The sequence below is a fragment of the Burkholderia sp. Bp8992 genome (assembly GCF_003853705.1).
In the GTDB taxonomy this organism is placed as follows: Bacteria; Pseudomonadota; Gammaproteobacteria; order Burkholderiales; family Burkholderiaceae; genus Burkholderia.
On the sequence record NZ_QTQI01000017.1, the window covers coordinates 1 to 113818 of the forward strand.

General features: G+C 66.5%; 104 protein-coding genes and 1 tRNA gene. 54 read left to right on the forward strand and 51 right to left on the reverse strand.

What is annotated here, in order from left to right; all coding sequences use genetic code 11:
- Positions 1 to 445: 445 nt before the first annotated feature.
- Positions 446 to 979, reverse strand: coding sequence for a cytochrome b (locus tag DIE03_RS23375; RefSeq protein ID WP_124454492.1), 534 nt, complete (start codon positions 977 to 979; stop codon positions 446 to 448).
- Entirely contained in the window at positions 976 to 2064 is a 1089-nt protein-coding gene (locus DIE03_RS23380; protein WP_124454494.1) for a catalase family peroxidase, read from the reverse strand. The genes DIE03_RS23375 and DIE03_RS23380 overlap by 4 nt, the downstream gene beginning before the upstream one ends.
- Positions 2065 to 2222: 158 nt before the next feature.
- Here DIE03_RS23380 and DIE03_RS23385 point away from each other — a divergent pair, with 158 nt between their 5' ends.
- Together DIE03_RS23385 and DIE03_RS23390 are read left to right on the forward strand one after the other, a co-directional pair.
- The gene (locus DIE03_RS23385) at positions 2223 to 2744 is read left to right on the forward strand and encodes a sigma-70 family RNA polymerase sigma factor (RefSeq protein ID WP_124454496.1); all 522 of its coding nucleotides are present in this window, start codon (positions 2223 to 2225) and stop codon (positions 2742 to 2744) included.
- Positions 2741 to 3499 carry an anti-sigma factor gene (locus DIE03_RS23390; protein WP_124454498.1) on the forward strand — a complete coding sequence of 253 codons (759 nt, stop codon included), beginning with the start codon at positions 2741 to 2743 and terminating at the stop codon, positions 3497 to 3499. The genes DIE03_RS23385 and DIE03_RS23390 overlap by 4 nt, the downstream gene beginning before the upstream one ends.
- Positions 3500 to 4317: 818 nt before the next feature.
- On the opposite strand, the gene DIE03_RS23395 is transcribed toward DIE03_RS23390, so the two are convergent.
- The 5 genes from DIE03_RS23395 to DIE03_RS23415 form a co-directional block, all read right to left on the reverse strand.
- Positions 4318 to 4635, reverse strand: a complete 318-nt coding sequence (locus DIE03_RS23395) for a hypothetical protein (protein ID WP_124454499.1) — start codon at positions 4633 to 4635, stop codon at positions 4318 to 4320.
- 118 nt (positions 4636 to 4753) lie between these two features.
- Positions 4754 to 5077 carry a hypothetical protein gene (locus DIE03_RS23400; protein WP_124454501.1) on the reverse strand — a complete coding sequence of 108 codons (324 nt, stop codon included), beginning with the start codon at positions 5075 to 5077 and terminating at the stop codon, positions 4754 to 4756.
- A 324-nt stretch (positions 5078 to 5401) separates the two neighbouring features.
- The gene (locus tag DIE03_RS23405; RefSeq protein ID WP_260434941.1) at positions 5402 to 5767 is read right to left on the reverse strand and encodes a hypothetical protein; all 366 of its coding nucleotides are present in this window, start codon (positions 5765 to 5767) and stop codon (positions 5402 to 5404) included.
- 75 nt (positions 5768 to 5842) lie between these two features.
- Complete coding sequence (locus DIE03_RS23410; protein WP_124454503.1) at positions 5843 to 6172, reverse strand: hypothetical protein; 330 nt, start codon at positions 6170 to 6172, stop codon at positions 5843 to 5845.
- A gap of 31 nt (positions 6173 to 6203) precedes the next feature.
- Entirely contained in the window at positions 6204 to 6464 is a 261-nt protein-coding gene (locus DIE03_RS23415; RefSeq protein ID WP_124454505.1) for a hypothetical protein, read from the reverse strand.
- 587 nt (positions 6465 to 7051) lie between these two features.
- Here DIE03_RS23415 and DIE03_RS23420 point away from each other — a divergent pair.
- Positions 7052 to 7128 (forward strand) — tRNA-Val (locus DIE03_RS23420).
- Positions 7129 to 7424: 296 nt separating this feature from the next.
- Positions 7425 to 7940, forward strand: coding sequence for a DUF2628 domain-containing protein (locus DIE03_RS23425; RefSeq protein ID WP_124454507.1), 516 nt, complete (start codon positions 7425 to 7427; stop codon positions 7938 to 7940).
- 94 nt (positions 7941 to 8034) lie between these two features.
- Here the strand turns inward: DIE03_RS23425 and DIE03_RS23430 are convergent, their stop codons facing one another.
- Together DIE03_RS23430 and DIE03_RS23435 are read right to left on the reverse strand one after the other, a co-directional pair.
- The gene (locus DIE03_RS23430) at positions 8035 to 8916 is read right to left on the reverse strand and encodes a sigma-70 family RNA polymerase sigma factor (protein WP_124454509.1); all 882 of its coding nucleotides are present in this window, start codon (positions 8914 to 8916) and stop codon (positions 8035 to 8037) included.
- Positions 8916 to 9392: a carboxymuconolactone decarboxylase family protein gene (locus DIE03_RS23435; protein ID WP_124454511.1), complete on the reverse strand. Its 477-nt coding sequence runs from the start codon at positions 9390 to 9392 to the stop codon at positions 8916 to 8918. The genes DIE03_RS23430 and DIE03_RS23435 overlap by 1 nt, the downstream gene beginning before the upstream one ends.
- Before the next feature lie 572 nt (positions 9393 to 9964).
- Between DIE03_RS23435 and egtB the strand changes: the two genes are divergently transcribed.
- The 5 genes from egtB (at position 9965) to DIE03_RS23460 (ending at position 13620) form a co-directional block, all read left to right on the forward strand.
- Positions 9965 to 11191 (forward strand): ergothioneine biosynthesis protein EgtB, encoded by a 1227-nt coding sequence (gene egtB / locus DIE03_RS23440; RefSeq protein ID WP_124454512.1) that lies wholly within the window; start codon positions 9965 to 9967, stop codon positions 11189 to 11191.
- Positions 11175 to 12188, forward strand: coding sequence for an L-histidine N(alpha)-methyltransferase (egtD, locus tag DIE03_RS23445; RefSeq protein WP_124454514.1), 1014 nt, complete (start codon positions 11175 to 11177; stop codon positions 12186 to 12188). The genes egtB and egtD overlap by 17 nt, the downstream gene beginning before the upstream one ends.
- Before the next feature lie 272 nt (positions 12189 to 12460).
- On the forward strand, positions 12461 to 12766 hold the full coding sequence (locus DIE03_RS23450; RefSeq protein ID WP_124454516.1) for a hypothetical protein: 306 nt from the start codon (positions 12461 to 12463) through the stop codon (positions 12764 to 12766).
- A gap of 37 nt (positions 12767 to 12803) precedes the next feature.
- Positions 12804 to 13058, forward strand: a complete 255-nt coding sequence (locus DIE03_RS23455; protein ID WP_124454518.1) for a hypothetical protein — start codon at positions 12804 to 12806, stop codon at positions 13056 to 13058.
- A gap of 187 nt (positions 13059 to 13245) precedes the next feature.
- On the forward strand, positions 13246 to 13620 hold the full coding sequence (locus tag DIE03_RS23460; protein WP_124454519.1) for a hypothetical protein: 375 nt from the start codon (positions 13246 to 13248) through the stop codon (positions 13618 to 13620).
- Positions 13621 to 13804: 184 nt separating this feature from the next.
- On the opposite strand, the gene DIE03_RS23465 is transcribed toward DIE03_RS23460, so the two are convergent.
- The 17 genes from DIE03_RS23465 to DIE03_RS23545 form a co-directional block, all read right to left on the reverse strand.
- Positions 13805 to 16831, reverse strand: coding sequence for a type III restriction-modification system endonuclease (locus DIE03_RS23465; protein WP_124454521.1), 3027 nt, complete (start codon positions 16829 to 16831; stop codon positions 13805 to 13807).
- Positions 16831 to 18849 (reverse strand): site-specific DNA-methyltransferase, encoded by a 2019-nt coding sequence (locus tag DIE03_RS23470; protein ID WP_124454523.1) that lies wholly within the window; start codon positions 18847 to 18849, stop codon positions 16831 to 16833. The genes DIE03_RS23465 and DIE03_RS23470 overlap by 1 nt, the downstream gene beginning before the upstream one ends.
- Before the next feature lie 301 nt (positions 18850 to 19150).
- A complete protein-coding gene (locus tag DIE03_RS23475) occupies positions 19151 to 20281 on the reverse strand; it encodes a porin (RefSeq protein WP_124454525.1) in 1131 nt (376 codons plus the stop codon).
- A gap of 281 nt (positions 20282 to 20562) precedes the next feature.
- Entirely contained in the window at positions 20563 to 21240 is a 678-nt protein-coding gene (locus tag DIE03_RS23480; protein ID WP_034188218.1) for a response regulator, read from the reverse strand.
- 13 nt (positions 21241 to 21253) lie between these two features.
- Positions 21254 to 22621 (reverse strand): sensor histidine kinase, encoded by a 1368-nt coding sequence (locus DIE03_RS23485; RefSeq protein WP_124454762.1) that lies wholly within the window; start codon positions 22619 to 22621, stop codon positions 21254 to 21256.
- 88 nt (positions 22622 to 22709) lie between these two features.
- The gene (locus DIE03_RS23490) at positions 22710 to 23567 is read right to left on the reverse strand and encodes an ABC transporter permease (protein ID WP_124454528.1); all 858 of its coding nucleotides are present in this window, start codon (positions 23565 to 23567) and stop codon (positions 22710 to 22712) included.
- 38 nt (positions 23568 to 23605) lie between these two features.
- The gene (locus DIE03_RS23495; RefSeq protein ID WP_027788757.1) at positions 23606 to 24403 is read right to left on the reverse strand and encodes an ABC transporter ATP-binding protein; all 798 of its coding nucleotides are present in this window, start codon (positions 24401 to 24403) and stop codon (positions 23606 to 23608) included.
- Between the two features lie 113 nt (positions 24404 to 24516).
- The gene (locus DIE03_RS23500) at positions 24517 to 25521 is read right to left on the reverse strand and encodes an ABC transporter substrate-binding protein (protein ID WP_124454530.1); all 1005 of its coding nucleotides are present in this window, start codon (positions 25519 to 25521) and stop codon (positions 24517 to 24519) included.
- 184 nt (positions 25522 to 25705) lie between these two features.
- Positions 25706 to 26488, reverse strand: a complete 783-nt coding sequence (gene fliR, locus DIE03_RS23505) for a flagellar biosynthetic protein FliR (protein ID WP_124454532.1) — start codon at positions 26486 to 26488, stop codon at positions 25706 to 25708.
- A 28-nt stretch (positions 26489 to 26516) separates the two neighbouring features.
- The gene (gene fliQ, locus DIE03_RS23510; RefSeq protein ID WP_124454534.1) at positions 26517 to 26789 is read right to left on the reverse strand and encodes a flagellar biosynthesis protein FliQ; all 273 of its coding nucleotides are present in this window, start codon (positions 26787 to 26789) and stop codon (positions 26517 to 26519) included.
- 19 nt (positions 26790 to 26808) lie between these two features.
- Positions 26809 to 27570, reverse strand: coding sequence for a flagellar type III secretion system pore protein FliP (fliP, locus tag DIE03_RS23515; protein ID WP_124454536.1), 762 nt, complete (start codon positions 27568 to 27570; stop codon positions 26809 to 26811).
- A 36-nt stretch (positions 27571 to 27606) separates the two neighbouring features.
- Positions 27607 to 28173, reverse strand: coding sequence for a flagellar biosynthetic protein FliO (gene fliO / locus DIE03_RS23520; RefSeq protein ID WP_124454538.1), 567 nt, complete (start codon positions 28171 to 28173; stop codon positions 27607 to 27609).
- The gene (fliN, locus tag DIE03_RS23525) at positions 28170 to 28661 is read right to left on the reverse strand and encodes a flagellar motor switch protein FliN (RefSeq protein WP_124454539.1); all 492 of its coding nucleotides are present in this window, start codon (positions 28659 to 28661) and stop codon (positions 28170 to 28172) included. Before fliN ends, fliO begins: the two co-directional genes overlap by 4 nt.
- Positions 28654 to 29652, reverse strand: a complete 999-nt coding sequence (fliM, locus tag DIE03_RS23530; RefSeq protein ID WP_124454541.1) for a flagellar motor switch protein FliM — start codon at positions 29650 to 29652, stop codon at positions 28654 to 28656. Before fliM ends, fliN begins: the two co-directional genes overlap by 8 nt.
- Before the next feature lie 22 nt (positions 29653 to 29674).
- The gene (gene fliL / locus DIE03_RS23535) at positions 29675 to 30211 is read right to left on the reverse strand and encodes a flagellar basal body-associated protein FliL (RefSeq protein ID WP_124454543.1); all 537 of its coding nucleotides are present in this window, start codon (positions 30209 to 30211) and stop codon (positions 29675 to 29677) included.
- Between the two features lie 162 nt (positions 30212 to 30373).
- On the reverse strand, positions 30374 to 31096 hold the full coding sequence (locus DIE03_RS23540; protein ID WP_124454545.1) for an LrgB family protein: 723 nt from the start codon (positions 31094 to 31096) through the stop codon (positions 30374 to 30376).
- Between the two features lie 12 nt (positions 31097 to 31108).
- Entirely contained in the window at positions 31109 to 31579 is a 471-nt protein-coding gene (locus DIE03_RS23545; RefSeq protein ID WP_124454547.1) for a CidA/LrgA family protein, read from the reverse strand.
- Between the two features lie 140 nt (positions 31580 to 31719).
- On the opposite strand from DIE03_RS23545, the gene DIE03_RS23550 reads away from it, so the two are divergent.
- The gene (locus DIE03_RS23550; protein ID WP_124454549.1) at positions 31720 to 32646 is read left to right on the forward strand and encodes a LysR family transcriptional regulator; all 927 of its coding nucleotides are present in this window, start codon (positions 31720 to 31722) and stop codon (positions 32644 to 32646) included.
- Between the two features lie 71 nt (positions 32647 to 32717).
- Here DIE03_RS23550 and DIE03_RS23555 read toward each other — a convergent pair whose 3' ends face one another.
- Positions 32718 to 34280: a DHA2 family efflux MFS transporter permease subunit gene (locus tag DIE03_RS23555; RefSeq protein WP_124454551.1), complete on the reverse strand. Its 1563-nt coding sequence runs from the start codon at positions 34278 to 34280 to the stop codon at positions 32718 to 32720.
- 177 nt (positions 34281 to 34457) lie between these two features.
- A complete protein-coding gene (locus tag DIE03_RS23560) occupies positions 34458 to 34943 on the reverse strand; it encodes a MarR family winged helix-turn-helix transcriptional regulator (protein WP_124454553.1) in 486 nt (161 codons plus the stop codon).
- A 175-nt stretch (positions 34944 to 35118) separates the two neighbouring features.
- Here DIE03_RS23560 and DIE03_RS23565 point away from each other — a divergent pair, with 175 nt between their 5' ends.
- Together DIE03_RS23565 and DIE03_RS23570 are read left to right on the forward strand one after the other, a co-directional pair.
- Complete coding sequence (locus DIE03_RS23565; RefSeq protein ID WP_124454555.1) at positions 35119 to 35403, forward strand: multidrug ABC transporter ATPase; 285 nt, start codon at positions 35119 to 35121, stop codon at positions 35401 to 35403.
- A 277-nt stretch (positions 35404 to 35680) separates the two neighbouring features.
- Entirely contained in the window at positions 35681 to 37219 is a 1539-nt protein-coding gene (locus tag DIE03_RS23570) for an efflux transporter outer membrane subunit (protein WP_124454557.1), read from the forward strand.
- A 562-nt stretch (positions 37220 to 37781) separates the two neighbouring features.
- Here DIE03_RS23570 and DIE03_RS23575 read toward each other — a convergent pair.
- The 8 genes from DIE03_RS23575 to gspG are packed head-to-tail and all read right to left on the reverse strand — an operon-like array spanning position 37782 to position 43780.
- On the reverse strand, positions 37782 to 38570 hold the full coding sequence (locus tag DIE03_RS23575) for a type II secretion system protein N (protein WP_124454764.1): 789 nt from the start codon (positions 38568 to 38570) through the stop codon (positions 37782 to 37784).
- 35 nt (positions 38571 to 38605) lie between these two features.
- On the reverse strand, positions 38606 to 39112 hold the full coding sequence (gspM, locus tag DIE03_RS23580) for a type II secretion system protein GspM (RefSeq protein WP_124454559.1): 507 nt from the start codon (positions 39110 to 39112) through the stop codon (positions 38606 to 38608).
- Positions 39109 to 40479: a type II secretion system protein GspL gene (gene gspL, locus DIE03_RS23585; RefSeq protein ID WP_124454561.1), complete on the reverse strand. Its 1371-nt coding sequence runs from the start codon at positions 40477 to 40479 to the stop codon at positions 39109 to 39111. The genes gspM and gspL overlap by 4 nt, the downstream gene beginning before the upstream one ends.
- Before the next feature lie 26 nt (positions 40480 to 40505).
- Positions 40506 to 41645 carry a type II secretion system minor pseudopilin GspK gene (gene gspK / locus DIE03_RS23590; protein ID WP_124454563.1) on the reverse strand — a complete coding sequence of 380 codons (1140 nt, stop codon included), beginning with the start codon at positions 41643 to 41645 and terminating at the stop codon, positions 40506 to 40508.
- Between the two features lie 2 nt (positions 41646 to 41647).
- Positions 41648 to 42307 carry a type II secretion system protein J gene (locus tag DIE03_RS23595; protein WP_409364432.1) on the reverse strand — a complete coding sequence of 220 codons (660 nt, stop codon included), beginning with the start codon at positions 42305 to 42307 and terminating at the stop codon, positions 41648 to 41650.
- A 7-nt stretch (positions 42308 to 42314) separates the two neighbouring features.
- Positions 42315 to 42722: a type II secretion system minor pseudopilin GspI gene (gene gspI / locus DIE03_RS23600; RefSeq protein WP_409364431.1), complete on the reverse strand. Its 408-nt coding sequence runs from the start codon at positions 42720 to 42722 to the stop codon at positions 42315 to 42317.
- Positions 42719 to 43288 (reverse strand): GspH/FimT family pseudopilin, encoded by a 570-nt coding sequence (locus DIE03_RS23605; protein ID WP_124454566.1) that lies wholly within the window; start codon positions 43286 to 43288, stop codon positions 42719 to 42721. The genes gspI and DIE03_RS23605 overlap by 4 nt, the downstream gene beginning before the upstream one ends.
- Positions 43289 to 43327: 39 nt before the next feature.
- Positions 43328 to 43780 carry a type II secretion system major pseudopilin GspG gene (gspG, locus tag DIE03_RS23610; RefSeq protein ID WP_124454568.1) on the reverse strand — a complete coding sequence of 151 codons (453 nt, stop codon included), beginning with the start codon at positions 43778 to 43780 and terminating at the stop codon, positions 43328 to 43330.
- Between the two features lie 174 nt (positions 43781 to 43954).
- Here gspG and DIE03_RS23620 point away from each other — a divergent pair, with 174 nt between their 5' ends.
- A complete protein-coding gene (locus DIE03_RS23620; RefSeq protein WP_034188199.1) occupies positions 43955 to 44365 on the forward strand; it encodes a type II secretion system protein N in 411 nt (136 codons plus the stop codon).
- Positions 44366 to 44404: 39 nt separating this feature from the next.
- On the opposite strand, the gene gspF is transcribed toward DIE03_RS23620, so the two are convergent.
- The 3 genes from gspF to gspD are packed head-to-tail and all read right to left on the reverse strand — an operon-like array spanning position 44405 to position 49468.
- Positions 44405 to 45622 carry a type II secretion system inner membrane protein GspF gene (gspF, locus tag DIE03_RS23625; protein WP_124454572.1) on the reverse strand — a complete coding sequence of 406 codons (1218 nt, stop codon included), beginning with the start codon at positions 45620 to 45622 and terminating at the stop codon, positions 44405 to 44407.
- Between the two features lie 4 nt (positions 45623 to 45626).
- Positions 45627 to 47117: a type II secretion system ATPase GspE gene (gene gspE, locus DIE03_RS23630; RefSeq protein ID WP_409364433.1), complete on the reverse strand. Its 1491-nt coding sequence runs from the start codon at positions 47115 to 47117 to the stop codon at positions 45627 to 45629.
- Between the two features lie 5 nt (positions 47118 to 47122).
- Positions 47123 to 49468, reverse strand: a complete 2346-nt coding sequence (gspD, locus tag DIE03_RS23635; RefSeq protein ID WP_124454576.1) for a type II secretion system secretin GspD — start codon at positions 49466 to 49468, stop codon at positions 47123 to 47125.
- Between the two features lie 368 nt (positions 49469 to 49836).
- Here gspD and DIE03_RS23640 point away from each other — a divergent pair, with 368 nt between their 5' ends.
- Complete coding sequence (locus DIE03_RS23640) at positions 49837 to 50289, forward strand: lytic transglycosylase domain-containing protein (RefSeq protein ID WP_124454578.1); 453 nt, start codon at positions 49837 to 49839, stop codon at positions 50287 to 50289.
- A gap of 159 nt (positions 50290 to 50448) precedes the next feature.
- Positions 50449 to 51762 carry a GTP-binding protein gene (locus tag DIE03_RS23645; protein ID WP_124454579.1) on the forward strand — a complete coding sequence of 438 codons (1314 nt, stop codon included), beginning with the start codon at positions 50449 to 50451 and terminating at the stop codon, positions 51760 to 51762.
- A gap of 129 nt (positions 51763 to 51891) precedes the next feature.
- On the opposite strand, the gene DIE03_RS23650 is transcribed toward DIE03_RS23645, so the two are convergent.
- Positions 51892 to 52170, reverse strand: coding sequence for an HU family DNA-binding protein (locus DIE03_RS23650; RefSeq protein WP_006401505.1), 279 nt, complete (start codon positions 52168 to 52170; stop codon positions 51892 to 51894).
- 388 nt (positions 52171 to 52558) lie between these two features.
- Between DIE03_RS23650 and mnmC the strand changes: the two genes are divergently transcribed.
- The 7 genes from mnmC to DIE03_RS23700 all read left to right on the forward strand — a co-directional run bounded on the left by mnmC (position 52559) and on the right by DIE03_RS23700 (position 61427).
- A complete protein-coding gene (gene mnmC / locus DIE03_RS23655) occupies positions 52559 to 54490 on the forward strand; it encodes a bifunctional tRNA (5-methylaminomethyl-2-thiouridine)(34)-methyltransferase MnmD/FAD-dependent 5-carboxymethylaminomethyl-2-thiouridine(34) oxidoreductase MnmC (RefSeq protein WP_124454582.1) in 1932 nt (643 codons plus the stop codon).
- Positions 54491 to 55162: 672 nt separating this feature from the next.
- Positions 55163 to 56377, forward strand: a complete 1215-nt coding sequence (locus DIE03_RS23670) for a cation:proton antiporter (RefSeq protein ID WP_124454584.1) — start codon at positions 55163 to 55165, stop codon at positions 56375 to 56377.
- A 14-nt stretch (positions 56378 to 56391) separates the two neighbouring features.
- On the forward strand, positions 56392 to 57507 hold the full coding sequence (locus DIE03_RS23675) for a YbdK family carboxylate-amine ligase (RefSeq protein WP_006490006.1): 1116 nt from the start codon (positions 56392 to 56394) through the stop codon (positions 57505 to 57507).
- A gap of 507 nt (positions 57508 to 58014) precedes the next feature.
- The gene (locus DIE03_RS23685) at positions 58015 to 58653 is read left to right on the forward strand and encodes a MarR family winged helix-turn-helix transcriptional regulator (RefSeq protein ID WP_124454588.1); all 639 of its coding nucleotides are present in this window, start codon (positions 58015 to 58017) and stop codon (positions 58651 to 58653) included.
- 28 nt (positions 58654 to 58681) lie between these two features.
- Entirely contained in the window at positions 58682 to 59392 is a 711-nt protein-coding gene (locus tag DIE03_RS23690; protein WP_124454589.1) for a glutamine amidotransferase, read from the forward strand.
- Between the two features lie 213 nt (positions 59393 to 59605).
- On the forward strand, positions 59606 to 60718 hold the full coding sequence (locus DIE03_RS23695; protein WP_124454591.1) for an NADH:flavin oxidoreductase/NADH oxidase: 1113 nt from the start codon (positions 59606 to 59608) through the stop codon (positions 60716 to 60718).
- Between the two features lie 178 nt (positions 60719 to 60896).
- On the forward strand, positions 60897 to 61427 hold the full coding sequence (locus DIE03_RS23700; RefSeq protein ID WP_124454593.1) for an SET domain-containing protein: 531 nt from the start codon (positions 60897 to 60899) through the stop codon (positions 61425 to 61427).
- 133 nt (positions 61428 to 61560) lie between these two features.
- On the opposite strand, the gene DIE03_RS23705 is transcribed toward DIE03_RS23700, so the two are convergent.
- Together DIE03_RS23705 and DIE03_RS23710 are read right to left on the reverse strand one after the other, a co-directional pair.
- Complete coding sequence (locus tag DIE03_RS23705) at positions 61561 to 63045, reverse strand: sensor histidine kinase (RefSeq protein WP_124454595.1); 1485 nt, start codon at positions 63043 to 63045, stop codon at positions 61561 to 61563.
- 120 nt (positions 63046 to 63165) lie between these two features.
- Complete coding sequence (locus DIE03_RS23710) at positions 63166 to 63858, reverse strand: response regulator transcription factor (protein ID WP_006401494.1); 693 nt, start codon at positions 63856 to 63858, stop codon at positions 63166 to 63168.
- Positions 63859 to 63980: 122 nt separating this feature from the next.
- Between DIE03_RS23710 and DIE03_RS23715 the strand changes: the two genes are divergently transcribed.
- A complete protein-coding gene (locus tag DIE03_RS23715; protein ID WP_006401493.1) occupies positions 63981 to 64211 on the forward strand; it encodes a DUF3717 domain-containing protein in 231 nt (76 codons plus the stop codon).
- A 92-nt stretch (positions 64212 to 64303) separates the two neighbouring features.
- Here the strand turns inward: DIE03_RS23715 and DIE03_RS23720 are convergent, their stop codons facing one another.
- Positions 64304 to 64678, reverse strand: a complete 375-nt coding sequence (locus DIE03_RS23720) for a 4a-hydroxytetrahydrobiopterin dehydratase (RefSeq protein ID WP_124454597.1) — start codon at positions 64676 to 64678, stop codon at positions 64304 to 64306.
- Between the two features lie 61 nt (positions 64679 to 64739).
- Complete coding sequence (gene phhA, locus DIE03_RS23725) at positions 64740 to 65666, reverse strand: phenylalanine 4-monooxygenase (RefSeq protein ID WP_124454599.1); 927 nt, start codon at positions 65664 to 65666, stop codon at positions 64740 to 64742.
- Positions 65667 to 65772: 106 nt separating this feature from the next.
- Here phhA and DIE03_RS23730 point away from each other — a divergent pair, with 106 nt between their 5' ends.
- Positions 65773 to 66258: an Lrp/AsnC family transcriptional regulator gene (locus tag DIE03_RS23730; RefSeq protein ID WP_006408082.1), complete on the forward strand. Its 486-nt coding sequence runs from the start codon at positions 65773 to 65775 to the stop codon at positions 66256 to 66258.
- Positions 66259 to 66312: 54 nt separating this feature from the next.
- Here the strand turns inward: DIE03_RS23730 and DIE03_RS23735 are convergent, their stop codons facing one another.
- Both DIE03_RS23735 and DIE03_RS23740 read right to left on the reverse strand, forming a co-directional pair.
- Entirely contained in the window at positions 66313 to 66846 is a 534-nt protein-coding gene (locus DIE03_RS23735) for a class IV adenylate cyclase (protein WP_124454601.1), read from the reverse strand.
- A 118-nt stretch (positions 66847 to 66964) separates the two neighbouring features.
- Positions 66965 to 67864, reverse strand: coding sequence for a LysR family transcriptional regulator (locus DIE03_RS23740; RefSeq protein ID WP_124454603.1), 900 nt, complete (start codon positions 67862 to 67864; stop codon positions 66965 to 66967).
- 187 nt (positions 67865 to 68051) lie between these two features.
- Between DIE03_RS23740 and DIE03_RS23745 the strand changes: the two genes are divergently transcribed.
- The 25 genes from DIE03_RS23745 (at position 68052) to DIE03_RS23875 (ending at position 97126) form a co-directional block, all read left to right on the forward strand.
- Positions 68052 to 69737: a GMC family oxidoreductase gene (locus DIE03_RS23745; RefSeq protein ID WP_124454605.1), complete on the forward strand. Its 1686-nt coding sequence runs from the start codon at positions 68052 to 68054 to the stop codon at positions 69735 to 69737.
- A 437-nt stretch (positions 69738 to 70174) separates the two neighbouring features.
- Complete coding sequence (locus DIE03_RS23750; protein WP_006477266.1) at positions 70175 to 70954, forward strand: ABC transporter ATP-binding protein; 780 nt, start codon at positions 70175 to 70177, stop codon at positions 70952 to 70954.
- Positions 70951 to 71706 carry an ABC transporter ATP-binding protein gene (locus DIE03_RS23755; RefSeq protein ID WP_124454606.1) on the forward strand — a complete coding sequence of 252 codons (756 nt, stop codon included), beginning with the start codon at positions 70951 to 70953 and terminating at the stop codon, positions 71704 to 71706. Before DIE03_RS23750 ends, DIE03_RS23755 begins: the two co-directional genes overlap by 4 nt.
- 77 nt (positions 71707 to 71783) lie before the next feature.
- Entirely contained in the window at positions 71784 to 72983 is a 1200-nt protein-coding gene (locus DIE03_RS23760) for an ABC transporter substrate-binding protein (RefSeq protein ID WP_124454608.1), read from the forward strand.
- Positions 72984 to 73111: 128 nt separating this feature from the next.
- Positions 73112 to 73996, forward strand: coding sequence for a branched-chain amino acid ABC transporter permease (locus DIE03_RS23765; RefSeq protein WP_027783150.1), 885 nt, complete (start codon positions 73112 to 73114; stop codon positions 73994 to 73996).
- Entirely contained in the window at positions 73996 to 74973 is a 978-nt protein-coding gene (locus DIE03_RS23770) for a branched-chain amino acid ABC transporter permease (RefSeq protein ID WP_185658209.1), read from the forward strand. Before DIE03_RS23765 ends, DIE03_RS23770 begins: the two co-directional genes overlap by 1 nt.
- Before the next feature lie 1074 nt (positions 74974 to 76047).
- On the forward strand, positions 76048 to 77205 hold the full coding sequence (locus DIE03_RS23780; protein ID WP_124454612.1) for an ABC transporter substrate-binding protein: 1158 nt from the start codon (positions 76048 to 76050) through the stop codon (positions 77203 to 77205).
- A 198-nt stretch (positions 77206 to 77403) separates the two neighbouring features.
- Complete coding sequence (locus DIE03_RS23785; protein ID WP_124454614.1) at positions 77404 to 78459, forward strand: branched-chain amino acid ABC transporter permease; 1056 nt, start codon at positions 77404 to 77406, stop codon at positions 78457 to 78459.
- Between the two features lie 4 nt (positions 78460 to 78463).
- Entirely contained in the window at positions 78464 to 80248 is a 1785-nt protein-coding gene (locus DIE03_RS23790) for an ABC transporter permease subunit (protein WP_124454616.1), read from the forward strand.
- The gene (locus DIE03_RS23795; protein WP_124454617.1) at positions 80248 to 81003 is read left to right on the forward strand and encodes an ABC transporter ATP-binding protein; all 756 of its coding nucleotides are present in this window, start codon (positions 80248 to 80250) and stop codon (positions 81001 to 81003) included. The genes DIE03_RS23790 and DIE03_RS23795 overlap by 1 nt, the downstream gene beginning before the upstream one ends.
- Before the next feature lie 514 nt (positions 81004 to 81517).
- Complete coding sequence (gene mnmG / locus DIE03_RS23800; protein WP_124454619.1) at positions 81518 to 83488, forward strand: tRNA uridine-5-carboxymethylaminomethyl(34) synthesis enzyme MnmG; 1971 nt, start codon at positions 81518 to 81520, stop codon at positions 83486 to 83488.
- Positions 83485 to 84171 carry a 16S rRNA (guanine(527)-N(7))-methyltransferase RsmG gene (gene rsmG, locus DIE03_RS23805; protein ID WP_124454621.1) on the forward strand — a complete coding sequence of 229 codons (687 nt, stop codon included), beginning with the start codon at positions 83485 to 83487 and terminating at the stop codon, positions 84169 to 84171. Before mnmG ends, rsmG begins: the two co-directional genes overlap by 4 nt.
- A 51-nt stretch (positions 84172 to 84222) precedes the next feature.
- The gene (locus tag DIE03_RS23810) at positions 84223 to 85002 is read left to right on the forward strand and encodes a ParA family protein (protein WP_124454622.1); all 780 of its coding nucleotides are present in this window, start codon (positions 84223 to 84225) and stop codon (positions 85000 to 85002) included.
- A gap of 31 nt (positions 85003 to 85033) precedes the next feature.
- Positions 85034 to 85927, forward strand: coding sequence for a ParB/RepB/Spo0J family partition protein (locus DIE03_RS23815; protein ID WP_011546803.1), 894 nt, complete (start codon positions 85034 to 85036; stop codon positions 85925 to 85927).
- 10 nt (positions 85928 to 85937) lie between these two features.
- Positions 85938 to 87068 carry an SLC13 family permease gene (locus DIE03_RS23820; RefSeq protein WP_124454624.1) on the forward strand — a complete coding sequence of 377 codons (1131 nt, stop codon included), beginning with the start codon at positions 85938 to 85940 and terminating at the stop codon, positions 87066 to 87068.
- Between the two features lie 567 nt (positions 87069 to 87635).
- Positions 87636 to 88157: an ATP synthase subunit I gene (locus tag DIE03_RS23830; RefSeq protein ID WP_124454626.1), complete on the forward strand. Its 522-nt coding sequence runs from the start codon at positions 87636 to 87638 to the stop codon at positions 88155 to 88157.
- Positions 88158 to 88266: 109 nt separating this feature from the next.
- Entirely contained in the window at positions 88267 to 89118 is an 852-nt protein-coding gene (gene atpB / locus DIE03_RS23835; protein WP_039351439.1) for a F0F1 ATP synthase subunit A, read from the forward strand.
- A gap of 75 nt (positions 89119 to 89193) precedes the next feature.
- Positions 89194 to 89466, forward strand: a complete 273-nt coding sequence (gene atpE / locus DIE03_RS23840) for a F0F1 ATP synthase subunit C (protein WP_021160442.1) — start codon at positions 89194 to 89196, stop codon at positions 89464 to 89466.
- A 129-nt stretch (positions 89467 to 89595) separates the two neighbouring features.
- On the forward strand, positions 89596 to 90066 hold the full coding sequence (locus DIE03_RS23845) for a F0F1 ATP synthase subunit B (RefSeq protein WP_006751767.1): 471 nt from the start codon (positions 89596 to 89598) through the stop codon (positions 90064 to 90066).
- A 2-nt stretch (positions 90067 to 90068) separates the two neighbouring features.
- On the forward strand, positions 90069 to 90608 hold the full coding sequence (locus DIE03_RS23850; protein ID WP_124454628.1) for a F0F1 ATP synthase subunit delta: 540 nt from the start codon (positions 90069 to 90071) through the stop codon (positions 90606 to 90608).
- Between the two features lie 44 nt (positions 90609 to 90652).
- The gene (gene atpA, locus DIE03_RS23855) at positions 90653 to 92194 is read left to right on the forward strand and encodes a F0F1 ATP synthase subunit alpha (RefSeq protein ID WP_021160444.1); all 1542 of its coding nucleotides are present in this window, start codon (positions 90653 to 90655) and stop codon (positions 92192 to 92194) included.
- 68 nt (positions 92195 to 92262) lie between these two features.
- A complete protein-coding gene (atpG, locus tag DIE03_RS23860) occupies positions 92263 to 93138 on the forward strand; it encodes a F0F1 ATP synthase subunit gamma (RefSeq protein ID WP_124454630.1) in 876 nt (291 codons plus the stop codon).
- Positions 93139 to 93204: 66 nt separating this feature from the next.
- Positions 93205 to 94599 (forward strand): F0F1 ATP synthase subunit beta, encoded by a 1395-nt coding sequence (gene atpD, locus DIE03_RS23865; protein ID WP_006477287.1) that lies wholly within the window; start codon positions 93205 to 93207, stop codon positions 94597 to 94599.
- Positions 94600 to 94717: 118 nt separating this feature from the next.
- Positions 94718 to 95143, forward strand: a complete 426-nt coding sequence (locus DIE03_RS23870; RefSeq protein ID WP_006477288.1) for a F0F1 ATP synthase subunit epsilon — start codon at positions 94718 to 94720, stop codon at positions 95141 to 95143.
- A 255-nt stretch (positions 95144 to 95398) separates the two neighbouring features.
- The gene (locus DIE03_RS23875) at positions 95399 to 97126 is read left to right on the forward strand and encodes an AMP-binding protein (protein WP_124454632.1); all 1728 of its coding nucleotides are present in this window, start codon (positions 95399 to 95401) and stop codon (positions 97124 to 97126) included.
- Between the two features lie 301 nt (positions 97127 to 97427).
- Here the strand turns inward: DIE03_RS23875 and DIE03_RS38395 are convergent, their stop codons facing one another.
- Positions 97428 to 97583 (reverse strand): hypothetical protein, encoded by a 156-nt coding sequence (locus tag DIE03_RS38395; protein ID WP_185658210.1) that lies wholly within the window; start codon positions 97581 to 97583, stop codon positions 97428 to 97430.
- A gap of 280 nt (positions 97584 to 97863) precedes the next feature.
- Positions 97864 to 98664, reverse strand: a complete 801-nt coding sequence (locus DIE03_RS23890; protein ID WP_124454636.1) for a transporter substrate-binding domain-containing protein — start codon at positions 98662 to 98664, stop codon at positions 97864 to 97866.
- A 150-nt stretch (positions 98665 to 98814) separates the two neighbouring features.
- Between DIE03_RS23890 and hemE the strand changes: the two genes are divergently transcribed.
- From hemE to DIE03_RS23910, 4 genes are all read left to right on the forward strand, one after another.
- Positions 98815 to 99909: a uroporphyrinogen decarboxylase gene (hemE, locus tag DIE03_RS23895; RefSeq protein ID WP_311767306.1), complete on the forward strand. Its 1095-nt coding sequence runs from the start codon at positions 98815 to 98817 to the stop codon at positions 99907 to 99909.
- A 451-nt stretch (positions 99910 to 100360) separates the two neighbouring features.
- The gene (locus DIE03_RS23900) at positions 100361 to 102622 is read left to right on the forward strand and encodes a primosomal protein N' (RefSeq protein WP_124454640.1); all 2262 of its coding nucleotides are present in this window, start codon (positions 100361 to 100363) and stop codon (positions 102620 to 102622) included.
- Between the two features lie 368 nt (positions 102623 to 102990).
- Complete coding sequence (gene putA, locus DIE03_RS23905; RefSeq protein ID WP_124454642.1) at positions 102991 to 106923, forward strand: trifunctional transcriptional regulator/proline dehydrogenase/L-glutamate gamma-semialdehyde dehydrogenase; 3933 nt, start codon at positions 102991 to 102993, stop codon at positions 106921 to 106923.
- Between the two features lie 84 nt (positions 106924 to 107007).
- Positions 107008 to 108147: a branched-chain amino acid ABC transporter substrate-binding protein gene (locus DIE03_RS23910; protein ID WP_124454643.1), complete on the forward strand. Its 1140-nt coding sequence runs from the start codon at positions 107008 to 107010 to the stop codon at positions 108145 to 108147.
- 115 nt (positions 108148 to 108262) lie between these two features.
- Here the strand turns inward: DIE03_RS23910 and DIE03_RS23915 are convergent, their stop codons facing one another.
- The 3 genes from DIE03_RS23915 to DIE03_RS23925 form a co-directional block, all read right to left on the reverse strand.
- On the reverse strand, positions 108263 to 109528 hold the full coding sequence (locus DIE03_RS23915) for a hypothetical protein (protein ID WP_124454645.1): 1266 nt from the start codon (positions 109526 to 109528) through the stop codon (positions 108263 to 108265).
- A 146-nt stretch (positions 109529 to 109674) separates the two neighbouring features.
- Complete coding sequence (locus DIE03_RS23920) at positions 109675 to 111183, reverse strand: class I adenylate-forming enzyme family protein (RefSeq protein ID WP_124454647.1); 1509 nt, start codon at positions 111181 to 111183, stop codon at positions 109675 to 109677.
- 33 nt (positions 111184 to 111216) lie between these two features.
- On the reverse strand, positions 111217 to 112869 hold the full coding sequence (locus DIE03_RS23925; protein ID WP_124454649.1) for an acyl-CoA dehydrogenase family protein: 1653 nt from the start codon (positions 112867 to 112869) through the stop codon (positions 111217 to 111219).
- Positions 112870 to 112989: 120 nt separating this feature from the next.
- Between DIE03_RS23925 and DIE03_RS23930 the strand changes: the two genes are divergently transcribed.
- On the forward strand, positions 112990 to 113658 hold the full coding sequence (locus DIE03_RS23930; RefSeq protein WP_124454651.1) for a TetR/AcrR family transcriptional regulator: 669 nt from the start codon (positions 112990 to 112992) through the stop codon (positions 113656 to 113658).
- The last annotated feature ends 160 nt before the right edge of the window (positions 113659 to 113818 follow it).

A 113818-nucleotide genomic window follows, 5' to 3' on the forward strand; every position in this document is an offset into this window, starting at 1 on the left:
AGCTCGCTTCCATCAAGCGCCCACACTTATCGGCTGTTAATTTTTAAAGAGCATTTCTGCGAGAAACTCCGTGTTTCCCAGCAGCGCTGCGTTTTCAGCAGCAGAGAAGCGAGATTATCAACCGTTTTTTGAAACTCGTCAACAACTTTTTTAACTACTTCGTTGCGACGACTGCGGTTTAATTTCGTGTGCACTGGAATCGATAAAACCGACTTCAACAGCACCGCTTCCCTCTTCTTCCCCCGCGCTGCGTTTCCGTTAGCGCGAAAGAGGCGTGATTCTATGCATCCGCCCCGGTCTCCGCAACCCCTTTTGTGAAATATTTTTGACATGCTATGGCGGGGGCCGCCGAGCACTTCCCAGTGCTCATATATAGGCGACACGGCAGGCGCAGCCTCGGTCGCCCGTGAACAGCCCCGCCGCATCGAACGCAACCTTCCGTCGATTACCGCCCCACCATCGCCCTCACCACGCCGTCCCGCCGAATCAGCCCGTGATACAGCGCCGCCGCAAAGTGCGCGAGGAACGTCAGGAAGAACAGATAAGCCAGCACGCGATGCGCGACCCTGAGCCAGGCGAACGTCACCGGATCAGCCGAAACGATCGCCGGCAGCTGCACGCCACCGCCCAGCGTCACCGGATACCCGCCGGCTGACAGCATCGCCCAGCCGATCAGCGGCATCGCAACCATCAGCGCGTACAGCACCAGATGCGAGCCATGCGCGGCAACCCGCTGCCACCACGGCAGATCCTCGGGCAATGCCGGCGGCTTCGACAGCACCCGCACCACGATCCGCACGCACACCAGCACCAGCACGGCCACGCCCAGCGGCTTGTGAATCGCCACCAGGATCTCGTGCCGCCCGGAAACGGACGCCACCATCCCCACCCCGATGAACAGCATCGCGAGGATCATCGCGGCCATCACCCAGTGCAGCACCCGCGCCGGCAAACTGAACGTCGTCGAAGCCTTCATCATCGTCCCTCCCCACTCACTCGCGCCACGCCGGCCACCCCGGCCTCTTCACTCGTGCGCCGCAAATACGAATCCGCATACGCGGCCGACCGCGCCGCCAGCAACGGATCGCCCGACACCTGAATCCCCTGCGGCAGCACCGTCGGGTCGTAGTTCACGTCGCGGCACGGCCCGCTGTCCTGCGCCTCCACGCGGTCGAGCACGAGCGTGCCCGCGTCGATCGTCGTCCGCTGCGCGGGCCAGACCTTCGTCGCGTCGTCCACCGGATCGCCAGGCTCCGCCAGCGTGACCAGCAGCTTCCACTTCTGCGCCCCGGCCGCGATGCGCTGCGTCACGTCCTGCTGCAGCACGTTCGGATCCCCGGCCGTCGCGACATCGCCGGCGCCGGCCGTCTGCTCCGGCACGACGCGCCACCGCACGGCCTGGCGCTTGCCGGCCTCGTCGACGAAGTAGAACGCGTTCAACCCGTAATAGCTTTCGGTGACGTAGCTCGCGCTCGGCTTCGCACCCTTCACCCATTGCAGGAACGCGCCCGCCTCAGGGTGCGCGCCAAAGAACGCCTTCACCTTCGCAGGATCGGGCTTGCCCGTCTTCGGATCGGGCCGCGTCGCCAGCGTCTGCTGGTAGAACGCCTGCGGCGTCGCCACCGGAAACACCGGCATCGCGTTCATCCCGGTTCGCCATTGCTGGCCGTCCGGCGCGGTGAGCCTCAGTGCGAGGCTGCGGATCGGCACGCTGCTGTCCGGCGCATAAGGATTCCCGCCCGGCAACGCGAAGCGCCCGACCACCGGCGTGCGTACCGCCTTGAAGAACGGCGCGACCGAATACGCGCTCGCGGCGCCGTTGCCTTCGAAGTAACCGGTCACGCACACGCCCTTCGCATGATTGCGCCGGAAGCCGGGATGGACGCCGCTGTTGGTCTGCAGCGCGTCGACGAGCCGGTGCGGGGTCAGACGTGCCGGCGCCAGCCAGCCGCCCGCATAACCAAACGCGACGGCCATGCCGGCCACCGCGCCGCCGATCACGGCCCAGCGCCACCACCCGCGCCCAGGCTCGCGCTGCGGCGAAGAAGAAGAAGGTTGCTTCATGAATGCGCTCCCGATCATCAGATCATTGTCGAACGCGCGTAGGACGCCGCCCGCGTCGCTTTATTCCACAGAAAATTTTTTCGTATGCTGGAGGGAATAATCGATGCCGTCCGGCGTCCTACGCGGCATCCACGACCCTTTCGGCAACCGGCCCGGCCATGCCCTCCACCGCCCTCGACGACGACGCATTGCGCGAACTCATCCCCAGGCTGCGACGCTTCGCGCTCTGGCTGGCGCGCGACGTCCACGCGGCCGACGATCTCGTCCAGTCGACGCTCGAGCGCGCACTGTCGCGCTGGACGAGCCGTCGCGACGACGCGTCGCTGCGCAGCTGGCTCTTCACGATCCTGTACCGGCAGTTTCTCGACGGGAAACGCAGCGCGAAGCGCTATTCGTGGCTGCTCGGCCGCATTCGTGACGACGACGAAGCGCACTGGCCGTCCGCCGAACGCGAATTCACGGCGCGCGCGACGCTCGAAGCGTTCGGCCGGCTCTCGGACGAGCAGCGCAGCCTGCTGCTGCTCGTCGCGGTCGAGGGCTTCACCTATCAGGAAGTCGCCGACCTGCTCGAAGTGCCGATCGGCACCGTGATGTCGCGACTCTCCCGCGCGCGCCAGGCGCTGCGCCAGCTCAGTGATGGCGAGCTTCCCGCTCCTTCTTTGCGATTGATGAAGAAATGAACACGCCTCCGAACGAACATGACCTTCAGGCCTATGTCGACGGCCAGCTCGACGACGATGCGCGTGCCGCGGTCGATCGCTATCTCGCGCTGCATCCGGCGCGCGCGGAACAGGTGAAGCAATGGCAGCAGGACGCGCAGCGGTTGCGGGCAGCGCTGGAGAGCGTGCGGATGCCGGCCGATAACCCCGCGCTCGATCCGGCGGCGATTCGCGGCCGGCGGGCGGAGCGCTCGCGGATGCGGTTCGCGATGGCGGCCTCGTTCGTGTTCTGCGTCGGGTTGGGGACGTTCGGCGGATGGCAGGCGCGCGGGTGGAACGCGGCGCCGCCGATCGCGCCGATGAGCGATGCGGTCAAGGCTTACCAGATGATGGTGGTCGATCGGACGGCCAAGGTCGATTACCGGCCGACCGGTGCGGGCGATTTGCAGGGATGGCTCACCAAAGGCGTCGGCGCATCGGCGAAGCTGCCGGATTTGAGCGCGGCGGGGTTCAGGCCGGTCGGTGGGCGGTTGTTCACAACCGACAGCGGCGCTACTGCTGCGATGGTGCTCTATGAGGATGATGCGGGGCGAACGCTGAGCTTCTATCTCCGGCCGGCGGAATCGAAACATCGGCTGCTGCCGAACGGGCAACGCGTGGATGGCGCGTTGCTCGCGCGGTATGGATCGGTGAACGGGCTCAATTATGCGGTGGTCGGGCCGGCGGGGAGTCTTGGGGAAAAGGCGGTCGTGCAGGCGCTCGATCAGCAGACTTGAGTGATACGATGCGCGCCCGGCTGGAGGTCGGTGGTGGCCGGCAGGGCCTTATGCGGTATGACTCGGCGGACTTGAGTACGCTTGCGCTCATCGGTCGATTGCACAGCGTTCCGACTGACTTTGCCGGCTGGTTTTCCACATCGGTGGAGCGTGTTCGGTACCCTCACCTTTAGAATCACAGGGTTTCGAGTCGCTGCGGAGCAGGATGTCCACATCGATCATAGTGGTGCTGCATACGGACATCGGTCGGTTCGATCACCTTGGGTCGGCACAGCGTTTCGGGTTGTTTCGGCGCGCGATATCCACACCCCCGTGAGATAACGCGAACATCCGCACCGAATTCGCTTACCCTCACCCGTTGACTGCACAGGATTTCGAGTGTCTTGGCTTCTCGATATCCACAAGGCATTCAATCACGGCGGATCGCGCGAGCACTCTCCATATCACCCGCTCTATTTCGGCAAAGCCTTGTCAGAAAAGGCGTTCTGGCCGATTCGCGTAGCCGAATGCAAGGCGCTCACCGGTTCGATGCACAGCAATTCGACTGGTCGGGTGTGTGAGTTGTCCACATACGGGCCGCCGACAAGCGTACGAGACACGACGCACATTCCGCATGCGTCCACGTCGTCGAGTCAGCCGTCTCCATCCAGTTGTGCGCTCGCGCATTCGGTTCGGCTCTTCACGGTCAGAATTCATCGGAATCCACGCCTGGCCTGCGATCCGGCTGCGCGCTCACCTTCTGCCTTCACAGCGTTTCGCATCGTTTTGTGCCTTGGTTATCCACATGCGAAGGCCGATCACCTCCACCGTCTCCGAAGTCACTTGGTCAAATAAGTCCCTAGAATCTCGCCCGTCTCCGGCGAAACTACGTAATGGATCGACTTCCCGAGCCGGTTTGCGTTGCCGAGCCCCCGCATGCCGGGAATCAGTTTCGCCATGAACGTAATCCCGATGACGTGATCCTCCGGCTTGGGATCGGCCCTCGCGGCACCTTTGTCCTCGATGTAGATCTCGAAGTTGCGCAGGTCCTGTCCGGTCTTCGCAAAGTCTTCATAGGCGGCCTTCAGGCCGAGCAGCGTCGCGGTATTGAGCTGGACGGAACAGCGATGGACCCTGCCAAAATTCAATTTGATCATCGTGCTCTTGAAAATATCGGCCCCAGATCCGGCGAACGTACCGGTCAAAGAGCGCGCAGGTGCTTGGTTGTTGCTGGGTATCTGCGCCGCGCGAGCACATGTCGCGCGCTGGCATCACTTATCCCGTCTCGGACAGCGCCCTAAATTCACGAAGGCAAGCACTGCAGGTCGTTGTCAATAAACCGATCGCCGCCTCCATCGATTCGTCGTCGCTGAAGCGATAAACATCACCAGCCTCGTACGTCCCGCCCAAATCGACGATATTCCCTCTCTCCGATTCGAGCATGAAACCTGGATATTCGATCTCGTCGCGAACAAGCGTCAAAGGCACGACGCCACCATCGCCCCTCCAGTTCTGACGATCATTGATGAGATGGCGCACGGCTTGCGTAACAAGCTCGCCGCCGCAGTATCCGTGATACGAGCAATGCACTAACGGCATGAAGCCTCCGTTGTTCTCACACCGGGTCTCGCGAATACAACTCGTATCGATGGCGAAGAAAAGCCATGTCGAACCACGCCCGCCCCTCTTTGTGCTACTGGCCGACCTTCGCTCAACTCGACTCGCGACCAGAACGCCGCAGGCGATCGTCGATTCGACAGGCAAGCTGATGACCGGGTGCGCTTCCGGCTGCTTCTGCAGCGGAAGCCCACTTGCTGGCCTCGTTCGGCTCTGCCGCCTGCGCATCCTCCAACGCGGCAGCGAGAAACGCACTCCGCTGGTTCCCGCCACTCGTCGGCCGCATAAAGCCGATTGCGTGATCGACTACCTCGCCAGATAGATCGCAAGGATCTCTCCGTTCTCTGGCGAGATGACGTAGTTGATCGATTTCCCGAGCCGGTTTGCGTTGCCGAGGCCCTTCATTCCCGGGATGAGCTTTGCGGTAAACGATACGCCAATGACGTCCTTTCCATCGACACCTTCGCCGTTGGATGCCTTTCGTTCGTAGATGGACACTTCGAAATTATTGATGTCCTGCTCGCTCTTTTCGAAGTCGGCATAGGCCGAGCGCAGCCCGATGGTTGTTGCAGTATTGAGGGTGACGTGATCGTTGTCCGCATCACCAAAAATTGTTTTACTCATGGCAAGTACTGGAATCGTCAATAGAAGAAGCGGGGCGATATGCTTCATCGATGGCACATGATCGGTCCCATTACCAGTTCCGGTTGCGGGCGGTACCCGTGTCGCTCGCCGTCATCGATTGATTCAGTCATGCCGTTCGATGACGTATTGTGCCGGCCCGCTCCATGCAACCGAACGGTACGCGCCTCGAACGACACCGATCTCCCGGTAATACTCGACGAGTGCCTGCGGACTCCAGTCGCGGCCCGCGGAAAACAACGCATCGAGATCGATGAGCGCGGCTACGAGCGCCTGCCGGTCGTTGTCGTCTGCGATAGCACGTTCCCAACGATCGGAATGCCGAGCGAAACCCAACCGGATCAGTCCATCGGCCACAGCCACCACGTCCGTGACGACAACCGCAACGTGGCCGGCAATCTCCGTCACCAGCAACTCATCAACGGGTGCGTTCATCGATCGCATCGTCCAGTGTCTTCCGCTGTGATCACCCTGCCTCCTTCGCGAGCCATCTAACGATTTCCGCGATGTCTTCGTCGGAGAGTTTCCCGACACGCTCGACACACACGCCGTAGTCGAGATCGAACTTCACGTTGAATCGCTCGCCCTTGTAGCGGCAACACAGGACCTCGGCTTCCGGTATCGACACGCGCTGCTCGAACACGATGTCGCCTGGATCTTGCTGCATCCGATGTACGACTGTGTCGATATCGAGCGCGTCGAGCCGGGTCAACGAAGAATCGGTCATGTGCCGTGAGCCCGTTCGCAGGGCCTTTGCATCCTGGATGCCCGCGATTCTACAGACATGACGGCTCACCTATCCCCCAAGCGCTTCACAGCCTCCTGATTCGTTCCTCTGCTCGCCGCACGCAGTGCATATCCCGGGCGGATCACAGTCGACGGACTGTGCTTATCCAAAGGTGTTAACAGGGTTCGTATATATACGTAGTGATAGTTAACAAGCGCTGTGCCCCACAGTGGATAACCTCCGTAACGCACTGAATTTTCAGCGCGAAGCGGGATGCATAACCATGGGTGTGGCACGTGAACAGTGCCGCGCAGCACAGAACAACTTTTCGTCGATTCGCAGCGTCGCCGACATATCCTCAATCGTTCCACTGTGAATCCAGAGGCTTGCAGGACGGTTATCCAGAGGGGAATGTGGATAACACCACAGCGCATCGACGCGTTTTGCTGTGATGCGAACAGGTGAAGCCAACGCTCCCGGCATCGCCACGCACCATCGATCGTCAGCATCCACACGCGTCGATTCAAAAAATTTTCACGAAGGGGCTTGTGCTCCTCCAAAACCCTCTCTATAATTCGCGGCTTCTTAGGCTCGTAGCTCAGTTGGTTAGAGCACCACCTTGACATGGTGGGGGTCGTTGGTTCGAATCCAATCGAGCCTACCAACGAACAAAATGAAGGGGTCTGGCAGCACAACTTGCCTACAGGCAATGCGGCTCGCCAACATACAAACGCCACGCGGCAACATCGCGTGGCGTTTTTCTTTTCCGGTCCGAAACAACGCGTGAAGCCCCGATGCGTTGTGCGATACACGGCCCGGTATCGCATCGTCTCCGACAATCCGTTCCATCACACAACTGCCGCTGCACGGCGCGTAGAATCGTGTGCGCATCGACGCGGCTGTTCCGACCGTCGCTCGATCTTCACCGCATCAAAACAACAACGCCGAGAGCACACGATCATGTCCGAGGTCACGACCGCCGCACCGTCCGCAAGCAACGACGAAATCGCCGCTTACGTCGGCAAGAAAGCCGCCTGGTTCGAGCACAAATGGGCGATCGCCGAATCGCGCAAGAACCGGCTGTCGTGGAATTGGGCTGCGTGCTTCCTCGGCCCGGTCTGGCTGGCATACCGATGCATGTACTGGCAGGCGGCCGCCGTGCTGGGTGCCACGCTCGGCATCACGCTGGTCGAGTTGCTGTTTTTCCCCACATACTTCGAATCGAGCACGGTCGACCCGGTCACCATCGGGATCGCGGTCTCGCTCGGCTGGTGCGGGAACAGCCTCTACAAGCGGCACGTCGAACGCGGGATCGAAAAACTCCGCCCGAGCGCGACGTCTCGCGAATCGCTTCTCGCGCTGCTCGAGGCGCAAGGCGGCACGAACTGGCTGGCGGCGGCCGGCTTCGCCGTCGCGACGCCGCTGCTCGGCGTACTGCTGTACATGATCGGCAACGCCGGAGGCGCGATGTACTGATCACGGTCGCCGCGATCAGCGAAGCAGAAAGAAGAGGGCGGACGGCGCCGTCGCCATGCATCCGCATGGCATGCGGTGCAGGCTCGCGCCACCTTCAATGCAGATGCTTCAACTTGTCAGGATTCCGCACGACATAGATCGCGACGATCTTCCCGTCGTCGATCTCGAGCGCGGTGGTCTGCAGCTCGCCATCGGCTTCCAGCGTGACGAAGCCCGGCAGCCCGTTGATGAACCCGGCCCGCACGAGTTTCGACGCATGCGTCGCGAACAGCCCGGCCAGGTACTCGTGCACCTTCATCACCGGCTCGAAGCCGAACACCGGCTTGCCTGCGGCCGTGCGCTTGCCGCCGCCGTCGGAATGCAGGCTCACATCCTCGGCGAGCATCGCGCCGAGCGTGCGCATGTCGCCGCTGCGTGACGCCGCGAAAAACGCCTCGGCCAACTCGATTCCGCGCTGCTTCTCGACATGAAACCGCGGCCGCGCCTCGCGCACGTGCGTACGTGCCCGCGCGGCGAGCTGCCGGCACGCGGCCGCATCGCGCTGGATCGTCGTGGCCACTTCGTCGAACTCGAGGCCGAACACGTCGTGCAGCAGGAACGCCGCGCGTTCGAGCGGCGAGAGCCGTTCAAGCGCGAGCAGCAGCGGCAGCGTAACGTCTTCCTGTTCATCTTCCTCGACGATCGGCTCGGGCAGCCAGGGGCCGATATAGGTCTCGCGCTGGTGCCGTGCAGACTTCAGCTGGTCGAGGCACATGCGCATCACCATGCGGCGCAGGAACGCCTCGGGCACGCGCACCTCGGTGCGGTCGACGTCCATCCAGCGGATGAACGCGTCCTGCACCATGTCCTCGGCATCCGCGACGGAACCGAGCATCCGGTACGCGACGCGGATCAGCGTGCGACGCAGCGGATCGAAGCTCGCCGCCGCGTCGGCCCGTGCTTCGGTGTTGCCCTTGGCCGGGTCGAGGTTCGTCATCAGGCCACCATCTTCGCGGCGGCGGCCTTCGCGTCGGCCGGCTCGATCCACAGCCCGAAGCCGACGGCGAGCCGGTTCCAGCCGTTGATCACGTTGATCATCAGCGTGAGTTTCACCTGTTCCTCCTGGCTGAAGTGGTCGTTCAGCGCCGCGTAGGCCGCTTCGTGCGCCGCGTGGCCCTCCGACAGCCGCGTGAGCGCTTCGGTCCAGCCGAGCGCCGCGCGTTCGCGGTCGGTGTAGCAGGGCGCCTCGCGCCACGCGGACAGCAGGTAGATGCGCCGCTCGGTCTCGCCTTGCTCGCGTGCCTCGGCGGTGTGCATGTTAATGCAGTTCGCGCACGCGTTGATCTGCGATGCGCGGATCTTGACCAGCTCGATCAACGTCGGCTCGAGGCTGCCGGCAACGGCGACCGATACGGTCATCCAGTTCTTCATCAGCGCGGGGGCGGCGGCAAACGGATTCAGTTTCGCAGTCATGGTTCCTTCTCCTTTCGTGTGGGTTCCGGTGATATGACGAGCGAGCCCCCGCGCGTGTGACATCGACACAAAAAATTTTTGCAGCCGGAGAAGCAAGCAAAGAGCAGGGCGCCGAAGGTCGCGGCGCCCGCACGCGGACAGCAGGCGAATCGGCTGCACGACGCCGTTCCTCCGACGAAACCGTGCACGCCCGCTACCTTTCATGCGCGCCGCGCGGCTGTCACCGGACGTCAGTAGCGCGCAGGTGCAGGCATGCGTATTGTTCTCTTCGCAGAGCCCCCGCCATGGCGGGGACGGGCCGGATGTCACGCCGGCGGCTGGCATGCGGCGAATGCTTTCATTTTTCTTTCGCGTTCGTTTCACCGGAAATCCGATGCGCGACGTTCACATTTCTGGCCCATACTGTTCTGCACGGGCAGATGAAGTGACGCCGCACCTGCGGCCCGGCGCGCGCGCCGGCTGCCCGACGACGCAGCAGCAGCAGGTCGCACGTCAGCCGCGCGCATCCGAGCGCAAGGCTTTCCCTTTTCCGGCAACGCAACGCAGCGAATCGCGACGTGGACGGTAAACCGATGAGCCTTCTTGCATCACAGCTTCAGCGCCGTTACCAGGACGTGCGCACCCATAGCGTCGCACTGACCGCGACGCTGTCCGCCGAAGACCAGGCCGTGCAGTCGATGCCCGACGCGAGTCCGACGAAATGGCACCTCGCGCATACGACCTGGTTCTTCGAAACCGTCGTGCTGATGCGCCGCGTGCCCGGCTACGCGCCGTTCGACGACGCCTTCCAGTTCCTCTTCAATTCCTATTACGAAGCGCTCGGCCCGCGCCATCCGCGGCCGCAGCGCGGGCTGCTCACACGTCCGTCGCTCGACGAGGTGCACGCGTACCGGCAATACGTCGACGACGCGATGCTGCGCGCGCTGGCCGGCGCCGATGCGGCGCTGCTCGACGCGATCGCGCCCGAGCTCGTGCTCGGCCTGCATCACGAGCAGCAGCACCAGGAGCTGATCGTCACCGACATGCTGCACGCGTTCTCGTGCAACCCGCTGAAGCCGGCGTTCCGGCCGCGCGACGGCGCCGACGCGGAACGCGCGCTCGCCGCGGGTGACGCCGGGCCATTGCGCTGGCTGCATCAGCCGGGCGGGCTGGTCGAGATCGGCCATGACGGCGACGCGTTCTCGTTCGACAACGAACGGCCGCGCCACACGGCGCTCGTGCGGCCGTACGAGATCGCGAGCCGCCTCGTGACGAACGCGGAATTCGCGACGTTCGTCGCCGACGGCGGCTATGTACGGCCCGAGTTCTGGCTGTCGGACGGCTGGGCGACGGTGCAGCGGGAAGGGTGGCAAGGGCCCGCGTACTGGATGCCCGACGACGACGATGCGGCCGGCACGCGCGTGCGGCGCACGTTCGGCCTGCACGGCGTCGAGCCGCTCGCGCCCGATGCGCCGGTGTGCCACGTGAGCTTCTACGAAGCGGCCGCGTATGCGGAATGGGCCGGTGCGCGGCTGCCGACCGAATTCGAATGGGAGACCGCGTTCCCTGCTGAAGGCATCCAGCAGATGCTCGGGCACGTCTGGCAGTGGACGCGTTCGTCCTACGAGCCGTATCCGGGCTTTCGGCCGCTCGCCGGGGTAGCAGCCGAATACAACGGCAAGTTCATGGTCGGCCAGCAGGTCCTGCGCGGCAGCAGCATCGCGACGCCGCCCGGGCACGAACGGCCGACGTACCGAAATTTCTTTCCGCCGGCGGCACGCTGGCAATTCACGGGAGTGCGACTTGCGCGAGACGTCTGAGCAGACGGCCACGAGCGGTGGCCAGCAACCCGCCCGCGATTCGCGGCCGAGCGCGTTCGCGCGCGACCTGATCGACGGACTGTCGCGCATGCCGCGCAGCATTCCGCCGAAATACTTCTACGATGCGGCCGGCTCCGAACTGTTCGACCGCATCTGCGAACTGCCCGAGTACTACCCGACGCGCACCGAGCTCGGCATCCTGCGCGATCGCGCCGCCGAGATCGTGCAGCGCGTCGGCCCGCATGCGGAACTCGTCGAATTCGGCGCGGGCTCGCTCGAGAAGATCCGCGTGCTGCTCGACGCGTTCGCGGGCAACTATGCGAACGCGCCGGCGCGCTACGTGCCGGTCGACATCTCGGCCGACTACCTGCAAGTTGCCGCCGCGCGGCTGCGGTCGGCCTATCCGTGGCTCGACGTCGCGCCGCTCGCGGCCGACTACACGAAGGCCGAGCAGATGGCCGTGCTGACCGAGACGCCGCGGCGGCGCATCGGCTTCTTTCCCGGCTCGACGATCGGCAATTTCTCGCCGGAAGAAGCCGACACGTTCCTGCGCGACGCCGCACGGCTGCTGCGCGGCGGCGGCCTGCTGGTCGGCGCCGATCTCGTGAAGGACGAGCGCACGCTGCATCACGCGTACAACGATGCGCAGGGCGTGACCGCGCAGTTCAACCTGAACCTGCTGGTGCACGCGAACGCGGAGCTCGGTGCGGATTTCGATGTCGACGCGTTCTCGCATTGCGCGTTCTACGACCGCGAGCGGCAGCGCATCGAGATGCACCTCGTCAGCGACGTCGCGCAGACGGTGCACGTGCGCGGCCACGCATTCCGCTTCGAAGCCGGCGAGCACATCCACACGGAGAACTCGCACAAGTTCACGATCGACGGCTTCCATGCGATCGCGCGCCGCGCAGGTTTCGAGCCCGACACCGTGTGGACCGACTCGGACAACCTGTTCAGCGTGCACTGGCTGCGCAGCGTCGACGATATCCGCGCGTAACGACCGCTGTTGCGAACCGTTCGCACCGCACGGTGCGGGCGGTTCACCTCCCGCGCACGCCGGCGATTGCCATCGAAACGCCCGTTTTACCGGCCCGATGCACCGCTGCAACGGTGTTTCGAGTGCGGCCTCTCCCTTGTCCGGCAAGGCTTTGCGGGCATCCGTAAACGTCCGTTACCTGTCTCGCATACCCGTTTCACCTGTGTCTGTGTCCGGTGCCTAGACTTCGAACCGTATTCACATGAAGCACGACACGTGCAGGGAGTCGCGAGATGAGCAAGAAACTTATTCTCGGTGCAGTTCTCGGTGTAGCGGCGCTGGCAGCCTCGGGCGTCGCGTCGGCTCACGTCGACCTGTCGGTCGGCATCGGCGTGCCGGGCGTCTACGCGGCGCCCGCACCGGTCTACGTCGCGCCGCCGCCGCCCGTCATGTACGCGCCGGTCGGCTATCGCGATGACGGCTGGCGTGACGACGACTGGCGTCGGCGCGAATGGCGCGAACACGAGTGGCGCCGCCGTGAATGGCGCGAGCACGAGTGGCGCGACCGCGGCGGCTGGCGCGGCGGCCGCTGGGATTGAGCGGCCCGGCTGATCACCACGAGAGGAGAGTGACAACATGATGCCCACTCGGTACATCAGGCTGTGCGCCGCCGCCACGGTCGTTGCGTTCGCAACGATCGGCAGCGCGCACGCGGCGGGCTGCATGAAGGGTGCGGTGGTCGGCGGGGTCGCCGGCCACTATGCGGGGCACCACGCGGTCGTCGGGGCGGTCGGCGGCTGTATCGTCGGCCATCACATGGCGAAGAAGCAGGCGCAGGAGCAGGCCGCGCAGCACAAGGCCGCCGCGCAGGGCATGCAGCCGGCGCAGTAAGCACTTCATCACCGGGGCGGCGCCGAAGCGCCGCCACCGCCTGCTTCGTTCCCCGTTCTTGCACGAGCCGCATTGATCCGACGAATGCGCGCTGCGCGCATCGTTACGATCATTTACAACGTCGTGTGGCGCGAATTTCGCGCGTTCATAGAATGCAGTCATACGAACGCGCTCAAGGGAGCACAAGATGAAACAGCAACGATACCTGTCCGTATTGACGGCCGCGCTGCTCGCGCTCGGCTCGGTGTCCGCCTACGCGGCGGCCGGCGGCAATGGCGGTGGCAACGGCGGCGGTCACGGCGCAGGCGGCTTGGGCGGCAACGCGGGCGGCATGTCCGGCGGCCACATGAGCGGCCAGGCACTGAGCAACTCGAACGGCATGCACGCGGGCGACCGCGACAAGGGCCTGTCGCGCGCGGCCGACCGCTCCGATACGATCGCCGATCGCGCCGGCGTGCAGCCGGGTCACGGCCACACGCAAGGGCATGCGCATGGCCACACCGCGCATGCGTCGACGTCCACGCATCGTTCGCATCACAACGCATTCGGCCGCACGCTGTAAGCACGGCGCACGCATGCGATGAAAGGGCGCTTCGGCGCCCTTTTTTCATGGCGGAAACGCAACGCCGCCGTCGCGCGGAAACGTCGTGCCGACCCGATTTGCAACCAGCCGTAACCGCGTCGCTGAGATCCGCGGCACGATCGATCGACGCAGAAAAAAGGGCGGCTCATCGCCGCCCTTCGTATCACCGCCCGGTGCCCGCCAGCGGCACCGGCGGCTCGAACAACGCATCGGCCTGCCTGACGCGCACGAAGCGCGCGGCGCCGTCGCCGTCCACCAGCGCACGGAAATGCGCTTCGCCGCATGCGAGCTTCGCACGCTCGTGCTCGCTCGGCACGGGGCCGTCCGTGTTCGGCGTATCGACGACGAAGTACAGCCGCTCGTCGCCGTCCTGTTCCGCGAGCACGGCCCAGTCCGGGTGGTAGCTGCCGAGCGGCGTCTGCACGCGGAACCACGCGGGCAGCTTCGCGTACAGCTTCACGCCGTCGTGCGCTTCGAGCGCATCGGCGAACGCGCGCTCCGCGTCGGTCTCGCACACGACCGCTTCGTGGATCGACTTCTGTGCATCGGGCCGCAGGTTGCGCAGGTAACCGGTCAGCGCTTCGCTCTCGAACGATTCGAGCGCATGCACGTGGCGCTCGCCGAGCTTGCGGTACGCGATGCCCGCGACCAGCGCGTGGCGCTTGCAGCGGTTGATCGCATCGGCCGCGACCGCGATGAACTGCTGCGGATTCACGCGGAAGTCGTCGAGCCGGCCGCTGTCGGCCAGGATCGTCGCGAGCGAACGGCGCGTGAGCTGCGTGCGGTCCTGCAGCTCGGTGAGCAGGTCGGGCAGCGGCAGCTCGCCTTCGTCGAGCAGCACGGTGCCGGCACCGGCCACCTCGATCGCCTCGATGCCGGCCTTGCCGATGTCGATCTCGGCCTTGCGCCACTGCAGCCGCGCACGCGCGATGTCCGGCGCGTCGTGCAGCGCGGCCGTGCAGTCGCGCACGAGCTTCGCGTTGTCGAACTCGACGCTGTACACGGTGCGATGCCGGATGCGATCCCACAACGCGCGGAAATCGTCGCCGAACACGACGGCCTTGCCCGACGCATCGCGCCGCAACGCGATCGCGCGGCGCTCGTCGGCGTTGCGCACCGCGAAGCGGCCCGACAGCTTGCGCAGCGTCGCGACGATCGGCGCACGCAGCATCTCGAACGCGTCAGGCAGCACCAGCGCGCTCTGGCGCAGCGCATCCTTCAGCCGGTCGAGCACCTTGCCCTGCGCGTCGACATAGCCTTGCTCGTGCAGGTGATTCCACAGCACGCGCGACAGCTCGATGCCGAGCGCATGCGCGGGGCCGTCGTCTTCCTGCACGGGCAGCGCCGCGAACTGGTGTTCCTCGACGATCCCGAACCGGATGCCGGTATCGGCCTCGATTTCCTTCTGCAGGTTCTCCGCGAACGACTCGTAGCGTTCGGTCGCGATCACGGTGAGCGTGTTCACGCCCGGGTCGCGCACGCGTTCGCCGTCCTGGTCGACAGCGAGGCGCAGCCCACGGCCGAGCGTCTGGCGGCGCTCGCGCTCGGTCTGGATGTCGCGCAGCGTGCAGATCTGGAATACGTTCGGGTTGTCCCAGCCTTCCTTCAGCGCCGAGTGCGAGAAGATGAACTTCAGCGGCGTGTCGAACGACAGCAGCGCTTCCTTCTCGCGCATGATCAGGCCGTACGCGCGCTCGGCGTTCTCGCGGGCCGCCGCGCTGCTTTCGCTCGTGTCGGTCCAGCCGCCCTTGCGGTCGATCGAGAAGTAGCCGTTGTGCGCTCGCCCGACTTCGAGCGCGACGTCGACGCCGTCGAACAGCGCACGGTACGCCGGCACGCGCGCCGCGCGTGCATATTCCTCTTCGAAGATCAGCGCGTAGTCGCCCTTCACGGGCATCCCGTTCTCGTCGTAGCGGCGATAGCGTTCGACCGAATCGACGAAGAACAGCGACAGCACCTTCACGCCGCGCTCGGCGAGGCGCAGTTCCTTGTCGAGATGCTCGCGGATCGTGCGGCGGATCATCTCGCGCTGCACGGCGAGCGTGTCGATGTCGCCGAACGCCTCGCCGAGCGACAGGAACGCCTCGCCTTCCGGATGACGCAGCTCGACGTACTCGGCACCCTTCACCGCATGCACTTCGCCGATCCGCAGCCCCGCGTACAGCGCGCGCTTGGTCAGGCGCTCGAGATCGTCGCCATCGGTGGCCGTCACGATCTGGCGCTTCACGCCGGCCGCCGTCGCGACGTCGAGCTCGACGCGCGCGCTGATCGCGCCGCGCCGGTTCGACACGCCGACGAGCCGCACGTACGGCTTGTTGTGCGCATCCTCGACAATCGCCGACGCGATCTCGATCTGCTTGACGAGCTTGCGCTCGTACGCGTCGACCGCGTCGAGCCGGTACACCATGTGGTGACGGTCGACGTGCGTGGCCGAATAGCGCAGCGTGCAGAGCGGCGCCATCGCGGCGAGCGCTTCGCGCCCGCGGCCCTCGAGGCCGCCGTCGACGCTTTGCGGCTCGTCGACGATCACGATCGGCCGCGTGGCGCGGATCAGGTCGATCGGCTTCTCGCCGCCGGTCTTCTCGCTGTCCTTGTAGAGGTTGTTGATTTCCTTCTTGTTGATCGCGGCAACCGTCATCACCATGATCTGGATCGCCGCGCTCGCCGCGAAGTGGCGCACCTGGCCGAGCTTCGCGGAGTCGTACAGGAAGTAGTCGTACGGCACGCCCGCGTACAGCGCGCGGAAGTGATCCTCGGTGATCGCGAGCGTCTTGTGCACGCCTTCCTTGATCGCGATCGACGGCACGACGATCACGAACTTCGTGAAGCCGTAGCGGCGGTTCAGCTCGAAGATCGTGCGCAGGTACACGTAGGTCTTGCCGGTGCCGGTCTCCATCTCGACGGTGAAGTCGCGCGAGCCGGGCAGGCCGGACGGCGGCAGCCCGCCGCGCAGCTGCACGTCGGCGAGATTGCGCGCGAGCGCGTCGTCGGTCAGCGACAGCCGGTTGCCGACGCCCTGTTCCGACACCGCGAAGCCGAGCGAGCCTTGCGCGGCGGCCGTCGTGCCGGGCGCCGCGTTCGCGAGCACGCTGAAGTCGCCGCGATACGATTCCTGCCCGCGAAACAGGTCGCAGACGGCGTCGATCGCCTCGCGCTGGTAGTCGAGATCCGCTTCGAAATGCAGCCGCATCACAGGCTCCGCACGCGCTTCACGCCGTGCTGCTCGAGCAGCGCGGCGAGATTGAGCTTCGCGACGTCGTCGACGAAGCCGCTGTCGCGGAACAGGCAGGTGACGTCGCGCGACGCGCCGGTCGCATCCAGCAGGTCGACGATGCCGTCGGCGAGCGGGCCCGCGTCGTCGCGCGAAATGCGCGCATCGAAGCACGCGACGATCGAGCGGCCGATCAGGTGCACGGTCTTGCCGGCCACCTGGTGATGCTCGACCGGCGTGCACAGGTCGAGGCCGAGCTTCAGCGTCAGCTCGGCGAGCAGGTCGTCCTCGGTGCGGCCGGTCTTCACGTGCTCGACGGATGCGAACAGCGCGTGGTCGAAGTCGTCGCGGCGCGGGTCCCACTCGATCACGTTGGTCGTGTCGAGCCGGTACACGCGGAAACCGAGGTCGCCATAGCTTTCCGGATAGTCGCGTGCGACCTGCTGCGCGGCACGGCGCAGGCGTTCCTTGGTCACTTCGGCGAGCGTCAGCGGCTTTTTCAGCTTCGCGCAGAAATCGGCGGCCGCCAGTTGCGTCTTGTCGCGGCGGTCGAGCGCCTCGGGCAGCTGCACGAGGATGTAGCGCCGCGCGCCGCCGTCGGTCGCGTTCACCTGCATCACCGCGTGGCCGGTCGAGCCGGAGCCCGCGAAGCAGTCGAGCACGATGTCGTCGCCGCGCGTGCACCAGCCGATCACGGCCGCCGCGAAGTCGACCGGCTTCGGCAGGTCGAACGGAATGCCGAGCGTCTTCAGCAGCGCGTCGTCGGAGCCGGCGAACGGCAGCACCGACGGCACGTTCTCGTACATGTTCTCGTCGAGGTAGTAGATCCGCTGCGGCTGCGTGGTTTCATCCGCGCCGAATTCGATCTGGCCGCGCTCGATCAGCGCCTGCATCGTCGCGGGCGGGTTGCGCCAGCCGCGCGCCGGCATCGCGCACGGCTTGCCGGTGACGGGGTGGATCAGCGGCGTGAAATACTCTTCCGGCGCCTTCTTCTTGTTCGGCCAGGCCATCGACACGAGGCGGTACACGCGGCCTTCTTCCGACAGCCGGTCGTACATCACCTCGCCGCCGGACAGGTTGGTCTGCGCCTTCATCCATGCGCGGTATGCCTTCTGCGCGTCCTTCGCGTTGCCGCTGCGGTACACGGCGTCGTGCGCGGCGTCGAGCATGCGCTGCGCATTGCGCTTCGGGCGCTTGAGCGGCGCCTGTTCGAGCAGCGTCTCGGCGTTGCGCGCGAACAGCACCAGCGATTCGTGCTGGTACGCGACGCCGCGCGCGTCGCCCTTCGGGTTGCGCTTGTCCCACACGGCCACGCCCAGCTCGTTCTCCTCGCCGAAGATCTCGCGCAGCATCAGCACGAGCGCATGCACTTCGTGCTCGTCGATGTGCACGGCGATCAGCCCTTCGTCGGACAGCAGCGCGTGCGCGAGCTTCAGGCGCGGATACATCATGTTCAGCCAGTCGGTGTGGAACCGGCCGTTCGCCTCGGTGTTGGTGCTGCGCTTCACGCCGCCCTGGGTCTGCCCGGTCATCGCCAGGTAGTGGCGGATGCTGTCGCTGAAATCGTCCGGATAGACGAAATCGCTGCCGGTGTTGTACGGCGGGTCGATGTAGACGAGCTTCACCTTGCCGGCGTAGCTCTTGTGCAGCAGCTTCATCACGTCGAGGTTGTCGCCCTCGATCACGAGATGGCGCGTGTCGTCCCACGCGACGCTGTCGTCGGGGCAGGGTCGCAGCGTGCCCGTCGACGGCGTGAGCGCAGCCTGGCGCGCGCTGCGCTTGCCGTGCCAGTGGAAGCCGTAGCGCTCGTCGGCGTCGCCGACCGTGCGGTCGCCGATCAGCGCCTTCAGCACGTCGACGTCGACCGACGCGCCGTTCGGGCCTTCGGTCACGAGTTCGGGGAACAGCGCCTTCAGGCGCGCGACGTTGTCGGCGGTGAAATCCGTCGACATCGCCTGCGGGCTGGCCGCATCGAGTTTCTGCATCGTCTTTTCCATCGGAGCCCGGCCGCGCGCGCCAGGACGTCGGGCGCGCTCACGGCACCGGCGGCAATGGCCGCCCGGGCAAACCCGAAACGCTAGCGAGTCGGTCGGCGCAGGTCAAGCGCCGATGTGGGCCGCGCATGCGTGCATCGGCCGCGATCGCCCGCCGGACGGGCCGCAAGCGGTGTCGGGCCGGTTGTCGCACGGGCCGGCCGGCGGCACCGGGAGCAGGGCGAAAAAGGACGAAAAAAAGGGCACGGTCGGCGCCAAGCGCCGGCGTGCCCGCATGGAGAATCCCGGATTGACCGCCCCGAGGTCAGAAGCGCGTACGGATGCCCGAGGTCAGTTCGAGCTGGTTCTTCGCGCCGAACGTCGACGACACCGTGTAGCCGCCGTGCAGCTTCATGTAGTCGCCGGCCAGGTACACCTCGGTGCGCTTGCTCAGGTGATAGAACACCGACCCGTAGATCGTCTCCTTGAAGCCGTTGGCGACGCCGTTGGTCAGGCTGAACGCGCCGAGGTTGGCATTCGGCGTAAAGCCGTCCGCGTTGTTCGCGGCGTTCTTGATGCGCATCTGCTGGTAGCCGAGCTCGTAGTCGAGCGCGCCCTTCGGCGCGATCTTCATCGACACCGTCCACGAATCGTCGTGACGCTGGCCGAGCGCGCCCTGGTCGCCGTTGTAGCGGAAGTAGCCGGCATTCAGGCGCACGATGTCGAACGTGTAGTTGCCGCCGACCGAGAACGTCTGGTTCCGGTAGCCGTTGTGGTTCACGTGGTTGTAGAAGCCCGACACGTTGAACGGCCCGCCGTTGTAGCCGAGCGCGGCCTGATACGCGGAGCCGGTCGCGAACGAGGTCGAGTTGCTGAACTGGTAGCCGGCGCTTGCGAAGATGCCGTTGCTGAACAGCTTCTTCCACGCGACGCCGTTGTTGTAGCGCGTGCCGGTCGGGCCGGCCGCGTAGAAGATCATCTGCTTGAAGTTGTTCGAGTTGGTCCAGCCGCCTTCCTCGGTCGACAGCCTCGCGGTGCCGTACGCGTCGCCGTAGATCGTCGATGCGTCGCGCGCGATCGTGTTCTGGAAGCCGGCCGTCAGCTTGCCGAAGCGCTCGTCCTCGACGCCCACCCACGCGTCGCGGTCGAAGATCTGGCCTTCATCTTCCATCTGGCCGTTCGCGACCACGAATTCGCTTTCGAGGCGGAAGATGATCTTCGTGCCGCCGCCGATGTCTTCGGCACCTTTCAGGCCCCAGCGGCTGCCGCTGAACCACGGTTCGCCTTCGTTGCCCATCCCGATCACGTGTTTGCCGTTCGCGTCGGCGTGGGTCCGGTAGGTCGGAAAGCTCAGGTCCATCAGGCCGTAGAGCTGCACGCTCGATTGCGCATGCGCCTGGGTGCCGGCGCACAGGCCAGCCGCCGCGATGGAAAGGGCAAGGGTTTTTCGTTTCAAGATCGTCTCCTCCGAGCTGCCGCATTGAAATCTTGTCGTTTGCAGTACGTAATGTATGCCGACTCTTGCCGGCCACAGCGAGAGGGCCGACGCATAGCATCGTAGAGCGTGCAATCCTTCACGACGCTTTCCCGGACGCAAGAATCGGATCGGTGAAAACACCGAACGCGCAACGATCACGAATCGGGCAGGCGTGCGCAAGCGAGCCTGCCGGGCATCCGGCTGGCCTGAACGACTTTTCGTGCTACGAATCGATGTTCCCGGCGCCGGGGGCGTACCCGTCAGTCCTGCGTGCTCTTCATGCGCAGGATGTAACCGAGCCCGCGCAGCGTGATGATTTCGGCCGTGCTGCCCGCGAGATGCTTGCGCAGCCGGTGGATGTAGATGTCGATCGCGTCGGCGCTCGGCTCGTCGTCGAGCGCGAACACGCTGTCCATCAGCCGCGCCTTCGATACCGTCTTGTTCTGCTGCAGCATCAGCGTTTCGAGGATCGCATGCTCGCGGCGCCGCAGCGCGAGCACCGTTTCGCCGCAGCGGAATTCGCGCGTGCCGAATGCATAGACGAGGTCGCCGCACACGAGCTGCGTCGTGCCGACGCCGGCCTGCCGGCGGATCAGCGCGCGGATTCGCGCGACCAGTTCGCGCGATTCGAACGGCTTCACGACGTAGTCGTCGGCGCCCGCGCCGAAGCAGTCGACCTTGTCGTCGACCGAACCGTGCGCGGTCAGCATCAGCACCGGCACGTTGTCGTTGCGGCGCCGCAACCGGGCGAGCACCTCCTTGCCGCTGATGCCGGGCAGGCGCATGTCGAGCAGCACGGCGTCGTAGCGTTCGGTCTTCAGCACGGTGTCCGCGCGTTCGCCGTCGCCGACGCAGTCGACCGCGAAATCCTCGCCGCGCAGCAGGTTCACGATCCAGTGCGCGAGCTCGGCGTTGTCTTCGACCAGCAAAAGTTTCATGACGGCGTTCTCTTCAATCGAAAGCGGGCAACCGCACGGTCACGACGATACCGCGATTGCCGGCTCCCGGCGCGAGCGATGCGCTGCCGCCGTGCGCCTGCGCGATCTCGCGGACGATCGCCAGCCCGAGGCCCGACCCTTCGGTGTCGGCCGACACGCGGTAGAACCGCTTGAACACGTGCGGGCGCGCTTCGGCCGGGATGCCGGGGCCGTTGTCGACCACGTCGAGCACGACCGCGTCGCCGTCGCGCCGCGCGCAGACGGTCACGCAGCCGCCCGGCTGCGTGTAGCGCACCGCGTTGTCGACGAGGTTCATCACCAGCGCGGTCAGCAGGCTGTCGCTGCCCGCGACGTCGAGCCGCTCGCCGAGATCGGCGCCGAGGTCGATGTCGCGCCGCTGCGCGAGCACGATCGTCTCCTCCAGCACGCTCGACACCACGGCGGCAAGATCGACGCGATGGGTCAGCAGCGTCGACGGCGTCGCTTCCGCATGCGCGAGCAGCAGCAGCTTGTCGGTCACGTCGGCCATCTTGCGGCTGCTGCGCTGCATGCTGTCGAGCACCGTCGCAAGTTCCGGATCGTCCTGCCCGCGCCGCTGCGCATACTGGATCTGCGTGTCGAGCACCGCGATCGGCGTGCGCAGCTGGTGCGCGGCATCCGCGATGAAGCGGCGCTGCGTGGCCGTGTGCGTGTTGAGCCGCGCGATGCACTGGTTGATCGCGTCGACGATCGGCCGCAGTTCGTGCTGCAGCCGCTCGGGGCGGATCGGCTCGAGTTCCATCGGCCCGCGGTCGGCCACATCGTCCTTCAGCTTCATCAGCGGGCGCAACTCGAAGGTGAGCCCGAGGTAGACGAGCACCACCGCGAGCACCAGCATCAGCGACAGGCGCACGAGTTGCGGCCGCCAGATCGTTGCGACCATCGCGCCGTGCGAGCGCGTCGTCTTCGCGACGACCACCGTGACGGTTTCGACCTGTCCTTCGTCGTACAGCTGGCGGTCGTAGGCCACCGCGCGCAGCGGCACGTTGTCGAGCGACGTGTCGTACAGCGTCGGCTCGACGCCATGCCGCGCGGGCAGGTCGAGCGCCGGATTGCCGGCGAGCAGGCGGCCGTGGCCGTCGATCACCTTGTAGAACACCGAATCGCCCGACGGCGACTCGAAGATCTCCAGCGCGGCCGGCGGCACGTCGGCCGCCGGCCGCCCGTTGCGCCATTCGACGTCCTCGCCGATCGTGCGAGCGGACGCGACGAGCGCGCTGTCCTGCACGAGCGCGGCCGTGGTCCGCGCGGTGTCGTACGACATCGCGCCCGCGATCAGCACGAACACCGCGAGCGGCAGCAGCAGCCACCACAGCAGCCGCCCGCGCAGGCTGTGCGCCATCCCGTTGCGCTCCTTCTCCGAAATGCCGAACCGCGCCGGGGTCGCCGGCGCGGTCGGGTGTGTCATGTCAGGCGTGCGCCGGCGGCGTTCAGAACGCCGCGGGCCGCCACTTCAACAGCCGCTTCTCGAGCCAGGTCAGCAGGTAGTCGGCGGCCAGCGCGACCACGGCCAGCACGATCATCGCCGCGAACACGCCGCTCGCGTTGAACGCACCCTGGGCGGTGGAGATTAGCAGCCCGATGCCCTGTTTGGAACCCAGGAATTCGCCGACGACCGCACCGACCAGCGCGAAGCCGAAGCTCACGTGCAGGCTGGCGAGAATCCAGCTCAGCGCGGACGGGATCACGACGGACGTGGTGATCTGCCGGCGCGACGCGCCGAGGATCTGCGCGTTCGCGATCAGGTAGCGGTCGGCTTCGCGCACACCCTGGAACGCGTTGCCGAACACGACGAAGAACACCATCACGACGGCCAGCGCGATCTTCGACGCCATCCCGAGGCCGAGCGCGATCACGAAGATCGAGCCGAGCACGACGCGCGGGATCGAGTTCGCGATCTGGATGTAGAGGCCGAACACGTCGGCCATCAGCTTGTTGCGGCCGAGCACGATCCCGCAGATCACGCCGGCGACCGAGCCGATCACGAAACCGATCCCGGTTTCCTCGAGCGTGACCCACACCTGCGTGAGCAGCGGGCCCTGCGACGTGCCGTTCGCGAACCAGTCCTGGAGCTGCGCGAAGATCAGCGTCGGCTGCGAGAAGAAGAACGGGTCGATCCACTTGAGCCGCGCGGCGAGTTCCCAGCCGCCGAGCGCGACGACGAGCACGGCGATCCGCAGGCCGATGATCAGTTGCCGGCGGCGGCGCAGCCGGGTTTGAGCGGCGCGCGACTCGTCCTCGAGCGTCGTCGCCGGAATGGCGGTGGGGGGAAGCGTCATGTCGGTCATGCTCCTGTCCTTGCTGTCCTTGCCGTGCGGCGTATGCGTCAGCCGATCTGCACTTCTTCGCGCAGGTCGTGCCAGATGTCCTTGGAAATTTCGATGAAGCGCGTGTCGTAGCGGATCTCCGACGTGACGCGCGGGCGCGGCAGGTCGATCTCGTACACGCGCTTGAGCGTCGCGGGGCGCGCGGTCAGCACGAACACGCGGTCGGCGAGCGCGATCGCCTCTTCGAGATCGTGCGTGACGAACACGACCGAGCCCTTGTTCGCGGACCAGAGCTGCAGCAGCTCGTCCTGCATCAGCGTGCGCGTCTGCATGTCGAGCGCGGAGAACGGCTCGTCCATCAGCAGGATTTCGGGCTGGTTGATGAAGGTCTGCGCGAGCGCGACGCGCTTGCGCATCCCGCCCGACAGCTGGTGCGGGTAGTGCTTCGTGAACTTGTCGAGGCCGACCTTGCGGATCCATTCCTCGGCCTGCGCATACGCGACGTCCTTCGAGCGGCCGCGAAACAACGGGCCCGCCGCGACGTTGTCGATCACGTTGCGCCACGGAAACACCGCGTCGGCCTGGAACACGAAGCCGATGCGCGGGTCGATCCCGTCGACCGGGCGGCCCATCACGCGGACTTCGCCCGACGCGGGCTTGAGCAGCCCGGTGATCAGGTTCAGCGTCGTCGACTTGCCGCAGCCGGTCGGCCCGACGATCGCGATGAACTCGCCGCGCGCGACGCTCATGCTGAAGTCGCGCAACGCGACGGTGGCCTTGCCTTCCGGCGAAATGAAGCGGCACGACACGTTGCGAAACTCGATCGCCGGTGTGCTCGGGGAGACTGCCTGGTTCATCGCATGAATCCTGCGGGTGAAGAGGGCATCGCATCGTGGCGACGCCGGGCCGGCCAGCCGGACCGGAACGGGGGAGCGCACGGCGGCGGGATCGCCGCCGCCGGCGCCGCTGCTTACTTCGCGTTCACGAAATCGTTCGTGAAGGTGCGCGCGAGGTCGATGTGCTTGCCCTTCACCGACGGGTTGAACGCCGACAGCACCTTCAGCACGGTCGCCGGGCCGTCGGCCGGCATCTTCGCGTCGGCCGTGTACATCGGCAGCGACGCCTTCAGCGCGGACACGTACAGCGCCTTGTCCTTCTGGTAGTCGGCCGGCATCTTCGCGGCGATTTCGTCGGCGCTGTGCGTGTGGATGAACTGCATCGTCTTCGCGAACGCGTGCGCGAGCTTGGTCGCTTCCGCCTTGTGCGAATCGGCCCAGGCCGACTGCACGTACAGGCTCGCGGCCGGGTAGGTGCCGCCGAGCGCGGCGCGCGTGCCTTCCAGCGTGCGCAGGTCGACCAGCACCTTCGCGTCGCCCATCTTCTCGAGCGCGGACACCGTCGGCTCGGTCGTCATCCCGGCGTCGATCCGGCCCTGCTTGATCGCGGCGATGAAGCTCGCGTCGGCACCGACCGGCAGCATCGTGTACTGCGTCGACTGCACGCCATGCTGCAGCGCGAGGAATTGCGTGAGGAAGCTCGTCGACGAGCCGAGGCCCGTCACGCCGAGCGTCTTGCCTTTCGCGTCGGCCATCGACTTGAACGTCGGCGCGGCCTTGGTCGACACCATCTCGACTTCGCCCGGCACCTGGCACAACACGGCGATCGCCTTTACGTCCTTGCCCTTGCTCTGCAGATCGACCGTGTGGTCGTAGAAGCCGACGACGCCCTGCACGGCGCCCGCGAGCAGCTCGTTCTCGGCGTCGACGCCGGCCGGCTGCGACAGCAGCTCGACATCGAGCCCTTCTGCCTTGAAGTAGCCGAGTTCCTGCGTGAGCCGCGCGGGCAGGTAGATCAGCTTCGCGATCCCGCCGACCATGATCGTGATCTTGCCGCCGTCGTCGGCGAGGGCGGGGTGAGCGGCAAGCGCGCAGCTCAGGCTGGCTGCCACGGCGAGGGTGCGCAGGATGGGTCGCATCGGGTCGTCTCCGTTCGTTGTATTCGTCTGGCGCGATGCTTGCTGCATCGTCACGACGAGTATAGGGACGCGAAACCTTCCGCTACCTTTCGCGGGCCGGCGATTCTTTTAGGGGTTTTCCAGCAACGGGGGGCGGAACGGGAGCGACATGCGCCGAAGCGGGGCGACGGCGGCCTGCCGGGCGTCACCGCCAGCCGATCAGCACCCGCCCCATCGCATCGAGCCCCATGTCGAACAGGTGCGACACGAACGGCACGAGGTTCGGGATCATCAGTTGCACGAGCAGCAGCCCGACGATCAACGTGACGGGAAAGCCGATCTGGTACATGCCGATCTGCGGCGCCGCGCGGTTCAGGATGCCGAGCGCGAGGTTCGCGATCAGCAGCGCCACGACCACCGGCAGCGACAGCAGCAGCCCCATCTCGAACACGGTTGCGCCGAACGCGGCAAGCGTGCGCCAGCCCGGCGCGTGCAGCAGGTCGGCCGACACCGGCAGCGACTGGAACGACGCGGCGAGCGCGGCGAATACCTGCAGGTGGCCGTCCACGGCCAGGAACGCGAGCATCGCGACCGCGTTCAGGAACCGGCCCATCGCGGGCGTCGCGCCGCTCGAATGCGGATCGAAGAAGGTCGCGAAGCCGAGCCCCATCGACAGCCCGATGAAGTCGCCGGCCGCCTCGACGGCCGCGAACACGAGCTGCATCGTGAAGCCCATCGCGACGCCGATCAGGAACTGCGTGACGACGATCCAGATGCCCTGCGCGGAGAACACGGTGACGTCCGGCATCGCGCCGAGCGTCGGCGCGACGACGAGCGCCATGAACGCGGCGGCACCGATCTTCACGCGCACCGGCACGGCCGCGTGGCCGACCATGGGCGCGGTCGCGACGAGCGCGAGCATCCGCACGAACGGCCACAGGAAGGCCGTCAGCCAGCCGTTGAGCTGCGCGTAGGTGACCGAGAACATCGTCGTGGAACGGAGCCGGACGCGCGGCTCAGCCGACGCCGAGCGTCGCGACGTGCAGCAGCGTCTGCCGCAGGTAGTCGAGCATCGTCGTCAGCATCCACGGGCCGGCGATCACGAGCGTCGCGGCGACCGCGAGCAGCTTCGGGATGAACGACAGCGTCGGTTCGTTGATCTGCGTCGCGGCCTGGAACAGGCTCACGACGAGGCCGACCGCGAGCGCGACCAGCAGCAGCGGGGCCGCGAGCAGCAGGCCGATCATCATCGCCTGGTGCGCCAGCGTCATCACTTGTTCGGGCGTCATCGCGCGAATCCTCCGCCGCTTAGGTGAAGCTCTGCGCGAGCGAGCCGATCAGCAGCTGCCAGCCGTCGACCAGCACGAACAGCATCAGCTTGAACGGCAGCGACACGGTGGACGGCGACACCATCATCATCCCCATCGACATCAGCACGCTCGCGACGACCATGTCGATGATCAGGAACGGGATGAACACCGTGAAGCCGATCTGGAAGCCGGTCTTCAGTTCGCTCGTGACGAACGCGGGCACCAGCAGCGACAGCGGCACGTCCTCGGGGCCCTGCATCGGCGCAGCCTTCGAGATCTTCGCGAACAGCGCGAGATCGGTCTCGCGGGTCTGCTTCAGCATGAAGGTCTTGAACGGCGCTATGCCGCGCTGCACGGCCTGCTCCATCGGCAGCGAGCCGTCGGAGAACGGCTTGTAGCCGTCGTTGTACGCACGGTCGAGCACCGGCGACATCACGAAGAAGGTGAGGAACATCGCGAGGCCGACGAGCACCTGGTTCGGCGGCGTCGTCGCGGTGCCGAGCGCCTGGCGCAGCAGCGACAGCACGATGATGATGCGCGTGAAGCTCGTCATCATCAGCAGCATCGCCGGCAGGAACGACAGCATCGTGAGCAGCAGCATCGTCTGCACGCTCAGCGAATAGGTGGTGCCGCCGTGCGGGCCCGGGCTCGTGTTGAACGCGGGCAGGCCGTTCGCCTGCGCATACGCGAACGCGGGGGCGAGGCAGAGGATCAGCACGGGCGCGACGCGCGCCGCGTGATGCAGGAATGCGTGTTTCATCGGAATGCGGAGACGGAAAGAGGGCGCGGCGCCATGTCAGCGGTCCTTGCCGCGACCGAGGCGTTTCGCGGCTTCGCCCGCGAGCGCGTCGCGAAACCGCGAGCCGAACGTGCCGGGCAGGGCGCCGTCGGACGGGTTGCCGCCGGCGGGTGCGTCGGCCGACGTGGAAGCCGTTGCCGCCGCCGGGCCGGCCGGCAGCGTATGCAGCAGGCGCACGTTGCCCGGCGCGACGCCGAGCACGAGCCAGGTGTCGCCGATCTCGACGATCGTCGCGCTTTCCTTCGCGCCGACCGCGACGCTCGACACGACCTTCAGCGGGCCGCCGCGCCGCGCGGGCTGGAACCCGAAGCGGCGCGCGAGCCACGCGCATGCGAACACGAGGCCGATCACGACCGCGAGCCCGACGAGCGTCTGCAGTACTGCGCCGATGCCGAGCGACGGCGCGGCCGAGCCGACCATCACGCTCGACGCGATCGAACCGGCGTGGTTCACCGCGTTCATGTCGGCGGCGCCGGCCGGCGCGCACGCGAGCGATGCGGCAGCGGCGAGCGCCGCCGCTGCGATCGTGCGGCGCACGCGGTGGCCAGGCTTCACGACATTCACCGGTTCAGCTTCCGGATGCGTTCGGCCGGCGTGATGATGTCGGTCAGGCGGATGCCGAACTTGTCGTTGACGACCACGACCTCGCCCTGCGCGATCAGGCAGCCGTTCACGAGCACGTCCATCGGCTCGCCGGCGAGGCCGTCCAGCTCGACGACCGACCCCTGCGCGAGCTGCAGCAGGTTGCGGATCGCGATCTTCGTGCGGCCGAGCTCCACGGTCATCTTGACCGGGATGTCGAGGATCATCTCGATGTCGTTGTGCGTCGAGCTCGGCGCGGCCTTCGACAGCGGCTGGAACACGCCGGCGCCCGTCGCGCCCGCCTGCACCGGCTGCTCGTTCTGTTCGGCGAGCGCGGCCGCCCAGTCGTCCATGCCAGGATCTTCCTCCGCCGCGGCCGGGGCAGCGTGCGTGTCGGCGGCCGAAGCCGCGAGGGCCGCGTCGGCCATCGCCTGGATGTCGTCGTCGGGCGTCTGGTTCAGCTCACTCATATCCACCTTCCTTCATCGTATCGCCCGCGCTGATCATCTTCTGCACGCGCAACGCATATTGACCATTGAAAATTCCGTAGCCGCATTCCATCACCGGCACGCCGTCGACCTTCGCGGTGATCGTGTCCTCGATCTCCAGCGGCAGCACGTCGCCCGCGCGCAGGTTCAGGATCTTCTCGAAGGTCGACGAGATCTCGGCGAGATTCGCGCTCAGCTCGACCTCGGCGGCCTGCACCTGCTGCGACAGCACGCGCACCCAGCGGCGGTCGACTTCAAGCGCCTCGCCCTGGATCGGCGACGCGAGCACGTCGCGGATCGGCTCGACCATCGAGTACGGCATGCAGATGTGCAGCGTGCCGCCCGTCGGCCCGAACTCGATCGAGAACTGCGTGACGATCACGATCTCGTTCGGCGTCGCGACGTTCGCGAACTGCGTGTGCATCTCCGAGCGCACGAATTCGAACTGCAGCGGCCGCACGCTCTTCCACGCGGTCGTGTAGTGCTCGAACACGAGGTTCAGCAGCTTGCCGATGATCCGCTGCTCGGTGGCCGTGAAGTCGCGGCCTTCGACGCGCGTGTGAAAGCGCCCGTCGCCGCCGAACAGGTTGTCGACGACGAAGAACACGAGGTTCGGGTCGAACACGAACAGCGACGTGCCGCGCAGCGGCTTCACGTGCACCAGGTTCAGGTTCGTCGGGATCGGCAGGTTGCGGGTGAACTCGCTGTACTTCTGCACCTTCACCTGGCTGACGGAGATTTCAGCCGTGCGCCGCATGAAGTTGAAGATGCCGATCCGCAAGAGGCGCGCAAAACGGTCGTTGATGATCTCGAGGCCGGGCATCCGGCCGCGGACGATCCGCTCCTGCGTCGCGATGTTGTAGGGGCGGACGCCCGAATTGTCGCGCTGCTCGTCGACAGAATCGGTTTCGCCCGTGACGCCCTTGAGGAGGGCATCGACCTCCTCCTGGGACATGAACTCCTGGTGACCCATACGCGCTCCTTTCTCGGCCGCGTTACTGGACGACGAACTCGGTGAACAGCACGTCGTCGACCTTCGCGCGCTGGTTGCCCGGCTGCGTCGGCTGCTCGATCAGGGCCCGCAGTTCCTTCGCGAGCGAATGTTTGCCCTCCGGCGTCGCGAGTTCCTCGGGATGCTTGTTCGACAGCGCGAGCAGGATCCGGCTGCGGATCTCCGGCATCCGCGCGGTCAGTTGCTCCTGCGCCTTCGGGTCGGTGAGCTTCAGCGACAGGCCGACGCGCAGGTAGTGCTGCGCGCCGTCGTCCGACTGCAGGTTCACGGTCAGCGGGTCGAGCGGGAAGAACACCGGCGCGGCCAGCGGCGGCGGTTCTGCGGGCGCGCTCGCATGGCCGACGCCTGCCTTGCTCAGGAACACGTACATGCCGCCGGCGGCGGCAGCGGCTGCGCCCAGCGCGACGATGGCGATGAGTGCGATGCGCTTGAACTTGCCGGACGAAGCCGGCTTGTCGGCGGTCGGGTTTGCGGTCGTGGAGGCCATGTGAATGCGTGCGTGATGTCTCGTAGCATGCATTGTTCGGCATCCGGGCCGAGCCCGATGGGCGGAACAGAGGGGGGATTTGCGGCTATCTCAGCCGATTGTCGGCCGGGTGTCGGCCGGATGCAGGGTAGCGGGGCCGGCGAAACGCGGCGGGACGGCACGCGGGGCGGGCGTCGGCCGCCCGGTGCGCGGGTGTCAGATCGGCAGCAGCGTCAGCAGCGGCGCGATCAGCACCATCGCGACGCCCGCGATCATCATCGTGAGGCTCGACACGACGCCTTCCTCGCTGCCGATCTCGCGTGCCTTCGCGGTACCCACGCCGTGGGCGGCCGCGCCGAACAGCGCGCCGCGCGCGAGCCGCGTGCGCATCGGCACGAGTGCGAGCACGAGTTCGCCGAGCAGCATCCCGCAGATGCCGGTCGCGATCACGAACAGCGCCGTGAGGTCTTTCGGCGCGTGGATCCTGTCCGACACGGCGAGCGCGAACGGCGTCGACACCGAGCGCGTCATCAGCGAGCGCTGCAGCTCCGGCGACAGGTGCAGCAGCTTCGCGAGCAGCAGCGACCCGCACACGCCCGCGCCGATTCCGACCGCGACGCCGACCGACAGCGACAGCCAGTGGCGGCGGATCAGGTCGCGATACTCGTAGATCGGCACCGCGAACGCGATCGTCGCCGGGCCGAGCAGCCACATCAGCCAGCGCGTGTCGCGGAAGTAGACCGAATACGGGATGCCCGTCACCAGCACGAGCAACACCAGCACGCCCGGCACGAACACGAGCGGCGAGAACAGCAGCGTCTTCTTGTACGCGTAGAGCCGCTTCGACAGGAAATACAGCACGACCGTCAGCACGAAGCAGCCGACGGAGATCGCGGTGTTCACGCGGTCGGCGGACAGGTTCGATAGCGCGGCAAGCATGGCGGCTCCGGCTCAGTGCGCGGACACGGCGCTCAGGCGCGTGCGGCGGCGTTCGGCGAACACGCGCTGCGCGGCGAGCCGGCGTTCGAGCTTCGCGGCGAGATCGACCGCGACGGCGACCGCGACCATCACGAACGCGGTGCCGGCGAGCATCACCAGCGCGATGCGCCAGCCGTCCTCGCGGAACAGCCCGCCGTACTGCACGGCCGCGACGGCGGCCGGCACGAAGAACAGCAGCATGTCGGACAGCAGCCAGTTCGCGCCGTCCTTCACCCACGCGGGCGCGACACGGCCCGAGAACAGCAGCGCGAGGAGCACCGCGAGGCCGATCACGCCGGAAGGGATCGGCAGCCCGACCTTGCGCACGGCCCAGTCGACGGCCATCCACAACACGCCGAGCGCGGCGGCCTGCAGCACGATCCGGCCCGTATGCGCGAGGCTGCCCGAAGCGGCAGGGCGGGCGGCGGTGGTCGGCTTGGTCATGGCGGGCTCCATACAGATCGTGCGTTGATGGTGTGAGTATAGGGTTTCCCCTAACCATAAATAAAATGACTTGTCTCTATCCTTGTCATTCCAATTCGGAATTCAGCTTGGGATCGCCGCACCAATTTGGGGAGATATCGATGGAATTGCGCGCACTGCGGTACTTCGTCGAGGTGGTCCGCCAGCAGAGCTTCACGGCGGCCGCCGACAAGCTGTTCGTGACGCAGCCGACCATCAGCAAGATGGTGAAGGCGCTCGAGGACGAGATCGGTTCGCCGCTGCTACTGCGCGACGGCCGGCAGATGGTGCTGACCGATGCGGGGCGGATCGTGTTCCAGCGCGGCCAGGACGTGCTCGCCGCGCAGGCGCAGCTGCAGTCGGAGCTGAAGGATCTCGGTACGCTCGGCCGCGGCGAGCTGACGATCGGCATCCCGCCGCTCGGCGGTTCGCTGTTCACGCCGATCATCGCCGCGTACAAGCAGCGCTACCCGAACATCGAGCTGAAGCTGTTCGAGCAGGGCGCGCGGATGATCGAGGCCGCGCTGACGTCGGGCGAGCTGGAGCTCGGCGGGTTGCTGGAGCCGGTCGATCCCGGCACCTTCGAGCGGCTGCCGATGGTGCGCGCGCCGCTGTGGCTCGTCGCGCCGCGCGAGTCGCGCTGGGAGGATCACGCGGCCGTGCCGCTCGCCGATCTCGCGCGCGAGTCGTTCGTGTTCTATGCGGAAAGCCTCGCACTGCACGACGCGGTGCTCGATGCGTGCCGGCAGGTCGGCTTCACGCCGTCGATCGTGAGCCGCAGCGGCCACTGGGATTTCATGGCCGCGCTCGTGCATGCGGGCGTCGGCATCGCGCTGCTGCCCGAGCCGTATTGCCGGCGGCTCGACGCCGGCCAGTTCACGTGCCGGCCGATCGTCGAGCCGGAAATCACGTGGGCGATCGCGCTCGGCTGGCTGAAGAAGGGCTACCTGTCGCACGCGGCGCGCGCGTGGCTCGACGTCGCGCGGGCGACGCTGCCGCTCGCGCCGGCCGACGATCTGGCGTTCGGGGGATTGCGGGCGAGGGAGTGAGGTCGGACCACCGGGCGATGAAGCGAACGGTGAAACAAAAAGGGCGGCCATGATGGCCGCCCGTCGGGTCCTCAATGCCCCATCGCGGGCCCCGCCCCCTTCTTCGGCTTCGTGATCCACACGAGCGCCGCGAGCGCGATGAACATCACCGCCGACAGGTGGAAGAAGTCGTTCGTCGCCATCATGAAGCCCTGCTGGGTGACGAGCTGGTTGAGCTGCGCATTGGCCGTCTGCCCGACGATGCCGAGCTGCGCGAGCGCGCCCTGGTAGTCGGTCGTGTTCTGCGCGTAGATGCTCACCGATTCCGACAGCCGCGCATGGTGGTAGATCGCGTCGTTCTCCCAGAACGTCGAACTGGCCGCGGTGCCGATCGCGCCGGACAGCGTGCGCAGGAAGTTCGACAGCCCCGACGCACTCGCGAGCCGCTCGTCGGAGATGCTCGACAGCGTGATCGTCGTCATCGGCACGAAGAAGCACGCGACGCCGATCCCCTGCACGAGCCGCGGCAGGATCACGTGGTTGAACGGCACGTCGAGCGTGAACGTCGCGTTCCACAGCGACACGCCCGCGAACACGATGAACGCGAAGCTCGCGACCATCCGCAGGTCGAGCCGGTGCATGTTGCGGCCGATCAGCGGCGACAGCACGAGCGCGAGCAGCCCGACCGGCGCGGTCGCGAGGCCGGCCTTGCCGGCCGTGTAGCCCATCACCGTCTGCAGCCACAGCGGGAAGATCACGACCGAGCCGAAGAACGCCATGAAGCCGAACGAGATGATCAGCGCGCCGAGCGCGAAGTTGCGGTCCTTGAAGAGCGTGAGGTCGACCACCGGCTCCTTCTCCGTCGCCTCCCATACGAGCATGAACGCGATCGACACGACCGCGATCAGCGCCAGCGCGACGATGAACGACGAGTTGAACCAGTCGCGGTCCTTGCCGAGGTCGAGCATCATCTGCAGGCACGACACGCCGATCACGAGCAGCGCGAGGCCGATCGCGTCGATCCGCTGCTTCGACGTCTTCGTCTCGCGGCCGCGCAGCAGGAAATACGCGCAGGCCGCGGAGAAGATGCCGATCGGCAGGTTGATGTAGAAGATCCACGGCCATGTGTAGTTGTCGCTGATCCAGCCGCCCAGCAACGGACCGAAGATCGGCGCGACGATCACCGTCATCGCCCATAGCCCGAGCGCGAGCCCGCGCTTCGCGGGCGGATAGCTGCGCATCAGGATCGTCTGCGACAGCGGCACCATCGGCCCCGACACGAGGCCCTGCAGCAGCCGGAACGCGATCAGCGTCTCGAAGTTGGTCGCGAAGCCGCATAGGGCGGACGCGATCGTGAACGCGAGCACCGACAGCGTGAACAGCCGCACCTCGCCGACCCGCCGCGCGAGCCAGCCGGTGAGCGGCACCGCGATCGCGGATGCGACCGAATACGACGAGATCACCCAGGTGCCTTCGCTGGTCGCGACGCCGAGGCTGCCCGAGATGGTCGGCACCGCGACGTTCGCGATTGACGTGTCGAGCACCTCCATGAAGGTGCCGAGCGCGAGCCCGACGGTGAGCAGCGCGAGCGTTCCGCCGGACAGCGGCGCGGGTTCGGCGGCGGGGGAGGCGGCGGATGCCGTGGTGGCGGACATCGGAATCTCCTAGACGCGGCGCACACGAGGCGCCGGCACAACGCACGGGCGCGCGACGCAGCGCGGCCCGGCCGGGTGGAACGAAAAAGGGAAAAAGCGGAGCGCGTGTCCTGTCATCTTCTGCCCAGACAGAGAAATAAGCGAATGCTTAACCTAGACATGGGGCCTCCGCGCGCATCAGGCGTCTTCGTCGGGCTTCGGACAACCGGGCGTGCCGAGCCCGTTGGCGATGAAGCGCTGCAGCAGGCCGGTGAGCGTCGCGAGTTCGTCGGCCGAGAAGCCTTCGAGCTGCGCGTTGAGCACGGTCGCGACCAGCGACGGCAGCGCGCGGGCGGCATCGGCACCGCGCTCGGTCAGCGTCAGCTCGATCATCCGGCGGTCCTGCTCGCTGCGCGAGCGTGCGATCAACCCCTTGCGTTCGAGCCGGTCGAGCATCCGCGTCATCGAACCGCTGTCGTACGACATCTTGCGCGACAGCTCGAACGGCGTGCGCGCATAACCGCGCGACAGCAGCAGGATCACGCCGATCTGCTGCGCGGTGAGATCGAGCGGCTCGAGCGCGCGATCCATCCGCTCGACGAGCGCCTGCTTCGCCTTCGACAGGTAATAGCCGAGGCTCGTTTCAAGCGCGATGTTCTCGGGATCGTAGAGGCCGCCGGTCATACGATTGCGCGCGCAGCAATAGTGCGTTTCAGGTTAAAACGCGCCCAGTATCTTGAAAAATGATTGCTTAGTCAATATTATTTCAGTCAACCAGTTACGACGTGCATGCTGCACTGCCGGAGACGATGTTCTGACCGATGCGCCCGCGCTGCCGGGCACCCCGAGGATGTTCGCGATGCTGTTCCTGAAAAATGCCGCCGGCGCGCTGCGCCGCAACCTGACCGATACCGCTCATCATGTGTTTTCCGGGCCGCACCGCGGCTGGAAGATCGCGCTGTACGTGACGATGCTGGTCGTGCCGGGCGGCTCGCTCGCGGCGCTCGGGTTCGCGTGGTTCGATCATCGCCGGCAGCGCAACGCGAAGGACGGCGCCCGCCGCACGAGCCAGCCGGCCGCCACGGAGCCGTCGCCATGGCGGTCCGCCGCCGAGCCCGTCGCGGTGCCGGTGCGCTGCCACTGACCCTTCACCCGCTGACTTCACCCACTGTCCCGCCTGATCCGGCCCGGCGCCTGCTGCGTCCCGCGCGGCAGGCGTCGCACGCCCGTTTTCCCGCAAGCGATCCGTAATGGCCGGTAAACCGGCCAGCCGCGCCGGTAACACAATCCGGCCTTCACGCACCGTACCCTTAGGGCTGCGCAGCTTCTCCGCCGTCAGTTACCATTTGTCCGCCAGCGGCATGACGACCGCATCGCGCGACGCCGCTCGCCGGCCGTCACGCCCAGACAGGAAAACCACCATGCCGTACGCCTCCCTCCCGCGCGCCCTTCGCCCGCTGAGCGCCGCCGTCGCCGTTGCGACGGCCGTGCTGCTCGCCGGCTGCGCCGTCGGGCCCGACTATCACCGGCCCGACACGTCGATCCCCGCCGCCTTCAAGGAAGCGCCGGCCGGCTGGAAGGTCGCGCAACCGGCCGACCGCGGCGACCGCGGCCCGTGGTGGACGGTCTACAACGATCCGCAGCTCGATACGCTGATCGGCAAGCTCAACGCGTCGAACCAGACCATCGCGCAATCGGCGGCCGCCTATCGGCAGGCGCGCGCGCTCGTCACCGAAGCGCGCGCCGCGTATTTCCCGACCGTCGGGCTGACCGCGTCGGGCTCGCGTGCCCGCACGCCGCGCACGTCGGTGTCGTCGGGCTCGTCGTCGAGTTTCGGCAGCGGATCGACCGGGTCGATCAACAACAGCTACAGCGTCGGCCTCGACGCCAGCTGGGAACCCGACCTGTGGGGCAAGGTGAGCCGCACCGTCAGCGCGCAGCGCGCCGGCGAAGCGGCGGCCGCGGCCGACCTCGCGAATGCACGGCTGTCGCAGCAGGCGCTGCTCGCGCAGACCTATTTCCAGCTGCGCACGTCCGATGCGCTGCAAAAGCTGCTCGACGACACCGTGAAGTCGTACGAACAGTCGCTGAAGCTCACGCAGAACCAGTACGCGCAGGGCGTCGCCGCACGCGCCGACGTGATCCAGGCGCAGACGCAGCTGCAGAGCGCGCAGGCCGCGCAGATCGACAACGGCGTCGCGCGTGCGCAGTACGAGCATGCGATCGCGACGCTGATCGGCGAACCGGCGTCGACCTTCTCGCTGCCGCCGAACCCGCTCGCGTCCGAGCCGCCGATCACGCCGGTCGACGTGCCGTCCGCGATCCTCGAACGCCGGCCCGACATCGCGGCGGCCGAGCGCCGCGCGGCGGCCGCGAACGAGCAGATCGGCGTCGCGATCGCCGCGTTCTTCCCCACGCTGACGCTGTCGGCCACCGGCGGCTTCCAGAGCTCGGTGTGGTCGCAGCTGTTCACGCTGCCGGCGCGTTTCTGGACGGTCGGCCCGCAGCTCGCGGCCACGCTGTTCGACGCAGGGCTGCGCGCCGCGCAGACCGATGCCGCGCGCGCGACCTACGACCAGGACGTCGCCGCGTATCGCCTCGCGGTGCTCACCGCGTTCCAGGACGTCGAGGACAACCTCGCGTCGCAGCGCATCCTCGCGCAGGAAATCGACGTGCAGCGACAGGCCGTCGACAGCGCCGAGCATTCGCTCGCGATCGTCACGAACCAGTACAAGGCCGGCACGGTCGCGTACCTGAACGTGCTGACCGCGCAGACCACCGCATTCACCGCGCAGCAGAAGCTCGCGACGATCGCCGGCCAGCGGATGGTGTCGTCGGTCGGGCTCGTGAAGGCGCTCGGCGGCGGCTGGGACGTGGCGGACATGACGCGCGAGAACGGCGGCATGGCGGCGCCGGTGCCCGCGAGCGGCGCAGCGGCCACGCCGGTCGCTCAGAAATAAAAGTCACGCTCGGTCGAACGACTGCATGCCATATCGCTTTGCAAAGAGAATGGTGAAAATGGCATCTTTCGTTCACGTCCTAAAAATCGATAATTAAATTCGACAGGCGATAGATAAAAGTTGATTTTTTCGCCTTCCAATTATCTCAAAATAAAATCGTTGAACTTATTAACGTCTCAGCTTACGAATTCACTGCATCAACGCCATGATGCGAATTCAACATTAATAAGGAAACGACTAAAATGACCGCAAATATCGGAGAAAAATGCCCGCAGGGTGGTACGTGGCATCCCGTTGGAAATCCGAGTGACACACGCTCCATCGGTATCGGCAATATCATGCCGCCCACGCCTAACGGCGAACGGCACTGGGTTCTGAAAACGCCGACGGGCGACAAGTAAGTTGCGAGGGCCGGCTTTGCCGGCCCTTCGTTTCGTTGCCCGGCGTCTTGATATCTGAATCGATAGACGCGCCGGTGTATTGCAACCCTGCCGGCGGCGATTTCAGTAAAAATAATCCCCGTTGATCGCACATTAGTGTGCGCATGTGCGCACCGCGCGCGTCAGCGTTGCGCGTCGCCGAAGATCAGCGATACCTCGTTGTTCCCGATCGGATGGCCGAGCAGGTTCAGCAGCCCGGCGAGGTTCGCCTGCTGTTCGGGCGCCGCATGCGCGGTGCCGCGGAACGATCCCTGGCCGGGACCGAAGTTGCCGTGCCCGTCGAGGAACAGCGGGCCCTGCGTCGTCGACAGGTCGAGATCGGCGCCCACCCCCTTCGCCTGCAGCACAGCGCGGTACGAACCGAGCGGCTTCACGCGCGACACGCGCGAACTCATCGAGTCGATCGTCACCGTCAGCTGGCCGAACGCGTTGTTGCCGAACAGGCGCCAGTCGCTCCAGCCGACCCGCACGTCGCCCTGCAGGTCGAGCGTGTTGAACGGTGTGCCGAGCCCCGCGAGCAGCGACGCAGGCACGGCCATCGTGCCTGCCGACAGCACCGCGCCGCGCCACGTCGCATCGAGCGTGACGGCATCGGGCATCGCCTCGGTCTGCCGCATGCGCATCTGCACGCGCCCGGTCAGCAGCGGCCAGAAGCGCGTGGTCCATTCGACCCGGCCCGGCAGCAGCGTCGCCGCGCTCTGGTCGGCGCCCGGCGCGAGCATCAGCGTGCCCGAACCGTGCCACAGCGACCCGTCCGGGTCGACGAGATTCACGTGCCCGCCGGTCGCGCGTGCGAATTGCGGCGCGATCCACGCGGCCGGCGCGAGCGCGACGAGCGTCACCGCCGTCGCCAACCCGCCCGCCAGCACCCACGGCAATACGGCGGCGAGCCGTTTCATCCCCGGCCTCATCGGCCGACCGTCGCTTGCGTCGTCCACTGCGTCATCTATTTCTGTACGGAAGGTTGCATCACGGCCGTCAGGTCGACCTGGCCGTCGTCCTTCAGCGCGGTCGCGTGCGCCTCGCCGACCTGCACCTTGAACTGCCGGCGCGCATCGTCGAGCCACTGCGTCCACGCCGGGAACGACACGTTCTTCATCTGAATCTGCACGCCGTTGCCGACGATCTGCACCTGCGCGCCCTGCAGCCCGTGATCGGACAGCGACGCGGTCAGCGCGTCCTTCAGCGCGAGGCCGGTCGGCGCGACGCCCTGCGCGGCGGCCGTCAGCGACTTCGCCTCGTTCGCCTGCGCGGTCATCTGCGCGAGTTCCTGGCGCATCGTCGGCAGCTCGCGCTGGATCCGGGCGCGGCCTTCCTGCGCGGGCGACCACAGCACCGAATACGCGATCGCGACGGCCAGCACGGCGCCGCCCCAGCCGAGCAGCGTCTTCTCGCGCGGCGAGCGCTCCCCCCAGAACTGGGCCAGCGTCTGGTTCAGTTGTTCGGTTTTCATGAGCGGCTCCGGATCGTCCATTTGCCCGTGTTGCTGTCGACTTCGCCGGACAGTCCGTTACGTGCGAGGCGCTGCGTGAAATCGGGATCGACCTTGACCTCCGGCTTGAAGCCGACGTCGAGCCGCCGGTCGTGATAGTCGAGCGACGCGATGCCGTTCAGCGGCAGCGCGCCCATCGAGCGCGACAGCCCGCTCGACAGCGCGAGGAAATCGTTCGGCGACAGCTCGCCGGCCGCGAGGCGCAGCTGGTCGAGCTGGCGCTGCATCTGCGCGGGCGGATCGAGCACCGTCGTCGTCTTCGGGAACGCGGACAGCAGCGTCTCGGTGATCTGCGCAGACAGCGCATCGCGCTCGCGCGACAGCTTCCACCAGTGCAGGTTCATCCCGATCACCGCGACGCCGAGCGTCGCCGCGGCGAGCGCGAGCGGCACGCGCAGGCGCTTCACCGTCGCGCGGTCGAAGCGCCACGGCTGCGACTCGAATTCGAACTGGCACAGATCGAACTTCTCGGTGAGCGCGCGGCGCGCGAACGTGTCGAACGGCAGCGGGGCGGCGCCCGGCAACAGCGCCGAATCAGGTCGGCCGACCGATGCGAGCCGCGGCTCCGCGCCCGGTTCGCCGAGTTCGTACAGTTCGACGTCGCCGCCGCGTGCGAGCGCGGCCAGCGTGCCGGCCGCGCGCGCCGCAGGCGCCGCGAAGCCTTCGCCGAGCGCGCCGCGCGCCACGGCGAGTTCAAGGCGCGGCGCACCGGCTGCGGCCGGCTGCGCGCCGGCCTCGACGAGCACCGGTTCGACCGACGTCGCGAGCCCGAGCACCGCGGCGACTGTCGCCGGACGGGCGGCCGGCTCGACGGCATCCGTGGCGAGCGCGGAGACGGTGCTCTCGCCGTCGGCCGGCGCGTCCGCTGCCGCTTCGGCCGACGCGCGCGGCGCCGGCAGGCAGCGGGTGGCGGGCACCGCGCTCAGGTGCCGGTGGCCGGCGGCCGTGAACGCGTCGAAGATCGTGCGGAACCACGCGCGATCGACGACGGCCAGCACGCGGCGCCCGTCGGGCAGCGCGGTGGGATCGAGTGCGATGTGGCAGCCGAGCGGATCCTGGATCAGCTGATCCTCGACGATGTTGGGCAGCGCCTGGCGCAGCTTCGGCCCCTTCAGCGGCGGCACGGTCGCGGCCAGCAGCAGCACGTCGCGCGCGGCGACGATCAGCACCGTCGCGTTCGCGCGCGGCAGCAGCGCGAGCGCGGCGCGCCCCGCACGCTGCACCTGGCCGGCCTTGTCGACGAGCGTGAACGGCAGCTCGGGCCACTGCCATTCCTGCAACGGCACGGCAGGCTCGCGCGGCGGCAAAGAAACAATCAACGTGCTCACAAGAGCTCCTCTCCCGATTGGCGTCGTTATAGCTGGTCGCGGATACGCACGACCCGCGTCGAGTGCGTGGTCGGATCACGATACACGAGCGAGGTGCGGTCGACCTCCGCGCGATCGTGCTGGATCCGGCCGTGCACGATGAAATAACTCGAATTGACGTCGACGAGGCTCGAGTCGATCGTCACGTTCGGCGGCGCGCCGGCGCCGCGCAGCGCGAGCTGCACGTCGCCGACGTTCCGGAAAAACACGGTCTCGCGCCGCGACACGAGCGCCTGCGCGGACGACACGCTCATCCCCGGTATCAGCGCGGCGATCACTTCGGCCGGCGCGGTATTCATGTTCACGGGCGTCGTGGTCGGCAGCACGGTAACGAACGGGCGCAGCCGCGCGACCATCTCGGGCGTCACGCCGTCGACGTCGAGCAGGCTGTCGACGCTCGTCATCATCAGCGGCGCGGGCCCGCGATCGCCGCCGGAAAGCCCGGGATCGTCGGTGAAGCCGCTGCCCTGCAGGTCGCCGCTCGTCACCGGCGCAGTCGCGGCGTTCGCCGCGGTGCCGCCGCCGCCGGGCAGGTTCGGCATCTGGAAGCGCGTCGCCGAATGCAGCAGGCCCGCGCGCACCTGCAGCGCGATGCGCTTCGCGAACGCGCCGTCGTAGCCGAGCGTCGTCAGCAGGCGCTGGAATGCCTGGAGCTGCGTGACGTTCAACTGCAGCACGCCGGGCGCCGGCGACGACACGAGGTTGCGCAGGTTGAACTTCGCCTGCGCGTCCTCGATCGAGCCGGAGATATAGGTGTCTTCGCCGCCGCTGTCGTTGGGTGCGCCGATCCGGCCGAGAAAATCCGACAACTTCGTCTTCGCGATCGGCACGCCCCAGATCCCGCCGAGATAGGTGATGCCGGGCGCCGTATCGCCTTCGGAGCGCAGGATCATCCGCGTCCAGTCGAGCGCGCCGCGCGCGACCCACTGCGCCTGCGCGATCACGCGCTGGTTCTCGATGCGGCGGATTTGCACCTGCTGGCGCCACAGCATCCCCGAGACGAGGATCGCGGACAGCGCGACGACCAGCAGCGCGGTGATGATCGCGGCGCCGCGCTGGCGGCCGCGTGCCTGCATGCGTGCGGCAGCACGGTTGAACGAGGAGCGACGGGAAGGGCGCGCGCGCATCGTCATTCCCCGACGAGGAAGATGCGCGTGACCGGCACGCGCAGCGACGTCGCGCCGATGCTGACCTGCAGCCCCGTCACCGCGCGCGCCGGCGGCGCGTTGCCGATCTGCGGCACCTTGAGCGCATCGTTGTTCTGCGCGAGCGCGTCGTCGGCCGTCTGCAGGTTGGTGGTCCAGCCCACGCGCGGCACGTACAGCTTCGCGTCGATCGCGCCGACGCCGCCCATCAGCGCGACCCAGCTCCAGCCTTCGACGCTGCTGTCCTTCAGCACGGTGCGCAGCCGGTTCGCGTCGTCGATCGGCGGCGATGCATAGCGCACGACGCGCCCGCCGGCGATCCGGTAGCGGACCACCTGCAGCCGCGGCGCGGCGCCCGGCACCTCGAGTTCGCGCACGATCTGCAGCGTATTGCCGGCGACGCCGATCGCCGGCTGGCCGGCCTCGTCGTCGGTCGCGGCGAGCCGCGCGTCGATGCGCATCTGGTCGAACATCTGCGCGAACACGCGTTCGTCTTCCATCGCGGCCGCCACCTTGTCGCGGCCGCGCATGATCTGGTCGAGCCCGCGCCACGCGAGGATCGCGACCACTGCGAGGATCGCGATCGCGATCATCAGCTCGATCAGCGTGAAGCCGCGGGCGCGGCGGGCGGACGGGCGGCGCATCGGCGCGTCAGAGCGGACGGCTGGTTTCATTCGCGACCACCGTCACCATCTGCGCGAGCACGCCGGACTGGCCGGGCATGCTCACCGAAATCCGCACGCGCCGGAACACCGGGTTCGGCGTCGTGCTCACACGCTGCGTGCAGACGAGCTGCACGTTGCCTTGCGAGCAGTCGAAGCTTTGCTCGCCGACCTCCGGCCACGCATGCGTGAGCCGCAACTGCGCGAGCGCGTTGTCGGCGCTCCAGCCGGCCAGCAGCCGGCGATGCAGGTCGGACGCGTTGTTCGCCATCGTGCCGACCGCACGGATCGACGCGGCGAGCGCGACCGCGATGATCGCGAGTGCGACGAGCACCTCGATCATCGTGAAACCGCGCGATGAAGAAAGGGAGGAGGGCAGGCGACGACGCATCGTCATTGCACCTCGTAGCGGCCGTTGCCGGTGCCGACGATCGTCGCGCTGCCGGCGACCGAATGCAGCGTCACGCGCACCGGCGTGTCGATGCTTTCGGTACCGAACACGACGCGATTCGCATGCGTGTCGGAACCCGGGTAGTCGATGTCGGCGCCCGTGACGCCGCCGTCCCAGTCGCGCGGGCGCAGCAGGTCGTCGCGCAGCGTGCGCCAGCCGTCGGGCGAGCTCACGTCGAACCGGAAACCGTGCTCGGTCGGCTGCCATGCGATCGGCCGCGCGCGCACCTGCGCTTCGTCGCCGGCCGTCTCGAACAGCAGCGCGACGCGCTGCGCCTCTTCACGCAGGTCGGTACGCGGATTGCGTGTCAGCGATAGCGACGCGAGTGACACAAGCAGCCCCGCAATCACCAGCACGACCAGCATTTCGAGCAGCGTGAAGCCACGCGCGCGACGCCGCGGCGCGCCGTGCTTCATCGGGCCGCCGTCGGCACGTGCCGGTACGGACGACAACGCGCCGCGACGCACACGGCGATCGCGACCGCAGCGGGAGGCCGTGCGAATGGCGGGCATGAAGAACGGAAATGGAACGTCGGGTCGATCAGTGCCGGCTTATTGCCACGAACCGATGTCGGTATCGTTGCCTTCGCCGCCTTCCTTGCCGTCGGCGCCGTAGCTGAACACGTCGATCTCGCCGTGCACGCCCGGGTTCAGGTACTTGTACCCGTTACCCCACGGGTCGTTCGGCAGGCGTTCGAGATAGCCGCCGTCCTTCCAGTTGTTCGGGATCGGATCGGTGGTCGGCTTCTGGACCAGCGAATTCAGGCCCTGCTCCTGGGTCGGATAGCGGCCGTTGTCGAGACGGTACAGCTTGAGCGCCTGCATGATCGTGCCGATGTCCTGCTTCGCGGCGATGCGGCGCGCCTCGTCCGGGCGGCTCATGATCTTCGGCACGATCAGCGCCGCCAGGATCCCGAGGATCGCGACCACCACCATGATCTCGATCAGCGTGAAACCGCGCTGACGACGCACGGCCGCGTTGCGGCGAGTGATCCACGTTTGCATGACTGACTACCTCTTCCAAAAAATGTCGTCGATTGAGTGACGCACCCCGCGCACCGGACGATTGCCTGACGACAAGCTTCCGGTCCCGCGGGCGCGGAGCACGCATTGTAAGGCGCGCATCGTCGAGGGCTTTCACCCAACGCAAATTTCATATACATCCGTACAATAGCGCGCATGAACGCGCTCTCGATCCGGATCCTTTCCCTAGCCCTCTTCGCGGGTTTGTGCGCGACGGCCACCTACTGGGTCGTCACGCTGTCGGCCCGCGAAGCGCCGCTACCCGCCGCCGCCGCGCGGCTGCCGATCCGCACCGAGGACGCCGCCGCGCTCTTCGGCGGCCAGCTCGACAAGAATCCCGTCCAGGACATCCACCTGTTCGGCATTCTCGCGCTCGATCATGGCGGTGCCGCGATCGTCGGCGTCGGCGGCGAACCGCCGCGCGCCGTGTCGCTCGGCGCGGACGTCACGCCCGGCGCGAAGCTCGCCGAAGTCCGCCCGCGCTCGATCATCGTCGACCGCAACGGCGCCCGCGCCGAAATCCAGCTCCCGGCGAACACGCCGTCCCCCGCGATCTACATGCGTTGATGCGCCGAACGGCGACGGCCCGAGACTCAGGCCGTCACGTCACTGCACCATGTTGTTCAGCTCGATGATCGGCAGCATTACCGCCAGCACGATCACGAGCACGATGCCGCCCATCGCCAGGATCAGCAGCGGCTCCAGCAGGCTCGTCAGGAACATGGTGCGACGCTCGAGCTCGCGCGCTTCACCTTCGGCTGCGCGATCCAGCATCGTCGTCACGTCGCCCGTCGCCTCGCCCGAACGGATCAGGTGCACGAGCACCGGCGGAAACGTCTTCACGTTGTTCAGCGCGCGCGACAGCGCGGAGCCTTCGCGCACGCGCACGATCGCATCGTCGATGTTCGCGCGCATCGCGCGGTTCGACAGCGTCTCGCCGGCCGCCTGCAACGCGCGCAGGATCGGCACGCCGGCCGCGGTCAGGATGCCGAGCGTGCTCGCGAAGCGCACCGTGTTGTAGCCGCGCACGAGCTTGCCCGCGAGCGGCGCGGTCAGCACCCAGCGGTCGAACGCGAGCCGCGGCCCGTCGCGCGACAGCGTCGCCTTCACGAACCACACGACCAGCACGAACGCGATCAGGATCGCCCACCACCAGTGCCGCACGAAATCCGACAGCGCCATCATCACGACCGTGAGGATCGGCAACTGCTGCTTCGTGCTCGCGAACACGTTGACGACCTGCGGCACGACGTAGCTCAGCAGGAACGTGACGATGCCGAACGCGATCAGCGTGACGATCCCCGGATAGGTGAACGCCAGCAGGATCTTCTGCTTCAGCGCGTTGCTCTGCTCGATGTAGTCGGCGAGACGCGACAGCACGATGCCGAGCTTGCCGGTGTGTTCGCCGGCCGCGACCAGCGCGCGGTAGATTTCCGGAAAGTCGCGCGGATGCTGGCCCAGCGCATTCGCGAGCGAATGGCCGCCGAGCACCTCGGCACGGATCGCGGCCATCAGTTCGCGGATGTAGTCGCGCTCGGCCTGCTCGGTCAGCACGCCGAGCGCCTCGTCGAGCGGCAGCCCGGCGATCAGCAGGCTCGCGAGCTGGCGCGTGAGGATTGCCTGTTCGCGCTGCGACAGCTTGCGGCCGAACGCGAGCCGCTGCGAACGCGCGCCGCGCGTCGCGCTGGCGGCCGGCTCGACGACGAGCGGCGTGAGCCCCTGCGTGCGCAGCTGGCCGCGCGCGGCGCGCGCGCTGTCGGCGTCGATGACGCCCTTCTGCGCGCGTCCCGCCGAATCGATTGCTTCGAAACGGAATGCCGGCATCGCGCTATGCGCCTCCCGTCACGCGCAACACTTCCTCGAGCGACGTCGCGCCGGACGCGAGCCAGCGCTCGGCATCGTCGCGCAGCGTGCGCATCCCTTCCGCACGGCCGGCGGCGAGAATTTCGGCATCGGCCGCGTTGCGGTGGATCAGCGTGCGGATCGATTCGTCGACCAGCAGCAATTCGTACACGCCGCGCCGGCCCGCATAACCCGAATGCCCGCACTTATCGCAGCCGACCGGATGCCAGACGGTGCGGCCGTCCTCGTGCCGCTCTTCCTTGCAGACGGGGCAGAGCTGGCGCACGAGGCGCTGCGCGAGCACGCCGAGCAGCGACGACGCGAGCAGGTACGGCTCGACGCCCATGTCGGTCAGGCGCGTGACGGCGGACGCCGCGTCGTTCGTGTGCAGCGTCGCGAGCACCAGGTGGCCCGTGAGCGACGCCTGCACCGCGATCTGCGCGGTTTCGAGGTCGCGGATTTCACCGATCATGATCACGTCCGGATCCTGGCGCAGGATCGAGCGCAGCGCACGGGCAAAGGTCATCCCGATCCGCTCGTTCACCTGCGTCTGGCCGATGCCGCCGAGGTCGTATTCGATCGGGTCCTCGACGGTCATGATGTTGGTCGTCGCGGTTTCGAGCCGCGACATCGACGCATACAGCGTGGTCGTCTTGCCCGAACCGGTCGGGCCCGTGACGAGCACGATGCCGTGCGGGCGGGCGATCAGCTTGTCGAACTGGACGAGCGTGTCGCGGCCCATCCCGAGCGCCTCGAGATTCAGGCGCTGCGCGTCCTTTTCCAGCAGACGCAGCACCGCGCGCTCGCCATGCCCGGTCGGCAGCGTCGACACGCGCACGTCGACCGGCCGGCCGCCGACGCGCAGCGTGATGCGGCCGTCCTGCGGCAGGCGTTTCTCCGCGATGTCGAGCTGCGCCATGATCTTGATCCGCGAGATCAGCGCGCCGTGCAGCGCCTTCTTCGGACGCACGACGTCGCGCAGCGTGCCGTCGACGCGAAAACGCACGACCGACGCATTCTCGAACGGCTCGATGTGGATGTCCGACGCCTGCTCGCGCGCGGCTTGCGTGAGCAGCGCGTTGATCATCCGGATGATCGGCGCGTCGTCTTCCGACTCGAGCAGATCCTCGACTTCCGGGATGTCCTGCATCAGCCGCGACAGGTCGACTTCGCCCTCGACCTCGCCGACCACCTGCGCGGCACTGCCGTCCTGGCGCGCGTACGCCTGGTTGATCGCCTGCGCGAGCTCGTCGGCCGGCACGTGGTGCACGGCGATCGAGCCGAAGTTGCGCGCGATTTCCGCGAGCGCGGCATCGCTCGTGCGTTCGCTGATCCACACCTCGAGCGTGTCGTCGAGCTGGTGCGCGATCAGCACCTGGCCGCTCTTCGCGAAGCCGTACGGCAGCATCCGCGCGGCGAGCGGCGACGGCGGCTGGCGTTCGCCCGGCGCGCCGTCGTGGGTGGAAGACGCGTGCACGTCGCTCACTGCGACGCTCCCGGCGTGGCCGTCAGCGGCTGTTGCGGCACGGCCTGCTGCGGCACGCTCTGCGGCTGCGCGGGCGTCGCTTCCGGCAACGGTTGAGCCGGCACCGGCACGACCTGGCGCTGCAGCTGCTGGCGACGCATCTTGTCGAGATCGAACAGGTTGCCGGCCGGCGTACCGCCCTGGCTCGGACCCAGCGGCATCGGCGGGACGACCGGATCGTCCTTGTCGCGGATCACGTTGTTGTCCGACTTGTACGCACCCGTCACGCCCTGGATGTAGTCGTAGCGGTTGGACGTGACTTCCTGCGCGGTATTGCGATCGGAAATGATCACCGGGCGCAGGAACACCATCAGGTTGGTTTTCGCGCGCACCTTCGATTCGGAACGGAACAGCTGGCCGATCCACGGGATGTCGCCGAGCAGCGGCACCTTGCTGTTCGATACCTGGTAGTTGTCCTGCATCAGGCCGCCAAGCACGATGATCTCGCCGTTGTCCGCGAGGATCGTCGACTGGATCGAGCGCTTCGTGAAGGTCGGGCCGGTCTGCGCGTTCGTGGTACCGCTGACGACCGCCGAATCCTCGGTATAGAGCTGCAGCTTCAGGATCCCGCCGTCGGTGATCTGCGGCTTCACGTGCAGCGTCAGGCCGACGTCGCGGCGGTCGTAGGTATTGAATGCGTTGCTCGTCGTGCCGCTCGTCAGGTTCGAATACGAGCCGGTCGCGATCGGCACGTTCTGGCCGACGACGATCTTCGCTTCCTCGTTATCGAGCGTGATCAGGTTCGGCGTCGACAGCACGTTCGCGTCGCTCACGCCCGCGAAGTATTGCAGCAGCGCGCCGAGCCCCTGCACGCCGAACATGTTGTGCAGCCAGCCGATATTGAGCCCCTGGGACAACTGCCCGAGATTGGAGGCCAGCCCGCCGCCGGTGACCCCGCCAGCTGCGTTGGTCAAGCCGCCCGCCGTCAGGTTGATGATGCTGTTGCCGAGGCCCAGCCCGGGGTTCAGGTTCGTGCCGCCGAGAAACTGGCCGCTCGCGACCTGCCACTGGATGCCGAGGTTGCCCTGCGACGTCGAGTTCAGCTCGACGATCAGCGCCTCGATATAGACCTGCGCACGCCGCGCGTCGAGTTGGTCGATCACCGAGCGCAGGTTGCGGTAAACCGGATCGGACGCGGTGATGATCAGCGAGTTGGTCGCCGAGTCTGCCTGGATCATCCCGCCCGGCTGGTTGTCGTCGCCGCTCTTGTCCTTGTCGCCGCCGAGCAGGCCGCCGGTACCGAGGCCACCGCCGGACGAGCCGCTGCCATACCCGGACGAGGACGACGAGCCGCCGAGGCCGCCCGACGGCAGCGGCGGCGTGCCGGACGTGCCGGTCGAGAAGTTGCCGCTCGACGACGAGCCGCCGTTCTGGTTGAAGCTGTTCGCGTCGTTGGACGATGCCGACGAACCGCTGTCGTTGCCGCCGCCCTTGCCGAGCATCCCGCGCAGCGTTTTCGCGAGCTTCACCGCATCGGCGTTGCGCAGCGGCACGACGTGCATGTTGCCGGGCACCGCGCTCGGCGCATCGAGCTGCTGCACGAGGCGCTTCGCGGCCGCGAGGCGCGACGCGCTCGACGCGCGCAGCATCAGCGAGTTGGTGCGCGGGTCGGCCGTGACCGACACCTTCAGCGTCGCGTCGCTGTTGCCGATCGCGCCCGGATCGAGCATTTTCTGCAGCTGCGCGGCGAGGTCGATCGCGTTCGCGTTGCGCAGCGGCACGACCTGCACCTGCGCGCCCGCGGCGCTGTCGACGCCCGAGATGATCTGCGCGATGCGGCGCACGTTGTCCGCATAGTCGGTCACGACGATCGTGTTGTTCGCCGGGTAGGCCGTCACCGTGTTGTTCGGCGAGATCAGCGGCCGCAGCACGGGCAGCAGGTTGTTCGCCGATTCGTTGTGCAGCTCGAACACCTGCGTGATCACCTGGTCGCCGCGGGCCTGCGGTGCATTGCCGACATAGGTCGGCACGCCCTGCAGCTTCGCATCGGCTTCCGGCACGACCTTCAGCACGCCGTGATCCTGCACGAGTGCGAAGCCCTGCATGCGCAGGGCCGACTGCAGCGTCTTCAGCGCCTGGTCTTCCGGCACCGGGCGTTCGGCCACGAGGTTGAGCTGCCCCTTCACGCGGGGGTCGACGATGATGGTCTTGCCGGTTGCGGCGCCGATCGCTTTCGCGACCTGGTCGATGTCCGCATTCACGAAATTGAGCGTGACCTGAGCGTAGGCGGCCTGCGAGGCGATGATGCCGGCGACGAGGAGGGTCGTGGCAACGCGCCGCATAACGAAGCGATTTCTTGTCATGGATGAATGGGTCGATGCCGGCTCAGGCCACTTCCGGCGGTAGTGCTGGGATCCAAGTCCGAAAGAGGCGACATTAGCAGTTTTTCATGTCCGAAATATCACATTGATCCGAGGACTGTCTCACATACGACATGTATCCGGCGAATCGTATGCAATATGTAAGAATAGGCGCGGCTCTCCGCATGCCGGCCATCGGCCCCCGATTCGCGATGAACCGACATGGAAATGCGGTATAACCGGTCTGCCGTATTCCTGCCTGTCGCAATCTGACGGTCTGCCGGTATGATACGGGCGGCGCGTTTCTCGTCGCACGAATAACAGGCACGGGTTTTCCCGACCTTCGCGCAATTCCTTTTCGTTTCCGCACGATGAACAGACGACGGTTCGCTTCGATCGCGTTGATCGCCACTGGCGCGTGGTTCGCCAGCGCAAACGCTCGTGCGGATTGTTTCGACGAAGCCGCTAAATATCAGCAGGTCAATCCGCTGATCCTGCGCGCGATCGCGTGGCAGGAATCGCGCAACCGGCCCGGCGCGCTGAACAAGAATACGAACGGCTCGGTCGACTACGGCCTGATGCAGATCAATTCGATTCACCTGCCCGCGCTGTCGCGCTACGGCATCGGCCGCGACACGCTGATGGAACCGTGCAAGAACGTCTACATCGCCGCGTGGCATCTGAAACAGAAGATGAACCGCTACGGCAACACGTGGCAGGCCGTCGGCGCCTATCATTCCGAAACGCCGTCGCTGCGCGACAAGTATGCGCGGCAGATCGCCGGCATCCTGTCGCAGTGGAAGCTGCTGCCGCCCGTGCAGTGACGTCGCGCCGCATCGCGGCCCGACGCGGTGCCGGCCGGCCGGCGCGCGTTTGATGCACAATGCGGATCTCACGCCGCAACTTCGCCCGTCCGCGGGCCGATCGCGCCCCGGAAGGGCGCCGCGGCCGCTTTTTCATCTTCTCCGTTGGTGCATATCATCATGAATCCGGCAATGACCCAGCCGTTGCCCGTCACCGTGCTGTCCGGCTTCCTCGGTGCCGGCAAGACCACGCTGCTCAACCACGTCCTCGCGAACCGCGCGGGCCTGAAAGTCGCCGTGATCGTCAACGATCTCGCGGCGGTCAACATCGACGCCTCGCTCGTGCGCGATGCGCAGGCGCTGTCGCATGTCGAGGAACGCCTCGTCGAGATGTCGAACGGCTGCATCTGTTGCACGCTGCGCGACGACCTGCTCGTCGAGATCCGCAACCTCGCATCCGAAGGCCGTTTCGACGCGATCATGATCGAATCGACCGGTATCGCGGAGCCGATGCCGATCGCCGAAACGTTCACGTTCGTCGACGACGACGGCACGTCGCTGTCGACCGTCGCGCGGCTCGATACGCTCGTTACCGTGGTCGACGCGTACAACTTCCTGCGCGACTACGGCTCCGACGACGCGCTCGCGACGCGCGGCATCGCCGCGTCGGAAGACGACGACCGCACGCTCGTCGAGCTGCTGATCGAGCAGATCGAATTCTGCGACGTGCTGGTGATCAACAAGGCCGACCTCGTCAGCGCCGACGATCTCGCACGCCTGCAGCACATCCTCGCGCGGCTCAACCCGCGTGCGCACCAGGTCGTGTCGACGTTCGGCAACGTGCCGCTCGATGAAGTGCTGAACACCGGCCGCTTCGATTTCGACGAAGCCGCGAACGCACCGGGCTGGCTCGCGTCGCTCGATCACGATCACACGCATTGCGACGATCCCGACTGCCATGACGAACATCATGCGCACGTGCATGGCGAAGCCGACGAATTCGGCATCGGCAATTTTGTTTACCGCGCGCGCCGGCCGTTTCACCCGGCACGGCTCTGGGCGCTGCTGCATCAGGAGTGGCTGGGCGTGCTGCGCAGCAAGGGCTTCTTCTGGCTCGCGACGCGCAACGACATCGCGGGTTCGCTGTCGCAGGCGGGCGGCGTGTGCCGGCACGGTCCGGCCGGTCTCTGGTGGGCCGCGCAGGACCGCGCGGAATGGCCGGACGATGACGAGCTGCTCGGTGAAATCCGCGCCGAATGGCTTGGCGATCTCGACGATCGCACGGTCGGCGATCGCCGTCAGGAACTCGTGCTGATCGGTATCGCACTCGACGCCGATGCATGGCGCGCGAAGCTCGACGGGTGCCTGCTGACCGATGCGGAATTCGCACTCGGCGCGGCGCAATGGGCGGCGTTCGACGATCCGTTCCCGGCGTGGGACGTCGATTCTCACGACGACGACGATCACGGCGACACGCAGATCGTGCACCCTTGAGCGCGTCGTAACGGTTTGTAAAAGTAACCGTTAACTTTTGCAAGAGCGGCGCGGACTGTGGCAAAAATGCCGCGCGCGCCCAACAAAAAACCCGCCGAAAGGCGGGTTTTTCTTGGAACAGGCGCTGGTTTAACGCTTGTTGACGGCGTCCTTGAACGCCTTGCCAGCCGTGAACTTGACCGTCTTGGCTGCCGGGATCTTGATGGTTTCGCCCGTCTTCGGGTTGCGGCCCGTACGTGCTGCGCGCTTGCCCGAACCGAAGCTGCCGAAGCCGATCAGCTGAACCGCATCACCCTTCGACACGGCCTTCTTGATGACTTCGAGCAGCGTGTCCAGCGTTTCGCCGGTTTGAGCCTTGCTGGCGCCCGTTTGGGCGGCGACGGCGTCGATCAGTTCCTGTTTGTTCATTAAGGTTCCTTTATCAGGTTAGGTTGACACGAACAGCGCGAACGCGCCGATTATACGTGCGCGAACCGTGCCGTCGAGAGTCAGACTCCGACGGCACAGCGCCGAATCCTGGCCCGCGCGACGCGCCCTCCGGCTTGCCGGCGGCCACCCCGCGGTACGGCGTTGCTATGATAGCGCAGCGCAAACCCAATAACGACAAGGGTTTCAAAGATTTTCATCGGTATTTCGCCGAATGAATCGTCGATTGCCCGTTTTTTGACCTGCGCCAACCGGACAGGATACGCAGCGCGGTCCGACCGTGCGCCGCCCCGTTGCCCTTTTCCAACGGCCGGTCGGACGGCTCCGCGCAATCCCTTGCCAGGCTTGGCTGCCACGTTTTTTGTTTCGCATGCCCGACCGACTTGTACCCGCCACGCTCGCGCTTCGCGACGACGGCACGCTCGTCTCGCCCGAGTTCGGCGAGCTCCATCGCAGTGCATCAGGCACGCTCGCGCATCACGCGTTCGTCGCGGCAAACGGGCTGCCGGCACGCTGGCGGCAGCGCCGCACGTTCACGATCGTCGCGACGGAATTCGGCGCGGGCGCCGGCTTCCTCGCGACCTGGGCCGCATGGCGCGACGATCCCGCGCGCTGCGACCGACTGCATTTCGTCGCGGTCGAACCGCATCCGTTCTCGCGCGACGACCTCCATCGCGCGGTTTCAAAACTGGTTGCGGATACAACAATCTCGGCGAAAGCGGATGCCGATGCATTGATCAACGCATGGCCGATGCTCGTGCCGGGCCTGCACCGGCTCGAATTCGACGAAGGGCGCGTGGTGCTCACGCTCGCGTTCGGCGATGCGATCGACATGTTGAAGAAGCTCGTCGTGCGCGCCGATGCGTTTTTTCTCGATGGCGCCGCGGCATCGGGCGACGGGATCCGTGCACTCGCAAAACTCGCCGGCGAACACGCGACGTTTGCGACGCATGCAACCTCCGACGACGTAAAACACACGCTCGGCGAAACAGGTTTCACGTATCGCGAAGTCGACGATCGGCTCGTCGGCGAATATGCGCCGCGCTGGCGCTCGCGCCGGCACGAGCCGCCGCGCGCACTGCCTGTCGCGACGCGTCGCGCGATCGTGATCGGTGCGGGCCTCGCCGGCTGCGCGGTCGTCGAACGCCTGGCCGCGCGCGGCTGGGACGTCACGCTGATCGAGCGGCACGAACGGATCGCAAGCGAAGCGTCGGGCAATCCGGCCGGCGTGTTTCATCCGCTGATGACACGCGACGACAACGTCGCGAGCCGGCTCACGCGCAGCGGCTTCCTGCACGCGATCGCACGCTGGCGCACACTCGAACGCGCGGGGCATGCGTTCGCGCGCAGCACGCACGGCATGATTCATCTCGCCGAATCGGCCGACGACTTCGCACGGATGCGCGACGCATTCGATGCGTTCGGCGCACCGCCCGACTATGTGACGCTGCTCGATACCGACGCCGCACGTGCGCACCTGAACCTGCCGGTCGCGCATGGCGGCCTGCTGTTTCCGCACGGTGGCGCCGTCTGGCCGGCCGCGCTGTGCGCCGCGCAATACGCGGCGGCCGGCGAGCGCGTGCGCCTGCTTGCGTCCACCGGCGTCGCGCGGCTCGAGCGGCGCGGCGATGCATGGCATGCACTCGACGATACGGACACGACGCTCGCCGAAGCGCCCGTCGTCGTGCTCGCGAACGCGGGCGACGCCGCGCGTCTCGCCGGGTTGCGGCATGTCGCGCTGCAACCGGTACGCGGGCAGCTGACGCTGTTGCCGCCGGGCACCACGGCGCCGCTGCCGTGCCCGACGATCGGCGACGGTTACGCGGTGCCGCTCGACGACGGCACGCTGCTGATCGGCGCCACGTTCGAACCCGACGACGTCGATCGCGCGATGCGCACGGCCGGCCATGTCGAGAATCTCGATCGTGTACGACACCTGCTGCCGGGCCTGATCGGCGACCTGCCGGACCCCGCGACACTGCGCGGCCGCGTCGCGTTCCGCTGGGTCGTCGGCGATCGCCTGCCGCTATTCGGTCCGCTTGCCGACGAAGCGCAGGCCCTCGCGAACGCGCGCGCGCTGGGCGGCGCGCAGGCGCGCGACCTGCCGCGCACGCCCGGCCTCTACGGCGCATTCGGCTTCGGCTCGCGCGGCCTCGTATGGGCGGCGCTCGGCGCCGAACTGATCGCATCGCAACTCGAAGGCGAGCCGTGGCCGCTCGAGCGCGAACTCGCCGACGCCGTCGACCCCGCACGCTTCCTGATCCGTGCCCTGCGCGCGCGCCGCGCCGGTTCCGCTGGCTGACCGGCACGCGAATCGCTCACAGTTTCCCGATTTTCCTGTGCGAGGTTATCCACTCGACACTGTGGATAACTGCGCGGAATCCGCATGCACTTCGTGTGTAATCACAGTGGACGTAAACTGGGCAACTCGGCACAGCTGTGCAACGGCCCGAAAGTTGCTCAACTCAAATGTCTGTGCACGAACAGCCTGTGCAACCGGTTATGGTTTCGCCAAGGCATTGATCCGTCAGCGTAAACCGAAGTTATCCACAGAACTGTGCGTCCTTTGTTAACTTCTACTACGTATATATACAAGTAAACCTTTGAAACCAAAGACCTGTGGTGCCGCACAGCGCCGCGAGTCGATTCAATCGGTTCCAGAGCGAAAAAGCTGTGGCACAATCGGTTTCCTTCGCGTTCGTTCGGCCAGGCGCCGGACATGCTTCAATGGAACGGTCGGCACGATTTCGAATCTGAATCATCGAGATCTGCGCAGTCCGTTCACACACCAGGCCGACAATCCAGATCGGCAACCTGAACGACGTTCCGCCCTGTGGCGGAACAGGCGGATCCCATGTACCGCCGTCGTCGAGCACAACAATCACATTCGGGGCGATTCCCAGCCGGCGCGCATCCATTACTGACGCTTGAACCCGTGTCGCTGGCGGTTGCTTCCAAAGGAGAAGTCACCACGATGAAGTCGGCGTTCTCATTCCTGCCCAACTGGCCGCTTGCGCCGGATGCCGTGTTCTGGGCCGGGCTCGCGCTGTTTGCGGCCGGCCTGTGCGGCGAGCTGTGCTATCGCGCATGGCGCCTGCCGCGTATCACCGGTTATGCGGTGATCGGTCTCATCGCCGGGTCGTTCGGATTCGGCGTGATCGATGCCAGCACCGACGAAACGTCGCGACTGCTGATGAATGTCGCGCTCGGCCTGTTGCTGTTCGAACTCGGCAGCCGTCTCGACCTGAAATGGATTCGCCGCAATCCATGGTTGATCGCATCGAGCCTCGCGGAGGCGACGCTGACGTTCGTGCTCGTGCTGTTCGTGATGCTCGCGCTCGGCGTGTCGGGCATGGTCGCGCTCGTGCTGTCGGCCATCGCGATCGCGACGTCGCCGTCGATGGTGATCCAGCTGAAGACCGAACTGCGCGCGGAAGGACAGGTGTCGCAACGCCTCATCACGCTGACCGCGCTCAACAGCGTGTACGCGATCGTGCTGACCAAGCTCGTGACGAGCTGGCTCCACCAGGAAGCGTACGGCAACGTTTTCGCGACGATCCTGCAGCCGCTCTACCTGATCGTCGGTTCGTTCATCGTCGCGTATCTCGTCGCGCGTTCGTGCAACTACCTGTTCCGCCACATGACCTCGACAATGCGCGACGAGCATTCGTTCGTCGCGCTGTTCGGGCTCGTGATGCTCGCGATCGCGGTCGCACAGGCATTGAAGCTGTCGACGCTGCTCACGCTGCTGCTCGCCGGCATCATCGTGAAGAACCTCGAGGCGCGGCCGCAGCTGTGGCCCGAGCATTTCGGCACGGCCGGCTGGCTGCTGACGGTGATCCTGTTCGTGCTGACGCTCACGTCGTTCACGTGGGGCGACATCGCGCTCGGCGGGCTGCTCGCGATCGTGCTGATCGTCACGCGGCTCGTCGCGAAGCTGGGCGGCGTCGCCGCGTTCGCGAAGCCGAGCGGCCTCGGGATGAAGCAGGGCATCGCGCTCGGCATCGCGCTCACGCCGATGTCCGCGCTGTCGTACCTGCTCGTCGACGATACGTACCAGCTCTACCCGAATTTCGACCCGCACCTGCGCGCGATCGTGATGTGTTCGATCGTGATCCTGCAGCTCGTCAGCCCGTTCGTCGTCTACCGCTGCCTGTCGGCGGTCGGCGAACGCAGCGACAGCAACTGATTCCGGAACCTGCCATGGCACTCGAAACCTTCGTCAATTCCGAACCGTTCACGTTCGGCGTCGAACTGGAGATCCAGGTCGTCAACACGCACAACTACGACCTGACCAAGGCTGCATCCGACCTGATGCGCCTCATCCAGGGCGAGACCTTCCCCGGCAACATCACGCCGGAAATCACCGAGAGCATGATCGAGCTGTCGACCGGCATCTGCCATTCGCACGAGCAGGCCGTCAGCGAGCTGCATGCGATCCGCGACGTGCTCGTGAAGGCGGCCGACCAGCTGAACGTCGGGCTGGCCGGCGGCGGCACGCATGCGTTCCAGCAATGGAGCGACCGGCAGATCTACGATGCGCCGCGCTTCCAGTACATCTCCGAGCTGTACGGCTATCTCGCGAAACAGTTCACGGTGTTCGGCCAGCACGTGCACATCGGCTGCCCCGATCCCGACAGCGCGCTGTTCCTGCTGCACTCGATGTCGCGCTTCATTCCGCACTTCATCGCGCTGTCCGCGTCGTCGCCGTTCGTGCAGAACGTCGACACGGGCTTCCATTCGGCACGCCTGAATTCGGTGTTCGCGTTCCCGCTGTCGGGCCGCGCGCCGTTCGTGCTGACCTGGGACAGCTTCGAGGAGTACTTCACGAAGATGGTGAACACGGGCGTCGTCAATTCGATGAAGGACTTCTACTGGGACATCCGCCCGAAGCCCGGCTACGGCACGATCGAGGTGCGCGTGATGGACACGCCGCTGTCGGTCGACCGCGCGGCGGCGATCGCCTGCTACATCCAGACGCTCGCGCGCTACCTGCTGACCGACCGGCCGCTGAAGCTGTCGGAGGACGACTACCTCGTCTACACGTTCAACCGTTTCGAAGCGTGCCGTTTCGGGCTCGAGGGCACCTGCGTGAATCCTCAGACGGGTGAGCGCCGCACGATCGCGGAAGACATCCTCGACACGCTCGACCGGATCGCGCCGCATGCGGCCGCGCTGGGTTCGCGCGCGGCGCTCGACGAGATCGGCGCACTCGCGAAAGCGCGCGTGAACGACGCATCGTGGTTGAGAACCGTTTTCAAACAGGAAAAATCGCTGAACGAGACGGTCCGGCAGCAGTGCTTACGTTGGCGTGAATGAAAAAATGTTTTGCAGATTGCAGGCTCGACCGCGTCGCGATTCGCTGAATGACGGCCGGCATCATTTCGGGCCGAAATCGTTGCCAGTCGTCCTGAAAATCTGTGGATAACCCAATATTCCGCTGCAAAGTCAACGATCTGTGCACGGGATAACCCGGTGGATCGATGCCATTCGACCGATGGCCGATCCGAACAGGAAAATGCCGGCGCGCCCCCTTCGGCGGGCGCGCGGCATTGCAGGCACAACGAAAAATTTCAGTTATCCAGCGATTTTCCACAGAATGCAGGGGATAACTTAGCTGTGCGATTTTCCGCTCTCGCTTAGAATGTCGGCTTTGCGGACACCGGAACGACGCGTGTCTCTCCGGTCGCCGCGAACGCGACCGCCGCGTGTGCCTCGCGACGGCCGTGCTGACGCACTCGAGAGAGAGCGTCTGTTTTGAGATAGACATTCGATCTCCACACTACGGCCGCTCGGCAACCCGGGCGGCGGCAAAGCGAAAAGACTATGAGCGAAGGCGTTTACGGGAATCAGGCTGCGGGACGTGTGACCCACAGCCTGCTGCGGTTGAGCACGGCCATGCGGAGCGAGGCATGGGATTGGGCGGAAGGCGCTGGCCTCACGCCGACGCAAGGTGAGATTCTCGTGCTGCTGCTGCAACGCAAGGGCCCGATGCGGCTCGGCGAGATCGCGCGCGAGACGCAGCTCACCGCGGCCACCACGAGCGATGCGGTCAGCACGCTCGAGACGAAGGGGCTCGTCGAGAAGCGCCGTGCGCTGGACGACGGCCGGGCACTGGCCGTGCGCCTGTCGGCGCGTGGCCGCACGGCCGCGAAGAAGGCACTGCAATGGCCTGAATTCCTGACGAAGGCGGTCGGCAAGCTCGGCGCGGACGAGCAGGGCACGCTGTATCGCGCGCTGCTGAAGACGCTGCGCGAGCTGCAGGTGGCCGGCGCGACGCCGCCGCAACGCATGTGCGTGACGTGCGCCCACTTCCAGCCGGGCAAGCTGTCGAAGAAGACCGTGCATCACTGCGCGGCGCTCGACATCTCGATGACGGACAGCGATCTGCGTCTCGACTGCTCGGTGCAGGAAGAAGCCGACGCGGCGACGCAGAAGAAGACCTGGAAGATTTTCGCAGGCTGACGTCCGTCGATCGACCGGGAGGCCGATGATGAACGCTGAAGTCGTGGCGATCCGCCATGTGCATTTCGAGGATCTCGGAAGCTTCGAGCAGGTGCTCGGCGAACGGGGGAGGCGGGTGCGCTATGTCGACGTCGGATCGTCGCGGGTCGAGGTGCTCGACGTGCTCGAGCCGTCGCTGCTCGTCGTGCTCGGCGGGCCGATCAGCGTGTACGACGATGCGCAGTATCCGACGATTGCGCCGCTCCTGGCGCTCGTCCGGCAGCGCATCGACGCAGGGTTGCCGATCCTCGGCATCTGCCTCGGCGCGCAGTTCGTCGCGCGGGCACTCGGTGCACGCGTCTATCCGGCCGCGCAGCATGAACTCGGCTGGGCGCCGCTGGCGCTCACCGATGCCGGCCGCGCGTCGCCGCTGCGTCATCTCGACGGCGCGCTGACGTCGATGCTCCACTGGCACGGCGATACGTTCGACTTGCCGGGCGGGGCGATCCATCTCGCGTCGACACCGGCGTGCCGCCACCAGGCGTTCGCGTGGGGGCAGCACGTGCTGGCGCTGCAATGCCATCCGGAAATCCGCACCGACCGCTTCGAACCCTGGCTGATCGCGAACGCCGGCGAAATCGCGGCGATGCCCGGCATCGACGCACGCCAGTTGCGTGCCGATACCGCGCAGCACGGCCCCGTGCTCGAAACGGCCGCGCGACGCATGTTCGCGGAGTGGCTCGACGGCGTCGGGGTGTAGCGCCGCGGGCGGCCCCGCCCGCTGCGAAGGTTGAGTCCGGCCTGCATCCGCTGCAGGCCGGCGCGCTGCTGTACGCCACGCATGTTCCGCATCGTCGGCACGTTGCCGCCGGCCGCACCTGACCATCCGCTTACGGCCGGTTGCGCCGCCTGCACGCTTCAAGCCTGCGTGCTACGCTCGTCCGCTCTTTCCCTTTCCAGGCGAGCGGCTTCCATGACTGCGCTGTTTTCTCCGTTCACGCTGCGCGGCGTGACCCTTCCGAACCGGATCGTGATTTCCCCGATGTGCCAGTACTCGGCCGAACGCGGTGAAGCGACCGACTGGCACATGATTCACCTCGGCCATCTCGCGCTGTCGGGTGCGGGGCTGCTCTGCATCGAGGCGACCGCGGTGGAACCCGACGGGCGCATCACGCATGGTGACCTCGGCCTCTGGGACGACGTGACCGAAGAAGCGCTGAAGCCCGTGCTGGCCGCGATCCGCAAGCATTCGCCGGTCCGCATCGCGATGCAGCTGTCGCATGCGGGGCGCAAGGCGTCGAGCGCCGTGCCGTGGGAGGGCGGCCAACTGGTATCGGTGGCCGACGGCGGCTGGCTGCCGCACGGGCCGTCGGCCGTGCCGCACAAGGACGGCGAGACGCCGCCGCTTGCGCTCGATGCCGCGGGCCTGGCCCGTATCCGCGAAGCATTCGCGGCCTCGGCGAAGCGTGCCGCACGGCTCGGCATCGACGCGCTCGAAGTGCATGCCGCGCACGGCTATCTGCTGCACCAGTTCCTGTCGCCGCTCGCGAACCAGCGCACCGACGAATACGGCGGCTCGCTCGAAAACCGGATGCGCTTTCCGCTCGAGATCTTCGAGATCGTGCGCGCGGCGTTTCCGGAGGACCGGCCGGTCGGCGTGCGTGTGTCCGCGACCGACTGGGTCGAAGGCGGCTGGGAGCTCGACGATACGATCGCGTTCGCGCACGAGCTGAAGCGGCGCGGTTGCGACTGGATCGACGTGTCGTCCGGCGGCGTGTCGCCGCTGCAGAAGATTCCGTTGTCGCCTGGCTACCAGGTGCCGTTCGCGCAGGCCGTGAAGCGTGCGGTCGGCATGCCGACGATCGCGGTCGGCCTGATCAACGAGCCCGAGCATGCGAACCGGCTGATCGAAGCAGGCGATGCCGACTTCGTCGCGATGGCGCGCGCGATGCTGTACGACCCGCGCTGGCCGTGGCATGCGGCGGCCGAGCTCGGCGCGCAGGTGACGGCGCCGCCGCAATACTGGCGTTCGCAGCCGCGCGAGCACAAGGCGTTGTTCGGCGACATCGCCTTCGGCCAGCGTTGAGCATCCGGCGCGCAATATTGAGCGCGATGTTGAACGAAGCAATCGTGAACGTGTAGGATGCGGGTGATTCGCCGCATGCCCGACGCGGCACCGACCGGTGCCGCGTTTTCGTTTGGCGCGACGCCGGGCGGGGATCGCGGCCGCTTCCATTCAAGTCGTCTTCACAAGGATTCGTTCGATGAGTTCACGCAGGATCGCGGTGCGCCGCTCGGGAGTACACGGCAAGGGCGTGTTCGCCGTGGCGCCGATCAAGGCCGGCGAGCGCGTAGTGGAATACAAGGGCGAGCGGATCTCGTGGAAGGAAGCGCTGCGCCGCCATCCGCACGACCCGAGCGAGCCGAACCATACGTTCTACTTCGCACTCGACGAAGGCGGCGTGATCGACGGCAAGATCGACGGCAACAGCGCGCGCTGGATCAACCACTCGTGCGCGCCGAACTGCGAAGCCGAGGAAGTCAAAGGCCGCGTGTTCATCCATGCGCTGCGCGACATCGGGCCGGAAGAGGAGCTGTTCTACGACTACGGCCTCGTGATCGACGCGAAGCTGACGAAGACGCTCAAGCGGGAATACGCGTGCCATTGCGGCGCGCCGTCGTGCCGCGGCACGCTGCTCGCGACGTCGGACGAAGGCGGGAAGAAGAAAAAGAAGAAGGACAAGAAGGACGGCAAGTCCGAGTCCAGGTCGAAGGACAAGAAGAGCAAGAAGTAAGACAGGCGGCGGCGCACCATGCGCCGCCGCTGTCGTTTGGGGCGGACGGTTGCCGCATCGCCGCCGTCCTTGCTGTTTCCCGCACCTGGCGGGTGGTCCGGCGGTCGTTCACCGCGAACCATTCAGCTCGAGCTCAGTGCGTCGAGGCCGCAGCCGGCGTTTCGCTTGCCGGCTTCTCCGCAGGCGCGACGAGCGGCACCCTCACCACGAAGCGCGAACCACCCTCCGACGCATCCTCGTACGACACGGTGCCGCCGTGCATCGCGATGATGTCGTGCACGATCGCCAGGCCCAGCCCGGCACCCGTCTCGACGCCGTTGCCGCTTTGCGCGTCGCCGCGGAAGAAGCGCTTGAACAGGTCGGCCTGCTGGTTCGCGGGCACGCCGGGGCCGTTGTCTTCCACGACGATCTCGGCGGCCGGCTGGCCGTCCTCGAGCGCGCCGCGCGCGACGTTCACCGTGATCCGCGCACCGTCCGGCCGCGCGAGCGGCACGTATTTCAGCGCATTGTCGAGCAGGTTCGCGATCACCTCGCGCAGCAGCACGGGGTTGCCGCGCACGGTCAGCTTTTCGTCGTCGTCCGCGCCGTCGGTGCGCTGGAAGCCGAGGTCGACATGCGACGCAAGCGCGCGCGGCACCCATTCGGCACCGGTCTCGAACGCCATCGCCGCGAGGTCGACGTCGACGAAGCGTGCGGCCTGCTCGCCCGGTTCCGCCCGGGCAAGCGACAGCAACTGGTTGGACAGCCGCACCGCGCGGTCGGCCGCCGCGCGCAGTTCGCGCACCGCGGCGAAGGTCTGGTGCGGGTCGCGCGCGACGGCAGCCTGCTCCGCGTGCAGCTTCACCGCGGTGAGCGGCGTGCGCAGCTGGTGGGCGGCATCGGCGATGAACTTGCGCTGCGCGTCGAGCGCGGTCTTCAGGCGGCCGAGCAGCGCGTTCATCGCGCTCGTCAGCGGCCGGATCTCCAGCGGCACCTCGGTTTCGTCGACCGGTTCCAGCGACGTGTGGGTTTGCCGGTTCAGCGAATCGGCGAGATGCGTGAGCGGGCCGAGCTGCTGGTTCACGACGCGCCACACGATGCCCCAGCCCGCGAGCAGCAGCAGCAGCAACGGCATCATGATCGCGACGAGGAATTCGGCCGCGATCCGGTAGCGGTGCCGCACCGGCTGCGCGACCTCGACGACCATCGGCTTGCCGCCCTCGACGTTGTCGACACGCACCTGCGCGACGCGCACCGCGCGATTGTCGTATTCGGCCTCGAACACGTACGCGTGATGCATGCGGCGCACGTTGATGCCCTGCAGCGGCAGCTTCGGATCGCCGGCGAGTTCCTCCTCGCCGTCGCTGATCCGGTAGATCAGCGCTTCGGCCGGATCGGAGAACATCGCCTGCGCGAGCGGCGGCACCGTGAACTGCGCGTCGGGGCCGGCGATCTGGATCTGTTTGGAGATGGCGGTGGCGAGATCGGCGAGCGAGCGGTCGATCACGTGCTGCGTGTATTGCCACGCGAGCCAGTAGGCGATCAGGCCGCTCATCAGCGCGAGCATCGACAGCGGGGCGGCGAGGCGCCGGAGCAGCGAACGGCGCAGGCTGGTGGTCACAGCCGGATCAGGAGACATTTCGACGGGCAAATGGATAAGCGCCGCTCACGGGGAGCGGCGCGGTCGTACGCCGGGCGGCGAAACGGAGCGGGGCGCACACGCGCCGGCGGCACGCAGCCGGCCGGCGCGCGGCGCCGCTCAGACGCTCGCCGTCTGGCGGATTTCCTGCAGCAGGTAGCCGAAGCCGCGCACCGTGACGATTTCGACCCGGCACTGCTCGAGTTTCTTGCGCACCCGGTGCACGTAGACTTCGATCGCGGTGTCGCCGAGATCGCCGCCGAAGTGCGTGAGGTGATCCTGCAGCTGGGCCTTGCTGACCACGCGGCCGTGACGCAGCAGCAGCATTTCGAGCACCGCGAATTCGCGCGGCGACAATTCGAGCGGCTTGTCGTCGTTGAAGATGCGGCGGTCCACGCCCGACAGGCGGACGCCGCCGAGCGACACTTCCGGACGCGGCATGTCGCTGTGCGGGCCGCTGCGGCGCATCACCGCGCGGATCCGGGCTTCGAGCTCGGCCGGCTCGAACGGCTTGAGCATGTAGTCGTCGGCGCCCGAGTTCAGGCCCTGGATCCGGTCGTTCAGCTCGTCGCGTGCGGTCAGCACGATCACGGGCGTATGGCGGTTGGTCTGGCGGAAACGCGTGAGCAGCGTCATCCCGTCGATGCCCGGCAGGCCGAGGTCGAGGATCACGAGTTCGTGGCGGTTTTGTGCCAGCGCCTGTTCGGCAAAGATGCCGTCATGCACCATGTCGACGGTGAAGCCAGCCTGCTCGAGGCTGCTCTGGATACCGCGTGCGATGGGGCGGTCGTCTTCGATCAGAAGGAGTCGCATGAAGTTCGCTCAAGTACAATGGGTTGGCGGTTCAGGCACGCGGACAGCACGACGCCGTTTCCACAGGGGCGCCGCATCGCCTGACATCAAGCATGGCGGCCAGCGAACGATTAAATCCAATCATGTCCGATATTTCGATCCACGACCTAGAAGCCGCGATCAATTTCTGGCGCGCCCGCTCGCCGTCGAGCGGCGACGAACTCAAACTCTGCGAAGAGGCCAGCGCGCTCTCCAAGCCGTATGCGCTGCTGATTGTACAGCGCGAAAGCGCGCTGCAACTGGAAGGTTTGGACCCCAAGGCGCGGAAAGCGTACGAGACTTACGTGCGCCTTAAGGATGGCTTGGAAAGCTGAAGGCTTTCGCTGACTACATCCTAGAAAACGTTCATCGAAATGAAAAGTTGACGCGCCGCGCATCGAAAGACGCGCGGCGGTAGAGGAATGCGTCAGGCGGCCGGTTGCGCGTGCGCGCCGGCACGGTCGATGAACTGCGCGAGTTCGATGTCGCGTTCGGTCAGGCCATCGGCGTCGTGGGTCGACAGCGTGACGTCGACACGGTTGTATACGTTGAACCATTCCGGATGGTGGTTCATTTCCTGCGCCTTGATCGCGACGCGCGTCATGAAGCCGAAGGCTTCGTTGAAATCGGCGAAGCGCAGGCTGCGCTGGATCGCGTCGCGGCCCGGCACGGCCGTCCAGAGCGGCAGGCCCTCGAGTTTCGTCTTGCGTTCTTCTGATGTGAGCTTGTGGATCATCTTGCACCTCTCGTTCGATAGCGGCACCCGCGCACGGCTGCGCCGCGCGGCGAAGGCACCGTTCATTGTTTCATAGTTGCGCAAAGGGCGACGGGCGGCCGGCGGCCGGCCGCGGCGCACCGGCACGTCACGCGTCGGCGTCGTCGGGCCAGCCTTCGCCCGTGCCGCGGTGCAGCACGCGATCGGTGTCGAGCACCGCGCCGGCCGCGAATTCGGGCAGCGCCGCGAGCCGGTCGGCCAGTGCACGGCCGTCGACGTCGGCGAGCGCGAACAGCTGCGCGAAATCGTCGATCACGAAGTAGGTCTTCTGGAACGTGTCGATCTGGTACTTCGTGCGCATCACGCGCTCGAGGTCGAAACCGAGCCGGTTCGGCGCCGTGCTTTCGAGGCTGTACAGGCTTTCGCCCTTGCTCGACACGATCCCGGCGCCGTAGATCGACAGCCCGTTCGTGCCGCGCGGATCGCGGATCAGCCCGAATTCCACCGTATACCAGTAGAGCCGTGCGAGCCGCGCCAGCGCCGCTGCGTCGTCGGCGACCGCGAGCGCGGTGCGGCCGTACGCCTGCATGTAGTCGGCGAACACGCGGTCGATCAGCAGCGGCACGTGGCCGAACAGGTCGTGGAAGCAGTCGGGTTCCTGCAGGTAGTCGAGCTGGTCGGGGCGGCGCATCCACCAGGTGACCGGGAAACGCCGGTTCGCGAGATGCTCGAAGAACACGCGATCGGGCACGAGGCCCGGCACCGCGACGATCTCCCAGCCGGTCGCGGGCTTCAACTGGCGGTTCACGTCGGCGAACGACGGCACGCGGTCGGCCGGCAGCTCGATCTTGCCGAGCCCCGCGACGAATGCGTCGCAGGCACGCCCGCGCAGCAGCACCGACTGGCGTGCATAGAGCTGCCTCCACACCGCGTGATCGACCTGGCCGTAGCGCTGCAGCGGCTGGTCGATGGTGAAATCTGCGCGGGTTTCGAGGCCCGCGTCGAACTGCTCCTGCAGTTTCGCGGTGACGACGGTGGACATGATCAGGCTCTGCACGCTGTGGTGGGTAAGCATGCAAGTGTAGAGCGGGTAGCGCGCGGAATGGGCGCATAGTTGGCGTTAATTCTTTGAATGATGCGATAATTGCGCATCAAATCACGAATCAATGCGGAGAATGCTCATGCTGGAACTCGATCACTTCGATCTCGCGCTGCTGGACGTGCTGCAGCGCTTCGGTCGCGCGACGCATCAGCAGCTCGGCGAGGAGGTGCCGCTGTCGCCGTCGCAGATCGGCCGGCGGTTGCAGCGGCTCGAGGCGGCCGGCGTGATCGAAGGCTACCGCGTGATGCTGCGCCCGGAGAAGCTGGGGCTCGGCGTCACCGCGTTCACCAGCCTGAAGCTCAAGCATCACGGCGATTCGATCATCGAGCAGTTCCAGCAGCAGATCGACGTGCTGCCCGAAGTGCTCGAATGCCATGCGGTGGTGGGCGATGCCGACTACCTGCTGCGGATCGTCGCGCCGGACCTGAACGCGCTGTCGCAGTTCGTGATGAAGAAGCTGATGCGCGTGCCGGGCGTCGACAGCGTGCGCTCGAACATCGTGCTGACGACCTTCAAGCGCAACGGTGCGCTGCCGCTCGCGCACCTGGCGCCGGGCGCCGCGTGACGCCGCGGCGGGGTTGAAGGCGGTGCGTGCTGCACCGTCCGTCGTGGGGCCGGATCAGGCAGCTTCGTGCTGCGTGCCGGCGTTCAGCAGGTCGACGTATGCGACCGCGACGAGATCGTCCTGCGCCACGCCGAGCTTCGCGAACACGTCGTGCGCTTCGGCTTCGCCGCCGGCCTCGTCGTCGTCCGGGCCGAGCACGACTTCCAGCTCGATGAAATCGCCGAGGCCGTCGACGCGGTCGAGGTGGATGCGCGTGCGGCCCGCGAGATACACGTGGCGTTCCTTCGTCACGATCCCGCGCGTGGTCAGCGCGGTCGCGAGCAGCGAGTGCATCGCGTCGGGGTTCGTCACCGGGCTGCGCGTGTAGTACGACGCCTTCGGGCCGTCGCGGTCGTCGCGCTGATAGAAGATCAGTTCGGCCGGCGTGCCGTCCTCGAAGCGGCGCAGCTTCAGCCGGCCGCGCGGCACGTCGTAGAAGAAATCCTGCTGGCGGTAGAACAGCGGCGCTTCGGTCGCGAGCTTGGCAGCCTGTTCGCGCAGCCGGTCGAATTCGCGGGCGCGGGCTTTGATCTCGATGTTGCGGGCCATGCGGGTCTCCTTCAATCGGGGTCTCGCGGTGTGCGAACGCACAATCTAGCAAAAACGCGGAGACGGTGGCGTGACGGGATGACGCGCACGGACCGGGCCGCCGCATCATCAGCGCCGCTCATATCGCCCACTGCGCATCGATCAGCCGCAGCGCGGCCGCGATCGCCGGCTCGTCGCGCCGCTCGGCGAGCGTCACGAACGTCAGTTCGGTCGGCACCGTCACGCGCTCGACGATCGTCAGCGCATGTGCGTGCGCTTCGGCGAGCGCGGTCGAGTCGCGCGCGAGCGTCAACCCGATCCCCGATTTGACGAGGTCGAGCATCGACTGCTCCTGGTCGACCTCGGCGACCTTCACGGGCTGGGCGCCGGCGTCGGCAAAGCGTCGCGACAGCAGCCGGTGGTGCGCGGACGCCGGCGGCGTCCAGATCCACGGCAGCGCGGCGAGCGCGCGCCAGTCGTGCGCGCGCTGCACGCGCTCCTTCCAGCCGGCCGGCGCAAGCACGCGGTATTCGAAGCGCGTGAGCGTGACGGTGTGGAACAGCGCGCCGTCGAGCGGATCGTCCTCGCCCGGCCGGCCGATGTAGTAGCCGACGTCGAGCGCGCGTGCGCGCACCTGTTCGATCACCCAGCCCGACATCCCGTGCCGCAGCGCCGTCTCGATCTGCGGATGGGTCTCGACCAGCGCGCGCAGGAAGCCGCCGAGCCGCAGGAAGCCCGGATCGAGGATCGTGCCGATCCGCAGCCGGCCGCGCACCTCGTGCCGCAGCGCAGCAGCGGCGCGCTGCACGTCGGCGGCCGCGGCAAGCGCGCGTTCCGCGTGCGGCAACAGCGTCTGGCCGTCGCGCGTGAGCGCGAGCCCGCGCGACGTGCGCGTGAACAGCGTGACACCGAGCGTTTCCTGCAGATGCTTGATCTGCAGGCTGACGGCCGGCTGCGTCAGGTGCAGCTGCGCGGCGGCGCGCGTCAGGTTGCCTTCGCGCGCGACCGTCGCGAAGGCACGGAGCAGGGTGAGATCCATCGTCGTGATATGAGCGCGGCTTATAACGCAGTTCAGCATAACTCATTGGATCGGCGGCCGGCGGCGGGAGTACGCTTCCTCGGGTCGTGGCGCGCGCGGCCCGCCAGCGCGGCCCGCGACGCACTATGCTGAAAATGCGCGCGGCATCGCGCCGCGCGGCGCACAACAAGGAAGAAGGGGACACGCCGTGAGTACTCCACGTACGCTCGAAGGCGAATTCGATTACGTGATCGTCGGCGCGGGCACCGCGGGCTGCGTGCTCGCGAACCGCCTGACCGAGGATCCCGACATCCACGTCCTGCTGCTCGAGGCAGGCGGCAAGGACGACTATCACTGGATCCATATTCCGGTCGGCTATCTGTATTGCATCGGCAACCCGCGCACCGACTGGCTGTACAAGACGCAACCCGAAGCGGCGCTCAACGGGCGCGCGCTGTCGTATCCGCGCGGCCGCGTGCTCGGCGGCTGCTCGTCGATCAACGGGATGATCTACATGCGCGGCCAGCGCGAGGACTACGACAGCTGGGCGGAAGCCACCGGCGACGCCGGCTGGTCGTGGGACAGCGTGCTGCCAATCTTCAAGCGCAGCGAGGATCACCATGCGGGCGCGAGCGACGCGCACGGCGCGGGCGGCTACTGGCGTGTCGAGAAGCAGCGGCTGCGCTGGGAGATCCTCGAATCGTTCGCGCAGGCCGCGCAGCAGACGGGCATCCCCGCCACCGACGATTTCAACCGCGGCGACAATACCGGGGTCGGCTATTTCGAGGTGAACCAGAAGCGCGGCGTGCGCTGGAATACGTCGAAGGCATTCCTGCGGCCCGCGATGGCGCGGCCGAACCTGACCGTGATCACCGGCGCGCACGTGCAGCGCGTGATCTTCGACGGGCGGCGCGCGGTCGGCGTCGAGTATCACGGCGGCGGCACCGATTACGTCGCGCGGGCGCGCTCGGAAGTGTTGCTGACGTCCGGCGCGGTGAATTCGCCGCAGCTGCTCGAACTGTCGGGTATCGGCGACGGCCGGCGGCTGCAGGCACTCGGCATCGACGTCGTGCAGGATCTGCCGGGCGTCGGCGAAAACCTGCAGGATCACCTGCAGTTGCGGATGGCGTTTCGCGTCGAAGGCGTGCGCACGCTCAACACGCTGTCCGCGCACTGGTGGGGCAAGCTGATGATCGGCGCGGAATATGCATTGCTGCAGCGGGGGCCGATGTCGATGGCGCCGTCGCAGCTCGGCGCATTCGCGAAATCCGATCCGGACGATCCCGCGCTCACGCGCCCCGACCTCGAATATCACGTTCAACCGCTGTCGCTCGAACGCTTCGGCGAGCCGCTGCACAGTTTCAACGCGTTCACGGCGTCGGTCTGCCATCTGCGGCCGACGTCGCGCGGCAGCGTGCACGTCACGAGCGCCGATCCTGGCGTCGCACCGGCGATCGCACCGAACTATCTGTCGACCGATCACGATCGTCAGGTCGCCGCGAACGCGCTGCGCCTGACGCGCCGGATCGCGTCCGCGCCGGCGCTCGCGCGCTATCGTCCCGCGGAAATCCTGCCGGGCACGCAATATCGAAGCGAAGCCGAGCTGATCGAGGCGGCCGGCGCCGTCGGCACGACAATCTTCCACCCGGTCGGCACGTGCCGGATGGGGCGGGCCGACGACGAGCGCGCGGTGGTCGACAGCCGGCTGCGCGTGCGCGGCATCGCCGGGCTGCGGATCGTCGATGCGTCGGTGATGCCGTTCATCACGTCGGGCAACACCAATTCGCCGACGCTGATGATTGCCGAGCGTGCGAGCGACATGATCCGCGCCGATCGCCGCGCGGCGCGTGAAGCGACGCCGGTGCGAACCGAGCCCGCGGTGACGGCCGCGTGACGGCACGCTGACACGCGCGACAGCGGGCCGTCATGAACGCGCCCGCTGATTCGCTATGCGAAACAAGCTGCCGTTGCGGTTGCCCGAACGGCACGATTCATGCGAGCCGCGCAGTCGCGCGGCTTTTTTCTTTTCATTACGTGCGTGCCGGGCATGGCGGCAGGTCAACGCGCGATGATGCACGTGTCAAAAAAGCATGGCGAAAAATCGCGCACAGCCGCGCGCGACTGGGCACCAGCCCTCTAAGTGCAAATCCCGATGATTGCACTGCACCAACGGCGCGACAATGTTGCGCAATGTGCATACGCGTCGGCGCGGGAGACCAACCCTCGAGGCGTACCACGGCGCCCGGGGGCAGCCCGCTGATCCGCTGACCTGTTCGCGGCCGCTTGCGCCAGGCATCCCGGTGCTTCGCCTGACTTCGTACGGAAGGGAACATGATTCTCGGCGACACGATTCTGGAAACACGCGGACTGACAAAAGAATTCAGGGGCTTCACCGCCGTGAACGGCGTGAACCTGCGTGTGCGGCGCGGCGCGATCCACGCATTGATCGGGCCGAACGGCGCGGGCAAGACCACCTGCTTCAACCTCCTCACCAAGTTCCTGACGCCGACGGCCGGCCAGATCGTCTTCAACGGCATCGACATCACCGACGAGCGCCCCGCGCAGGTCGCGCGGCGCGGCATCATCCGCTCGTTCCAGATCTCGGCCGTGTTCCCGCACCTGACCGCGCTGCAGAACGTGCGCATCGGCCTGCAGCGCGCGCTCGGCACCGAATTCCACTTCTGGCGCAGCGAACGCACGCTGAAACGGCTCGACGATCGCGCGATGGATCTGCTCACGCAGGTCGGCCTCACCGATTTCGCGCACGTGCCGACCGTCGAGCTCGCGTACGGCCGCAAGCGCGCGCTCGAGATCGCGACGACGCTCGCGATGGAGCCCGAACTGATGCTGCTCGACGAGCCCACGCAGGGGATGGGCCACGAGGACGTCGACCGCGTGACCGCGCTGATCAAGAAGGTCGCGAGCGGCCGCACGATCCTGATGGTGGAGCACAACATGAACGTGATCGCGGGCATCTCCGACACGATCACCGTCCTGCAACGCGGCGAGGTGCTGGCCGAAGGCTCGTATGCGGAAGTGTCGAAGAATCCGCTCGTCATCGAGGCCTACATGGGCAGTGCCGACGCGGCGCTCGCGGGGGCGCACGCATGAAGCACAGCGAACGGGAGGAACGCGAATTGAGCGGCGTCGAGAGCGGTACGCCCGCGCTGGAGATTTCGGGCCTGGAGGCCTGGTACGGGGAATCCCACATATTGCACGGTGTCGACCTGACGGTGCATCGCGGCGAGGTCGTCACGCTGCTCGGCCGCAACGGCGCGGGCCGCACGACGACGCTGCGCGCGATCATGGGCCTCACGGGCCGCCGCAGCGGGTCGATCAAGGTCGCGGGCAACGAGACGATCGGCCTCGCGACGCACCGCATCGCGCATTTCGGCATCGGTTACTGCCCGGAGGAGCGCGGGATCTTCTCGAGCCTGTCGTGCGAGGAGAACCTGATGCTGCCGCCGCTGATCGGGCCGCGCGAGCACGCGATGTCGCTCGACGAGATCTACGCGATGTTCCCGAACCTCGCGTCGCGCCGACAGAGCCAGGGCACGCGGCTGTCCGGCGGCGAGCAGCAGATGCTCGCGGTCGCGCGGATCCTGCGCACCGGTGCGAACCTGCTGCTGCTCGACGAGATTTCCGAAGGCCTCGCACCGGTGATCGTGCAGGCGCTCGCACGGATGATCGTCGCGCTGAAGGCGCGCGGCTACACGATCGTGATGGTCGAACAGAATTTCCGCTTCGCCGCGCCGCTCGCCGACCGCTTCTACGTGATGGAGCACGGCAGCATCGTCGAGCATTTCCAGGCGGCCGAACTGGAAAGCAAGATGCCGACCCTGCACGACCTGCTCGGGGTGTGACGCCGCCCCGTTTGCCTGGCCGCTAGCCGTGGCGGCCCTCGAACAACCACAACGCATCAGAACAACAGGAGACGTCAATGAAAATGAAGACCCTCGCACAGGCCTGTCTCGCGCTCGCGACTGCCGCGTTCACCGCCGGCGCCGCACACGCGGCGGATACCGTGAAGATCGGCTTCATCACCGACATGTCGGGGCTTTACGCGGATATCGACGGGCAGGGCGGCCTCGAGGCGATCCGCATGGCGGTCGCCGACTTCGGCGGCAAGGTGCTCGGCAAGCCGATCGAAGTCGTCTACGCCGATCACCAGAACAAGGCCGACATCGCCGCGTCGAAGGCGCGCGAATGGATGGACCGCGGCGGGCTCGACCTGCTGGTCGGCGGCACGAACTCGGCCACCGCGCTGTCGATGAACCAGGTCGCGGCCGAGAAGAAGAAGGTCTACATCAACATCGGCGCGGGCGCCGACACGCTGACCAACGAGCAGTGCACGCCGTACACCGTCCACTACGCATACGACACGATGGCGCTCGCGAAGGGCACCGGTTCGGCGGTGGTGAAGCAGGGCGGCAAGTCGTGGTTCTTCCTGACGGCCGACTACGCGTTCGGCAAGGCGCTCGAGAAGAACACGTCGGACGTCGTGAAGGCGAACGGCGGCCAGGTGCTCGGCGCGGTGCGCCACCCGCTGTCGGCGTCGGATTTCTCGTCGTTCCTGCTGCAGGCGCAGGCGTCGAAGGCGCAGATCCTCGGCCTCGCGAACGCGGGCGGCGACACGATCAACTCGATCAAGGCCGCGAAGGAGTTCGGCATCACGAAGACGATGAAGCTCGCCGCGCTGCTGATGTTCATCGACGACGTGCACAGCCTCGGCCTCGAGACGACGCAGGGCCTCGTGCTGACCGACAGCTGGTACTGGAACCGCGACGCGGCGTCGCGCCAGTGGGCGCAGCGCTACTTCGGCAAGATGAAGAAGATGCCGTCGAGCCTGCAGGCGGCCGACTACTCGTCGGTGTCGACCTACCTGAAGGCCGTGCAGGCCGCCGGCACGACCGACTCCGACAAGGTGATGGCCGAGCTGAAGAAGATCAAGATCAACGACTTCTACGCGAAGGGCTACATCCGCCAGGACGGCAGCATGATCCACGACATGTACCTGATGGAAGTGAAGAAACCGTCCGAATCGAAGGAGCCGTGGGACTACTACAAGGTGCTCGCGACGATTCCGGGCGAGCAGGCGTTCGGGACCAAGCAGGAAACGCGCTGCGCGGCGTGGAAGTAAGCAGGACGTAGCGGCGCGCGCGGGCGCGCCGCTCGGTGGCGGCTGCGGCGATGTGCCCGCTGCGCCGCCCGCGCGTGCGACGCATGAAGGTTGCGCACGCAACGAAACTCATTCTGACGGCTAAGTCGATGGAAATCTTTGGCATTCCGTTGCCGGCGATGCTGAGCCAGTTGCTGCTCGGGCTCGTCAACGGCTCGTTCTACGCGATCCTGAGCCTCGGGCTCGCGGTGATCTTCGGGCTGCTCAACGTGATCAACTTCGCGCACGGCGCGCTGTTCATGCTGGGCGCGATGCTCGCGTGGATGGGCCTGTCGTACTTCGGGCTGCCGTACTGGGCGATGCTCGTGCTCGCGCCCGTGCTCGTCGGCGCGTTCGGGATCGCGATCGAGCGCTCGATGCTGCGCTGGCTGTACAAGCTCGATCACCTGTACGGGCTGCTGCTCACGTTCGGCCTCACGCTGGTCGTCGAAGGCGTGTTCCGGTCGATCTACGGATCGTCCGGCCAGCCGTACGACGTGCCGTCGCAGCTGTCCGGCGCGACCAACCTCGGCTTCATGTTCCTGCCGAACTATCGCGCGTGGGTCGTCGTCGCGTCGCTCGCGGTGTGCCTCGCGACATGGTTCGTGATCGAGAAGACGCGCCTCGGCGCGTACCTGCGTGCGGGCACCGAGAACCCGAAGCTCGTCGAGGCGTTCGGCGTGAACGTGCCGATGATGATCACGCTCACCTACGGCTTCGGCGTCGCGCTCGCCGCGTTCGCGGGCGTGCTGGCCGCGCCGGTGATCCAGGTGTCGCCGCTGATGGGCCAGCCGATGATCATCACCGTGTTCGCGGTGGTCGTGATCGGCGGGATGGGCTCGATCCTCGGCTCGATCGTCACGGGCCTGCTGCTCGGCGTGATCGAGGGCTTCACGCGCGTGTTCTATCCCGAAGCGTCGGCCACCGTCGTGTTCGTGATCATGGCGATCGTGCTGCTGTTTCGCCCGGCGGGCCTCTTCGGCAAGGAAAAATGATGCAGAGAAAAGTGCTCTACGGCGTGCTGCTCGCCGCACTGGTCGCCGCGCCGTTCATCGGCGCGTATCCGGTGTTCGTGATGAAGGTGCTCACGTTCGCGCTGTTCGCGGCCGCGTTCAACCTGCTGATCGGCTATACGGGGCTGCTGTCGTTCGGCCATGCGATGTTCCTCGCGACGGCCGGTTACGCGACCGGCTATTCGATGCAGACGCTCGGTTTCACGCCGGAACTCGGCGTGCTGGCCGGCACCGTCGCCGCGACGCTGCTCGGGCTCGTCGTCGGGCTGTTCGCGATCCGCCGGCAGGGCATCTATTTCGCGATGATCACGCTCGCGTTCGCGCAGATGGTCTACTTCATCTACCTGCAGGCACCGTTCACGCACGGCGAGGACGGCCTGCAGGGCGTGCCGCGCGGCCGCCTGTTCGGGCTGCTCGACCTGTCGAACGACGTCGCGCTGTACTACGTCGTCGTTGCGGTGGTCGTCGCCGCGTGCGCGTTCATCGTGCGGGTCGTCCATTCGCCGTTCGGCCAGGTGCTCGTCGCCATCAAGGAGAACGAGGCGCGTGCCATTTCGCTCGGCTACGACACCGACCGCTTCAAGCTGCTCGCATTCATCCTGTCGGCCGGGCTGGCCGGGCTGGCCGGCTCGCTGAAGGTGCTCGTGCTCGGCTTCGAGACGCTGTCCGACGCGTACTGGACGATGTCGGGCCTCGTCGTGCTGATGACGCTGGTCGGCGGGATGGGCACGCTGTTCGGGCCGCTCCTGGGCGCTGCGCTGATCGTCGCGCTGGAAGACCGGCTCGGCGACATCGGCGAATGGCTCGCGTCGACGACGGGCGTCGCGTGGTTCCACTCGCTCGGCGAATCGGCGACGATCGTCACCGGCCTGATCTTCATCGCCTGCGTGCTGGCGTTCCGGCGCGGCATCGTCGGCGAGATGGTCGCGCGGATCAAGCCGCTCAGGGCGTCGTCGTGAGCATGCCGTGCGCGTCGCCGCGCGTTGATGCGAAGCACCATCCGGCGTGCCCGGGAAGGGCGTCGCCGCGGGCTCGGGCCGTCGCCGCGCGGCAGATTGGTGCCCCATTTTCGTGCGGCAATGCACCATAGGGGTAAATGCTAAGTTGTCGTGGTGCTTAAGCCTCTTTAAGATTCACCCTAGTTCTGATGCACCGCGAAACGAATTTGCAGGTGGAGAACGAGGAGACAATCGAGGCACAAAGTGCCCGGACCCCAAAGCGCTGTTGGACGGAATCCAACAGCGCTTTTTCATTTGCGTGCACGGATTTCCCTCGATGGTGCACCGGCCTGCGCGATCATCCTGTCGCGCGCCTGCATTCGCACCGCCTCTCTTCCGCGCTTCGCGCCGTCCCTCCGTTTTTTTCCTGTTCCCGTCGTTCGTTCGCAGACCGCGTGCCGTTGCGCACATGCTGTCCGGGCTTACCCGGTTGGCGTGCGCGAAACGCGTCCGTTACACTCAGCTTTCGCCGACCGCACGGTCGGGAAAATGGTCGGCAGTTCTCCTACAAGCAGAATGCAGAAGAGGGAGTACGGTTGGATGAGCAGCGCAGGACGATGGTTCGGGGTAGGAGAGGCGGCTGGCGCCGCTCGTTCGTCGCGGGGAAGGGGACGGGTCGTCGCGGCTTTCCCGAGCCGTTCCGCGGCCTGTACGCCCGTTCCGGTGCCATCGCAGGTCGTTGCGTCCGCATCCGTACCCGCTGCCTCATGAGCCGCCGGCTTTCCGACGTTTCACCGCTGGTCCATCCGGTCGTATCAGGCCGGATCGGCGTGCGTTCCCGCTATCGTTGCGCTCGCATCGATCTCCCGCACGATCCTGCATTTCTTCGCCTTCTTCATCGTGACGACATTGCCGTTGCGCATCGTGACGGTCGAACGACCGTTCCGGCCGGCATGCGGCGCATGGGTGCGGCGTTTCACGGGAAAACGAGCATGGGCGCGGCTGGGCGAGATAATTAAGATATTAAATTGTTTGGGGACCGGGAGCCGCCGAGCGACCCGAGGCTTTTTCGAGCAGCGTTTGGAGACAACGTAGATGAAGATGAATCGATGGATGGAGGCCGTGCTTGCCGCGGGCCTCGTGTGCGCGGCGGCCACGGCGTCGGCGCAAGTGAAGATCGGCGTGACGCTGTCGGCCACCGGGCCGGCCGCGTCGCTCGGGATTCCGGAAAAGAACACGATCGCGCTGCTGCCGAAGGAAATCGCGGGCAAGAGCGTGCAGTACATCGTGCTGGATGACGCGTCCGACACGAGCCGCGCGGTGCAGAACGTGCGCAAGCTGATCGACGAGGACCACGTCGACGCGATCATCGGCTCGTCCGTCACGCCGAATTCGCTCGCGATGCTCGACCCCGTGTCGCAGGGCAAGACGCCGACGATCTCGCTCGCGGCGAGCGCGCAGATCATCGCGCCGATGGACGCGAAGCGCGCGTGGATGTTCAAGGTGCCGCAGAACGACCAGCTGATGGCCGACGCGATCGCCGGCTACATGGCGAAGCATGGCGTGAAGACGGTCGGCTTCATCGGCTTCGCCGATGCGTACGGCGACAGCTGGTACAAGACGTTCGATGCGGCGGCCGCGAAGAACGGGCTGAAGCTCGTGTCGAACGAGCGCTTCAACCGGACCGACGCGTCGGTGATGGGGCAGGTGCTGAAGCTGATGGGCTCGAACCCGGATGCGGTGTTGATCGCAGGCTCCGGCACGCCGGCGGCGCTGCCGGCGAAGACGCTGAAGGAGCGCGGCTACAAGGGCAAGGTGTACCAGACGCACGGCGTCGCGAACAACGACTTCCTGCGCGTGTGCGGCAAGGATTGCGAAGGCGAGATCCTGCCGGCCGGCCCGGTGCTCGTGACCGACCAGCTGCCCGATTCGAACCCGGTGAAGAAGCCGGCGCTCGGCTACAAGGCCGCGTACGAGAAGGCCTACGGCGCGGGTTCGCTGGCAACGTTCGGCGGCCATGCGTGGGATGCTGGGCTGCTGCTGCAGCGGGCGATCCCGGAAGCGCTGAAGAAGGGCCAGCCGGGCACCGAGGCGTTCCGCGAAGCGCTGCGCGCATCGATCGAAAGCGTGAAGGATCTGCCCGTGTCGCACGGCGTGATCAACATGACGGCGACCGATCACAACGGCTTCGACACGCGTGCGCGCGTGATGGTGCAGATCGTCGACGGCAAGTGGAAGCTGCAGGCCGAGTAAGCATCACGTGAAACCGTCGTGCGCGACGCGAACGGCGCCGCGCACGCCGTCGGCAGGGCGCCGGACTGACGGGCCGCGCCCGTGCCGCCCGGAACGTCCGGGGCCCGACACATGGCGCATGATGCGTCTGTCGTGTCGTCCGCGGCCCGGCCGTTTCCGTCTTTCGTTTCCCCGCAGCATTCTCGATACACGAAACGTATGGATCTCTCGATTGCGGCGATCCTCGCGCAAGACGGCATCACGACCGGCGCCATTTATGCACTGCTGTCCCTGGCGCTCGTGCTGGTGTTTTCCGTCACGCGGGTGATCTTCATTCCCCAGGGCGAATTCGTCGCCTACGGTGCGCTGACGCTTGCCGCGTTGCAGGCGCAGAAATTTCCCGCCACCTGCTGGCTGCTGTTCGTGATGGGCATCGCGTGCTTCCTGCTCGACGTCGGCGGCCTGATCCGGCATCGCGAACGCCGCCATCAGCTCGGCCGCACGCTCGCGACGCTCGGCAGCCGCTACGTCCTGCTGCCGCTCGCGGTGTTCGCGATCACGCGCAGCTTTGCCGCGCAGCCGATGCCGATGCTCGCGCAGATTGCGCTGACGCTCGCGATCGTCGTGCCGATGGGGCCGTTCGTCTACCGGCTCGTGTACCAGCCGATCGCCGAAGGCACGACGCTGCTGCTGCTGATCGTGTCGGTTGCCGTCCACTTCGCGATGGTGGGCCTCGGGCTCGTGATGTTCGGCGCGGAAGGCTCGCGCACCAACGGATTCTCCGATGCGTCGCTCGCGATCGGCAGCATGACGGTGTCGGTGCAGAGCATCCTGGTCGTCGTCACGGCGCTCGTGCTGATCGGTGCGCTCTACGTTTACTTCGGCCGCACGATCGCCGGCAAGGCGCTGCGCGCGACGTCGGTGAACCGGCTCGGCGCGCGGCTCGTCGGCATCGGCACGACGGAAGCGGGGCGGCTCGCGTTCACGTTCGCGGCGGGGCTCGGCGTGCTGTCCGGGATCCTCGTCGGCCCGCTGACGACGATCTACTACGACTCGGGCTTCCTGATCGGCCTGAAGGGCTTCGTCGGCGCGATCATCGGCGGGCTCGTCAGCTATCCGCTCGCGGCGGCAGGCTCGCTGCTCGTCGGCGTGCTCGAATCGTATTCGTCGTTCTGGGCGAGTGCCTACAAGGAGGTGATCGTGTTCACGCTGATCATTCCGGTGCTGTTGTGGCGGAGCTTCGTGACGCCGCACGCGGAAGAGGAAGAGGAGTGACGCGATGAAGACGATGGTGCGCAACAAGACCTTCTGGGTGTTTCTCGTGGTGCTGTTCGCGCTGCCGGTGCTGCCCGGCGCGCTGCAGGTGCCCGAGTACTGGATCACGCTGCTGAACTACATCGGCCTCTATGCGATCGTCGCAATCGGGCTCGTGCTGCTGACAGGCGTCGGCGGGATGACGAGCTTCGGGCAGGCGGCGTTTGTCGGCATCGGCGCCTATGCGACCGCGTTCCTGACGACACGCTACGGCGTGTCGCCGTGGCTAGCGCTGATCGTCGGCGTCGTGCTGACGGCGCTCGTCGCGCTCGTGCTGGGCGCGGTCACGATGCGGCTGTCCGGGCACTTCCTGCCGCTCGGCACGATCGCGTGGGGCCTCGCGCTGTTCTACCTGTTCGGCAACCTCGAATTGCTCGGCAAGTACGACGGGATCAACGGGATTCCGGCGCTGAACCTGTTCGGCATCACGCTCGAAAGCGGCCGCAGCCTGTACTTCCTGATCTGGGCGGTCGTCCTGGCCGCGATCGTGTCGGTGCAGAACCTGCTGAACAGCCGGCCGGGACGCGCGATCCGCGCGCTGCGCGGCGGCGGCGTGATGGCCGAGGCGATGGGCGTGAACACCGCGTGGATGCGCGTGGTGATCTTCGTCTACGCGGCGGTGCTGGCAGCCGTGTCGGGCTTCCTGTACGCGCACCTGCAGCGGGCGGTGAACCCGACCCCGTTCGGCCTGAACCACGGGATCGAATTCCTGTTCATGGCCGTGGTCGGCGGCGTATCGCATGTGTGGGGCGCGGTGCTCGGCGCGGCGATCCTCACCGTGCTGCAGGACTATCTGCAGACGCTGCTGCCGAAGCTGCTCGGCTCGGAAGGTAACTTCGAGATCATCGTGTTCGGCGTGCTGATGGTGCTGTTGCTGCAGTACGCGCGCCAGGGCGTGTGGCCTTTCGTTGCCAGGCTGTTCCCGCGCGGGCCGCGTGCGCATGTGCCGGAGCAGGCCGATTCGTTGCCGCAGCGCGCGAAGCCAACGGCCGGCGAGCCGCTGCTCGTCGTCGACAACGCACGCAAGCAGTTCGGCGGCCTTGTGGCCGTCAACGACGTCAGCTTCGACGTGAAAGCGGGGCAGATCATCGGGCTGATCGGGCCGAACGGTGCCGGCAAGTCGACTACGTTCAACCTCGTGACGGGCGTGCTGAAGCCGACGGGCGGCACGATCACGTTCCGTGGTGAGCGCATCGACGGGCTCACGTCGCGCCAGATTGTCCGTCGCGGTATCGGCCGCACGTTCCAGCACGTGAAGCTGCTGCCTGCGATGACGGTGCTCGAGAACGTCGCGATCGGCGCGCATCTGCGCGGCCATACGGGCGTGTGGCGCAGCATCGCGCGGCTCAATGCGCACGAGGAAGCGCAGTTGCTGGCGGAAGCCGCACGCCAGATCCGGCGCGTGGGGCTCGAGAAGCACATGTACGACGAAGCAGGCAGCCTCGCGCTCGGCCAGCAGCGGATTCTCGAAATCGCACGCGCGCTGTGCTGCGATCCGACACTGCTGCTGCTCGACGAGCCGGCTGCCGGGTTGCGTTACCAGGAGAAGCAGCAGCTCGCCGACCTATTGCGGCGGCTGAAAGCGGAAGGCATGAGCGTGTTGCTCGTGGAACATGACATGGATTTCGTGATGAATCTCACCGACCGGCTGGTGGTGATGGAGTTCGGCACGCGGATCGCGGAAGGGCTGCCGCAGGATGTGCAGCAGGATCCGGCCGTGCTCGAGGCGTATCTGGGCGGGGTGGAGTGATGACGGACACGACGATACCGATTCTCGAAGTGCGCGAGCTGGCGGTGCGGTACGGGAAGGTGGAGGCGCTGCACGGCGCGGCGATCAAGGTCGGCGCCGGGCAGATCGTCAGCGTGATCGGCCCGAACGGCGCGGGCAAGTCGACGCTGCTGAACGCGATCATGGGCGCGTTGCCGGTAACGGGGCATGCATCGGGTGCGGTCGTATATCGCGGCAAGGACGTTGGCGCATTACCGGTCGAGCAGCGTGTCGCGCGCGGGATGTGCCTCGTACCGGAAAAGCGCGAGCTGTTCAGCACGATGACGGTCGAGGACAACCTCGTGCTGGGTGCGTATCGCCGCAAGCAGGCGGGGGAATCGAACTTCCTCGACCAGCTTGATCACGTGTTTGCGCTGTTTCCGCGGCTGAAGGAGCGCCGTAAGCAGGCGGCCGGCACGCTGTCCGGCGGCGAGCGGCAGATGCTTGCGGTCGGTCGCGCGCTGATGGGCAAGCCCGACCTGCTGATGCTCGACGAGCCGAGCCTCGGGCTCGCGCCGCTGATCGTGAAGGAGATCTTTCATATCATCAGCGCGTTGCGCGGTACGGGCGTGGCGACGCTGCTGATCGAACAGAACGCGCGGGCTGCGTTGCAGATCTCGGACTACGGCTACGTGCTGGAAACCGGTGAGTTTGCGCTGGAGGGGCCGGCTGCCGAGCTCGCGCAGAATCCGCGCGTGATCGAAACGTACCTTGGGCTGGCGAAGAAAACGGCTTGATGGTTGGGCAGTTGGCGGGAAACGAGCGGCGTGTTTCACGTGAAACACGCCGTTTTTGTTTGCGGTGAAGTCTTGATGGCCTCAGGTGTGAGGATAAGTGGCGAGGGAACAGTCGGAAGATCTGTGCTGAGGCGGCTTGTTCCACCGGCCGATGATGTATCGAACCCTCGGTGGACAAGTATTGGGGCAACCGGCAGAAATGCTGTGAGGAGGAGGGTGGGCACAGCGTGTCGCGTTCGTTTTGTCGCGCCGGCCACAGACCACAGACATCGAGCGGATTACGAATTCCTCGTGGCCAAGTTTTTGCACAGACCCAACGATTTGCGGCGGACCGCCCACAGCCATTGCTGGAGCGGCTCCGACAACCCGGATTCACCCGTCCACAGCCGAAAAAACGACGAAATGCACAGACCCTACCATTCGGACGGCATTCGGGTGAAAAGCGAACCCGTTATAATTCGGCCCATACATTTCTCTGATAGGTTCGTGCGCAGCTCTGCGTGCGGAATCCACCATGCTTTTTCCCACAGAATTTGACGTCATCGTCGTCGGTGGCGGTCATGCCGGCACGGAAGCCGCGCTGGCGTCTGCCCGTATGGGCGCGAAGACGCTGCTGCTGACTCACAACATCGAAACGCTCGGGCAGATGAGCTGCAATCCGTCGATCGGCGGCATTGGCAAGGGCCATCTGGTCAAGGAAGTCGACGCGCTGGGCGGCGCAATGGCCGCGGCCACGGACGAGAGCGGTATTCAGTTCCGGATCCTCAATTCGTCGAAGGGCCCGGCCGTGCGGGCGACGCGTGCACAGGCCGACCGCATCCTGTACAAGGCTGCGATCCGCCATCGGCTCGAGAACCAGCCGAACCTCTGGCTGTTCCAGCAGGCCGTCGACGACCTGATGGTCGAAGGCGACCGCGTGGTGGGCGCCGTTACGCAGATCGGCATCCGCTTCCGCTCCCGCGCGGTCGTGCTGACCGCCGGCACGTTCCTCGACGGCAAGATCCACGTCGGCCTGAACAACTACACGGGCGGCCGTGCGGGCGATCCGGCGGCCGTGTCGCTGTCGTCGCGCCTGAAGGAGCTGAAGCTGCCGCAGGGCCGCCTGAAGACCGGTACACCGCCGCGTATCGACGGCCGGACGATCGACTTCTCGCAGCTCGACGAGCAGCCGGGCGACCTCGATCCGATCCCCGTGTTCTCGTTCCTGGGGCGCGCGGAACAGCATCCGCAGCAGCTGCCGTGCTGGGTCACGCACACGAATGAGCGCACCCACGACATCATTCGCGGCGGCCTCGACCGTTCGCCTATGTATACAGGCGTGATCGAAGGCGTCGGGCCGCGCTATTGCCCGTCGATCGAGGACAAGATCCACCGGTTCGCATCGAAGGAATCGCATCAGATCTTCCTCGAGCCGGAAGGGCTGACGACCAACGAGTTCTACCCGAACGGGATCTCGACGAGCCTGCCGTTCGACGTCCAGCTCGAGCTCGTGCACTCGATGCGCGGACTCGAGAATGCGCACATCCTGCGCCCCGGCTACGCGATCGAGTACGACTACTTCGACCCGCGCGCGTTGAAGGCGTCGCTCGAAACGAAGGCGATCAACGGGCTGTTCTTTGCGGGCCAGATCAACGGCACGACCGGCTACGAAGAAGCGGCAGCGCAGGGCCTGCTGGCCGGCCTCAATGCAGGCCGCTACGTGCAGGAGAAGGACGCATGGTGTCCGCGCCGCGACCAAGCCTACCTGGGCGTGCTGGTCGACGATCTCGTGACGCGTGGTGTGGCCGAGCCGTACCGGATGTTCACGAGCCGCGCCGAGTATCGCCTGAGCCTGCGTGAAGACAATGCCGACATGCGCCTGACCGAGATTGGTCGCGAGCTGGGGCTCGTGGACGACGCGCGCTGGGACGCATTCAGCCGGAAGCGCGACGCTGTTTCACGTGAAACCGAACGCCTGAAGTCGACGTGGGTCACGCCGAAGACGCTGCCGCCGGAAGAGGCGACTGCGCTGCTGGGCAAGGCCATCGATCACGAATACAGCCTCGCCGATCTGCTGCGCCGCCCGGGTATCAGCTACGACGGCGTGTGCGGCCTGAAGGGCGGCGAATGCGGCCCTGCGGAACCGCTGGCCGACGATCCCGTGCTGCTCGAGCAGATCAAGGAGCAGGTCGAGATCGGTATCAAGTATCAGGGCTATATCGAGCGTCAGGCATCCGAGATCGAGCGCAACGATGCGAACGAGAACACGCGTTTGCCGGACGGGATCGATTACCGTGAAGTGCGCGGGCTATCGTTTGAAGTGAGCCAGAAGCTCAACGAGTTCCGGCCGGAAACGATCGGGCAGGCGTCGCGTATTTCGGGCGTCACGCCGGCGGCGATCTCGCTGTTGATGGTGCACCTGAAGCGCCGCGGCCTGGGTCGCCGGAATGGTACTGCCGCCGAGGCAACGGAGCAGGGGGACGGTGCCGTCCCGACGCAACAATGACGGCGCGTCGCGCGCCGGCGGTTAATCGGGACGTACTGGAACAGATGCTCGTCGAAGGCACGACGGCGCTCGACCTCACGTTGACGGATACACAACGCAACCAGCTGCTCGACTACGTCGCGCTGCTCGGCAAGTGGAACGCGGTCTACAACCTGACCGCGATTCGCGACCCGAAGCAGATGCTGATCCAGCACATCCTCGATTCGCTTTCGATCGTCCCGCATCTGCGCGGCCGTGCGTCGGCGCGTGTGCTCGACGTCGGCTCGGGCGGCGGGCTGCCCGGTATCGTGCTGGCGATCGTCGAGCCGGGCTGGCTGGTCACGCTGAACGATATCGTGCAGAAGAAGTCTGCATTCCAGACGCAGATGCGCGCGGAGCTGAAGCTGGCGAACCTGTCGGTGGTCACCGGGCGGGTCGAATCGCTGCAGCCGGGTATCGAAGTGCCGGAAAAATTCGACATGATCGTATCCCGCGCTTTCGCGGATCTGTCCGACTTCGTTAAACTTGCTCGACATCTGGTCGCGCCGGGCGGATCGATCTGGGCAATGAAAGGCGTCCACCCGGATGATGAAATTGCGCGCTTGCCGGAAGGCAGCCGCGTGAAGCAGACGATACGGCTGGCCGTGCCGATGCTCGATGCCGAGCGGCATCTGTTCGAAGTGGCCGTCGACGACGCGAATTGAAGGCACGCAGTAGCGTGCCGTTTGTTTGAAGGTAAAGGGAACACACCAACGATGGCAAAGATCTTCTGCGTTGCGAACCAGAAGGGGGGCGTCGGCAAGACGACGACATCGGTCAATCTCGCCGCAAGCCTTGCAGCGCAGGAGCAACGAGTCCTGCTGATCGATCTCGACCCGCAGGGCAACGCGACGATGGGCAGCGGGATCGACAAGGCCGCCTGCGAAGCGACCGTGTACGAGGTACTGGTCGACGGCGTGTCGGTGACCGACGCGCGCATTCGCCCGGACGGCGTCACCTACGACGTGCTGCCCGCGAACCGCGAGTTGTCCGGTGCCGAGATCGAACTGATCAGCATCGATAACCGCGAGCGCCGTCTGAAGGCCGCGCTCGAGCGCGTGGCCGACGACTACGATTTCGTGCTGATCGATTGCCCGCCGACGCTGTCGTTGCTGACGCTGAACGGGCTGTGCGCGGCACATGGCGTCGTGATCCCGATGCAATGCGAGTACTTCGCGCTGGAGGGGTTGTCGGACCTCGTCAACACGATTAAGCAGGTTCACGCGAACATGAACCGCGACCTGAAGATCATCGGCTTGCTGCGCGTGATGTTCGACCCGCGCATCACGCTGCAGCAGCAAGTCTCCGATCAACTGAAAGCGCACTTCGGCGACAAGGTGTTCGACGCGGTGATTCCGCGCAATGTGCGTCTGGCGGAAGCGCCGAGCTACGGGTTGCCGGGCGTCGTGTTCGACCGCAGCTCGCGCGGTGCGCAAGCGTATCTCCAGTTCGGTGCCGAGATGATTGAACGCGTGCGCGCGTTCGAGGTGTCGTGATCCGGACATGAGCGAAGCGAGGAAGAAAGACATGAACGCGGTACCAAAGAAGAAGGGCTTGGGACGTGGCCTCGAAGCGCTGCTCGGCGGCAGTGCCGATATCACCGAAGCGGTGAAGATCGAAGGGGCACCGAACACGCTCGCGCTCGGCAAGCTGCAGGCCGGCAAGTACCAGCCGCGGACGCGGATGGACGAGGGCAGCCTGCAGGAGCTCGCGGCGAGCATTCGCGCGCAGGGCGTGATGCAGCCGATCCTGGTACGGCCCATTTCATCAGACAAATACGAGATCATCGCGGGCGAGCGGCGTTTCCGTGCAGCGCGCCTGGCCGGCCTCGATGAAGTGCCGGTACTCGTGAAGGACGTATCCGATCAGGCCGCCGCCGCGATGGCGCTGATCGAGAACATCCAGCGCGAGGACCTGAACCCGCTTGAAGAAGCGCACGGTATCCAGCGCCTGCTCGACGAATTCGGTTTCACGCACGAACAGGCGGCCGAATCGGTCGGCCGTTCGCGCAGCGCGGTGTCGAACCTGCTGCGCCTGCTGAACCTCGCGTCGCCGGTGCAGACGATGCTGCTGGCCGGCGATCTCGACATGGGCCACGCGCGTGCGCTGCTCGCCGTCGATGCGGCAACGCAGATCACGCTCGCGCATCAGGTCGTCAACAAGCGCATGTCGGTGCGCGAGACCGAGAAGCTGGTGTCGCACACGACGAAGGAAGCGCCGGCCGTGAAGGCGCGCGCGAAAGACGATGGCGGCCGCGATACGCGCCGTCTCGAGGAGGAGTTGTCTGACCTGCTCGCGTCGACCGTGAAGATCAAGCTCGGCCGCCGCGGACGCGGGCAGGTGTTGATCGACTTCGGCAACCTCGACGCGCTCGAAGGCATTCTCGCGCGGCTGCGCGGCAACGTCGCAACTGAAGAATAACGGGCCGCCGATGGAGGAGACGGGTGCATCGGCACCGCGCCGGTGGCTCGGCTGGCTTGTGCAGGAACCGGTTCTGTCGGTGCTTGCGCTCGGCCTGATCGTGCTGCAATGGGTGCGTCCGCAACCATTTGGGGTGCTTGCCGGTCGCGTCGACTGGCAGACCGTCGCGACGCTCGCGGGCCTGCTGATGCTGACCAAGGCGCTCGAGCTGTCCGGCTGCCTGATGTGGCTCGCGCACCGCATCGTTCATCACGTGCATTCCGAGCGCGGGCTCGCGATGCTGCTCGTCGGGTTCGCCGCGGTGCTGTCGATGTGGCTCACCAACGACGTCGCGCTGTTCGTCGTCGTGCCGTTGATGGTGTCGCTGCGTGCGCTGACCCCGCTGCCGTTCCGTCGCCTCGTGATCGTCGTCGCACTGGCCGTCAACGCGGGGTCCGTCGCGACACCGCTCGGCAACCCCCAGAATCTGTTCCTGTGGCAATTGAGCGGCGTGTCGTTCGGGCGTTTCGTGGTCACGCTCGGGCCGCTCGCACTTGCGCTGATGGCGCTGCTGCTCGTGCTTACCGCATGCGTGTTTCGCGCGAAGCCGCTCGACCTGTCGGGCGACGCCGACGCATTCCCCGTACAACGCATGCACGCGCTGATCGCGGCGGTGCTGTTCGCCGCGTTCGTGTTGCTCGCCGATGCGCACCATCCGCTGCCCGGCCTTGTCGGCGTCGCCATCGTGCTGCTCGCCGTCAAACGTGACGCAGTCCTGAAGATCGACTGGCTGCTGCTGCTGATCTTCGTCCTGATGTTCGTCGTGCTGCGCACGGCGGCTGCGCTGCCCGTCGTGCACGACATGATCGCGCATGCGCAACTCGATTCGCCGCTGCGCGTCTATGCCGCCGGCGCGCTGCTGTCACAGGTCATCAGCAATGTGCCGGCCGCGATCCTGCTGTCGGAATTCACGCACGACTGGCGCGCGCTCGCATTCGGCGTATCGGTCGGCGGTTTCGGTTTCGCGATCGGCTCGCTCGCGAACCTGATCGCGGTGCGTCTCGCGAAGGAGCCGCGCATGTGGCTGCCGTTTCATCTGGTGTCGATTCCGTTCGCGCTCGTGAGCGCGGTACTCGGCGCGTGGCTGCTCGTTCACGGTTGAGCAAGGCGGGGGTGCGCGGCACAGGTGCGCGATTCCCGCGACGGAGAGGGCGCACAGCGTTCGCAGTGGCTACAGGCTGTTGATAAGTGCTGCAACCCACAGTCGAACATCTGTGGTGGCGCGACAACTGATTGGATGTATCGATGCGTGAGCGTCCGGCCGAAATTCGCACGTTGCGCGCGGTCGATCGGCCGCGGCGTTTCGCGTGTTCAGTCCGTCGCGCCGAGTCATTCCGCGCGGTTGCTTTGCCGCACCTTCCCCGTGGTGATCGCGCCGCTCCGTCCGGGCCCGTATCGGGCATCGTTTTCCCGTCATTCCCCCTATCATCGGCATTTTTCGCGCAAGAAATACCGGTGCAAAAAAGCGACCTTACAACTGTCATCGTACGTCGTCGAATCGGGTGTTTTTTCACATGATGAGGCGTCGTTTTATGCAGGTTTTTGTCGCGTCTAAAGCCTTGAATCACTTGCAACTATCGCTTACAATCGCCCGGATTTGTTAGCTAGGCACCCCTGAAAGCTTTCAGAAAGCTTGGGGTCGGGTTCAAGGACTTTGCGGAAGATTGCGATGGCGGGTCAGGCGCCGGACGACAGGCACGATGATCAGCGCACGCAACGCCCCGCTTCGGCGGCCGGCGAGTGGCGCGAATCCGACGACTGGGATGTCGAGCAGCAAGATAACAACATCGTTCCGCTTACACGGACAGAGGCCGAGAGGCTGTTCGGTCCGGACGTGAGCAAGCCCTCGCGCGTGACCCCCTACAAGGTGGTGTTCGCGCAAGTGGTCCTGTCCCTGGTTGCAACGCTGGCGTGGTGGCTGTTTTCGAAGTCGCCGGGCGCCGCTGCGCAATCCGCGTTTCTGGGCGGAGCGATCGGCTGGGTGCCCAGTGCGGTATTCGTGGCACGACTGAAGGCAGGTGGCTCGGCCACCGTGATGAGCTGGGTGATGGGCGAAGCCCTGAAGCTCGCTCTGACGATCGGGATGTTCACAGCAGTGGCGTTCGGCTGGGCCGGCGTGCACTGGGTGCCGTTCCTCGTCACGTACCTCGTCGTGCTGAAGACGTACTGGATCGCGCTGGCCTGGCGGTAAGGAACAAGCAGCGTGCGGTTTCGACAACGAACCGCACCGGCCCGTTCCCGCAATAGCGTGTTGCGGAACGGGCAAAACGATTTTCGACAATTTGGGTGGCATTAACGATATGGCAGCTAGCGAAGGCACGCGCGGTCCGGATCCGTCCGAGTACATTGCGCACCACTTGCAGAATTTCTCCACCTCGCATCAGACGTCGATTTTCGACATCCACGTCTGGAATCTCGACACGCTGTTCTGGTCGATCGTGTGCGGCATCGTGACGATCCTCCTGCTGCGTCTGGCCGCCCGCAAGGCGACGTCGGGCGTGCCGGGCCGTTTCCAGTGCGCCATCGAGATGCTCGTCGAAATGGTCGAAGACCAGTCGAAGGCCATCGTCCACGGCAATCGTACCTTCATCGCGCCGCTCGCCCTCACGGTGTTCGTGTGGGTCGCGCTGATGAACTCCCTCGACTTCCTCCCGGTCGACCTGCCGGGCCGCGTGATCGGCCTGCTCGGTCTGTCGGACGTGATTTCCCACCATCGCATCGTCCCGACGGCCGACCTGAACGGCACGCTCGGCATCGCGCTCGGCGTGTTCGTCCTGATGATCTACTACAGCATCAAGATCAAGGGCGCGGGCGGCTTCGTGCACGAGCTGCTGTCGGCACCGTTCGGCGCGCACCCGCTGCTGTGGATCCCGAACCTCGCGCTCAACATTGTCGAATATCTCGCGAAGACCGTCTCTCTCGGTATGCGGCTGTTCGGCAACATGTACGCGGGTGAGCTGTTGTTCCTGTTGATCGCCCTGCTCGGCAGCATGTGGAGCTTCGGTGGCGACGCAACGTTCCTCGGCTTCGTTGGCCATGTGATCGCGGGTAGCGTCTGGGCAATCTTCCACATCCTGATTGTTCTGTTGCAGGCATTCATTTTCATGATGCTGACGCTGGTGTATCTCGGCCAGGCGCACGACAAGCACTAAGCGCGGCGTGCAAGAAAGAGTTTCCGTTTTAGTTTTTTAAATCTCAGTTCCAAGTCTTTTCACAAAGGAGTGATCATGCAAGCTTACATCGCCAACATCCAGGGTCTGACCGCCATCGGTATCGGCATCATCATCGGCCTGGGTGCAATCGGCGCCTGTATCGGTATCGCGCTGATGGGTGGCAAGTACATCGAAGCCTGCGCACGTCAGCCGGAACTCATCAACCCGCTGCAAACGAAGATGTTCCTGCTGGCTGGTCTGATCGACGCTGCATTCCTGATCGGCGTGGGTGTCGCAATGCTGTTCGCGTTCGCGAACCCGCTCCTGTCGAAGCTCGTCGCAGGCTAAGGTTCCTCGGAAATATGCGTCCGGCGCAAGCCGGCGCAGGGCGGAACGGAGACTTGGGGCGCTGATCGAATGCAACTCGATGAGCGCCTTACCGTTTCATTTTTCCGGAATAGCAGATAAGGAAACACCGTGAATCTCAACGCAACTCTGTTTGCGCAAATGGTCGTGTTCCTGGTCCTCGCGTGGTTCACGATGAAATTCGTGTGGCCGCCGTTGATCAACGCCCTCGACGAACGTTCGAAGAAGATCGCCGACGGCCTCGCCGCCGCGGAGAAGGGCAAGGCGGAACTCGACGCAGCGCACAAGCGCGTGGACCAGGAACTCGCGCAGGCCCGCAATGACGGCCAGCAGCGCATCGCCGACGCTGAAAAGCGTGCCCAGGCGGTCGCCGAGGAAATCAAGGCCAACGCCCAGGCTGAAGCCGCCCGCATCGTCGCTCAGGCGAAGGCGGAAGCAGAACAGCAAATCGTGAAGGCGCGCGAAGCGCTGCGTGGCGAAGTCGCCTCGCTGGCCGTGAAGGGCGCCGAGCAGATCCTGAAGCGCGAAGTCGATCAAACGGCCCACGCCCAACTGCTGAATCAACTGAAAGCCGAGCTCTGATCATGGCCGAACTTGCAACCATCGCCCGCCCTTACGCAGAAGCGCTGTTCCGCGTGGCCGAGGGCGGTGACATCGCCGCCTGGTCCACGCTCGTGCAAGAGCTGGCCCAGGTTGCGCGTCTGCCGGAAGTACTGTCGGTCGCGTCGAGCCCGAAGGTGACGCGCACGCAAGTAGCCGAGTTGCTGCTTGCTGCGGTGAAGTCGCCGCTCGCGGCCGGCGCCGAAGCGAAGAACTTCGTGCAGATGCTGGTCGACAATCATCGCATCGCGCTGCTGCCGGAAATTGCCGAGCAGTTCGAGGCGCTCAAGAACGAACGTGAAGGCGCAGCCGACGCCGAGATCGTGAGCGCGTTCCCGCTGAACGGCTCGGATCTCGAAAGCCTCGTCTCGGGCCTCGAACGCAAGTTCAAGCGCAAGCTGAAACCGACGGTCGAAGTCGATTCGTCGCTGATCGGCGGCGTGCGCGTGACGGTCGGCGACGAAGTGCTCGACACCTCGGTTCGCGCGCGCCTCGCATCGATGCAGGCTGCCTTGACCGCCTGAGCGCCACGCCGGCACGCAACAGAATTGACTATCAGGAGCGAATAATGCAACTCAATCCCTCTGAGATCAGCGAGCTGATCAAGAGCCGGATCCAGGGCCTTGAAGCGAGCGCAGACGTTCGCAACCAGGGCACCGTGATCTCCGTGACCGACGGTATCGTGCGTATCCACGGCCTGTCGGACGTGATGCAGGGCGAAATGCTCGAGTTTCCGGGCAACACGTTCGGTCTCGCGCTGAACCTCGAGCGCGACTCGGTCGGCGCGGTGATTCTCGGCGAATACGAACACATCTCGGAAGGCGACATCGTCAAGACGACGGGCCGCATTCTCGAAGTCCCGGTTGGCCCGGAACTCGTCGGCCGCGTGGTCGATGCGCTCGGCAACCCGATCGACGGCAAGGGCCCGGTCAACGCGAAGCTGACCGACGCGATCGAAAAGATCGCCCCGGGCGTGATCTGGCGTAAGTCGGTGTCGCAGCCGGTGCAGACGGGCATCAAGTCGATCGACGCGATGGTGCCGATCGGCCGTGGCCAGCGTGAGCTGATCATCGGCGACCGTCAGTGCGGCAAGACCGCGGTGGCGCTCGACGCGATCATCAACCAGAAGGGCAAGGACCTGATCTGTATCTACGTCGCGATCGGCCAGAAGGCTTCGTCGATCATGAACGTGGTTCGCAAGCTCGAAGAAACGGGCGCGATGGAATACACGATCGTCGTCGCTGCTTCGGCATCGGATTCGGCTGCGATGCAGTACCTCGCACCGTACGCCGGCTGCACGATGGGCGAATACTTCCGCGACCGTGGCCAAGACGCGCTGATCATCTATGACGACTTGACCAAGCAAGCCTGGGCATACCGTCAGATCTCGCTGCTGCTGCGCCGTCCGCCGGGCCGTGAAGCGTACCCGGGCGACGTGTTCTATCTGCACTCGCGTCTGCTGGAGCGTGCGGCTCGCGTGTCGGAAGAGTACGTCGAGAAGTTCACGAACGGTGAAGTGAAGGGCAAGAGCGGTTCGCTGACGGCACTGCCGGTCATCGAAACGCAGGCTGGCGACGTGACCGCGTTCGTTCCGACGAACGTGATCTCGATTACCGACGGCCAGATCTTCCTGGAAACCGACCTGTTCAACGCAGGCATCCGCCCGGCAATCAACGCCGGCGTGTCGGTGTCGCGCGTTGGTGGCGCCGCTCAGACGAAGGTCGTGAAGAAGCTGTCGGGCGGTATCCGTACCGACCTCGCGCAGTACCGTGAACTGGCTGCATTCGCGCAGTTCGCATCGGACCTCGACGAAGCGACCCGCAAGCAGCTCGAGCGCGGCCGCCGCGTGACGGAACTGCTGAAGCAGCCGCAGTACCAGCCGCTGCAGGTCTGGGAACTGGCCGTGTCGCTGTACGCCGCGAACAACGGCTACCTCGACGACCTCGACGTCAAGCAAGTGCTGTCGTTCGAGAAGGGCCTGCGCGAAAACCTGAAGACCAGCCACGCTGACCTCATCAAGCGCATCGAAGACACCAAGGATCTCTCGAAGGACGACGAAGGCGCACTGCGCTCGGCGATCGAATCCTTCAAGAAGTCCGGTGCCTATTGATCCGCGAGTGACACACTGAGGCCGCGCGGGTGCCGAGCACCCGCGCCGCTTCGGTCAAGGAGCAAGCTATGGCTGGAATGAAGGAAATTCGCGGCAAGATCAAGAGCGTGCAGAACACGCGCAAGATCACGAAGGCGATGGAGATGGTGGCTGCATCGAAGATGCGTCGCGCGCAGGAACGCATGCGCGCCGCTCGTCCGTATGCAGACAAGGTCCGTGCCATCGCCGCGCACATGAGCCGCGCGAACCCCGAGTACCGCCACCCGTTCATGGTGGCGAACGACGGCGCGAACACGGCTGGTGTCATTCTCGTCACGACGGACAAGGGTCTGTGCGGCGGTTTGAACACCAACGTGCTGCGTGCGACGGTTCAGAAGTTCAAGGAGCTGGAAGAGAAGGGCCAGAAGGTCGAAGCCACCGCGATCGGTAGCAAGGGCCTCGGGTTCCTGAACCGCTTCGGCGCGAAGGTGATGTCGCAGGTCGTGCACCTCGGCGACACCCCGCATCTGGACAAGCTGATCGGCGCCGTGAAGACGCAGCTCGATCTGTACTCGGAAGGCAAGCTGTCGGCGGTTTATATCGCTTACACGCGCTTCGTCAACACGATGAAGCAGGAAGCCGTGATCGAGCAGCTGCTGCCGCTGTCGTCGGAACACTTCGAAGCCGATGACGGTACGCCGGCCACGTCGTGGGACTACATCTACGAGCCGGACGCGCAGGCAGTCGTCGACGAACTGCTCGTGCGTTACGTCGAGGCGCTGGTGTACCAGGCCGTCGCGGAAAACATGGCGTCCGAGCAATCGGCGCGCATGGTCGCGATGAAGGCCGCGTCCGACAACGCGAAGACGGTGATCAGCGAACTGCAGCTCGTGTACAACAAGAGCCGTCAGGCCGCGATCACGAAAGAACTGTCGGAGATCGTCGGCGGCGCAGCCGCTGTTTAAGCGCGCGCCCGGGACGACAACTGCGCCTTTGCGCGAGTAAAGAATCAGGTATTTAAAGGAAAAGCGATGAGTACTGCTGCTTTGGTAGAAGGCAAGATCGTACAGTGCATCGGCGCCGTTATCGACGTGGAATTCCCGCGCGACAGCATGCCGAAGATCTACGACGCGCTTATTCTCGATGGCTCGGAACTGACGCTCGAAGTCCAGCAGCAGCTGGGCGACGGCGTGGTCCGTACCATTTGTCTGGGTGCATCCGACGGCCTGCGCCGCGGCCTGACCGTGAAGAACACGGCAAAGCCGATCTCGGTGCCGGTCGGCAAGCCGACCCTCGGCCGGATCATGGACGTCCTCGGCCGTCCGATCGATGAAGCTGGCCCGATCGAAAGCGACGTGACGCGTTCGATCCACCAGAAGGCCCCGGCGTTCGACGAACTGTCGCCGTCGACCGAACTGCTCGAAACGGGTATCAAGGTCATCGACCTGATCTGCCCGTTCGCGAAGGGCGGCAAGGTTGGCCTGTTCGGCGGTGCCGGCGTGGGCAAGACCGTCAACATGATGGAGCTCATCAACAACATCGCGAAGGAACACGGCGGTTACTCCGTGTTCGCGGGCGTGGGCGAGCGTACCCGTGAAGGGAACGACTTCTACCACGAAATGAAGGACTCGAACGTTCTCGACAAGGTCGCGCTGGTGTACGGCCAGATGAACGAGCCGCCGGGCAACCGTCTGCGCGTCGCGCTGACCGGCCTGACGATGGCCGAGCACTTCCGTGACGAAGGCCTCGACGTGCTGTTCTTCGTCGACAACATCTACCGTTTCACGCTGGCCGGTACCGAAGTGTCGGCACTGCTCGGCCGTATGCCGTCGGCAGTGGGCTATCAGCCGACGCTGGCTGAAGAAATGGGCAAGCTGCAAGAGCGCATCACGTCGACCAAGAAGGGCTCGATTACGTCGGTCCAGGCCGTGTACGTCCCTGCGGACGACTTGACCGACCCGTCGCCGGCTACGACCTTCGGCCACCTGGATGCAACCGTCGTTCTGTCGCGTGACATCGCTTCGCTGGGTATCTACCCGGCGGTCGACCCGCTCGACTCGACGTCGCGCCAGATCGACCCGAACGTGATCGGTGAAGAGCACTACTCGATCACGCGTCGCGTTCAGCAGACGCTGCAGCGCTACAAGGAACTGCGCGACATCATCGCGATTCTGGGCATGGACGAACTGTCGCCGGAAGACAAGCTGTCGGTCGCACGTGCACGTAAGATCCAGCGTTTCCTGTCGCAGCCGTTCCACGTTGCTGAAGTGTTCACGGGCTCGCCGGGCAAGTACGTGCCGCTGAAGGAAACGATCCGTGGCTTCAAGATGATCGTCGACGGCGAGTGCGACCACCTGCCGGAACAGGCGTTCTACATGGTCGGCACGATCGACGAAGCCTTCGAGAAGGCCAAGAAGATCCAGTAAAGGCTTGAGTGAGTCGCAAGCCGGCGTGTGCCGGCCGGAGCAATGAGTCAGCGATGACTTATCCGGCCGCCCGCGCCGGCCGCAATACGCTCAACCTGTGGATGAGATCGGAGTCGATATGGCAACCATCAAAGTAGACGTCGTCAGCGCGGAAGAGCAGATCTTCTCGGGCGAGGCGAAATTCGTCGCGCTGCCGGGCGAAACGGGTGAGCTGGGTATTCTGCCGGGCCACACGCCGCTGATCACGCGGATTCGTCCGGGTGCGGTGCGCATCGAAGTCGAGGGCGGCAACGACGAATTCGTGTTCGTCGCGGGCGGCATTCTCGAAGTGCAGCCGGGCGCCGTGACGGTGCTCGCCGATACCGCGATCCGCGGCAAGGACCTCGACGCGGCGAAAGCCGAGGAAGCACGCAAGCGTGCCGAGGAAACGCTGCAGAACGCGAAGTCGGATCTCGACCTCGCAAAGGCGCAATCCGAGCTCGCGACCGCGATGGCGCAGCTCGAAGCGATCCAGCGTCTGGCGAAGATCCGCAGCCGGCACTGAGCCGCGCCGCGTATCCCGCGAAAGAAAGCAGCCTTCGGGCTGCTTTTTTTTCGTCTGCGTTTTACGGGTCGGATCATTCCGTCCGGTCGTGCTATTTCACCCGTCCGCCGCGATTCGATGTCAGAGTGTCGTCAGCGGAGCGCGGCATCATCCGCGATGAGGCCGCCCGTTGCGATCATTGCGGCGGAGGCGCGCGCAGCAGGCGTGCACAGCCGGCGCGCGCGGGCCGATCAGACAAAACGGACGGAGACATCGATGGCAGCAGACCTTGGCAAGGAGGCGCTGATCGCGCCCGAGAACGGCTTGTCGTACGTGCGCGGCGCGACCGACGTGCCGCTGTCCGAAGCGACGATCGGCCGGTTCCTGCTCGACACGGCGGGCCGCTTTCCCGATCGTCCGGCCGTCGTGTTCCGCGAGCAGCAGGTGCGCTGGACCTGGCGCGAGTTCGCGAACGAGGTCGACGTGCTCGCGGCCGGCCTGGCCGCGCTCGGCATCGTGAAGGGCGACCGCGTCGGTATCTGGTCGCCGAACCGCAGCGAATGGCTGCTCACGCAGTTCGCGACCGCGCGGATCGGCGCGGTGCTCGTCAACCTGAATCCGGCCTACCGGCTCGCGGAGCTCGAATACGCGCTGAACAAGGTCGGCTGCAAGGCCGTGATCTCGGCCGAGCGCTTCAAGTCGTCGGCCTATGTCGAGATGCTGCAGACCATCGCGCCGGAGCTCGCGACCGCGACGCCGGGCGACCTGCATGCGGCACGCGTGCCGAGCCTGCGCACGGTCGTGTCGATGGGCGACGTCGCGCCGGCCGGCATGTTCCGCTTCGCGGACGTGATGACGCGCGGCCGCCAGGCGGTCGATCCCGCGTTGCTCGATGCGATCGGCGCGTCGCTCACGGCCAACGACCCGATCAATATCCAGTTCACGAGCGGCACGACGGGCAGCCCGAAGGGCGCGACGCTCACGCATCGCAACGTCGTCAACAACGGGCGCTCGATCGCGACCGCGATGCGCTTCACCGAGCAGGACACGCTGTGCATTCCCGTGCCGCTGTACCACTGCTTCGGGATGGTGCTGGCCGTGCTCGCATGCGTGTCGAAGGGCGCGGCGATGGTGTTCCCGGGCGAGGCGTTCGACCCGGTCGCGACGCTCGCGGCCGTGGCCGGCGAGCGCTGCACCGCGCTGCACGGCGTGCCGACGATGTTCATCGCGGAGCTCGATCATCCGGCGTTCCCGACGTTCGACCTGTCGACGCTGCGCACTGGGATCATGGCCGGCTCGCCGTGCCCGATCGAGACGATGAAGCGCGTCGTGTCGCAGATGCACCTGTCGGAGATCACGATCGCATACGGGATGACCGAGACGAGCCCCGTGTCGTTCCAGAGTTCGACCGACGATCCGCTCGAGAAGCGCACGACGACGGTCGGCCGCATCCAGCCGCACCTGGAAGTGAAGATCGTCGATGCGAGCGGCGACATCGTGCCGGTCGGCGCAACGGGCGAGCTGTGCACGAAGGGCTATTCGGTGATGCTCGGCTACTGGGCCGACGACGCGAAGACGCGCGAGGTGCTGGTCGACGGGTGGATGCACACGGGCGACCTCGCGACGCTCGACGCGGACGGTTACTGCAACATCGTCGGCCGCCTGAAGGACATGGTGATCCGCGGCGGTGAGAACGTCTATCCGCGCGAGATCGAGGAGTTCCTGTTTCGGCATCCGAAGATCCAGAGCGCGCAGGTCTTCGGCGTGCCCGATGCGAAATACGGCGAGGAGCTGTGTGCGTGGATCGTGCTGCGCGCGGACGAGCAGATGACCGAGGACGACGTGCGTGCGTTCTGCACCGGGCAGATCGCGCATTACAAGATTCCGCGCTACATCCGCTTCGTCGACGAGCTGCCGATGACGGTGACGGGCAAGGTGCAGAAGTTCGTGATGCGCGACCGGATGATCGAGGAACTGAAACTCGACGTGCAGAAGACCGCTTGACGCGGTGCGGCGGCGGGAAAAAACGTGGCGGCCTGCGGGCTGCCCCATGCAGGTCGCTACGCTTTCTATGGACGAAAAAAAGCGGGCTTATTAGCCCGCTAAAAACCACACGCTACGGGGTTAGCGCGAGGAGACCAAAGATGAAACCGAATCCGGCGGGGGGCCGGAAACGACTCCAACAGGGATGCCCCTCGGAAGGGCTTCGGTACGTGACCGACTGGCTCGCAGCGCTTCGCGTCCGCTCACACTTGGCACACGAGACCGCATCCGTGTTGAAACCGTTGAGGCCATTGTGGGCGAATTAATGACCCGTCGCGGTAACAAAGTGTTTCAGGTTGTAACGCCCGCCAGATAAGGCTTGGCGGGATTTTTTGCTGTTTTCGGGGTCCTGAAAAAGGTCATTTTTACCCATATTTTCCGCAGCGTTTTCAGCGCATGCGCGCGATGCGTTTTTCATGCGTATCGGGCGCGATGAATTGCCGATTTTCACGCGAGAAAGTGCGTGGCATGACCGATACCGCCTATGACGATTCATTCGTCAGAAAGATTTTGAAACGTGATTGGAATGCGCGGAAGTCGGCCGAACGGCCGATTCAAATGGTTTTGCCGCGATCGCGGAGCGCTTCGGCACGACGGCGATGTGTAACGGCGGCAGGTTTGCCGCCGCCATGCCGCGCATTCGGGAGGCAGCGGCCGCGGGGTCGAGGCCCGTTATCGGCCGCCGCGCGCGGGCGCGCTCACTTCAGCCATTTGTCCGAAATCGCCTGGTATTCGCCGGTCGATAGCGCGAGATGCAGCCACTGGTCGACGTACTGCTGGAACGCGACATCGCCGCGCGGCACCATGTACGCCTTCTCGCCGAACTGGAACGGCTTGTCCGGATGCACCGAGCACAGCCCCGGATTCAGCTTTTGCTGCAGCTGCGTCTCGGACGCGTCCGTCACCATCACGTCGGCCTTGCCCGCGAGGATCTGCTTGAAGATCGTCACGTTGTCCGGATAGACGGTCAGGTTCGCATGGGTGAAGAACTGCTTCGCGAAACGCTCGTTGGTGCCGCCCGGGTTCACGATCACGCGCGTCTCGGGCCGGTCGATCTGCGCGACGGTCTGGTATTTGTCGGCGTCCGCGCAGCGCACGATCGGCGTCTTGCCGTCGACCACGTACGGCTGCGTGAAGAACACGCGCTTCTGGCGCTCGAGCGTCGTCGACACGCCACCCACCGCGATGTCGCATTTCGCGACGAAATCGGCGGTCAGGTTCGGCCAGCTCGTCTTCACGAAGTCGGTTTTCACGCCGAGCGATTTCGCGAGCGATTCGGCCATGTCGATGTCGATGCCCTCGAAACGGCCGTCCGCGCGGTAGTACGAATACGGCTTGTAGTCGCCCGTCGTGCACACGCGCAGCGTGCCGCGCGCGAGCACGTCGTCGAGCCGCGAACCGGCGCCCGGTGCAGCGGCGGCGGTGCCCGTGGCGGTCTGCGCGTGCGCGGCGGCGCAGCAGAGCAGCGCGGCCGCGGCGAGCGTGGCGAATGTCTTCATCGGTCTCCCTCCTTCGTTTCGTGCGATATGAGCGTCCGATCATAACGGAGCCATCGCGCGCGTCATATGGCCGCCATCGCGTCGGCATGCGCAGCCGGAGGGCGGCTGTCCGGTAAAATGCCGCTTTGCCTTCGCATCGTCGCTCCTACCGTGGCCCATAACCTGCTCAACGACACCTTCCTGCGTGCGCTTCTGCGCGAGCCGACCGACTACACGCCGATCTGGCTGATGCGCCAGGCCGGCCGCTACCTGCCCGAATACAACGCGACGCGTGCGCGCGCCGGCAGCTTCCTCGGTCTCGCGAAGAATCCCGACTACGCGACCGAGGTGACGCTGCAGCCGCTCGAGCGCTTCCCGCTCGACGCCGCGATCCTGTTCTCGGACATCCTGACGATTCCGGACGCGATGGGGCTCGGCCTCGACTTCCAGGTCGGCGAAGGGCCGAAGTTCGCGCATCCGGTGCGCACCGAGGCCGACGTCGCGAAGCTCGCGGTGCCGGACATCGAGGAGACGCTCGGCTACGTAACGGGCGCCGTGCGCGAGATCCGCCGTGCGCTCACCGACGGCCAGGGCCGCCAGCGCGTGCCGCTGATCGGCTTCTCGGGCAGCCCGTGGACGCTTGCGTGCTACATGGTCGAAGGCGGCGGGTCGGACGATTTCCGTACGGTGAAGTCGATGGCGTATTCGCGCCCCGACCTGATGCACCGGATCCTCGACGTGAACGCGCAGGCGGTGGCCGCGTACCTGAACGCGCAGATCGAAGCGGGCGCGCAGGCCGTGATGATCTTCGATACGTGGGGCGGTGCGCTGGCCGACGGCGCATACCAGCGCTTCTCGCTCGACTACATCCGCCGCGTGGTGTCGCAGCTCAAGCGCGAGCACGACGGTGAGCGCGTGCCGGTGATCACGTTCACGAAGGGCGGCGGGCTGTGGCTCGAAGAGATCGCGGCGACCGGCGTCGACGCGGTCGGGCTCGACTGGACGGTCAACCTCGGCGCCGCGCGCGAGCGCGTCGGCGGGCGTGTCGCGCTGCAGGGCAACCTCGATCCGACGATCCTGTTTGCGCCGCCGGCCGCGGTGCGCGAACAGGCGCGTGCGGTGCTCGACAGCTATGGCAACCACCCCGGCCACGTGTTCAACCTCGGCCACGGCATCTCGCAATTCACGTCGCCCGATCACGTCGCCGAACTCGTCGACGAAGTGCACAGCCACAGCCGCGCGATCCGTAGCGGAGCGGCGCGCTGAACGCAAGTGCCGTCATGCTGCGCTGCGGCATGACGATGTTTCGTTTTTGAAACTAAACAGGGCGCAACCCCGCACCCGTTGCCGATTCGGTGCTTGTCAAGACTTGACTTATACACATTTTCCACGTTGCAGCGCGGTAGAGCCCTGTATCGGTCAATTTGTCTCGCTATGGTTCGGTAATTTGAATAGCAGCCTTATGGAATAAGGCTTCGCGGGGCGACGCAATGCGCGGCGAAAAACAGCGGAAAGCACGGCCCCGCGCGCGTTGCGGCCATTGAGCGGCGAGTTCTCAACAAAGTTATCCACAGGCTGGCCAGGGTATACGGCGATTCCTAATGCGAATCCAAAACTTAGCGCCGAATCTGAAGTTTTACTTTAAGTCTGCTGCCGCGATGCGGACGCGGATGCAAGCCGCCTGCACTTCGCGCATCGCTGCCGCCGGAGCGCCGCAATGAGCGGCACCTACCTGCGCGTCGCGCTCGACCATCCGCTCGCGACCCTGTTCGACTACCGCTGCGATGCGCATCCGGCGCCCGTGCCCGGCACGCTCGTGCAGGTGCCGTTCGGCAAGCGGCAGGCGGTCGGGCTCGTCTGCGAAGTGACGACTCACACCGATGTGCCGCCGTCGCGGCTGCGCGCGGTCGACGCAATCTGCACCGATCTCCCGCCGCTGTCGCCCGACTGGCTCGCGCTCGTGTCGTTCGCCGCCGATTACTATCAGCGCGGGCGCGGTGAGGTCGCGTTGCCGGCGTTGCCGCAGGCGCTGCGCGACGCCGGGCGCTGGGGGCGGTTGCTCGCGCCCGAAGTGCGCTACCAGCCGACGGACGCCGGCCGCGCGGCGCTGCCCGATGCGCTGCCCGCTCGCGGCGCGGCGCTGCGGCGGCTCGCGCAGGCGCTCGTCGACACCGGCTCGCTGACGCTGCCCGATGCGCGCGCGCTGCATCCGAAGGCGGCCGCGACGCTCGACGACTGGGCGGCACGCGGCTGGGTCGACGTCGAGGAGATCGGCTGGGCCGACGCTCCTGTGCCCAAAGCTGTGGATAACCTGTCGACAACCGGTGGACGAACTGTGCCGCCGGCGCTGACCGACCAGCAGGCCGAGGCACTCGACGCGATCCGCGCGGGCGAGGGCTTCGCACCGTTCCTGCTGCACGGCGTGACGGGCAGCGGCAAGACCGAGGTCTATCTGCATGCGCTCGCGTCGCTGCTCGACGCGCGGCCGGACGCGCAGGCGCTCGTGCTCGTGCCCGAAATCAACCTGACGCCGCAGTTCGAGGCCGCGTTTCGCGCGCGCTTCGCGGGCGCGCTCGCCGACGATGCGATCGTCACGCTGCACAGCGGGCTCGCCGAGGGCGAGCGGGCGCGCAACTGGCTGGCCGCGCACACGGGGCGCGCGCGGATCGTGCTCGGCACGCGCCTGGCGGTGCTCGCGTCGATGCCGATGCTCGCGTTGATCGTCGTCGACGAGGAGCACGAGCCCGCATACAAACAGCAGGAAGGGCTGCGCTATTCGGCGCGCGATCTCGCCGTGTGGCGCGCGAAGCAGCTCGGCATCACGGTGGTGCTCGGCTCGGCCACGCCGTCGCTGGAAAGCTGGTGGCAGGCCGAGCAAGGGCGCTACACGCGGCTCACGCTGTCGCGTCGCGCGGTGGCCGACGCGACGCTGCCGACCGTGCGGCTGATCGATCTCGAAGAGGAGCGGCGGCGCGGCCGTGCGTCGATGGGCGGGCTGTCGGGGCCGCTCGTCGCGGCGCTGAAGGCGCGGCTCGAGCGCGGCGAGCAGAGCCTCGTGTTCCTGAACCGGCGCGGCTACGCGCCGCAGCTCGCGTGCGACGCATGCGGCTGGGTCGCCGGTTGCCCGCGCTGCAGTGCGTACGTCGTGCTGCACAAGCCCGAGCATGCGCTGCGCTGCCATCACTGCGGCTGGGAAGCGCGCATTCCGCGGTCGTGCCCCGAGTGCGGGAACGTCGACATCGCGCCGCTCGGGCGCGGCACGCAGCGCATCGAGGAGGCGCTGGCCGAGGCCGTGCCCGGCGCGCGCATCTTGCGGATCGACGCGGACAGCACGCGCCGCAAGGGCAGCGCGCAGGCGCTGTTCTCCGACGTGCACGCGGGCGAGGTCGACATCCTGGTCGGCACGCAGATGATCGCGAAGGGGCACGACTTCCAGCGCGTGTCGCTCGTCGGCGTGCTCAATGCCGATACCGCGCTGTTCTCGCACGACTTTCGCGCGAGCGAACGGCTGTTCGCGCAGCTGATGCAGGTGAGCGGTCGTGCTGGCCGCGCGGGGTTGCCGGGCGAGGTGATGGTGCAGACGCGCTACCCGCGCCACGCGCTGTACCACGCGCTCGGGCGGCAGGATTACGTCGGCTTCGCGAATTCGACGCTCGGCGAGCGCCGCGACGCGCACCTGCCGCCGTTCGTCTACCAGGCGCTGCTGCGCGCCGAGGGGCGCACGCTCGACGCGGCGCTCGCGTTCCTGCTGCAGGCCGCGGCCGCGTTGCCCGGCCTGCCGGGCGCCGATCGCGTGACCGTCTACGACGCGGTGCCGATGACGATCGTCAAGGTCGCGAACGTCCACCGAGCGCAGTTGCTGCTCGAAAGCGCGTCGCGGGCTGCGCTGCAGCACGCGCTGCGGGCGTGGCAGCCGGAGTTGCGCGCGCTGAAGGGTGTGCTGCGGTGGAGCGTCGAGGTCGATCCGCTGGATATCTGAGCGGCGTGCTGCCGTAGCCAGTCAGCCTGCAAGCAGTCCGGCCCGTCGGGCGCCGCTCGACTGTCTCTTGTCGCGCCCCCGGCCGGGCGCCGCATCCCGTCATCCCACCCAGTGCAACCCGTTTTCGGCCGCTTCCGCGCGCGCAGAAGGTTGCACGCGCGTGTCGAATCGCCCCGATCAGGGAAAACACCGATCCTCCGACCACGGGCAACCCCTAGGTTGCAACCGCATAAGTGACTGATTATATTGGCTAACTTATGGGTGCAACCTACCTCGCAATTTGGTTGCACCTTTTTATTGCGTGCCGTAGGATTTCGCGCATCCTCTCACACCACATTGCCGGGCTCGCACCGGCGCACGAACCCACCATGGCAAGCACGACTCTCGGCGTCAAAGTCGACGACCTTCTCCGCTCGCGCCTCAAGGACGCCGCCGCGCGTCTCGAGCGCACTCCCCACTGGCTGATCAAGCAGGCGATCTTCGCGTATCTCGAGCGGATCGAGCACGGCCAGCTGCCGCCGGAACTGTCGGGCCACAGCGGCGTGACGGAGCTCGCCGACGGTCAGGCGGCGGACGGCGACGACGACAACTCGCCGCATCCGTTCCTCGAGTTCGCGCAGAACGTGCAGCCGCAATCGGTGCTGCGCGCGGCGATCACGGCCGCGTATCGCCGCCCCGAGCCGGAATGCGTGCCGTTCCTGCTCGGCCAGGCGCGCCTGCCGGCGAACCTGCAGGCGGACGTGCAGGCGCTCGCGACGAAGCTCGTCGAGGCGCTGCGCGAGAAGAGTTCGGGCGGCGGCGTCGAAGGGCTGATCCACGAGTTCTCGCTGTCGAGCCAGGAAGGCGTCGCGCTGATGTGCCTCGCCGAAGCGCTGCTGCGCATTCCCGACCGCGCGACGCGCGATGCGCTGATCCGCGACAAGATCAGCAAGGGCGACTGGCGCTCGCACGTCGGCCACGCGCCGTCGCTGTTCGTGAACGCGGCGACCTGGGGGCTGATGATCACCGGCAAGCTCGTGACGACCAACAGCGAAGCGGGCCTGTCGTCGGCGCTCACGCGCCTGATCGGCCGCGGCGGCGAGCCGCTGATCCGCAAGGGCGTCGACATGGCGATGCGCCTGATGGGCGAGCAGTTCGTCACCGGCGAAACGATTTCCGAAGCGCTCGCGAACAGCCGCAAGTACGAAGCGCGCGGCTTCCGCTACTCGTACGACATGCTCGGCGAAGCGGCGACGACCGAAGAGGACGCGCAGCGCTACTACGCGTCGTACGAACAGGCGATCCACGCGATCGGCAAGGCGGCCGGCGGCCGCGGCATCTACGAAGGCCCGGGCATCTCGATCAAGCTGTCGGCGCTGCATGCGCGCTACTCGCGCTCGCAGCAGGACCGCACGATGAGCGAGCTGCTGCCGCGCGTGCGCGCACTCGCGCTGCTCGCGCGCCGCTACGACATCGGCCTGAACATCGACGCGGAAGAAGCCGACCGTCTCGAACTGTCGCTCGACCTGCTCGAAGCGCTGTGCTTCGACCCGGAGCTCGCCGGCTGGAACGGCATCGGCTTCGTCGTGCAGGGCTACCAGAAGCGCTGCCCGTTCGTGATCGACTACCTGATCGATCTCGCGCGCCGCAGCCGTCACCGCCTGATGATCCGCCTCGTGAAGGGCGCGTACTGGGATAGCGAGATCAAGCGTGCGCAGGTCGACGGCCTCGAAGGCTATCCGGTCTACACGCGCAAGATCTACACCGACGTGTCGTACCTCGCGTGCGCGAAGAAGCTGCTCGCGGCACCGGACGCCGTCTACCCGCAGTTCGCGACGCACAACGCGCACACGCTGGCCGCGATCTATCACCTGGCCGGCCAGAACTACTACCCCGGTCAGTACGAATTCCAGTGCCTGCACGGGATGGGCGAGCCGCTGTACGAGGAAGTCACCGGCCGCGACAAGCTGAACCGCCCGTGCCGCGTGTATGCGCCGGTCGGCACGCACGAGACGCTGCTCGCGTACCTCGTGCGCCGCCTGCTGGAAAACGGCGCGAACACGTCGTTCGTGAACCGCATCGCGGACAAGACCGTGCCGGTGAAGGAACTGGTCGCCGATCCGGTCGACGAGGCGTCGAAGGTCGTGCCGCTCGGCGCGCCGCACGCGAAGATCCCGCTGCCGCGCAACCTGTACGGCGACGAGCGTCCCAACTCGATGGGCCTCGACCTGTCGAACGAACACCGTCTCGCGTCGCTGTCGTCCGCGCTGCTCGCGAGCGCGCACTTCCCGTGGCGCGCGGCGCCGATGCTCGACGACGATACGCTCGCCGACGCACCGGCACGCGACGTGCGCAACCCGGCCGACCAGCGCGACCTGGTCGGCACGGTCAGCGAAGCGACGGCCGAGCACGTGAGCGCGGCGCTCGCGCATGCGGTGGCCGCCGCGCCGATCTGGCAGGCGACGCCGGTCGACGCACGCGCCGACTGCCTGGTGCGCGCGGCCGACCTGCTCGAAGCGCAGATGCACACGCTGATGGGCCTGATCGTGCGCGAAGCCGGCAAGTCGCTGCCGAACGCGATCGCCGAGATCCGCGAAGCGGTCGACTTCCTGCGCTACTACGCGGCGCAGATCCGCGACGAATTCTCGAACGACACGCACCGTCCGCTCGGCCCCGTGGTCTGTATCAGCCCGTGGAACTTCCCGCTCGCGATCTTCATGGGCCAGGTGGCCGCGGCGCTTGCCGCCGGCAACACGGTGCTCGCGAAGCCGGCCGAACAGACGCCGCTGATCGCCGCGCAGGCCGTGCGCCTGCTGCGCGAGGCCGGCGTGCCGGCCGGCGCGGTGCAGCTGCTGCCGGGCACGGGCGAGACCGTCGGCGCGGCGCTGGTCGCCGATCCGCGTACGCGTGCGGTGATGTTCACCGGTTCGACCGAAGTCGCGCGCCTGATCAACAAGACGCTCGCCGCGCGCCTCGACCCGGACGGCAAGCCGATTCCGCTGATCGCCGAAACGGGCGGCCAGAACGCGATGATCGTCGACTCGTCGGCGCTCGCGGAGCAGGTCGTCGCGGACGTGATGCAGTCGTCGTTCGACTCGGCCGGTCAACGGTGTTCGGCGCTGCGCGTTCTGTGTCTGCAGGACGACGTCGCGGACCGCACGCTGACGATGCTGAAGGGCGCGATGCACGAGCTGGCGCTCGGCAACCCCGACCGGCTGTCGACGGACGTCGGCCCGGTGATCGACGGCGAAGCGAAGCAGACGATCGACGCGCACGTCGCGACGATGAAGGAGAAAGGCCATGCGGTCACGCAGCTGCCGGCGCCGGATGCCTGCGCGCACGGCACGTTCGTGCCGCCGACGCTGATCGAGATCGGCAGCATCGACGAACTGAAGCGTGAAGTGTTCGGCCCCGTGCTGCACGTGGTGCGCTACCGCCGCAGCCAGCTCGACAAGCTGCTCGAGCAGATCCGCGCGACCGGTTACGGGCTGACGCTCGGTATCCACACGCGGATCGACGAGACGATCGCGCACGTGATCTCGAACGCGCACGTCGGCAACATCTACGTGAACCGCAACGTGATCGGCGCGGTGGTCGGCGTGCAGCCGTTCGGCGGCGAAGGGCTGTCGGGCACGGGCCCGAAGGCCGGCGGCGCGCTGTACCTGCAGCGCCTGCTCGCGACGCGTCCGTCGGGCCTGCCGCGTTCGCTCGCGCAGGCGCTGATCGCGGACGGCGCGGCCGACGGCGATGCGCGCGGCAACCCGGCCGCGGCGCTCACGACGTTGCGCGACTGGCTGATCGAGCAGCGCGAGCCGGTACTGGCCGCACGTTGCGACGGCTATCTGGCACAGGTGCCGGCCGGCGCGACCGCCGTGCTGGCCGGGCCGACGGGCGAGCGAAACACGTATACACTCGGCCCGCGCGGCACGGTGCTGTGTGTCGCGGCCACGCCGGGCGGTGCGCGTGCGCAGTTCGCGGCGGTGCTGGCGACCGGCAACCGTGCGCTGTTCGCGGGCGCGGCCGGCGAGGCGCTGGTCGCCGCGCTGCCGGCGTCGCTGAAGGCGCATGCAAGCGTGCGCAAGCAGGCCGACGCGCCGTTCGACGCGGTGCTGTTCGAAGGCGACAGCGACGAACTGCAGACGCTCGTGAAGGACGTCGCGCAGCGGCCGGGCCCGATTGTGTCGGTGCAGGGCGTGTCGGTGGGCGCGTTCGAGAACGGCGATGCGGAAGATTACGCGCTGGAGCGGTTGCTGACGGAGCGCTCGGTGAGCGTGAATACGGCAGCGGCCGGCGGCAATGCAAATTTGATGACGATCGGCTGACCATCCTTGCCGTTCGGATCAAACAAAGGAAGCGGCAAGGCGATCCCGAAGCCGCTCCATTTACCCTGGTACCAAGGAGATGCTATGCAACACACGATGAAAAAGCTGGCAGGCGCGACGTTCGTCGCGGTCATGTCGCTGGCGGGGACGGCCCATGCGGATGACGTGAAGATCGGTTACGCAGGGCCGATGACGGGCGCGCAGGCGCACTACGGCAAGGATATGCAGAACGGGATCGTGCTCGCGCTGGAGGACTTCAACGCGACGAACCCGAAGATCGGCGGCAAGCCGGTGAAGTTCGTGCTGAGCACGCAGGACGACCAGGCTGACCCGCGCACGGGCACGACGGTCGCACAGAAGCTCGTCGACGACGGCATCAAGGGCATGCTCGGCCACTTCAACTCGGGCACGACGATTCCCGCCTCGCGCATCTACGCGAATGCGGGCATTCCGGAAATCGCGATGGCGACGGCACCGGAATACACGCAGCAGGGCTACAAGACGACCTTCCGCATGATGACATCCGACACGCAGCAGGGCTCGGTGGCCGGTACGTTCGCATCGAAGGATCTCGGCATGAAGAAGATCGCGATCGTCGACGACCGCACGGCCTACGGCCAGGGTCTTGCCGACCAGTTCGAGAAGGCCGCGAAGGCGGGCGGTGCGACGATCGTCGACCGTGAATTCACGAACGACAAGGCTGTCGACTTCAAGGCCATTCTGACCAAGCTGAAGGCTGCGAAGCCGGACATGGTCTACTACGGCGGCGCGGATTCGCAGGCCGCGCCGATGGTCAAGCAGATGAAGGCGCTGGGCTTCACCGCACCGCTGATGAGCGGCGAAATGGTGAAGACGCCGACGTTCCTGAAGATCGCCGGCAACGCGGCCGACGGCACGATCGCTTCGCTGGCCGGCCTCCCGCTGGAAGAAATGCCGGGCGGCAAGACCTACGCCGACAAGTACAAGAAGCGCTTCGGCGAAGACGTGCAGACGTACTCGCCGTACGCGTACGACGGCGCGATGGCGCTGCTGAACGCGATGAAGAAGGCCGATTCGACCGATCCGGCGAAGTACCTGCCGGTGCTCGCGAAGACCGACATGGCGGGCGTGACGTCGACGCACGTCGCGTATGACGCGAAGGGCGACCTGAAGAACGGCGGCATCACGATGTACAAGGTCGAGAAGGGCGAGTGGAAGCCGCTGAAGAGCATCGGCGGGAAGTAAGCAGCCAGTCACGATGTTCTGAAGCGCGGGCGGCGGCGAAGGTCGCTGCCTGCTGCTCATGAGAAAAGCCACCAGGCCCGTCGAGGCCGGGTGGCTTTTTCTTTGCCTGAGTCGCTCAGTGCCATGTGCCGGAGTACACCCACAAGCGGCCGCCATCGAACGACAGCCACCCGTCGGCATCCGGGCCGCGCAGCGGGCCCGACACGGTGAGAGGACGATACGGCCGGTCGCCCTGGTGACCGTCGAGCAGGTAGAGGTCCCGTCCGCTCAGCGCCAGGTAGTAGTACTGGCCACCGGCTCCCGCTACCTTGAAATAGACGACGCGCTTCGTATCCACACCGTTGATTCGCACGGGTGCCGGCCCGCTGTCGAACAGCAGCGCGCCGCCTCCGACCGCAACGTGGGTCTGCGTCGCATCGCTGACGTGCGGCTTCTCCTGAAGGCACTTCAGGTCTGGATGCCCCGGGACCGGGCAGGCGGGTTGCAGGATCCGGAAATCGGCGGGGTGAAAGCCGGTCGCTAGTTCGCCCGTGCGCAGGAAGACGTGAGACCCGTCGGTGATGAAGTCCGGCGACAGCATTTTCAGCGTGGGGCGCACGTCCGGCCGTGCATGGATACCCGCGTAGTCGAAGCCGTAGACGCGGTTGCCGATGACGGCCAGTTCGTCTCCGTAAAAATCGACGCGGGCGTTGGGCGCGATGCCCGCGATCGGGTTGCCCCCGTAGTACAAATGCCGCGAATCGCGCGCCCAGTCGGTGCGCAACCGTACGCCGGCCGGCAGGAACGTGTGGAAGGTTTCGGGATCGGCGCCTTCGATCCGCATGACGACGGGCCCCCGGATTGCGCTTGTTCCTTCGAAATCCTCGGCCGCGCGAAAGACCGACACGCCATCGGTTGCATAGGATGCACGCGACAGTTCGTTTCGCGGTGCAGGGTCGCTTGCGGCATCGTCGATCAGGCGGAACTGCGCGCCGCGTTCGGAAATCGGGTAGTAATTGACCTGCCGCCTGTTACTGACGACGCGCAACGATTCCGGTACAAAGCAGCCTGGCGGGTCGAATATCGGGCCGCCTCCGATCGTCGTCCGTCCGCACTCGGGCTTGCCCGAAAAGTCGAATGTCCGGACGTAGTAGGCCCGGTTGTCGACGACCGCGAAGTCCGCACCGTGCATGTCCGACGATCGGGCCCGACATCGGGTCGTAGGCCCGGCTTCGAACGTGTCGTGTTCGTCGTAGAAGATATACGGCCGCGTGGCGTTGGCAGGCCCGATGCGACGATAGAACGTCTCCTCACAGTGGTTGAGCGTGAGCCCTGCGTGGGCGGGGGCGGTACTCAGGCCGAGCAAAAGCAGCAGGCCGAGCAGGCTGGCGCGTAGTGTCATGTCGCTTTCGTATGAATCAGGGCATGCCCCGGAACCGGTTCGACGCCATTCTAGGTTCCGTCGAATCCCATCGGCAATCCGCAGCCGGCCCCGGGTCTTGCCGCCGTGGTGCGATAGCGCGGCGCACGCCTCTCCGGAGCCTGCGCTCAGTCCGCCCGCACCCGCAGCAAGAACTTCTGCAGCTTGCCGGTCGGCGTGCGCGGCAGCGCCTGCGCGAACGTGAACTCGCGCGGAACCTTGTATGCCGCAAGCCGCTCGCCGCAGAACGCGCGCAGCGCATCCGCGTCGGGCGCGGCGTTCGCACGCAGCACGACGTGTGCGACGACCGTCTCGCCCCAGTCGGGATGCGGAACGCCGACGACGGCCGCCTCCGCGATGTCCGGGTGCGCGCCGAGCACGTCCTCCACTTCCTTCGAATAGATGTTCTCGCCGCCCGAGACGATCATGTCCTTCAGCCGGTCGACGATGAACAGGTAGCCATCCTCATCGATTCGCGCGATGTCGCCGGTGCGATACCAGCCGTCCGGCGTGAACGCCGCGCGCGTCGCGGCCGCGTCGTCGAGATAGCCGAGCATCATGCAGTCGGCCTTCAGCCAGATTTCGCCGGTTTCACCCGGCTGCGCGTCGATGCCGTCCATCCGCACGACACGGAGGTCGACGCCCGGTCCGCCCTGGCGGCCGATCGAACCGGCCTTCGCGATCTGCTCGTCCGGATACAGCGTCGTGCCGGCCGGTCCCGTCTCGGTCATGCCGTACACCTGGAAGAACGCGTCGCTGCGATACGCGCGGGCGAGCCGTTCGGCCTGCGCGGCGCCGATCGGGCCGCCGCCGTACAGCCACGCGCGCACGCTCGACAGGTCGAACGCGCCGAAGCCGTCGATCGTGTCGAGCGGCAGCGTGTACGACACGGGTGCGCCGAAATACATCGTCACGCGTTCACGCTCGATGGTCTGCAGGAAACGCAGCGGATGGTATTCGCGCAGCAGCACGACGGTGCCGCCCGCGAACAGCGTGCCGCCGAACCAGTTGTTCAGCGGCGACGAATGCCAGATCGGCATCGCCATCAGCGTGCGCTCGTTGCGGCCGATGCCGGTCGCGAGCGCGGCCTGCATCGCCGCGAGCGTCACGGCGCGATGGCTGTGCATGCAGCCCTTCGGGCGGCCCGTCGTGCCGGACGTATAGAGGATCTGCGCGATGTCGCCGTCGGCCGGCTCGATGCCCGCGAGGCCGTCCCGCGTCGCGCACATCGTGTCGAAGTTCGGCACGCCGTCGAGCTCGCCCTCGGTCACGAGCCGCCGCGCCGGATGCACGAGGCGCTCGACCACCGGTGCGAGCGCCACGTCGAACAGCAGCGCCTTGCAGCGGCTGTGTTCGAGCACGTAGTCGACTTCCGGCGCCTGCAGCTTGTGGTTGATCGGCACGAACGCCGCGCCGAGCCGCCACGCGCCGAACATCAGGTCGACGAAGGCCGGCGTGTTGAAGCACATCGCGGCGACGCGGTCGCCGGCCGCGACGCCGAGCGCGCTCAACACGGCCGCCGCGCGGTGCGAGCGCTCGCGCGCGGCGGCATACGTGATCGTCGCGGATTCGCTGACGAGGAACGGCTTGTCGGGCGTCGCACGGGCGGCGCGGTCGAGGGCGGCGACGAGGTTCATCGGGGCTCCGGGCGAGGCGGGAGGCGGTGCAGGTCAGGCCGGGTACGCGCGCTGCAGCAGCGCGGCGACGTCGATCGCGTGCGGCTCGAAGCCGCCCGCGATGCGGCCCCAGTCGGGCGCGGCGAGCCGTGTCGCGACGAATGCGTCGGCGACGGCGGCCGGCGCATCGCGGCGCAGCAGGCACGCCTGCGCGACGAGCGCGAGCCGCTGCGCGAACACGCGGCCCGACGCTTCGAGCGTGTCGGCCGGCGCGGCGAGCATCGCGCGCAACGCGTCGAGCGCCGCGCGGATGCGCGGCTCGCCGGCGCCGAGGTCGGCGAGTTCGTCGAACAGCGCGGCGGCCGCGTCGGGCTCGCGCGACACCGCACGCAGCACGTCGAGGCACATCACGTTGCCCGAGCCTTCCCAGATCGAGTTGACGGGCGCCTCGCGGAACAGCCGCGCGATCGGGCCGTCGTCGACGTAGCCGTTGCCGCCGAACACTTCCATTACTTCGCCGGTCAGCTCGACCGCGCGCTTGCAGACCCAGAATTTCGCGGCGGGCGTGACGATCCGCTTCCACGCACGTTCGCGCGGCGAGTCGTCGCGTTCGAACGCGTCGGCGAGACGCATCGCGAGCGACAGCGCGGCTTCGCTTTCGAGCGCGAGATCGGCGAGCACGGTGCGCATCAGCGGCTGCTCGGCGAGCGCGCGGCCGAACGCGTGGCGCTGGCGCGTGTACGCGATCGCCTGCACGACGCCCTGGCGCAGCATCGCCGCGCTGCCGAGCACGCAGTTCAGCCGCGTGTGGGTGGCCATCTCGATGATGGTCGGAATGCCGCGGCCTTCGTCGCCGAGCATGATGCCCCACGCGTCGTTCAGCTCGATTTCGCTGCTGGCGTTGCTGCGGTTGCCGACCTTGTTCTTCAGCCGCTGGATCTCGACCGCGTTCTTCGTGCCGTCCGGCCGCCAGCGCGGCACGTAGAAGCACGACGGGCTGCCGGCTTCGGTGCGCGCGACGACGAGGTGCGCGTCGCACATCGGCGCGGAGAAGAACCACTTGTGGCCGCGCAGCCGGTATTCGCCGCCGCGCCCGCCCGCGCCGACGGGCGTGGCGAGCGTCGTGTTCGCACGCACGTCGGAGCCGCCCTGTTTCTCGGTCATGCCCATGCCGAACCAGATCGAGCGCTTGTCGGCGACCGGCACGTCGCGCGGATCGTAGTCGTCGCTGTAGAGCTTGTCGCGCAGCAGGTCCCACAGCGCGGGCTCCTTCTGCAGCACGGGGATCGCGGCCTGCGTCATCGTGGCCGGGCACAGCGTGCCGGCCTCGATCTGGCCGTGCAGGTAGAAGCCGGCGGCGGTCGCGGCCCAGCGGCCGCGGCGCGTGTCCCGGAACGCGAGCGACACGAAGCCTTCGCGGCGGTACTGGCCGAGCAGCGCGTGCCAGGCCGGATGGAAGTCGACGCGGTCGATGCGCCGGCCGCGCCGGTCGAACGCGTCGAGCTCCGGCGGGTGGCGGTTCGCTTGGTCGGCGAGCTGCGCGGTATCGGCGCTGCCGAGCCGCGCGCCGTACGCGTCGAGCTGCGGCACGGCCCAGTCGGCGCCTGCCCGGGCGAGCGCGTCGCGCAGCGCGAGATCGGTCGCGAAGAGGTTATAGTCGACGAGTTCGTCGAACTGGTTCGTGACGGCGTGAGTCACTTCGGTCATCGGGGGTGTCTCCGGTCTCATGCTTCGCGGGCCGCCGGCGTCACGCCGCACGGAAGGCGCTTCGGCGCGGGTTCCGGCGCCCGGAAAAACGTGTTCCCTGCTGATTTCAGAGTAGCAAATATGCCGCCGCGACATGTTCAGGTTCCGGCGCCGCCCGGCCAGCCGGCGGCGCAACCCGCGCCCGCGTTGCGCCGCCGGCCGCGCCAGTCGCGCGCGCAGGCGAGTTCCGATGCGCTGCAGCAGGCGTTCGTTCAGCTTTTGCTCGAACGCGGCTACGCGAAGGCGACGATCCGCGAGATCGCGGCCGTCGCAGGCGTCAGCATCGGCACGTTCTACGAGTATTTCGGCGACAAGCAGAGCCTTGCGGCGCTCTGCATCCACCGCCGCGTGCTGGCGCTGGCCGACCGGCTGCGCGATGCGGTCGAGCGTTTGCGTGGCGTGCCGCGGGCCGAACTCGCGGCCGCGCTCGTCGACCTGCAGGTCGACGCGATCGCCGCCGATGCGGCGCTGTGGGGTGCGCTGTTCGTGCTGGAGCGGCAGGTGTCGCCGCTTGCCGCGTACCGCCGGCATTACGACGCGTATGTCGCGCTGTGGCGCGACGCGCTGGCCCATGCGGCCGATCCGCCGCCGGCCGGGCGGCTCGACGGGCTCGCGCGCATGGCCCACGCGGTCTGCTACGGCGGCCTGTCGCAGGCGTTGCTGACGCTCGGGCCCGCACTCGATTTCGCGGTGCAACGCCGCGAACTGCGGGCCGTGCTGCTCGCGTACCTGGCGGCGGCGGAGGCGTAGCGCCTCCAGGGCGTGAACACGCCCCAACGGAAATGCCTGATTCGCATGTCGGGCCCGCCGGCCAGCCGCTCCGTTCCCCGCTTCTTCCCGTGAGCCATGAGAAAAATGCATGGGCTCCATGACGAACTTTCGATTGTCCGCCGATATTGGCTCGGGCTAA

Excerpts from the sequence above, each read along its gene's own strand:
- DIE03_RS23375 (WP_124454492.1), bottom strand. The coding sequence starts at position 979 with ATGATGAAGGCTTCGACGACGTTCAGTTTGCCGGCGCGGGTGCTGCAC.
- DIE03_RS23380 (WP_124454494.1), bottom strand. The coding sequence starts at position 2,064 with ATGAAGCAACCTTCTTCTTCTTCGCCGCAGCGCGAGCCTGGGCGCGGG.
- DIE03_RS23385 (WP_124454496.1), top strand. The coding sequence starts at position 2,223 with ATGCCCTCCACCGCCCTCGACGACGACGCATTGCGCGAACTCATCCCC.
- DIE03_RS23390 (WP_124454498.1), top strand. The coding sequence starts at position 2,741 with ATGAACACGCCTCCGAACGAACATGACCTTCAGGCCTATGTCGACGGC.
- DIE03_RS23395 (WP_124454499.1), bottom strand. The coding sequence starts at position 4,635 with ATGATCAAATTGAATTTTGGCAGGGTCCATCGCTGTTCCGTCCAGCTC.
- DIE03_RS23400 (WP_124454501.1), bottom strand. The coding sequence starts at position 5,077 with ATGCCGTTAGTGCATTGCTCGTATCACGGATACTGCGGCGGCGAGCTT.
- DIE03_RS23405 (WP_260434941.1), bottom strand. The coding sequence starts at position 5,767 with ATGAAGCATATCGCCCCGCTTCTTCTATTGACGATTCCAGTACTTGCC.
- DIE03_RS23410 (WP_124454503.1), bottom strand. The coding sequence starts at position 6,172 with ATGAACGCACCCGTTGATGAGTTGCTGGTGACGGAGATTGCCGGCCAC.
- DIE03_RS23415 (WP_124454505.1), bottom strand. The coding sequence starts at position 6,464 with ATGACCGATTCTTCGTTGACCCGGCTCGACGCGCTCGATATCGACACA.
- DIE03_RS23425 (WP_124454507.1), top strand. The coding sequence starts at position 7,425 with ATGTCCGAGGTCACGACCGCCGCACCGTCCGCAAGCAACGACGAAATC.
- DIE03_RS23430 (WP_124454509.1), bottom strand. The coding sequence starts at position 8,916 with ATGACGAACCTCGACCCGGCCAAGGGCAACACCGAAGCACGGGCCGAC.
- DIE03_RS23435 (WP_124454511.1), bottom strand. The coding sequence starts at position 9,392 with ATGACTGCGAAACTGAATCCGTTTGCCGCCGCCCCCGCGCTGATGAAG.
- egtB (WP_124454512.1), top strand. The coding sequence starts at position 9,965 with ATGAGCCTTCTTGCATCACAGCTTCAGCGCCGTTACCAGGACGTGCGC.
- DIE03_RS23450 (WP_124454516.1), top strand. The coding sequence starts at position 12,461 with ATGAGCAAGAAACTTATTCTCGGTGCAGTTCTCGGTGTAGCGGCGCTG.
- DIE03_RS23455 (WP_124454518.1), top strand. The coding sequence starts at position 12,804 with ATGATGCCCACTCGGTACATCAGGCTGTGCGCCGCCGCCACGGTCGTT.
- DIE03_RS23460 (WP_124454519.1), top strand. The coding sequence starts at position 13,246 with ATGAAACAGCAACGATACCTGTCCGTATTGACGGCCGCGCTGCTCGCG.
- DIE03_RS23465 (WP_124454521.1), bottom strand. The coding sequence starts at position 16,831 with ATGCGGCTGCATTTCGAAGCGGATCTCGACTACCAGCGCGAGGCGATC.
- DIE03_RS23470 (WP_124454523.1), bottom strand. The coding sequence starts at position 18,849 with ATGGAAAAGACGATGCAGAAACTCGATGCGGCCAGCCCGCAGGCGATG.
- DIE03_RS23480 (WP_034188218.1), bottom strand. The coding sequence starts at position 21,240 with ATGAAACTTTTGCTGGTCGAAGACAACGCCGAGCTCGCGCACTGGATC.
- DIE03_RS23485 (WP_124454762.1), bottom strand. The coding sequence starts at position 22,621 with ATGGCGCACAGCCTGCGCGGGCGGCTGCTGTGGTGGCTGCTGCTGCCG.
- DIE03_RS23490 (WP_124454528.1), bottom strand. The coding sequence starts at position 23,567 with ATGACCGACATGACGCTTCCCCCCACCGCCATTCCGGCGACGACGCTC.
- DIE03_RS23495 (WP_027788757.1), bottom strand. The coding sequence starts at position 24,403 with ATGAACCAGGCAGTCTCCCCGAGCACACCGGCGATCGAGTTTCGCAAC.
- DIE03_RS23500 (WP_124454530.1), bottom strand. The coding sequence starts at position 25,521 with ATGCGACCCATCCTGCGCACCCTCGCCGTGGCAGCCAGCCTGAGCTGC.
- fliR (WP_124454532.1), bottom strand. The coding sequence starts at position 26,488 with ATGTTCTCGGTCACCTACGCGCAGCTCAACGGCTGGCTGACGGCCTTC.
- fliQ (WP_124454534.1), bottom strand. The coding sequence starts at position 26,789 with ATGACGCCCGAACAAGTGATGACGCTGGCGCACCAGGCGATGATGATC.
- fliP (WP_124454536.1), bottom strand. The coding sequence starts at position 27,570 with ATGAAACACGCATTCCTGCATCACGCGGCGCGCGTCGCGCCCGTGCTG.
- fliN (WP_124454539.1), bottom strand. The coding sequence starts at position 28,661 with ATGAGTGAGCTGAACCAGACGCCCGACGACGACATCCAGGCGATGGCC.
- fliM (WP_124454541.1), bottom strand. The coding sequence starts at position 29,652 with ATGGGTCACCAGGAGTTCATGTCCCAGGAGGAGGTCGATGCCCTCCTC.
- fliL (WP_124454543.1), bottom strand. The coding sequence starts at position 30,211 with ATGCATGCTACGAGACATCACGCACGCATTCACATGGCCTCCACGACC.
- DIE03_RS23540 (WP_124454545.1), bottom strand. The coding sequence starts at position 31,096 with ATGCTTGCCGCGCTATCGAACCTGTCCGCCGACCGCGTGAACACCGCG.
- DIE03_RS23545 (WP_124454547.1), bottom strand. The coding sequence starts at position 31,579 with ATGACCAAGCCGACCACCGCCGCCCGCCCTGCCGCTTCGGGCAGCCTC.
- DIE03_RS23550 (WP_124454549.1), top strand. The coding sequence starts at position 31,720 with ATGGAATTGCGCGCACTGCGGTACTTCGTCGAGGTGGTCCGCCAGCAG.
- DIE03_RS23555 (WP_124454551.1), bottom strand. The coding sequence starts at position 34,280 with ATGTCCGCCACCACGGCATCCGCCGCCTCCCCCGCCGCCGAACCCGCG.
- DIE03_RS23560 (WP_124454553.1), bottom strand. The coding sequence starts at position 34,943 with ATGACCGGCGGCCTCTACGATCCCGAGAACATCGCGCTTGAAACGAGC.
- DIE03_RS23565 (WP_124454555.1), top strand. The coding sequence starts at position 35,119 with ATGCTGTTCCTGAAAAATGCCGCCGGCGCGCTGCGCCGCAACCTGACC.
- DIE03_RS23570 (WP_124454557.1), top strand. The coding sequence starts at position 35,681 with ATGCCGTACGCCTCCCTCCCGCGCGCCCTTCGCCCGCTGAGCGCCGCC.
- DIE03_RS23575 (WP_124454764.1), bottom strand. The coding sequence starts at position 38,570 with ATGAGGCCGGGGATGAAACGGCTCGCCGCCGTATTGCCGTGGGTGCTG.
- gspM (WP_124454559.1), bottom strand. The coding sequence starts at position 39,112 with ATGAAAACCGAACAACTGAACCAGACGCTGGCCCAGTTCTGGGGGGAG.
- gspK (WP_124454563.1), bottom strand. The coding sequence starts at position 41,645 with ATGCGCGCGCGCCCTTCCCGTCGCTCCTCGTTCAACCGTGCTGCCGCA.
- DIE03_RS23595 (WP_409364432.1), bottom strand. The coding sequence starts at position 42,307 with ATGCGCCGCCCGTCCGCCCGCCGCGCCCGCGGCTTCACGCTGATCGAG.
- gspI (WP_409364431.1), bottom strand. The coding sequence starts at position 42,722 with ATGACGATGCGTCGTCGCCTGCCCTCCTCCCTTTCTTCATCGCGCGGT.
- DIE03_RS23605 (WP_124454566.1), bottom strand. The coding sequence starts at position 43,288 with ATGCCCGCCATTCGCACGGCCTCCCGCTGCGGTCGCGATCGCCGTGTG.
- gspG (WP_124454568.1), bottom strand. The coding sequence starts at position 43,780 with ATGCAAACGTGGATCACTCGCCGCAACGCGGCCGTGCGTCGTCAGCGC.
- DIE03_RS23620 (WP_034188199.1), top strand. The coding sequence starts at position 43,955 with ATGAACGCGCTCTCGATCCGGATCCTTTCCCTAGCCCTCTTCGCGGGT.
- gspF (WP_124454572.1), bottom strand. The coding sequence starts at position 45,622 with ATGCCGGCATTCCGTTTCGAAGCAATCGATTCGGCGGGACGCGCGCAG.
- gspD (WP_124454576.1), bottom strand. The coding sequence starts at position 49,468 with ATGACAAGAAATCGCTTCGTTATGCGGCGCGTTGCCACGACCCTCCTC.
- DIE03_RS23640 (WP_124454578.1), top strand. The coding sequence starts at position 49,837 with ATGAACAGACGACGGTTCGCTTCGATCGCGTTGATCGCCACTGGCGCG.
- DIE03_RS23645 (WP_124454579.1), top strand. The coding sequence starts at position 50,449 with ATGAATCCGGCAATGACCCAGCCGTTGCCCGTCACCGTGCTGTCCGGC.
- DIE03_RS23650 (WP_006401505.1), bottom strand. The coding sequence starts at position 52,170 with ATGAACAAACAGGAACTGATCGACGCCGTCGCCGCCCAAACGGGCGCC.
- mnmC (WP_124454582.1), top strand. The coding sequence starts at position 52,559 with ATGCCCGACCGACTTGTACCCGCCACGCTCGCGCTTCGCGACGACGGC.
- DIE03_RS23670 (WP_124454584.1), top strand. The coding sequence starts at position 55,163 with ATGAAGTCGGCGTTCTCATTCCTGCCCAACTGGCCGCTTGCGCCGGAT.
- DIE03_RS23675 (WP_006490006.1), top strand. The coding sequence starts at position 56,392 with ATGGCACTCGAAACCTTCGTCAATTCCGAACCGTTCACGTTCGGCGTC.
- DIE03_RS23685 (WP_124454588.1), top strand. The coding sequence starts at position 58,015 with ATGAGCGAAGGCGTTTACGGGAATCAGGCTGCGGGACGTGTGACCCAC.
- DIE03_RS23690 (WP_124454589.1), top strand. The coding sequence starts at position 58,682 with ATGAACGCTGAAGTCGTGGCGATCCGCCATGTGCATTTCGAGGATCTC.
- DIE03_RS23695 (WP_124454591.1), top strand. The coding sequence starts at position 59,606 with ATGACTGCGCTGTTTTCTCCGTTCACGCTGCGCGGCGTGACCCTTCCG.
- DIE03_RS23700 (WP_124454593.1), top strand. The coding sequence starts at position 60,897 with ATGAGTTCACGCAGGATCGCGGTGCGCCGCTCGGGAGTACACGGCAAG.
- DIE03_RS23705 (WP_124454595.1), bottom strand. The coding sequence starts at position 63,045 with ATGTCTCCTGATCCGGCTGTGACCACCAGCCTGCGCCGTTCGCTGCTC.
- DIE03_RS23710 (WP_006401494.1), bottom strand. The coding sequence starts at position 63,858 with ATGCGACTCCTTCTGATCGAAGACGACCGCCCCATCGCACGCGGTATC.
- DIE03_RS23715 (WP_006401493.1), top strand. The coding sequence starts at position 63,981 with ATGTCCGATATTTCGATCCACGACCTAGAAGCCGCGATCAATTTCTGG.
- DIE03_RS23720 (WP_124454597.1), bottom strand. The coding sequence starts at position 64,678 with ATGAACGGTGCCTTCGCCGCGCGGCGCAGCCGTGCGCGGGTGCCGCTA.
- phhA (WP_124454599.1), bottom strand. The coding sequence starts at position 65,666 with ATGCTTACCCACCACAGCGTGCAGAGCCTGATCATGTCCACCGTCGTC.
- DIE03_RS23730 (WP_006408082.1), top strand. The coding sequence starts at position 65,773 with ATGCTGGAACTCGATCACTTCGATCTCGCGCTGCTGGACGTGCTGCAG.
- DIE03_RS23735 (WP_124454601.1), bottom strand. The coding sequence starts at position 66,846 with ATGGCCCGCAACATCGAGATCAAAGCCCGCGCCCGCGAATTCGACCGG.
- DIE03_RS23740 (WP_124454603.1), bottom strand. The coding sequence starts at position 67,864 with ATGGATCTCACCCTGCTCCGTGCCTTCGCGACGGTCGCGCGCGAAGGC.
- DIE03_RS23750 (WP_006477266.1), top strand. The coding sequence starts at position 70,175 with ATGATTCTCGGCGACACGATTCTGGAAACACGCGGACTGACAAAAGAA.
- DIE03_RS23755 (WP_124454606.1), top strand. The coding sequence starts at position 70,951 with ATGAAGCACAGCGAACGGGAGGAACGCGAATTGAGCGGCGTCGAGAGC.
- DIE03_RS23760 (WP_124454608.1), top strand. The coding sequence starts at position 71,784 with ATGAAAATGAAGACCCTCGCACAGGCCTGTCTCGCGCTCGCGACTGCC.
- DIE03_RS23765 (WP_027783150.1), top strand. The coding sequence starts at position 73,112 with ATGGAAATCTTTGGCATTCCGTTGCCGGCGATGCTGAGCCAGTTGCTG.
- DIE03_RS23770 (WP_185658209.1), top strand. The coding sequence starts at position 73,996 with ATGCAGAGAAAAGTGCTCTACGGCGTGCTGCTCGCCGCACTGGTCGCC.
- DIE03_RS23780 (WP_124454612.1), top strand. The coding sequence starts at position 76,048 with ATGAAGATGAATCGATGGATGGAGGCCGTGCTTGCCGCGGGCCTCGTG.
- DIE03_RS23785 (WP_124454614.1), top strand. The coding sequence starts at position 77,404 with ATGGATCTCTCGATTGCGGCGATCCTCGCGCAAGACGGCATCACGACC.
- DIE03_RS23790 (WP_124454616.1), top strand. The coding sequence starts at position 78,464 with ATGAAGACGATGGTGCGCAACAAGACCTTCTGGGTGTTTCTCGTGGTG.
- DIE03_RS23795 (WP_124454617.1), top strand. The coding sequence starts at position 80,248 with ATGACGGACACGACGATACCGATTCTCGAAGTGCGCGAGCTGGCGGTG.
- mnmG (WP_124454619.1), top strand. The coding sequence starts at position 81,518 with ATGCTTTTTCCCACAGAATTTGACGTCATCGTCGTCGGTGGCGGTCAT.
- rsmG (WP_124454621.1), top strand. The coding sequence starts at position 83,485 with ATGACGGCGCGTCGCGCGCCGGCGGTTAATCGGGACGTACTGGAACAG.
- DIE03_RS23810 (WP_124454622.1), top strand. The coding sequence starts at position 84,223 with ATGGCAAAGATCTTCTGCGTTGCGAACCAGAAGGGGGGCGTCGGCAAG.
- DIE03_RS23815 (WP_011546803.1), top strand. The coding sequence starts at position 85,034 with ATGAACGCGGTACCAAAGAAGAAGGGCTTGGGACGTGGCCTCGAAGCG.
- DIE03_RS23820 (WP_124454624.1), top strand. The coding sequence starts at position 85,938 with ATGGAGGAGACGGGTGCATCGGCACCGCGCCGGTGGCTCGGCTGGCTT.
- DIE03_RS23830 (WP_124454626.1), top strand. The coding sequence starts at position 87,636 with ATGGCGGGTCAGGCGCCGGACGACAGGCACGATGATCAGCGCACGCAA.
- atpB (WP_039351439.1), top strand. The coding sequence starts at position 88,267 with ATGGCAGCTAGCGAAGGCACGCGCGGTCCGGATCCGTCCGAGTACATT.
- atpE (WP_021160442.1), top strand. The coding sequence starts at position 89,194 with ATGCAAGCTTACATCGCCAACATCCAGGGTCTGACCGCCATCGGTATC.
- DIE03_RS23850 (WP_124454628.1), top strand. The coding sequence starts at position 90,069 with ATGGCCGAACTTGCAACCATCGCCCGCCCTTACGCAGAAGCGCTGTTC.
- atpA (WP_021160444.1), top strand. The coding sequence starts at position 90,653 with ATGCAACTCAATCCCTCTGAGATCAGCGAGCTGATCAAGAGCCGGATC.
- atpG (WP_124454630.1), top strand. The coding sequence starts at position 92,263 with ATGGCTGGAATGAAGGAAATTCGCGGCAAGATCAAGAGCGTGCAGAAC.
- atpD (WP_006477287.1), top strand. The coding sequence starts at position 93,205 with ATGAGTACTGCTGCTTTGGTAGAAGGCAAGATCGTACAGTGCATCGGC.
- DIE03_RS23870 (WP_006477288.1), top strand. The coding sequence starts at position 94,718 with ATGGCAACCATCAAAGTAGACGTCGTCAGCGCGGAAGAGCAGATCTTC.
- DIE03_RS23875 (WP_124454632.1), top strand. The coding sequence starts at position 95,399 with ATGGCAGCAGACCTTGGCAAGGAGGCGCTGATCGCGCCCGAGAACGGC.
- DIE03_RS38395 (WP_185658210.1), bottom strand. The coding sequence starts at position 97,583 with ATGAAAAACGCATCGCGCGCATGCGCTGAAAACGCTGCGGAAAATATG.
- DIE03_RS23890 (WP_124454636.1), bottom strand. The coding sequence starts at position 98,664 with ATGAAGACATTCGCCACGCTCGCCGCGGCCGCGCTGCTCTGCTGCGCC.
- DIE03_RS23900 (WP_124454640.1), top strand. The coding sequence starts at position 100,361 with ATGAGCGGCACCTACCTGCGCGTCGCGCTCGACCATCCGCTCGCGACC.
- putA (WP_124454642.1), top strand. The coding sequence starts at position 102,991 with ATGGCAAGCACGACTCTCGGCGTCAAAGTCGACGACCTTCTCCGCTCG.
- DIE03_RS23910 (WP_124454643.1), top strand. The coding sequence starts at position 107,008 with ATGCAACACACGATGAAAAAGCTGGCAGGCGCGACGTTCGTCGCGGTC.
- DIE03_RS23915 (WP_124454645.1), bottom strand. The coding sequence starts at position 109,528 with ATGACACTACGCGCCAGCCTGCTCGGCCTGCTGCTTTTGCTCGGCCTG.
- DIE03_RS23920 (WP_124454647.1), bottom strand. The coding sequence starts at position 111,183 with ATGAACCTCGTCGCCGCCCTCGACCGCGCCGCCCGTGCGACGCCCGAC.
- DIE03_RS23925 (WP_124454649.1), bottom strand. The coding sequence starts at position 112,869 with ATGACCGAAGTGACTCACGCCGTCACGAACCAGTTCGACGAACTCGTC.
- DIE03_RS23930 (WP_124454651.1), top strand. The coding sequence starts at position 112,990 with ATGCCGCCGCGACATGTTCAGGTTCCGGCGCCGCCCGGCCAGCCGGCG.